111 protein-coding genes, 1 tRNA gene and 4 pseudogenes (1 of these 116 cut by a window edge) are annotated in these 112,090 nt (G+C 64.2%); 43 read left to right on the top strand and 73 right to left on the bottom strand.

All coding sequences use genetic code 11. From position 1 onward, the window contains the following. From IQ24_RS16410 to IQ24_RS16375, 8 genes are all read right to left on the bottom strand, one after another. Nucleotides 1-192, bottom strand: the 5' end (the start) of a protein-coding gene (locus tag IQ24_RS16410) for a superoxide dismutase (RefSeq protein WP_145399366.1). It extends 408 nt beyond the left edge of the window; only the first 192 of its 600 coding nucleotides appear in the window; it begins with the start codon at nt 190-192; its stop codon lies off the left edge, out of view. A 138-nt stretch (nt 193-330) separates the two neighbouring features. Beyond that, complete coding sequence (locus IQ24_RS16405; RefSeq protein WP_145399365.1) at nt 331-765, bottom strand: hypothetical protein; 435 nt, start codon at nt 763-765, stop codon at nt 331-333. A 106-nt stretch (nt 766-871) separates the two neighbouring features. Beyond that, nucleotides 872-1,390, bottom strand: coding sequence for a sarcosine oxidase subunit gamma (locus IQ24_RS16400; protein WP_145399364.1), 519 nt, complete (start codon nt 1,388-1,390; stop codon nt 872-874). After that, complete coding sequence (locus IQ24_RS16395; RefSeq protein WP_145399363.1) at nt 1,383-4,313, bottom strand: sarcosine oxidase subunit alpha family protein; 2,931 nt, start codon at nt 4,311-4,313, stop codon at nt 1,383-1,385. Before IQ24_RS16395 ends, IQ24_RS16400 begins: the two co-directional genes overlap by 8 nt. 4 nt (nt 4,314-4,317) lie before the next feature. Then, nucleotides 4,318-4,671 carry a sarcosine oxidase subunit delta gene (locus tag IQ24_RS16390; protein WP_145399362.1) on the bottom strand — a complete coding sequence of 118 codons (354 nt, stop codon included), beginning with the start codon at nt 4,669-4,671 and terminating at the stop codon, nt 4,318-4,320. Between the two features lie 6 nt (nt 4,672-4,677). Further along, nucleotides 4,678-5,010: a TfoX/Sxy family protein gene (locus IQ24_RS16385; RefSeq protein WP_145399361.1), complete on the bottom strand. Its 333-nt coding sequence runs from the start codon at nt 5,008-5,010 to the stop codon at nt 4,678-4,680. Between the two features lie 84 nt (nt 5,011-5,094). Further along, nucleotides 5,095-5,358 (bottom strand): hypothetical protein, encoded by a 264-nt coding sequence (locus IQ24_RS20150; protein WP_158637557.1) that lies wholly within the window; start codon nt 5,356-5,358, stop codon nt 5,095-5,097. A 154-nt stretch (nt 5,359-5,512) separates the two neighbouring features. Further along, complete coding sequence (locus IQ24_RS16375) at nt 5,513-6,793, bottom strand: sarcosine oxidase subunit beta family protein (protein ID WP_145399360.1); 1,281 nt, start codon at nt 6,791-6,793, stop codon at nt 5,513-5,515. A gap of 205 nt (nt 6,794-6,998) precedes the next feature. On the opposite strand from IQ24_RS16375, the gene ccmI reads away from it, so the two are divergent. Genes ccmI through IQ24_RS16360 form a run of 3 tightly spaced genes read left to right on the top strand, consistent with a single transcriptional unit; the run spans nt 6,999 to nt 8,865 of the window. Then, nucleotides 6,999-8,219 (top strand): c-type cytochrome biogenesis protein CcmI, encoded by a 1,221-nt coding sequence (ccmI, locus tag IQ24_RS16370; protein WP_145399359.1) that lies wholly within the window; start codon nt 6,999-7,001, stop codon nt 8,217-8,219. After that, a complete protein-coding gene (gene ruvX / locus IQ24_RS16365; protein WP_145399358.1) occupies nt 8,216-8,680 on the top strand; it encodes a Holliday junction resolvase RuvX in 465 nt (154 codons plus the stop codon). The genes ccmI and ruvX overlap by 4 nt, the downstream gene beginning before the upstream one ends. Then, complete coding sequence (locus IQ24_RS16360; RefSeq protein ID WP_145399357.1) at nt 8,680-8,865, top strand: DUF1289 domain-containing protein; 186 nt, start codon at nt 8,680-8,682, stop codon at nt 8,863-8,865. The genes ruvX and IQ24_RS16360 overlap by 1 nt, the downstream gene beginning before the upstream one ends. A gap of 71 nt (nt 8,866-8,936) precedes the next feature. On the opposite strand, the gene IQ24_RS16355 is transcribed toward IQ24_RS16360, so the two are convergent. The 4 genes from IQ24_RS16355 to IQ24_RS16340 form a co-directional block, all read right to left on the bottom strand. After that, nucleotides 8,937-11,096, bottom strand: coding sequence for an esterase-like activity of phytase family protein (locus tag IQ24_RS16355; protein ID WP_145399356.1), 2,160 nt, complete (start codon nt 11,094-11,096; stop codon nt 8,937-8,939). A gap of 136 nt (nt 11,097-11,232) precedes the next feature. Next, a complete protein-coding gene (locus IQ24_RS16350) occupies nt 11,233-11,583 on the bottom strand; it encodes a MerR family transcriptional regulator (RefSeq protein WP_145399355.1) in 351 nt (116 codons plus the stop codon). Beyond that, entirely contained in the window at nt 11,580-12,503 is a 924-nt protein-coding gene (locus tag IQ24_RS16345) for a DnaJ C-terminal domain-containing protein (protein ID WP_145399354.1), read from the bottom strand. Before IQ24_RS16345 ends, IQ24_RS16350 begins: the two co-directional genes overlap by 4 nt. Nucleotides 12,504-12,542: 39 nt before the next feature. Then, on the bottom strand, nt 12,543-13,700 hold the full coding sequence (locus IQ24_RS16340; protein WP_242008265.1) for an ROK family transcriptional regulator: 1,158 nt from the start codon (nt 13,698-13,700) through the stop codon (nt 12,543-12,545). 122 nt (nt 13,701-13,822) lie between these two features. On the opposite strand from IQ24_RS16340, the gene IQ24_RS16335 reads away from it, so the two are divergent. The 4 genes from IQ24_RS16335 to IQ24_RS16320 are packed head-to-tail and all read left to right on the top strand — an operon-like array spanning nt 13,823 to nt 17,373. After that, entirely contained in the window at nt 13,823-14,845 is a 1,023-nt protein-coding gene (locus IQ24_RS16335) for a sugar ABC transporter substrate-binding protein (RefSeq protein ID WP_145399352.1), read from the top strand. Between the two features lie 59 nt (nt 14,846-14,904). After that, nucleotides 14,905-15,957: an ABC transporter permease gene (locus IQ24_RS16330; protein WP_145399351.1), complete on the top strand. Its 1,053-nt coding sequence runs from the start codon at nt 14,905-14,907 to the stop codon at nt 15,955-15,957. Continuing rightward, a complete protein-coding gene (locus IQ24_RS16325) occupies nt 15,954-16,724 on the top strand; it encodes an ATP-binding cassette domain-containing protein (protein WP_199756618.1) in 771 nt (256 codons plus the stop codon). Before IQ24_RS16330 ends, IQ24_RS16325 begins: the two co-directional genes overlap by 4 nt. A gap of 46 nt (nt 16,725-16,770) precedes the next feature. After that, a complete protein-coding gene (locus IQ24_RS16320; RefSeq protein ID WP_145399349.1) occupies nt 16,771-17,373 on the top strand; it encodes a nucleoside/nucleotide kinase family protein in 603 nt (200 codons plus the stop codon). Here IQ24_RS16320 and mog read toward each other — a convergent pair. Beyond that, complete coding sequence (mog, locus tag IQ24_RS16315) at nt 17,345-17,881, bottom strand: molybdopterin adenylyltransferase (RefSeq protein ID WP_145399348.1); 537 nt, start codon at nt 17,879-17,881, stop codon at nt 17,345-17,347. The genes IQ24_RS16320 and mog overlap by 29 nt on opposite strands. 92 nt (nt 17,882-17,973) lie before the next feature. On the opposite strand from mog, the gene IQ24_RS16310 reads away from it, so the two are divergent. Next, complete coding sequence (locus tag IQ24_RS16310) at nt 17,974-18,345, top strand: GFA family protein (protein ID WP_145399347.1); 372 nt, start codon at nt 17,974-17,976, stop codon at nt 18,343-18,345. 5 nt (nt 18,346-18,350) lie between these two features. Here IQ24_RS16310 and IQ24_RS16305 read toward each other — a convergent pair whose 3' ends face one another. Together IQ24_RS16305 and IQ24_RS16300 are read right to left on the bottom strand one after the other, a co-directional pair. Further along, entirely contained in the window at nt 18,351-18,830 is a 480-nt protein-coding gene (locus IQ24_RS16305; RefSeq protein WP_145399346.1) for a VOC family protein, read from the bottom strand. A 125-nt stretch (nt 18,831-18,955) separates the two neighbouring features. Continuing rightward, a complete protein-coding gene (locus tag IQ24_RS16300) occupies nt 18,956-20,182 on the bottom strand; it encodes an argininosuccinate synthase (protein ID WP_145399345.1) in 1,227 nt (408 codons plus the stop codon). A gap of 197 nt (nt 20,183-20,379) precedes the next feature. On the opposite strand from IQ24_RS16300, the gene IQ24_RS16295 reads away from it, so the two are divergent. Both IQ24_RS16295 and ilvA read left to right on the top strand, forming a co-directional pair. Continuing rightward, nucleotides 20,380-21,033, top strand: coding sequence for a hypothetical protein (locus IQ24_RS16295; RefSeq protein ID WP_145399344.1), 654 nt, complete (start codon nt 20,380-20,382; stop codon nt 21,031-21,033). Nucleotides 21,034-21,085: 52 nt separating this feature from the next. Then, nucleotides 21,086-22,321, top strand: coding sequence for a threonine ammonia-lyase IlvA (gene ilvA / locus IQ24_RS16290; RefSeq protein WP_145399343.1), 1,236 nt, complete (start codon nt 21,086-21,088; stop codon nt 22,319-22,321). 12 nt (nt 22,322-22,333) lie between these two features. Here ilvA and IQ24_RS16285 read toward each other — a convergent pair whose 3' ends face one another. Further along, nucleotides 22,334-22,714, bottom strand: coding sequence for an Hpt domain-containing protein (locus tag IQ24_RS16285; protein WP_242008263.1), 381 nt, complete (start codon nt 22,712-22,714; stop codon nt 22,334-22,336). An 85-nt stretch (nt 22,715-22,799) separates the two neighbouring features. On the opposite strand from IQ24_RS16285, the gene IQ24_RS16280 reads away from it, so the two are divergent. Further along, entirely contained in the window at nt 22,800-24,068 is a 1,269-nt protein-coding gene (locus IQ24_RS16280) for a PP2C family protein-serine/threonine phosphatase (protein WP_145399342.1), read from the top strand. 35 nt (nt 24,069-24,103) lie between these two features. Here IQ24_RS16280 and IQ24_RS16275 read toward each other — a convergent pair. From IQ24_RS16275 to IQ24_RS16230, 10 genes and pseudogenes are all read right to left on the bottom strand, one after another. Beyond that, nucleotides 24,104-24,514, bottom strand: a pseudogene (locus tag IQ24_RS16275) (NUDIX domain-containing protein); the annotation flags it as partial. Between the two features lie 71 nt (nt 24,515-24,585). Further along, on the bottom strand, nt 24,586-25,797 hold the full coding sequence (locus IQ24_RS16270; protein ID WP_158637556.1) for a glycosyltransferase family 4 protein: 1,212 nt from the start codon (nt 25,795-25,797) through the stop codon (nt 24,586-24,588). Nucleotides 25,798-26,028: 231 nt separating this feature from the next. Continuing rightward, nucleotides 26,029-27,201: a hypothetical protein gene (locus IQ24_RS16265; protein ID WP_242008261.1), complete on the bottom strand. Its 1,173-nt coding sequence runs from the start codon at nt 27,199-27,201 to the stop codon at nt 26,029-26,031. Next, on the bottom strand, nt 27,201-27,812 hold the full coding sequence (locus tag IQ24_RS16260; RefSeq protein WP_145399339.1) for a hypothetical protein: 612 nt from the start codon (nt 27,810-27,812) through the stop codon (nt 27,201-27,203). Before IQ24_RS16260 ends, IQ24_RS16265 begins: the two co-directional genes overlap by 1 nt. Then, nucleotides 27,809-28,678 (bottom strand): VWA domain-containing protein, encoded by an 870-nt coding sequence (locus IQ24_RS16255; protein WP_145399338.1) that lies wholly within the window; start codon nt 28,676-28,678, stop codon nt 27,809-27,811. Before IQ24_RS16255 ends, IQ24_RS16260 begins: the two co-directional genes overlap by 4 nt. Beyond that, entirely contained in the window at nt 28,675-29,601 is a 927-nt protein-coding gene (locus IQ24_RS16250; RefSeq protein ID WP_145399337.1) for a VWA domain-containing protein, read from the bottom strand. Before IQ24_RS16250 ends, IQ24_RS16255 begins: the two co-directional genes overlap by 4 nt. After that, nucleotides 29,598-29,927: a hypothetical protein gene (locus tag IQ24_RS16245; protein WP_145399336.1), complete on the bottom strand. Its 330-nt coding sequence runs from the start codon at nt 29,925-29,927 to the stop codon at nt 29,598-29,600. The genes IQ24_RS16250 and IQ24_RS16245 overlap by 4 nt, the downstream gene beginning before the upstream one ends. Next, the gene (locus IQ24_RS16240; protein WP_242008259.1) at nt 29,914-30,747 is read right to left on the bottom strand and encodes a DUF58 domain-containing protein; all 834 of its coding nucleotides are present in this window, start codon (nt 30,745-30,747) and stop codon (nt 29,914-29,916) included. Before IQ24_RS16240 ends, IQ24_RS16245 begins: the two co-directional genes overlap by 14 nt. After that, nucleotides 30,741-31,694, bottom strand: coding sequence for an AAA family ATPase (locus IQ24_RS16235; RefSeq protein ID WP_242008271.1), 954 nt, complete (start codon nt 31,692-31,694; stop codon nt 30,741-30,743). The genes IQ24_RS16240 and IQ24_RS16235 overlap by 7 nt, the downstream gene beginning before the upstream one ends. A 129-nt stretch (nt 31,695-31,823) precedes the next feature. Further along, nucleotides 31,824-32,546, bottom strand: coding sequence for a calcium-binding protein (locus tag IQ24_RS16230; protein WP_145399334.1), 723 nt, complete (start codon nt 32,544-32,546; stop codon nt 31,824-31,826). A gap of 203 nt (nt 32,547-32,749) precedes the next feature. On the opposite strand from IQ24_RS16230, the gene IQ24_RS16225 reads away from it, so the two are divergent. Genes IQ24_RS16225 through IQ24_RS16215 form a run of 3 tightly spaced genes read left to right on the top strand, consistent with a single transcriptional unit; the run spans nt 32,750 to nt 35,093 of the window. Then, nucleotides 32,750-33,076, top strand: a complete 327-nt coding sequence (locus IQ24_RS16225) for a PepSY domain-containing protein (RefSeq protein WP_145399333.1) — start codon at nt 32,750-32,752, stop codon at nt 33,074-33,076. Beyond that, on the top strand, nt 33,076-33,738 hold the full coding sequence (locus IQ24_RS16220) for a response regulator transcription factor (protein ID WP_145399332.1): 663 nt from the start codon (nt 33,076-33,078) through the stop codon (nt 33,736-33,738). The genes IQ24_RS16225 and IQ24_RS16220 overlap by 1 nt, the downstream gene beginning before the upstream one ends. Continuing rightward, the gene (locus tag IQ24_RS16215) at nt 33,735-35,093 is read left to right on the top strand and encodes a sensor histidine kinase (protein ID WP_145399331.1); all 1,359 of its coding nucleotides are present in this window, start codon (nt 33,735-33,737) and stop codon (nt 35,091-35,093) included. Before IQ24_RS16220 ends, IQ24_RS16215 begins: the two co-directional genes overlap by 4 nt. On the opposite strand, the gene IQ24_RS16210 is transcribed toward IQ24_RS16215, so the two are convergent. The 5 genes from IQ24_RS16210 to leuB all read right to left on the bottom strand — a co-directional run bounded on the left by IQ24_RS16210 (nt 35,090) and on the right by leuB (nt 40,992). Continuing rightward, entirely contained in the window at nt 35,090-35,794 is a 705-nt protein-coding gene (locus IQ24_RS16210) for an SDR family oxidoreductase (protein ID WP_145399330.1), read from the bottom strand. The two genes, IQ24_RS16215 and IQ24_RS16210, sit on opposite strands and share 4 nt — an antisense overlap. Nucleotides 35,795-35,857: 63 nt before the next feature. Then, nucleotides 35,858-38,380, bottom strand: coding sequence for a glycosyltransferase (locus tag IQ24_RS16205; protein WP_158637555.1), 2,523 nt, complete (start codon nt 38,378-38,380; stop codon nt 35,858-35,860). Nucleotides 38,381-38,382: 2 nt separating this feature from the next. After that, a complete protein-coding gene (locus IQ24_RS16200) occupies nt 38,383-38,688 on the bottom strand; it encodes a hypothetical protein (protein WP_145399328.1) in 306 nt (101 codons plus the stop codon). A gap of 135 nt (nt 38,689-38,823) precedes the next feature. Continuing rightward, nucleotides 38,824-39,762: a DMT family transporter gene (locus IQ24_RS16195; RefSeq protein ID WP_242008257.1), complete on the bottom strand. Its 939-nt coding sequence runs from the start codon at nt 39,760-39,762 to the stop codon at nt 38,824-38,826. 111 nt (nt 39,763-39,873) lie between these two features. After that, nucleotides 39,874-40,992: a 3-isopropylmalate dehydrogenase gene (gene leuB / locus IQ24_RS16190; RefSeq protein WP_145399326.1), complete on the bottom strand. Its 1,119-nt coding sequence runs from the start codon at nt 40,990-40,992 to the stop codon at nt 39,874-39,876. Between the two features lie 270 nt (nt 40,993-41,262). Here leuB and IQ24_RS16185 point away from each other — a divergent pair, with 270 nt between their 5' ends. Both IQ24_RS16185 and IQ24_RS16180 read left to right on the top strand, forming a co-directional pair. Then, nucleotides 41,263-41,661 (top strand): hypothetical protein, encoded by a 399-nt coding sequence (locus tag IQ24_RS16185; RefSeq protein ID WP_145399325.1) that lies wholly within the window; start codon nt 41,263-41,265, stop codon nt 41,659-41,661. A 41-nt stretch (nt 41,662-41,702) separates the two neighbouring features. Further along, nucleotides 41,703-42,530 (top strand): uracil-DNA glycosylase, encoded by an 828-nt coding sequence (locus tag IQ24_RS16180; protein ID WP_145399324.1) that lies wholly within the window; start codon nt 41,703-41,705, stop codon nt 42,528-42,530. Nucleotides 42,531-42,539: 9 nt separating this feature from the next. Here the strand turns inward: IQ24_RS16180 and IQ24_RS16175 are convergent, their stop codons facing one another. Beyond that, nucleotides 42,540-43,331, bottom strand: a complete 792-nt coding sequence (locus IQ24_RS16175; protein WP_145399323.1) for a protein-disulfide reductase DsbD domain-containing protein — start codon at nt 43,329-43,331, stop codon at nt 42,540-42,542. Nucleotides 43,332-43,443: 112 nt separating this feature from the next. Here IQ24_RS16175 and IQ24_RS16170 point away from each other — a divergent pair, with 112 nt between their 5' ends. Next, complete coding sequence (locus IQ24_RS16170) at nt 43,444-44,043, top strand: YqgE/AlgH family protein (protein ID WP_145399322.1); 600 nt, start codon at nt 43,444-43,446, stop codon at nt 44,041-44,043. Nucleotides 44,044-44,046: 3 nt separating this feature from the next. On the opposite strand, the gene IQ24_RS16165 is transcribed toward IQ24_RS16170, so the two are convergent. Further along, complete coding sequence (locus IQ24_RS16165) at nt 44,047-44,988, bottom strand: L-threonylcarbamoyladenylate synthase (protein ID WP_145399321.1); 942 nt, start codon at nt 44,986-44,988, stop codon at nt 44,047-44,049. Between the two features lie 109 nt (nt 44,989-45,097). Here IQ24_RS16165 and IQ24_RS16160 point away from each other — a divergent pair, with 109 nt between their 5' ends. Genes IQ24_RS16160 through IQ24_RS16145 form a run of 4 tightly spaced genes read left to right on the top strand, consistent with a single transcriptional unit; the run spans nt 45,098 to nt 48,705 of the window. Next, nucleotides 45,098-46,795 carry an acyl-CoA dehydrogenase family protein gene (locus IQ24_RS16160; RefSeq protein ID WP_145399320.1) on the top strand — a complete coding sequence of 566 codons (1,698 nt, stop codon included), beginning with the start codon at nt 45,098-45,100 and terminating at the stop codon, nt 46,793-46,795. Nucleotides 46,796-46,801: 6 nt separating this feature from the next. Next, a complete protein-coding gene (locus IQ24_RS16155) occupies nt 46,802-47,824 on the top strand; it encodes an MBL fold metallo-hydrolase (protein ID WP_242008256.1) in 1,023 nt (340 codons plus the stop codon). A gap of 54 nt (nt 47,825-47,878) precedes the next feature. Beyond that, nucleotides 47,879-48,031 carry an aa3-type cytochrome c oxidase subunit IV gene (locus IQ24_RS16150; RefSeq protein ID WP_145399319.1) on the top strand — a complete coding sequence of 51 codons (153 nt, stop codon included), beginning with the start codon at nt 47,879-47,881 and terminating at the stop codon, nt 48,029-48,031. A gap of 23 nt (nt 48,032-48,054) precedes the next feature. Continuing rightward, nucleotides 48,055-48,705, top strand: coding sequence for a hypothetical protein (locus IQ24_RS16145; RefSeq protein ID WP_145399318.1), 651 nt, complete (start codon nt 48,055-48,057; stop codon nt 48,703-48,705). On the opposite strand, the gene IQ24_RS16140 is transcribed toward IQ24_RS16145, so the two are convergent. Next, nucleotides 48,690-49,028: an AzlD domain-containing protein gene (locus IQ24_RS16140; protein ID WP_145399317.1), complete on the bottom strand. Its 339-nt coding sequence runs from the start codon at nt 49,026-49,028 to the stop codon at nt 48,690-48,692. The two genes, IQ24_RS16145 and IQ24_RS16140, sit on opposite strands and share 16 nt — an antisense overlap. After that, nucleotides 49,025-49,807, bottom strand: a complete 783-nt coding sequence (locus IQ24_RS16135) for an AzlC family ABC transporter permease (protein WP_145399316.1) — start codon at nt 49,805-49,807, stop codon at nt 49,025-49,027. Before IQ24_RS16135 ends, IQ24_RS16140 begins: the two co-directional genes overlap by 4 nt. Nucleotides 49,808-49,891: 84 nt before the next feature. Between IQ24_RS16135 and IQ24_RS16130 the strand changes: the two genes are divergently transcribed. Next, nucleotides 49,892-50,584 (top strand): GNAT family N-acetyltransferase, encoded by a 693-nt coding sequence (locus IQ24_RS16130; RefSeq protein WP_145399315.1) that lies wholly within the window; start codon nt 49,892-49,894, stop codon nt 50,582-50,584. Here the strand turns inward: IQ24_RS16130 and IQ24_RS16125 are convergent. Both IQ24_RS16125 and greA read right to left on the bottom strand, forming a co-directional pair. After that, entirely contained in the window at nt 50,488-51,471 is a 984-nt protein-coding gene (locus IQ24_RS16125; RefSeq protein ID WP_242008249.1) for a hypothetical protein, read from the bottom strand. The genes IQ24_RS16130 and IQ24_RS16125 overlap by 97 nt on opposite strands. 14 nt (nt 51,472-51,485) lie before the next feature. Beyond that, nucleotides 51,486-51,956: a transcription elongation factor GreA gene (gene greA / locus IQ24_RS16120; protein ID WP_199756616.1), complete on the bottom strand. Its 471-nt coding sequence runs from the start codon at nt 51,954-51,956 to the stop codon at nt 51,486-51,488. A gap of 292 nt (nt 51,957-52,248) precedes the next feature. On the opposite strand from greA, the gene IQ24_RS16115 reads away from it, so the two are divergent. From IQ24_RS16115 to IQ24_RS16060, 12 genes are all read left to right on the top strand, one after another. After that, entirely contained in the window at nt 52,249-53,895 is a 1,647-nt protein-coding gene (locus IQ24_RS16115) for an electron transfer flavoprotein-ubiquinone oxidoreductase (RefSeq protein ID WP_145399314.1), read from the top strand. A gap of 96 nt (nt 53,896-53,991) precedes the next feature. Continuing rightward, entirely contained in the window at nt 53,992-55,860 is a 1,869-nt protein-coding gene (locus tag IQ24_RS16110) for a tetratricopeptide repeat protein (RefSeq protein WP_242008246.1), read from the top strand. 30 nt (nt 55,861-55,890) lie between these two features. Next, nucleotides 55,891-56,709 carry a 4-(cytidine 5'-diphospho)-2-C-methyl-D-erythritol kinase gene (locus IQ24_RS16105; RefSeq protein ID WP_199756622.1) on the top strand — a complete coding sequence of 273 codons (819 nt, stop codon included), beginning with the start codon at nt 55,891-55,893 and terminating at the stop codon, nt 56,707-56,709. Between the two features lie 24 nt (nt 56,710-56,733). Continuing rightward, the gene (locus IQ24_RS16100) at nt 56,734-57,471 is read left to right on the top strand and encodes a pyridoxine 5'-phosphate synthase (RefSeq protein ID WP_145399312.1); all 738 of its coding nucleotides are present in this window, start codon (nt 56,734-56,736) and stop codon (nt 57,469-57,471) included. Beyond that, the gene (locus tag IQ24_RS16095) at nt 57,471-57,929 is read left to right on the top strand and encodes a hypothetical protein (protein ID WP_145399311.1); all 459 of its coding nucleotides are present in this window, start codon (nt 57,471-57,473) and stop codon (nt 57,927-57,929) included. The genes IQ24_RS16100 and IQ24_RS16095 overlap by 1 nt, the downstream gene beginning before the upstream one ends. A 7-nt stretch (nt 57,930-57,936) precedes the next feature. Next, nucleotides 57,937-58,350 carry a holo-ACP synthase gene (gene acpS / locus IQ24_RS16090; protein ID WP_145399310.1) on the top strand — a complete coding sequence of 138 codons (414 nt, stop codon included), beginning with the start codon at nt 57,937-57,939 and terminating at the stop codon, nt 58,348-58,350. 76 nt (nt 58,351-58,426) lie between these two features. Further along, a complete protein-coding gene (lepB, locus tag IQ24_RS16085; RefSeq protein WP_145399309.1) occupies nt 58,427-59,218 on the top strand; it encodes a signal peptidase I in 792 nt (263 codons plus the stop codon). A 30-nt stretch (nt 59,219-59,248) separates the two neighbouring features. Beyond that, nucleotides 59,249-59,938, top strand: coding sequence for a ribonuclease III (gene rnc, locus IQ24_RS16080; RefSeq protein WP_145399308.1), 690 nt, complete (start codon nt 59,249-59,251; stop codon nt 59,936-59,938). Then, nucleotides 59,935-60,846 (top strand): GTPase Era, encoded by a 912-nt coding sequence (gene era, locus IQ24_RS16075; RefSeq protein ID WP_145399307.1) that lies wholly within the window; start codon nt 59,935-59,937, stop codon nt 60,844-60,846. Before rnc ends, era begins: the two co-directional genes overlap by 4 nt. Next, nucleotides 60,839-61,174 carry a DUF1491 family protein gene (locus IQ24_RS16070; protein ID WP_145399306.1) on the top strand — a complete coding sequence of 112 codons (336 nt, stop codon included), beginning with the start codon at nt 60,839-60,841 and terminating at the stop codon, nt 61,172-61,174. The genes era and IQ24_RS16070 overlap by 8 nt, the downstream gene beginning before the upstream one ends. Before the next feature lie 124 nt (nt 61,175-61,298). Then, entirely contained in the window at nt 61,299-63,737 is a 2,439-nt protein-coding gene (gene gyrB, locus IQ24_RS16065; RefSeq protein WP_145399305.1) for a DNA topoisomerase (ATP-hydrolyzing) subunit B, read from the top strand. Between the two features lie 197 nt (nt 63,738-63,934). Further along, nucleotides 63,935-64,654, top strand: a complete 720-nt coding sequence (locus IQ24_RS16060) for an outer membrane protein (RefSeq protein ID WP_145399304.1) — start codon at nt 63,935-63,937, stop codon at nt 64,652-64,654. Nucleotides 64,655-64,702: 48 nt separating this feature from the next. Here the strand turns inward: IQ24_RS16060 and pdeM are convergent, their stop codons facing one another. From pdeM to IQ24_RS16035, 5 genes are read right to left on the bottom strand one after another with little or no spacing between them, the layout of a single operon-like run. Then, nucleotides 64,703-65,371 (bottom strand): ligase-associated DNA damage response endonuclease PdeM, encoded by a 669-nt coding sequence (pdeM, locus tag IQ24_RS16055; RefSeq protein ID WP_145399303.1) that lies wholly within the window; start codon nt 65,369-65,371, stop codon nt 64,703-64,705. Then, nucleotides 65,368-67,773, bottom strand: coding sequence for a ligase-associated DNA damage response DEXH box helicase (locus IQ24_RS16050; RefSeq protein ID WP_145399400.1), 2,406 nt, complete (start codon nt 67,771-67,773; stop codon nt 65,368-65,370). Before IQ24_RS16050 ends, pdeM begins: the two co-directional genes overlap by 4 nt. Before the next feature lie 17 nt (nt 67,774-67,790). Further along, the gene (locus IQ24_RS16045) at nt 67,791-69,347 is read right to left on the bottom strand and encodes a cisplatin damage response ATP-dependent DNA ligase (protein WP_145399302.1); all 1,557 of its coding nucleotides are present in this window, start codon (nt 69,345-69,347) and stop codon (nt 67,791-67,793) included. Then, nucleotides 69,344-70,336, bottom strand: coding sequence for a ligase-associated DNA damage response exonuclease (locus IQ24_RS16040; RefSeq protein ID WP_145399301.1), 993 nt, complete (start codon nt 70,334-70,336; stop codon nt 69,344-69,346). The genes IQ24_RS16045 and IQ24_RS16040 overlap by 4 nt, the downstream gene beginning before the upstream one ends. A 30-nt stretch (nt 70,337-70,366) precedes the next feature. Next, entirely contained in the window at nt 70,367-70,822 is a 456-nt protein-coding gene (locus IQ24_RS16035; protein ID WP_145399300.1) for an Lrp/AsnC family transcriptional regulator, read from the bottom strand. 113 nt (nt 70,823-70,935) lie between these two features. On the opposite strand from IQ24_RS16035, the gene IQ24_RS16030 reads away from it, so the two are divergent. Further along, on the top strand, nt 70,936-72,339 hold the full coding sequence (locus IQ24_RS16030; protein ID WP_145399299.1) for an aminotransferase class V-fold PLP-dependent enzyme: 1,404 nt from the start codon (nt 70,936-70,938) through the stop codon (nt 72,337-72,339). 4 nt (nt 72,340-72,343) lie between these two features. Here the strand turns inward: IQ24_RS16030 and IQ24_RS16025 are convergent, their stop codons facing one another. The 3 genes from IQ24_RS16025 to IQ24_RS16015 form a co-directional block, all read right to left on the bottom strand. Then, the gene (locus tag IQ24_RS16025; protein WP_145399298.1) at nt 72,344-73,255 is read right to left on the bottom strand and encodes a DMT family transporter; all 912 of its coding nucleotides are present in this window, start codon (nt 73,253-73,255) and stop codon (nt 72,344-72,346) included. A gap of 120 nt (nt 73,256-73,375) precedes the next feature. Further along, complete coding sequence (locus IQ24_RS16020; protein ID WP_145399297.1) at nt 73,376-73,675, bottom strand: HU family DNA-binding protein; 300 nt, start codon at nt 73,673-73,675, stop codon at nt 73,376-73,378. A 142-nt stretch (nt 73,676-73,817) separates the two neighbouring features. Further along, nucleotides 73,818-75,302 (bottom strand): AMP nucleosidase, encoded by a 1,485-nt coding sequence (locus IQ24_RS16015; protein ID WP_145399296.1) that lies wholly within the window; start codon nt 75,300-75,302, stop codon nt 73,818-73,820. A 103-nt stretch (nt 75,303-75,405) separates the two neighbouring features. On the opposite strand from IQ24_RS16015, the gene IQ24_RS16010 reads away from it, so the two are divergent. Then, nucleotides 75,406-76,386, top strand: coding sequence for an LLM class flavin-dependent oxidoreductase (locus tag IQ24_RS16010; protein WP_145399295.1), 981 nt, complete (start codon nt 75,406-75,408; stop codon nt 76,384-76,386). 2 nt (nt 76,387-76,388) lie between these two features. Then, a complete protein-coding gene (locus tag IQ24_RS16005; RefSeq protein ID WP_199756615.1) occupies nt 76,389-77,246 on the top strand; it encodes an SDR family oxidoreductase in 858 nt (285 codons plus the stop codon). Nucleotides 77,247-77,252: 6 nt separating this feature from the next. On the opposite strand, the gene IQ24_RS16000 is transcribed toward IQ24_RS16005, so the two are convergent. The 10 genes from IQ24_RS16000 to dapF form a co-directional block, all read right to left on the bottom strand. Further along, nucleotides 77,253-77,876: a COG3650 family protein gene (locus IQ24_RS16000; RefSeq protein ID WP_145399293.1), complete on the bottom strand. Its 624-nt coding sequence runs from the start codon at nt 77,874-77,876 to the stop codon at nt 77,253-77,255. Between the two features lie 11 nt (nt 77,877-77,887). Beyond that, the gene (locus IQ24_RS15995) at nt 77,888-78,601 is read right to left on the bottom strand and encodes a VIT1/CCC1 transporter family protein (RefSeq protein WP_145399292.1); all 714 of its coding nucleotides are present in this window, start codon (nt 78,599-78,601) and stop codon (nt 77,888-77,890) included. Between the two features lie 107 nt (nt 78,602-78,708). Then, nucleotides 78,709-79,341 carry a LysE family translocator gene (locus IQ24_RS15990; RefSeq protein ID WP_145399291.1) on the bottom strand — a complete coding sequence of 211 codons (633 nt, stop codon included), beginning with the start codon at nt 79,339-79,341 and terminating at the stop codon, nt 78,709-78,711. Nucleotides 79,342-79,425: 84 nt separating this feature from the next. Then, nucleotides 79,426-81,447, bottom strand: coding sequence for a 1-deoxy-D-xylulose-5-phosphate synthase (dxs, locus tag IQ24_RS15985; RefSeq protein WP_422386285.1), 2,022 nt, complete (start codon nt 81,445-81,447; stop codon nt 79,426-79,428). Next, nucleotides 81,386-82,249 carry a polyprenyl synthetase family protein gene (locus IQ24_RS15980; protein ID WP_145399289.1) on the bottom strand — a complete coding sequence of 288 codons (864 nt, stop codon included), beginning with the start codon at nt 82,247-82,249 and terminating at the stop codon, nt 81,386-81,388. Before IQ24_RS15980 ends, dxs begins: the two co-directional genes overlap by 62 nt. Further along, complete coding sequence (locus IQ24_RS15975) at nt 82,249-82,485, bottom strand: exodeoxyribonuclease VII small subunit (protein WP_145399288.1); 237 nt, start codon at nt 82,483-82,485, stop codon at nt 82,249-82,251. Before IQ24_RS15975 ends, IQ24_RS15980 begins: the two co-directional genes overlap by 1 nt. Beyond that, nucleotides 82,482-83,399 (bottom strand): histone deacetylase family protein, encoded by a 918-nt coding sequence (locus IQ24_RS15970; protein ID WP_145399287.1) that lies wholly within the window; start codon nt 83,397-83,399, stop codon nt 82,482-82,484. The genes IQ24_RS15975 and IQ24_RS15970 overlap by 4 nt, the downstream gene beginning before the upstream one ends. A 69-nt stretch (nt 83,400-83,468) precedes the next feature. Beyond that, the gene (locus tag IQ24_RS15965; protein ID WP_145399286.1) at nt 83,469-84,041 is read right to left on the bottom strand and encodes an FMN-binding negative transcriptional regulator; all 573 of its coding nucleotides are present in this window, start codon (nt 84,039-84,041) and stop codon (nt 83,469-83,471) included. A gap of 1 nt (nt 84,042) precedes the next feature. Continuing rightward, the gene (gene mtaB, locus IQ24_RS15960; RefSeq protein ID WP_145399285.1) at nt 84,043-85,302 is read right to left on the bottom strand and encodes a tRNA (N(6)-L-threonylcarbamoyladenosine(37)-C(2))-methylthiotransferase MtaB; all 1,260 of its coding nucleotides are present in this window, start codon (nt 85,300-85,302) and stop codon (nt 84,043-84,045) included. Beyond that, nucleotides 85,299-86,114, bottom strand: coding sequence for a diaminopimelate epimerase (gene dapF / locus IQ24_RS15955; protein ID WP_145399284.1), 816 nt, complete (start codon nt 86,112-86,114; stop codon nt 85,299-85,301). Before dapF ends, mtaB begins: the two co-directional genes overlap by 4 nt. A 96-nt stretch (nt 86,115-86,210) precedes the next feature. Here dapF and IQ24_RS15950 point away from each other — a divergent pair. Continuing rightward, a tRNA-Lys gene (locus IQ24_RS15950) sits at nt 86,211-86,286 on the top strand. 360 nt (nt 86,287-86,646) lie between these two features. Here the strand turns inward: IQ24_RS15950 and IQ24_RS15945 are convergent. Then, nucleotides 86,647-87,428: pseudogene (locus tag IQ24_RS15945) on the bottom strand (IS5 family transposase). 465 nt (nt 87,429-87,893) lie between these two features. Here IQ24_RS15945 and IQ24_RS15940 point away from each other — a divergent pair. The 3 genes from IQ24_RS15940 to IQ24_RS15930 all read left to right on the top strand — a co-directional run bounded on the left by IQ24_RS15940 (nt 87,894) and on the right by IQ24_RS15930 (nt 90,448). Then, a complete protein-coding gene (locus IQ24_RS15940; RefSeq protein WP_145399282.1) occupies nt 87,894-88,688 on the top strand; it encodes a TIR domain-containing protein in 795 nt (264 codons plus the stop codon). Then, complete coding sequence (locus IQ24_RS15935) at nt 88,689-89,225, top strand: restriction endonuclease (RefSeq protein WP_145399281.1); 537 nt, start codon at nt 88,689-88,691, stop codon at nt 89,223-89,225. 251 nt (nt 89,226-89,476) lie between these two features. Next, nucleotides 89,477-90,448 (top strand): HNH endonuclease signature motif containing protein, encoded by a 972-nt coding sequence (locus IQ24_RS15930; RefSeq protein WP_158637554.1) that lies wholly within the window; start codon nt 89,477-89,479, stop codon nt 90,446-90,448. 123 nt (nt 90,449-90,571) lie between these two features. Here the strand turns inward: IQ24_RS15930 and IQ24_RS15925 are convergent, their stop codons facing one another. Both IQ24_RS15925 and IQ24_RS15920 read right to left on the bottom strand, forming a co-directional pair. Next, the gene (locus tag IQ24_RS15925; RefSeq protein WP_145399279.1) at nt 90,572-91,978 is read right to left on the bottom strand and encodes a UvrD-helicase domain-containing protein; all 1,407 of its coding nucleotides are present in this window, start codon (nt 91,976-91,978) and stop codon (nt 90,572-90,574) included. Next, nucleotides 91,965-93,695 (bottom strand): ATP-dependent nuclease, encoded by a 1,731-nt coding sequence (locus IQ24_RS15920; RefSeq protein WP_145399278.1) that lies wholly within the window; start codon nt 93,693-93,695, stop codon nt 91,965-91,967. Before IQ24_RS15920 ends, IQ24_RS15925 begins: the two co-directional genes overlap by 14 nt. Nucleotides 93,696-94,636: 941 nt before the next feature. On the opposite strand from IQ24_RS15920, the pseudogene IQ24_RS15915 reads away from it, so the two are divergent. Then, nucleotides 94,637-94,759, top strand: a pseudogene (locus tag IQ24_RS15915) (IS5/IS1182 family transposase); the annotation flags it as partial. Between the two features lie 361 nt (nt 94,760-95,120). On the opposite strand, the gene IQ24_RS15910 reads toward IQ24_RS15915, so the two are convergent. The 13 genes from IQ24_RS15910 to IQ24_RS15850 all read right to left on the bottom strand — a co-directional run bounded on the left by IQ24_RS15910 (nt 95,121) and on the right by IQ24_RS15850 (nt 108,885). Next, complete coding sequence (locus tag IQ24_RS15910; RefSeq protein ID WP_145399277.1) at nt 95,121-96,296, bottom strand: MFS transporter; 1,176 nt, start codon at nt 96,294-96,296, stop codon at nt 95,121-95,123. Between the two features lie 96 nt (nt 96,297-96,392). Then, a complete protein-coding gene (locus IQ24_RS15905) occupies nt 96,393-98,354 on the bottom strand; it encodes an SDR family NAD(P)-dependent oxidoreductase (protein ID WP_145399276.1) in 1,962 nt (653 codons plus the stop codon). Then, nucleotides 98,344-99,267 (bottom strand): nucleotidyltransferase domain-containing protein, encoded by a 924-nt coding sequence (locus tag IQ24_RS15900; RefSeq protein ID WP_145399275.1) that lies wholly within the window; start codon nt 99,265-99,267, stop codon nt 98,344-98,346. The genes IQ24_RS15905 and IQ24_RS15900 overlap by 11 nt, the downstream gene beginning before the upstream one ends. Further along, a complete protein-coding gene (locus IQ24_RS15895) occupies nt 99,264-100,439 on the bottom strand; it encodes an acyl-CoA dehydrogenase family protein (protein WP_145399274.1) in 1,176 nt (391 codons plus the stop codon). The genes IQ24_RS15900 and IQ24_RS15895 overlap by 4 nt, the downstream gene beginning before the upstream one ends. Nucleotides 100,440-100,458: 19 nt before the next feature. Continuing rightward, nucleotides 100,459-101,439: a DUF2156 domain-containing protein gene (locus IQ24_RS15890; protein ID WP_158637553.1), complete on the bottom strand. Its 981-nt coding sequence runs from the start codon at nt 101,437-101,439 to the stop codon at nt 100,459-100,461. Then, the gene (locus IQ24_RS15885; RefSeq protein WP_145399272.1) at nt 101,426-102,523 is read right to left on the bottom strand and encodes a Gfo/Idh/MocA family protein; all 1,098 of its coding nucleotides are present in this window, start codon (nt 102,521-102,523) and stop codon (nt 101,426-101,428) included. The genes IQ24_RS15890 and IQ24_RS15885 overlap by 14 nt, the downstream gene beginning before the upstream one ends. After that, the gene (locus tag IQ24_RS15880) at nt 102,520-103,683 is read right to left on the bottom strand and encodes a DegT/DnrJ/EryC1/StrS family aminotransferase (protein ID WP_145399271.1); all 1,164 of its coding nucleotides are present in this window, start codon (nt 103,681-103,683) and stop codon (nt 102,520-102,522) included. The genes IQ24_RS15885 and IQ24_RS15880 overlap by 4 nt, the downstream gene beginning before the upstream one ends. A 29-nt stretch (nt 103,684-103,712) precedes the next feature. Beyond that, the gene (locus IQ24_RS15875; RefSeq protein ID WP_145399270.1) at nt 103,713-104,204 is read right to left on the bottom strand and encodes a shikimate kinase; all 492 of its coding nucleotides are present in this window, start codon (nt 104,202-104,204) and stop codon (nt 103,713-103,715) included. Then, entirely contained in the window at nt 104,201-105,514 is a 1,314-nt protein-coding gene (locus tag IQ24_RS15870; RefSeq protein ID WP_145399269.1) for a nucleoside/nucleotide kinase family protein, read from the bottom strand. Before IQ24_RS15870 ends, IQ24_RS15875 begins: the two co-directional genes overlap by 4 nt. Then, nucleotides 105,507-106,337, bottom strand: coding sequence for an ROK family protein (locus IQ24_RS15865; protein ID WP_145399268.1), 831 nt, complete (start codon nt 106,335-106,337; stop codon nt 105,507-105,509). The genes IQ24_RS15870 and IQ24_RS15865 overlap by 8 nt, the downstream gene beginning before the upstream one ends. After that, on the bottom strand, nt 106,334-106,786 hold the full coding sequence (locus IQ24_RS15860) for a type II 3-dehydroquinate dehydratase (protein WP_145399267.1): 453 nt from the start codon (nt 106,784-106,786) through the stop codon (nt 106,334-106,336). Before IQ24_RS15860 ends, IQ24_RS15865 begins: the two co-directional genes overlap by 4 nt. Continuing rightward, complete coding sequence (locus IQ24_RS15855; RefSeq protein WP_145399266.1) at nt 106,768-107,448, bottom strand: HAD family hydrolase; 681 nt, start codon at nt 107,446-107,448, stop codon at nt 106,768-106,770. The genes IQ24_RS15860 and IQ24_RS15855 overlap by 19 nt, the downstream gene beginning before the upstream one ends. Before the next feature lie 18 nt (nt 107,449-107,466). Beyond that, nucleotides 107,467-108,885 carry an NAD(P)/FAD-dependent oxidoreductase gene (locus tag IQ24_RS15850; protein WP_145399265.1) on the bottom strand — a complete coding sequence of 473 codons (1,419 nt, stop codon included), beginning with the start codon at nt 108,883-108,885 and terminating at the stop codon, nt 107,467-107,469. Between the two features lie 238 nt (nt 108,886-109,123). Between IQ24_RS15850 and aroA the strand changes: the two genes are divergently transcribed. After that, nucleotides 109,124-110,455: a 3-phosphoshikimate 1-carboxyvinyltransferase gene (gene aroA, locus IQ24_RS15845; protein ID WP_145399264.1), complete on the top strand. Its 1,332-nt coding sequence runs from the start codon at nt 109,124-109,126 to the stop codon at nt 110,453-110,455. A gap of 425 nt (nt 110,456-110,880) precedes the next feature. Here the strand turns inward: aroA and IQ24_RS15840 are convergent. Next, nucleotides 110,881-111,031 (bottom strand): annotated as a pseudogene (locus IQ24_RS15840) (integrase core domain-containing protein); the annotation flags it as partial. A gap of 18 nt (nt 111,032-111,049) precedes the next feature. Further along, nucleotides 111,050-112,090, bottom strand: a protein-coding gene (locus tag IQ24_RS15835; protein WP_242008244.1) for an IS3 family transposase whose coding sequence is annotated in 2 segments (ribosomal slippage) — nt 111,050-111,951 and nt 111,951-112,090 — 1,042 coding nt annotated over the 2 segments. Because the reading frame shifts where the segments join, the coding sequence is not laid out codon by codon here. This gene is flagged as partial in the annotation.

Here is a 112,090-nt window from a genome sequence, read left to right as displayed (position 1 = left end):
CTTGTTATAGGTGCCGGTGACGATGTCCTCGAGCGATTTGCCTTCCCATTCGGTACCGGCGATCAGCTCGTTCAGCTTGTCGACATAGGCCTTGTGGTGCTTGTCGTGGTGATACTCGAGCGTTTCCTTGGACATGCCGCCTGCAGCCAGCGCGTCATGTGCATAGGGCAGATCGGGAAGCGTGAAAGCCATTTCTGTTTCCTTTCCAGATATTTCTTGGATGAATGTCTGACACAGGACAAGCACGGGGGGAAGTCCCGCCATCCGGGAAGTAACGTGGGGCATCGCCAAGCGTTCCGCAAGCCCGTCCGGGGCCGGGCGGATCAGGTCTCAGCGCGTGGGCGTGATGCACTGGCCCTGCCCCTGCATCGTGTTGTCGAAGCCCGCGACCGTGACCTGCATCGTCACCGTGCCGTCGGCCTTGCGCAGTACAAGCCGGAAATCCATGCGTTCGGCCCATTGGCCCGAGCCGTTGCGCACGCCCGCCAGCGCCCAGCCATAGGTGCGGCTGCGGCGGCTGTCCTGGGTGATCTGCGCCTGAATGGGCTTGCCGATCAGCTGGTGCAGGATGGTGTCGAAGACCTCGATCCGGCCCGAGGCCTGACGCGTCAGCATGACGAACTCGGGCACCCAGCCGGAATGCGATTCGTCGATCAGCTCGCAGAGCATCACCACCGGGCGGGGCGGGGCTGGCCGTTCCTCTTGCGCCGCAAGCGGTGTCGAAAGGGCGAGGGTCGCAAGAAGGCTAGCGGTGAGGGCGCGCATGGGCTGAGACTTTCCCGGGGACGTCCCCTGCTAGGTCGCATGGCGGGGCGCGCGTCTCAAGCCCGAGAACGGGCGGCTCGCGGGGAATTGCCCGCGAGCGGTAATGTCAGCGGGGGTCGAGATGCGTGCCGGGGGCCGCCGCACCTTCGAGGATGCCGCGCAGGTAATCCGCGACCGAGCGGAAGCCCATCAGCCGGAACCCCTGCCCGTGACGCCAGAAACCGCAGGCCGCCTGCGCGGCGCGGGTCCGGCGCAGGCCCGCCTCGGGCAGGTTCGCGGCATCGGCGGGGCAAAGCTTCGCCAACGCCTGATCGGCGCGCGCACCCTGAATGTCGAAGACCACCCGCATGTCCGAGACATCGACGACCAGCGCGTGATGCCCCTCAAGCGCCTCTTCAAGCGCGGCCAGCAGCCCCGCGATCTGAGGCTGGGGGGCGATCAGGATCAGCTCATCGGGCGACATCCAGCCCAGCATTCGCTCGCCCTGCCGCGTGGTCAGCATGGGTGCGGGCAGGACCAGATCGACGGCCCGCGCGATCACCTCGCCCGAGCGGAGCAGGTTGGCGCGGATCTGGATCATGCCCAGACCCTGCACCTGCGAGATTTTTGCCAGCGCTTCAGCCATTGGCCCGCGTTCCTTCCTTGTCAAAGAAGACCGGATCGCAGATCCGCGCCTTTACCGGCTCACCGCCCGGATTGGTGAATTCAAGGATCTCGCCCATGCGGGAGGGGCCGCGATGCACCAACCCCATGGCGATGGGCTTGTTCAGCGTGGGCGAGATATAGGTCGAGGTGACGCGACCCTGCGTGTTGCGCTGGCCATTGGCGTTCGCACCCTCGGCCACGGCATAGGCGCCATCGGGGATCATCACGCCATCGACGCTTTCCAGCCCGACCAGCTGCCAGCGATCCGGCGAGGTCATGAAGCTGCGTTCCTGCGCGCGCTTGCCCAGATAGTCGGGCTTTTTCTTCGAGATCGCCCAGCCCAGCCCCAGATCCTGCGGGATCACGGTACCGTCGGTTTCATCGCCGATCATGATGAAGCCCTTTTCGGCGCGCATGATGTGCATGGCCTCGGTGCCATAGGGCGTCACGCCCAGATCGCTGCCGAGTTCGTAGAGTTTGTCCCACAGCTCGCGGCCGCGATTGGCGGGCACGGCGATTTCAAAGGACAGCTCACCCGAGAAGCTGATGCGATAGACGCGGGCGGGGATGCCAGCCAGCTCGCCCTCGGCGCAGCCCATGAAGGGCAGCGCATCGGCCGACAGATCCATGCCGCCCAGCCGCTCCAGCAGGGTGCGGGCCTTGGGACCGGCGACGGCGATCTGCGCCCATTGCTCGGTCACATTGGCGGTGTAGACCTTCCAGTCCCACCATTCGCATTGCAGCCAATCCTCGAAATGGCCGTGGATGCGGTCGGCCCCGCCAGTAGTGGTGTGGACAAGGAAGCTGTCGTCCGACAGGCGCACGACGACGCCGTCGTCCATCAGGAAGCCGTTTTCTGAACACATCAGCCCATAGCGGCATTTGCCGACCGGCAGGCTGGACATGAGGTTGGTGTACATCATGTCAAGGAACTTGCCCGCGTCGGGGCCCTTGACGATGATCTTGCCCAGCGTCGAGGCGTCGAGCATGCCCACGCCGCCCCGCACGGCGCGGATCTCTCGCGCCACGGCCTCGGCATGGCTTTCGCCCTGCGCCGGATAGCAATAGGCGCGCCGCCAGAGGCCGACCGGCTCGAAGAAAGCACCGCGCATCTGGTGCCAGTCGTGCATCGGGGTCTTGCGCAGGGGCTGGAAGATCTCGCCCCGCGCCTCGGCGGCAATGGTGCCCAGCGTCAGCGGCGTATAGGGCGGGCGGAAGGTGGTCGTGCCGGTGGCAGGGATGGGCTGGCTCAGCGCCTTCGACAGCACCGCGAGGCCGTTGATATTGCTGACCTTGCCCTGATCGGTCGCCATGCCCAGCGTGGTGTAGCGCTTGGTATGCTCGACGCTTTGATAGCCTTCCTGCGCGGCCAGCTCGACGTCCGAGACCTTCACGTCATTCTGGAAATCCAGCCACATCTTGAACTTCATCTTGCGGGTGGCGTGGACCGGCATCACCCAGACGGGCAGGATCGCTGCCTCGTCCGCTGCGCCGGTCAGCCCGGCCACCGCCAGATCGCCGGAGGCGGCCCCTTCGACGCTGGCCATGGCCTTGCCGTCGGCCCCGGTCGGCGGGCGGTTCGGATCGGGCGAGAACATGGCGGCGCTGTCGCTCCAGTTCAGTTTGCCGCCGCAATGGCTCCACAGGTGGACGACGGGGGACCAGCCGCCCGACATGGCGACGCAATCGGCCTCGATCACCTCGGTCACCTCGCCCGAGCCGTTATGCGCGCAGACCTTGACGCCTTCGACCCCGCGACCGCCCTTGATCCCGGCGATGGCCGAGCCGATCAGCACGCGGACCCCACGGGCGCGCACGGCCTCGACCAGCGGGCCGTTCGCCACGGTGCGGGCGTCGATCACGGCGGGCACGGTTAGTCCCGCATCCAGCGCCGTCAGCGCGGTGCGATAGGCGTCGTCATTGTTGGTGACGACGACGATGCGGCGACCGGGGGCCACGGCGTAATCGTTGATGAAATCGCGCACGGCCGAGGCCAGGATCACGCCCGGCACATCATTGCCCGCGAAGGACAGGGGCCGCTCCAGCGCGCCGGTCGCGATCAGCACATGGCCCGCGCGGATGCGCCACAGGCGCTGGCGCGGAATGCCGGCATTCGGGTCATGATCGGCCAGCGCCTCGCGCGCCAGCAGATAGCCGTGATCGTAAAGCCCGGTCGCCATGGTGTTGCGGCGCAGGGTGACGTTCGACAGGGCCGAAAGCTCGGCCACCAGCGCGTCGATCCGCGCCTGCCCGTCGGCATGGTCGGTCGGCGTGCGCCCGCCCCAGTTCGGCGTCTGCTCCAGCACCAGCACGGTGCCGCCCTTGCGTGCGGCCTCGGCTGCGGCCTGCAGGCCGGCGATGCCACCGCCCACCACGACCAGATCGGCAAAGCCGTAGGCCTGTTCATATTTGTCCGGGTCTGCTTGCGTGGGCGCCTTCCCCAGACCGGCCGAGCGGCGGATGATCGGTTCGAACAGGTGCTTCCATGCGGGCCGGGGATGGATGAAGGTCTTGTAATAGAAGCCCGCCGGGAAGAAACGATAGAGCCAGTTGTTCACCGCGCCGATGTCGACGTTCAGGCTGGGCCAGGCGTTCTGGCTGGTCGTCACCATACCGCCGACCAGCGGGGTGGTGGTGGCGCGCTGGTTCGGCTCGAACCGGCCGCCCTGACCAAGACCCAGAAGCGCGTTCGGCTCTTCCGCGCCCGAGGCGACGGGGCCGCGCGGGCGGTGATATTTGAAGCTGCGCCCCATCATCAACTGGCCGCTGGCCAGCAGGGCCGAGGCGAGCGTGTCGCCCTGAACGCCGCGCAGCTGGCGGCCGTCGAAGCGGAAGGGAAGCTGATAGGCGCGGTCGATCAGGCGGCCGCCCTGCGGCAAACGGAAAGGTCCGGTCTCGGTCATGGGATCAGCCCTTGGAGGATTGAAGGTTCACGGCATCCCCGTCCGGGTGCCAGTCCGGGCGGGCCGCCTGAATGGCGGCGATAATCTCGGGCGTGGGCTGCGGCGTCTGGGCGGAATAGGTCCCGAAGACCTGCAGCGTCGCGGTGTCGCGGGCGGTCAGGAACCATTTGCCGCAGCCATAGGCGTGCCGCCAGCGTTCGAAATGCACGCCCTTGGGGTTCTTGCGGGCGAACATATAGGCCTCGAATTCCGTATCCGACGATCCGGGGCCAAAGCGCTTCAGATGCGCCTCGCCACCGGCCTGCAGCTCGGTTTCTTCGGCGCTGATGCCGCAATAGGGGCAGGTCAGGGTCAGCATGGGGAACTACTCCTTCGGCGGCAGGGATTGGACGCTTTCGCGCGCAAGATCCGTCAGGATGCGGCGCGTGTCGTCATCGTCGAACTGGTCCCCGGACAGCCAGACAAGCCCATGCTTGCGCACACCGCGCTGATACATGGCCTCGGTGCCCGGCAGATCCAGAGCGGCTTTTTCGTTGGTTTTCCCGACACGGTACATGGCCCCGTCTTCGCGGACGAACTGCATCATATTGCCGTTCACCATGAAGCACAGGCCGCCGAACATCGGCTTTTCGGACAGTCCCGGCAGGTCGCCGATATCCGTCCGCAGCAATTCTTCCAGCCCCGGATCACGCGCCATTACAGCGCCTCCGGCAGCGGGGTCACCAGAGAGCTGAACGCTCTCTGGTGGGTGGTCAGCTGCGCCGCAATGCGGCGCACCGCATCAGTTCGACGACGGAGCGGCAGGCGTTGCAGGCTCGGCCGGAGCCGGAGTTGCGGGCGCGTCAGCAGCAGGGGCGTCGGTTGCCGGGGGCGTTGCGGGTGCAGACTCGGTCGGCGGGGTCGTTTCGACGGTCGCGGTGCCAGTGTCAGCCGGAGGCGTCGTGCTGCTGCCGGACATGTACCAGACGACACCAACGATGATGACGACGACAACGCCGACGATAAGCCAGAGATTGCTGCTGTTGTTGTTGTTCGGATCGGCCATGAAGTTCGCTCCTTGGTCATGGATAGTCTCAAGCCTAATACAACTTTGCTGCAGAAGTTCCCCACAGTGTCGCCATCGGGCGCAACCTGCCGGAAATCAGCGAAATTTAGCCGAACGCCCGTGTTTGCGACCATCTCAAGCGCGCGTCCCATGCCTAGTGCGCGACGCCTGCCGCGACGCTTTCGTCGATGAAGCGCCCCTCGACAAAGCGGTTCAGCCCGAAGTCGGCGGCCAGCGGGCCGGGACGGCCGTTGGCGATCAGCTCGGCCATGGCCCAGCCCGAACCGGGGATGGCCTTGAAGCCGCCCGTGCCCCAGCCGCAGTTGACGAAGACGTTCTTGACCGGCGTCGTCGACAGGATCGGAGAGCGGTCGCCCGTCATGTCCACGATGCCCCCCCATTGCCGCAGCATCTTCAGCCGCGACAGCATCGGGAAGGTCTCGATCAGGGCGCGCACGGTTTCTTCGATGTGATGCCACGAGCCGCGCTGCGTGTAATTGTTGAAGCTGTCGGTGCCGCCGCCGATCACCATCTCGCCCTTGTCGGACTGCGACAGATAGCCGTGCACCGTGTTGGCCATGATGACCAGATCGCAGCAGGGCTTGATCGGCTCGCTGACCATGGCCTGCAGCGCGATCGATTCGATCGGCAGCCGGAAGCCCGCCATCTCGGCCAGATGCGAGGAATGGCCCGCGACGACCAGCGCCAGATTGTTGCACTCGATCCGGCCCTTGCCGGTGTTGACGGCCTTGACCTGCCCGAATTCGGTCTCGATCCCCGTGACTTCGCAATTCTGGATGATGTGCATGCCCATGGCCGAGCACGCCCGCGCATAGCCCCAGGCCACCGCGTCATGCCGCGCCGTGCCGCCGCGCGCCTGATAAAGCCCGCCCAGCACCGGATAGCGCGGACCGTCGATATTGATGATCGGCAGCATCTCCTTGATGCGCTGCGGCCCGATCCATTCGGTCGCGACGCCCTGCAGATGGTTGGCATGGGCCGTGCGGCGATAGCCGCGGATCTCATGCTCGGTCTGGGCCAGCATCAGCAGGCCGCGCGGGCTGAACATGACGTTGTAGTTCAGGTCCTGCGACAGATTCTCGTAAAGCTTCAGCGCCTTGTCATAGATCGCCGCCGACGGGTCCTGCAGATAGTTCGAGCGGATGATCGTCGTGTTCCGCCCGGTGTTGCCGCCGCCCAGCCAGCCCTTCTCGATCACCGCGACATCGGTGATGCCGTAGTTCCGGCCCAGGTAATAGGCAGTCGCCAGCCCGTGGCCGCCCGCGCCCACGATGACGACCTGATATTTCTTGCGCGGCTCGGGGTTGGCCCAGGCCTGTTTCCAGCCGGTGTGCAGGCGCATCGCCTCTCGCGCGATGGCAAAGATCGAATAGCGCCCGGTGGACTTGCTGGCAGGCGTTGCGTTCTCGGACATGATGGACCTTCCCCGACTCGTCTCTGGCAAGATTGAAACCAAGCCGCTGTTCCGGCAAGGCTGGCTTGCGACGCAGCAATAGTCGTTTTGCGACAATCATGGTGCGCATTTATCCCAAGGCGCGTCTCAACCTTTTTGCCGCACCCGTTTTCCTTTTTCCCGGCGCGCAAAACCGCTATACCGCAGCACGAATTGGAGGACTGGGATGTTCTGGATCATCTGCGGGGCGCTGACCTGCTTTGTCGGGCTGGCCATCGCCGTGCCGTTCTTGCGCAAGAACAGCGACTTGGACGACGAGCCGACCGCGGCCTATGATTTGCGCATCTATCGCGACCAGCTGCGCGAGGTCGAACGCGACCTTGAGCGCGGCGTGATCGACCCCGCCGAGGCCGAGCGCCTGCGGACCGAGATCGGCCGCAAGGTTCTGGCCGCCGACCGCGCGGTCGAGGCCACCGCGACGCCGACTACTCGCCACGACAGCATCGGGGCGATGGCGGTGCTTGCGCTGATCGTGGGCGGTGCCTTCGGGCTTTACGCCTATATGGGCAGCCCCGGTCTGAAGGATGAGCCCATCGTCGCCCGCTATGCCGAGGCCGAGGAATCCTACCGCAACCGCCCCTCGCAAGAGGAAGCCGAGGCCAAGGCCCCGAAGCCCGAACGCCCGGCCCCCGATGCAAACTATGCCGAGCTGATCGAGCGCCTGCGCGAGGCCGTGGCCCAGAACCCCGACGACCCGCAGGGCCTGATGCTGCTGGCCCAGCATGAAGAGCAGCTGGGCAATCTGCCCGCCGCGCGCAAGGCCGCCCAGCATCTGCTGGAGGTTCGCGGCAAAGAGGCCAGCGCCGACGATCACGCGGCGCTCGCGGCACTGATGACCGACGCGGCCGGCGGCACCATCACCCCCGAGGCCGAAGAGCAGATCGGCACGGCGCTGGCCATGGACCGCACCAACCCGCGCGCCCGTTTTCTGGCCGGGGTGCTGCAATGGCAGAATGGCCGTCCCGACCGCGCCTTCCCGATCTGGGCGGCGCTGCTGGCTGAGGGCCCGGACGACGCGCCCTGGAACCGGATCATCCGCGAACGCATCCCCGACCTTGCCTGGCTGGCCGGAGAGCCGAATTACACCCCGCCCGAGCCCCGCGCCGCCCTGCCCGGCCCCAGTGCCGAGGATATGGCCGCCGCCGAGAACCTAAGCCCCGAAGAGCGGCAGGAGTTCGTGGCCTCGATGGTCAAGCGGCTTGAGGCGCGACTGGCGACCGAAGGCGGCACGCCCGACGAATGGGCGCGGCTGATCTCATCGCTGGTGGTCATCGGCCAGACTGACCATGCCCGCGACATCCTGACCGAGGCGCGCGGGCGCTTTGGCAGCGACGCCGAGGCCAGCGCCATGATCGAGGCCGCCGCGAAACAGGCGGGTCTCGAATGATCTGCGCCCAGATCGAGGATTTCGCCCCGCTTCTGCCGCGTCACGGCGCGCTGGCCGGGCTGGATCTGGGCACCAAGACCATCGGGGTCGCGGTCAGCGACGGGCTGCGCAGCGTGGCCTCCCCTCTGACGGTGATCCGCCGCGCAAAATTCACGCTGGACGCCGAGGCGCTGCTGAAGATCGTGGCCGATCGCGAACTGGTCGGGCTGGTCCTTGGCCTGCCGCGCAACATGGACGGCAGCGAAGGGCCGCGCGCCCAGTCGACCCGCGCCTTCGCCCGCAATCTGGAACGGCTGACGCCCCTGCCCATCACCTTCTGGGATGAGCGCCTGTCGACCGTCGCCGCCGAGCGCGCGTTGCTGGAGGGCGACACCTCGCGCAAGCGCCGGGCCGAGGTCATCGATCAGGTCGCGGCGGGCTATATCCTTCAAGGCGCGCTGGACCGGCTGAGGTATCTGTGATGGCGGCCTCATCCCCCTGCATCAACATCTGCCAGATGGACGATGACAGCGACCTCTGCCTTGGCTGCGGGCGCACCATTGACGAGATCATCGCCTGGGGCTCGCTTCGTGAAGACCAGCGGCAGGCGATCATGGCGGAACTACCCGCGCGGCTGGAAGAGCTGACCCGGAACGGCGCGCGCTGACCCGAAGCGCGCGCGCAAAGAAAAGGACCGGGGCTTTCACCCCGGCCCGAATATAGTCCGGCTTGAAGCCCTTACTGGTCCAGCTTGAAGGTCCAGTAGAAGGTCTCGCCCGAGGCATCGTCGACGCCGTCATTGTCGGTCATCACATGCACGGTGCCGTCGGCGGCAATCGCCATGCCCTCGACCTTGTCCTGCACATAGCCGTTCCACTGCTTCAGATCGGGGATCAGGTCGCGCACGACCTCTTTGGTGACGACCGGCAGCTCACCGTCCAGCGCGACCGGCTGCATCTGCGACAGCGCAACGCGGGTGATCTGCTTCAGCGCGGCCTTCTGGCCGATCAGGTTGTCACGCTCGACCAGATAGGCGTAATCGCCATGGATCGCGAGTTCCGAAAGACCGACCCAGCCCTCGCCGCTGTCCAGCGGATAGCGCAGGCCCAGCCATTCGCCGCTGGCCGGGTCCAGTTGCAGAAGCTTGGTCTGACCCTTGGGATCATCCTCCCACTCGCGCTGGACGGCGGCCCAGATCTTGCCGTCCTGCACCGCGACGCCTTCCAGACCGAATCGCGTCTGGCCCTTCAGCAGGCTGTCCGGCAACGGGAATTCCTGCGTGATCGCGCCCTTGGCGTCGACATGCAGGATCGCGTGCGGCACTTCTTTCTTGGGATCGCCCTCATTCGCCAGCCAGAAGCCGCCCTGCCCGTCCGGCGCAATGCCTTCCAGATCGATCTTTTCGGCGGGTTGGCCGTCGCGCGTGACGATGATCTTCGCGGTGATCTCGGCCGGGGTCTTGCTGGCGTCGATGCGATAGATCGCCGGGGCCGCGCCATAGGCGCTGTCGCTGACGGCCCAAAGCACGTTCTGGTCCTGCGGATCGACCGCAAGGCCCGACATCGCGCCCCAGCCGATCAGCTCCTCTCCGACCGAGACGAGCGTCGGATAGGCGGCCTCGCCCTCGGCACGCTCGAACAGCATGACATGCGCGCGGGCGGCACCGTCTTCGCCAAGATCGGTCTCATTCGCGGTGGCAAACAGGTTGCGCGAGGGGATCGCGACCAGCCCTTCGGGGCCGATGCCCGAGGGTAGGAGCTGCAAAAGCTTCGGCTCGGCCGGGTTCGCGACGTCATAGACGCCGACCATGCTGGCACGCTCGGAGCCCACGAACAGCAGCTTCTGGCCGTCGAATTCGCCATAGGTCACGCCTTCCGGCTCGACCCCCTTCTTGCCCGAACGGCCCTCCGGGTAATGGCCGGTGCGGATGATCGCATGTTCGAACGCGGCACCCGATTCATGGACGACCGTGCCGTCTTTCTTCCAGATGGTGAACCCGCGCGAGCCGCCCTGCCAGTCGCCTTCATTGGCGGTGGCGAAATGGTCGGCGTCGATCCAGGTGACGGCATCGGGTTCGCGCTTCTGGCCCTTGATCTCACCCGAGAAATCCAGCTTCCCGTCCTTGTCGATGTCGACGCCCGACAGATCGACCGCACCGGCGCTGAAATGGCTTTGCACCTTGCCGTCGGCCCCGATCACCACGAGGTGGTTGTTTTCCTGCAGCGTCACGACCAGTTCGTTCTGGCTGTTGAAGGCGACATATTCGGGCTCGGGGTCTTCGGGGGCGATCTCGGCCAGACCGGTCAGGTCGATGACCTGCTTGCCCGCGCAATCGACCTGCCCGTCCTTGATCGGCAGGCGCACGACGAACCCGGCGGGCATCTGCGGGATGGCACCGTCATTGACCTCTTCATCGCGCTCATTCTCGATGGCGACGGCCAGAAGCGAGCCATCGGGCGACAGCGCGACCGAATCGGGCTGGCCGCCCAGATCACAGCTGGCCGTGAGCGCCTTGCTGGCGATATCCAGCGTGCGCAGCGCGCCCGAGGGCTGGGTATAGCTTTCCGAGGTGTTGACGCCCACAAAGGCCAGCCCGCCCAGAACGACGGTGGTGGTGGGCTCTCCCTGAACGTCGACATTGCCCAAGGGCTTCGGCGCACGTGGGTCGGTGATGTCCAGAAGCCCGATCGCGCCCAGCGGGCTGTCGGAATAGATCAGCGTATTGCCATCCGGCGTGACCGTCATGATCTCGGCCGAGGTGGCGCGCGCGGTATCCTCGCCCGCCGCCATATTGTCGGTGGTGGCGAAGGTCGCGATGCGGTTGAAGACCGGCTCGGCCAGGGCGGGATAGGCCACGCCAAGCGCAAGGATCGAGCAGAAGGACAGTCGGAAGGACATGGGTGCCTCGGAGGGTTGGATCTTTCCCCCGGCTCATCGCGCGCCAGCGTGACAGCGCCATGCCAGTTCCGTGACGATTGCGCGACGTCTGAACCGAACCGTCCCGTTCAACGCATTTCGCCGCTGTTTCAACCGCCTAGTTGCGGATGACGACGCGCACTTCGCGGATGGTGGTGCGGATGCGGTCGCGCGTCTCGGCCGGTTCGCGCGACAGCGCATCCAGCATCGCCCGCATGTCGCCGCGCAGGCCGTGCAGCTGGTCCAGCAGCGACATCACCAGCCCCAGCGCCTCTTCATCCATGTGGTAACCTTCGGACAGGTCGACCAGCAGGCCCAGACGCGCCAGATCGACCTCGCGGAACAGCGGGCCACGCTCGGATTGCACGGGCTGCAGCACGCCCGCCCCGATGTAGCGTTGAATCTGCTCGGGGGTCAGGCCCTCGATCTCGGCCAGAGTCTCATCCAGGGTATAGTGGCGTGCGCTCATTTGCCCCTCCGCGGATCATAGCCATGGCCGTCGCGCCAATGTTCGAAGAAGTTGCTTAGCTCATCGTCGATATGCGGGGGCATGACGATCTTCAGCACCGCATGCTGGTCGCCGTGGCTGCCATCCGCGCGCTTCAGCCCGCGCCCCTTCAGCCGCAGCTTCTGGCCCGAGCTTGCGCCGCGCGGGATCGTCAGCATCACCGGGCCGGTGATCGTCGGTGCCTCGACCTTGCCGCCCAGAACCGCCTGATCCAGCGTGATCGGCAGCGTCACCTCCAGATCATCGCCGTCGCGCTTCCATTCGGGGTCCTCGGCCACGGTCAGGGTCAGCAGGGCATCGCCCGGCTCTCCCTCGCCGAAGCCCGCGCCACCCTTGCCGCGCAGCCGGACGGTCTGGCCGTCGCGCGCGCCTTCAGGGATTTTGACCTCCAGCGTGCTGCCATCAGGCATGGTGATCCGGGTCGAGCCGCCGCGCGCCGCCGTCATGAAGTCGATCTCCAGCGTGAAATGCTGGTCCGGGCCGCGCATGTCGAAGCTGCGCGCGCCGCCCCGGCGTCCCTGCCCCTGCCCGCCGCCACCACGCTGGCCGAAGAGATCCGAGAAGACGCCCGAAAGGTCGTCGAACCCGGCCTGATCGTTGCGATAGGGGTTGTTCCCGGCCTCGGCATATTCGCGGTAATAATGGCGCTGCGGCCGTTCCTGACCGCTGGCGTCAATCTCTCCCCGGTCAAAGCGGGCGCGCTGCTCGGGGTCTTTCAGCAGGTCATAGGCGGCGGTCGCGGCCTTGAAACGCTCGGTCGCGGCGGCGTCGGGGTTGAGGTCGGGGTGATCGGTCTTGGCAATCTTGCGATATGCCTTCTTGATCTCGTCCTGCGACGCGCTTTTGCCCAGCCCCAAAGCCTTGTACGGATCGTCGGCCATTACCTGCCCAACCTTTCACCTGTCATATCCGAAACGCGATCAGACGGTTCCGGTTTCCTGTTCCTTGCGGGCAAGGCGCGGGGCCGAAAACGTCCCGCCCGGCAGAAAGCCCGCGCTTAACGGCAGTGCCGCCGCCCCCATCGCCCGCGCGCGACGCCCCAGCGTGCCCGCACGCACCTCGGGCAGCGCGATTCCGCGATGTGGCATCCCGGCCAGCCGCGCGGCCACGGCGGCGACCAGATTGGCCCGCAGATCGACCGGCATCGCGCCATCGATCACCACCAGCGGAAGGTCCGCAACCGCCACGGCCGATAGCGCCGCATGGGACAGCACCTCGGCGGTTTTGTCCAGCCATTGCGCCATTACATCGGGCGATATCCGCCATTCGGAATCCTCAAGCGGCAGGCCCCGCCCCAGCATCCGCTCCAGCACGGAAATCGAGGCCTGATCCAGCACCTGCCCCCCACCCGGCACCGGGCAAGAGCCCATGGCCCCTGCGTTTCCGGTGGCCCCCAGACGCAGCCGGTTGTCCAGCACCAGCCCGCCCCCGGCGAAATGCGCAATGTAAAGGTACAGGAAATCCGCCGGCAGATCGCCCGCCCCAAAGATCAGCTCGGCCCCGCAGGCGCAAGAGGCGTCGTTCTCCAGCCAGACTGGCAGCGAGAGGTGCTGCTCCAGCTCGGCGCGCAGGTCCCTGCCCTGCCAAGGCTGCATCTCTTGCCCCCAGTCCCACAGGAAAAACGGAATGGCGACGCCCAGCCCCGCGACCTGCGCGCGCTGGTCCTCGGCCAGGCTCGCCATCAGGCTGGCCGCGCCATCGAGCGCGAATCGCAGGATCTCGTCAGGATCGGGAAAGGGGTATGGCCGCGTCAGCGCGCCGACGATCTGGCCGCCGAAATCGACCAGCACCAGCTCCGCCAGCATCCGCCCGACCTTGAGCCCCAGAAACAGCGCGCCGTCCTGCGCCAGCGCCAGCGGTTGCAGCGGCTGGCCGACCTTGCCCCGCTGGGGCTTGGCCGCCGCGTCCAGCAGTCCCGCCGCCAGCAGATCGCGGGTGATATTGGTCACCGCCTGCGCCGACAGCCCCGTCGCCTGCGCCAGCGCCGCACGCGGCATCGGGCCATTGCGCCGGATCAGCCACAGGATCAGGCGCTCATTCTGGCTTCGGGCCATCTGCGGGGTGGATGCGCGGGACATGGGGACTCCTCCTTCACCCATAAATCAACATGATTGATTTATTGACAAGCCTCCATTTCCTGTAGCAGCCTTGCGCGCAGGATGAGACGGCGGGCCAACCGCCTTTGGGAGGAAGAGACGACATGACTAGAACGGGTTTTCTGCGCGCCGCCCTTGCCGGAACGGCGCTGACCCTTGCGGCGGGCGCAGCCCAGGCGGCCGACAGCGCTTGCCTGATCACCAAGACCGACATCAACCCCTTCTTCGTCAAGATGAAAGAGGGCGCGACGGCCAAGGCGCAGGAGCTGGGCATTGATCTGAAGACCTATGCAGGCAAGATCGACGGCGATCATGAAAGCCAGCAGCAGGCCATGGAAAGCTGCATCGCGGCGGGGGTGAAGGGCATCCTGATCGTCGCCTCGGACACCAAGGCCATCGTCGATTCGGTCAAACAGGCACGGGATGCAGGCATTCTGGTCATTGCGCTGGACACGCCGCTTGAGCCGATGGACGCCGCCGATGCGACCTTCGCCACCGACAATTTCGAGGCCGGGCGTCTGGTCGGCGCATGGGCCAAGGGCCAGCTGGGCGACAAGGCCGCCGATGCGCGCATCGCCTTCCTGAACCTGACCGAGCTTGCCCCCTCGGTCGACGTGCTGCGCGATCAGGGCTTCCAGCAGGGCTTCGGCATCGACATCAAGGACCCGAACAAGATCGGCGATGAGGACGACCCCCGCGTCGTCGGCCATGAGATGACCAACGGCAATGAGGAAGGCGGCCGTTCCGCCATGGAGGCTCTGCTGCAGCGCGATCCGAACATCAACGTCGTCCACACTATCAACGAACCCGCCGCAGCCGGGGCCTATGAGGCGCTGAAAAGCTTCGGCAAGGAAAAGGACGTGCTTCTGGTCTCGATCGACGGCGGCTGCCCGGGCGTCGAGAACGTCAAGGACGGGGTGATCGGCGCGACCTCGCAGCAGTATCCGCTGCTGATGGCCTCGAAAGGGATCGAGGCGATTGCGGCCTTCGCCAAGGACGGCACCAAGCCGCAGGCCTCCGAGGGGCTGGATTTCACCAATACCGGGGTCAATCTGGTCACCGACAAGCCGGTTGACGGCGTGCCCTCGATCTCGGTCGAGGAAGGCCTGAAACAGTGCTGGGGCTGAGCTGACGCACCCGGGCGGGCGGCGCAATGCCGCCCCCCTTCCTGACCAAAGAGGTACGCATGCCGGACACAACCGACCCCGCCGCCAGCCCCGCAGCCGATCAGGTTGCGCAGTTCGAAGACCACGCGCGCGGGCCGGTCGCGAGCCTGCAGCACTTTTTGCACCGCAACCCGACGATGGTGCCGGTCATCGTGCTGGCCCTGTCGGTTCTGGGCTTCGGCCTGCTGGCCCCGAATTTCTTTTCGGCCTTCAACCTGTCGCTGATCATGCAGCAGGTCGCGGTCGTGGGCACGCTGGCCGCCGCGCAATCGCTGGTCATCCTGACCGCCGGGATTGACCTCTCGGTAGGCGCGATCATGCTGTTGTCCTCGGTCATCATGGGCAAGCTTGCGGTGATCTATGGCGTGCCGGTGCCGCTGGCCATTCTGCTGGGGCTGGGTGTCGGGCTGGCTGCAGGCGCGCTGAACGGGTTTCTGGTGACGCGGCTGAAGCTGCCGCCCTTCATCACCACGCTGGGAACCTGGAACATTTTCCTCGCGCTCAACTATTTCATCTCGGACCGCCAGACCATCCGCAGCCAGACGCTGGACAGCGACGCGCCGCTGCTGAAGCTCTTCGGAGAGCGGTTCAACCTGGGCGGCGCCGTCCTGACCTGGGGCGTGGTGCTGATGCTGGTGGTCTTTGTCGTGCTTTGGTACGCGCTTTATCAGACCGCATGGGGCCGCCGCGTCTATGCCGTGGGTGACGACCCCGAGGCCGCGAAGCTGGCCGGGATCCAGACGAACCGGGTGCTGATGTCGGTCTATATGGTCGCGGGGCTGATCTGCGGGCTGGCGGCATGGTCGGCCATCGGGCGCGTCGGCTCGGTCTCGCCGACCTCATTTCTGGAATCGAACCTTGAATCCATCACCGCCGTGGTGATCGGGGGGATTTCGCTTTTCGGCGGGCGCGGCTCGATCATCGGGCCGCTGATCGGGGCGCTGATCGTCGGCGTCTTCAACTCGGGCCTGCGGCTGATGGGCGTCGACGTGTTGTGGCAACTGTTTGCGACCGGCTGGCTGATCATCGCCGCCGTCGCCATCGACCAATGGATCAGAAAGGTCTCGGCATGAGCGAGCCGCTTCTTTCCGCACGCGGGCTGGTCAAGCGCTATGGCCGCGTGACCGCGCTGGATCACGCCGATTTCGACCTGTACCCCGGCGAGATTCTGGCCGTCATCGGCGACAATGGCGCGGGCAAGTCGAGCCTGATCAAGGCGCTGTCGGGCGCGGTCCGCCCCGATGAGGGCGAGATCACGCTGGATGGCAAGCCGGTCCAGTTTGCAAGCCCGCTGGAGGCCCGCCGCGCGGGCATCGAGACGGTCTATCAGACGCTGGCGCTGTCCCCGGCGCTGTCGATTGCCGACAATATGTTCATGGGCCGCGAGCTGCGTCGCAAGGGCGTTCTGGGGGATTGGCTGGGGCTGCTGGACAAGCCCGCAATGAACAAGTTCGCCCGCCAAAAGCTGTCGGAGCTGGGGCTGATGACCATTCAGAACATCACCCAGCCCGTCGAGACGCTGTCGGGCGGACAGCGTCAGGGCGTGGCCGTGGCCCGCGCCGCGGCCTTCGGCAGCCGCGTCATCATTCTGGACGAGCCGACGGCGGCGCTTGGCGTCAAGGAATCGCGCCGCGTGCTGGATCTGATCCAGGACGTGCGCGGCAGGGGCATTCCGATCGTCCTGATCTCGCACAATATGCCGCATGTGTTCGAGGTTGCGGACCGGGTGCATATTCACCGGCTGGGGCGGCGGCTGGCGGTCATCAATCCGAAGGAGCATTCGATGTCGGATGCGGTGGCCTATATGACCGGCGCGCGAATGCCCGAGATCGCGGCATGAGGGGGGCTTTGCCCCCGCCCTTCGGGCGCCCCCAGGATATTTGGGCATGAAAGAAGCACTGGCGCGGATTGCGGCGCTTGGGCCCGGGCGCAGGCTGGTGGCGGTTGCGGGTCCTCCCGGGGTCGGCAAGTCGACGCTGGCGGCGCGGATGGTGGTGGAACTGCCCGGCGCGGTTCTGGTGCCGATGGACGGGTTTCATCTGGATGACAGCCTGCTGATCCCTGCCGGGCTGCGTGACATCAAGGGCGCGCCGCAGACCTTCGATGCCGATGGGTTCGTCGCCATGATCCGGCGTCTGAAGGCGGGAAAGGAGGTCTATTATCCCGTCTTTGACCGCAGCCGCGAGCTGGCCATTGCGGGCGCGGGCCGGGTGGGCGCGGGCGACGGGCTGGTCGTCGTTGAAGGGAATTACCTGCTGCTGGACCGCGCGCCCTGGCGAGAGCTGGCAGAGATGTGGGATCTGTCCATCATGCTGGTCGAGCCGGTCGAGGAGCTGGAGCGCCGGTTGACCCTGCGCTGGCAGGGCTTTGACTGTTCGCCTGAAGAGATCGGCGCTCATCTGGAGAATGATCTGGCGAATGCCCGGCTGGTGTTGGAGCAATCGCTGCCCGCCAATCTGATCATGCGCCCTTCGGACGAAACGCCTTGATGCGGGCGGGGTCGGTCTCGATCCGCGCAGCACCCAGCAGGTCGAGGCAATAGGGCACGGCAGCAAAGACCGCGTCCATGCAGGTCGCGATGGCCGAGGGCTTGCCGGGGATGGTGATGATCAGCGTCTTGCCCCGGCTGACCGCCGTCTGGCGTGACAGGATCGCGGTTGGCACCTCGCGCAGGCTGGCGCGGCGCATTTCCTCACCAAAGCCGGGGTATTCGCGATGGGCCACATCGGCCACCGCCTCGGGCGTGAGATCGCGGGGCGCGGGGCCGGTGCCGCCGGTCACAAGGATCAGGTCGGCACCTTCGCTGTCGCACAGATCGCGCAGGGTCTCGGCCACGCCTTCGCGCCCGTCGGGGACGATCAGGCGGGTGATGCGGATGGGCGAGGTGATGGTCGCGCGCAGCCAGTCCTCGGCTCCGGGACCGCCCTTGTCCTCATATTCGCCGCGATGGGCACGGTCGGATACGGTCACGATGGCGATATGGGCGGTTTCGGTCATGGCGGGCCTTTCATGTTCGGCCCATAGTCAACCAAGGGGCGGGGAATGGGAAGCGCCGCGCGCTTTCGCCGCAGAAGCATGGGAGGTTCGCGATGACTCTGCTGACCGGAAGGTGCCTCTGTGGGGCCGTGCGGCTTGAGGCGAGGGGCGCGCCCCTGCGCGTCGGCGCCTGCCACTGTCTTGACTGCCGCAAACATCACGGCGCGCTGGTCTATGCCGCCGCGATCTTTCCACAAGAGGCCGTGACCGTCACCGGCGAGACCGCCGAATATCAGCGGCGGCATTTCTGTCCGCGCTGCGGCTCATCGGTCTATGCCCTGAGCGGTGACGAGGCCGACGTGCATCTGGGCATTCTGGATGGCCCCGACCAGCCGGTGCCGCAATACGAGCTTTGGACCATTCGCCGCCCGGATTGGCTGCCCCCCATTCCCGGCGCCGCGCAATACGAGCGTGATCGCGTCTAGCGGCCTTAGCCCCGGCGCGCGGCGTCAATGACGGAGACGTCTATCTTGCCCATGTCCATCATGGCGATGAAGGCGCGCCGCGCCTCATCCCCGCCGGCGGCCATGGCCTCGGTCAGGGTGCGCGGCGTGATCTGCCACGAGATGCCCCATTTGTCCTTGCACCAGCCGCAGGCGCTTTCCTTGCCGCCATTGCCGACGATGGCGTTCCAGTAGCGGTCGGTTTCCTTCTGATCGTCGGTGGCGATCTGGAACGAGAAGGCCTCATCCGGGGCGAAGGCCGTGCCGCCGTTCAGCCCGATACAGGGGATGCCGCAGACGGTGAAATCGACGGTCAGCACGTCACCCGCCTTGCCCGAGGGGTAATCTGCGGGGGCCTTGTGGACCGCACGCACCTGACTGTCGGGGAATGTCTTTGCATAGAAGCGCGCAGCTTCCTCGGCCTCGGTGTTGAACCAGAGGCAGATCGTGTTCTTGGCGATGGCCATGGCCTGAGCCCTCCCTGCGCAAGCGTCATGATGCGAGTTTAACCGCCGGGCGCGGGGCTTGTTCCATGAAAAATGGCCGCAGGCTGGAACCTGCGGCCATTCGGATGGGTGGGCAGAGCGGCGGCTTACTTGACGCGCGCGTTGCGGTTGCCGATCAGTTTCAGGCGCAGCGCGTTCAGCTTGATAAAGCCCGCCGCGTCCTTCTGGTCATAGGCGCCCGCATCCTCTTCGAAGGTCACGTGCTTTTCGCTGTAAAGCGAGTGGTCCGACCAGCGGCCAACCGTGTTCACGCTGCCCTTGTAGAGCTTCAGGCGAACGGTGCCGGTCACATGCTCCTGGCTCTTGTCGATCAGGGCCTGCAGCATCTCGCGCTCGGGGCTGAACCAGAAGCCGTTGTAGATCAGCTCGGCATAGCGGGGCATCAGGCTGTCCTTGAGGTGGCCCGCGCCGCTGTCCAGCGTGATCTGCTCGATCCCGCGATGGGCGGCCAGCAGAATGGTGCCGCCGGGGGTTTCATAAATGCCGCGCGACTTCATGCCGACGAAACGGTTTTCCACGAAGTCCAAACGGCCGATGCCGTGCTTGCGGCCATATTCGTTCAGCTGCGTCAGGATGGTCGCGGGCGACATCGCCTGACCGTTGATTGCCGTCGCATCGCCCCGCTCGAAGGTGACTTCGATATATTCGGGGGTGTCGGGCGCTTCCTCGGGGCTGACGGTGCGCTGATAGACGTAGTCGGGCGCTTCCTCGGCCGGGTTTTCCAGCGCCTTGCCCTCGGACGAGGTGTGCAGCAGGTTCGCATCGACGCTGAACGGAGCCTCGCCGCGCTTGTCCTTGGCAATCGGGATCTGGTTCTGCTCGGCGAACTCGATCAGCTTGGTGCGCGAGGTCAGGTCCCATTCCCGCCAGGGCGCGATCACCTTGATCGAGGGATCAAGCGCATAGGCCGAAAGCTCGAACCGGACCTGATCGTTGCCCTTGCCGGTCGCGCCATGCGCCACGGCATCGGCACCGCTGGCCTTGGCGATCTCGACCAGACGCTTCGAGATCAGCGGGCGCGCAATCGAGGTACCCAGCAGATACTCGCCCTCATAGACCGCATTGGCGCGGAACATCGGGAAGACGAAATCGCGGACGAATTCCTCGCGCAGATCCTCGATATGGATGTTCTCGGGCGCGATGCCCAGAAGCTCGGCCTTTTGGCGGGCCGGTTCCAGTTCCTCGCCCTGACCAAGGTCGGCGGTAAAGGTGACGACCTCGCAGCCGTATTCGGTCTGCAGCCATTTCAGGATGATCGAGGTGTCGAGCCCGCCAGAATAGGCAAGGACGACTTTTTTCGGCGCGTCGGACATGCGGATACCCTTTCGAATTTCGGCTGGAATAAGCCCATTCGCACATTGTCACAAGGGGATGCGCAGAATATCCCCGTCCCGGGCCAAAATCGGAGATCACAGTGCTTGCTTACCAAATCATCAGACATTCCTGCAGCCTGTTGCTGCGAAACTGGCGCGCGTTTCTGACCATCGCCGCCCTGCCCGCGCTGCTTCTGGTGCTCAGCAACACCCTGCGGATCAAATTTATCAATGCGAAATTCGCACCGGATCCCTATGCCGCTGCACCAAGCCCGGGCCTGCTGATCCTGTCGGCGCTGCTGACACTCGCAAGCCTGCTTTGGGTCGCCGTCGGCTGGCACCGCTTCGTCCTGCTGAACGAGCCTCCCCGCCTGCTGCCGCGCATCATGCCGGGCAGGATGCTGGCCTATCTGGGATATTCCATCCTGATCAGTCTGCTGCTGCTTCTGATCCTGGGGCCAGTTCTTTTCCTGCTGGCATTTTCGGTGAACATGGCCTCTCCGCCGGGCAGGATCCTGCTGTTCCTGCTTTCGGTGGGTGTCACGGTGATCGCGCTGCGGCTGGGGGCAGGTCTTCCCGGAGCAGCCCTGGGCGAGCACGACCCGCTCGCACGCGCATGGCAGGCGACAAAAAACCACTTGGGGGTCTTTGTGCTGCTGGCCTTCATCTGCATCCTCGCCCGTCATTTGATGAGCTATCTCGTCATCCAGGGCTTGATTGCCATGCCCGACAGTGAACCGCTGACCATTGGGCTGATCGCGACGGTGGTGGATGGCCTGGTGGCGATGATCTCGCTTTCGGTACTGACCACCTTGCAGGGGTATTTCGTGCAGGGTCGTTCTCTGGGCTGAGGCGCGGCATAAATCCGTTGCGTCCGCCCAAGTTTGGCGGCACATCCGGGCTATGAAAAATTTCACCGACTCTGTCCGCCAGGCAGGGATCGCGCTGCGCGACCTCTTCGAGCCGACCCCGCTGCAGAAGAACGACCACCTTTCGGCGCGTTATGGCGCCGAAATCTGGCTGAAACGCGAGGATCTGACGCCCGTGCGCAGCTACAAGCTACGCGGCGCCTTCAACGCCATGCGCAAGCTGGGGGCCGAGGGCGGGCATTTCGTCTGCGCCAGCGCCGGGAACCATGCGCAGGGCATGGCCTATGCCTGCCGCCATTTCGGCGCGCGCGGCACGATCTTCATGCCGGTCACCACGCCCCGGCAAAAGATCGACAAGACCCGCATCTTCGGCGGCGACGCCATCGAGATCGTGCTGAAGGGCGACTATTTCGACCAGACCCTTGCCGCCGCGCAGGAATTTGCCGCCAGCACGGGCGCGACGTTCCTGTCGCCCTTCGATGATCCTGACATCATCGAGGGTCAGGCCACCGTCGGGCTTGAGATTCTGGAGCAGCTGGGCGGTGCGCCCGACCTGATCATCCTGCCGGTCGGCGGTGGCGGTCTCGCCGCAGGCATCACCACGCTGTTTTCTGAACTCGCCCCCGACACCCGCGCCGAATTCGCTGAACCGGACGGCGGCGCCAGCCTGCGCGCCGCGCTTGAGCAAGGCCAGCAGGTCAGCCTGCCTGCCGTCGACAATTTCGTCGATGGCGCGGCGGTCGCCCGCATCGGTGACCTGCCCTTCGCAGCCCTGAAGCGCTTCCTGCCGCAGCAGGTGCATCTGGCCCCCGAGGACCGGATCTGCGCCACGATGCTAGACATGCTGAACGTCGAGGGCATCGTGCTGGAGCCCGCAGGCGCACTGTCGATCGACGTGCTGCAGGATCTGCCGGACCTTCGCGGCAAGCGCATCGTCTGCGTCTGCTCGGGCGGCAATTTCGACTTCGAGCGCCTGCCCGAGGTCAAGGAGCGCGCGCAGCGTTTCTCGGGGTTGAAGCGCTATTTCATCCTGCGGATGCCGCAGCGCCCCGGCGCGCTGAGGGATTTTCTGGAACTGCTGGGACCCGAGGACGACATCTCGCGCTTCGAGTATCTGAAGAAATCGGCCCGCAATTTCGGCACCGTGCTGATCGGGATCGAGACCACCTCGCCCGCGAACATCCAGTCGCTCTGCGCTCGGCTGGACGCGGCAGGTCTTGGTTACCGCGACATCACGCTGGACCCGATCCTGTCGGAGTTCCTGATCTGACGGCGGGCCCGCCTAGGCGGGCCTTGCCTGCGGCTGGCTTAGGTCGTGGCGCGACAGGTCACGCATCAGCAGCAGCTTTGATTCCGCATAGCAGCTAAGCACATCGGCAATGCGCAGCCCCGCCAAGGGGTTGCGCGCGCATTGCCGCTCGCCCGCCTCGCAGAGGCAACCCAGCGAGCGGAAGCCCAGATTTCTGGCGCATCCTTTCAGGAAATGCAGGTCCCGCCACATCCTATCGGCGTCATTATGGGGCAACCGCATGATGACGGATTCGATCTCATCGAGGAAAAGCTCCAGCAGCGGCGAGAACTCCTCCTCGCCGACCTCGTCGCGCAGCTCGACGATGCGCGCCCAATCGATCATTTCGGCCTCCAGCAGAATTCCGGGCAGCATATCCCGAATCGTAAGCCCCTGTCGCGAAACCACGAAAATTGTCGCGATTAAGCTTCTATAAAACCTCATCGACTAGAACGGGCGCATGAAAAAGCCCGCGCCCCCTTCCGTCACGCCCTTGAACCAGCCCCGCAATCGGCTGGTGCTGATCGTGGACGACAGCCGGGCGCAGCGCCGGACCCTAGCGATTCAACTGGTCCGCGCGGGCTATGAGGTGGCCGAGGCAGCCTCGGGCGAAGAGGCGCTGGAGTTCTGCGCCCGGAACACGCCCGATATCGTCATTTCCGACTGGCTGATGTCAGGCTGCACGGGGCCGGAATTCTGCCGCCGCTTCCGCGAGATGCAGCGCGACCGCTATGGCTATTTCGTGCTGCTGACCTCGCGCAGCGACAAGAATGACATCGCGCGCGGCCTGCAATCGGGCGCGGATGACTTTCTGACGAAACCCGTCTCGGGGTCTGAACTTCTGGCGCGTCTCAGCGCAGGTGAGCGGATCCTTGAGATGGAAGAGACTCTTCGTCAGGCCAACCGGCAGCTTAGCCAGACGCTGGCGCAACTGCGCGAGGCGCAGGCGGCCATCGACCATGACATGCACGAGGCGCGCAGGCTGCAGGACAGCCTGATCCGCGAACAACAAGGGCGATTCGGGGATTTCACCATCACTCTGCTGATGCGTCAGGCGGGCCATATCGGCGGCGATCTGGTCGGCTTCTTCCCGATCAATGCGCGAAGATGCGGCGTGTTTGCGCTGGATGTCTCAGGCCATGGCGTCGCGGCGGCGCTTCTGTGCGCGCGGCTCTCGACTCTGCTTTCGGGGGCCACGAACCACAATATCGCGCTGAGGATGACGGATCTGGGGCTTTATGACGCGCGCACGCCGTCCGAGGTCGCGCGCCAGCTGAACCACCTGATGCTGAATGACCTGCGCACCGATTCCTATTTCACCATGGTCTATTGCGATTTCGACTTCACCAGCGGCCAGATGCGGCTGGTGCAGGCAGGTCACCCCTACCCGATCCTGCAGCGCGCCAACGGCAGTTTTCAGGACATCGGCGAGGGTGGATTGCCGATTGGCACCTTTCAGGAGGCGAAATTCGATGAGATCGCATTGGCGCTGGAGCCCGGGGACCGTCTGCTGATCGCCTCGGACGGAATGACGGAATGCGAGGATATGCACGGCCGCCCGCTGGGGGCCGAAGGGCTGCGCGCCATCCTGCAGACGAACTCGACCCTGGAGGGAGAGGCGCTGCTGGAATCGCTCAGCTGGTCCCTGGCGAATTATTCGGGCGGGCGGCGCAATGATGACATCTCGGCCGTGCTGATCGAGCGACGGCCTGCCGCCCCGCCCCCATGACCGGTCAAATGACCGGCCAGATGGCGCAGCGCAAAGCTGCGCGAGCCGGGATCGGCCAGCAGCGACGGCACCTGCCGGATCGGGGCCCAGACGGCATCGTGCCCCGGCTCTCTCGGCGGGCCTATGCGCAGGATCGGTCGGGCCAGCCAGATGGTGCAGAGCTTCTCGGCCCAGAAGTCATAGTCCGGCATGAAGCAGAAGCGGCGATAGCTGCCCAGACGCCGCAGGTTCCCGATGCTCCAGCCGGTTTCCTCAATGACCTCGCGGTGCAGGGCCGCCTCTTGCGATTCGCCGGGGTCGATACCGCCGCCCGGCAATTGATATTCGCGGACCGGCTGATGCTGCAGGGTCAGCAGCACCTGCCCGTCCCGCACCAGCAGGGCATAGGCCCCGGGCCGCAGGCGATAGCGGCGGGCCTCGGGCGGCTCTCCGAAGCGTGGGATCATCTGCGGCTCCTGATCTGGTTGCTCATGCGGCTAGCACATGGACGCGTTCGCAGGCCAGAGGTGCAATCCGTTCACGCTGCGGGGGCAATCGGCGTCACGCGGATGAAGCGCGCATCGACCGGGCGGCGCTCGGCCACCGCCTGAAACAGGCGGCCGAAGGCCGAGGTCAGCGAATTCGCGGGGTTCAGGAAAGGGGCGCTGGCTGGGCCGCAAGCCTCGGCCATCCGGCCCAATTCCTGCCGGTCGTAATAAAGATAGGCCAGATGATCGACATAGCCCTGCACGTCGCCCGGCTCAACCACGCGAACCGCCCGAGGCGCATAGCTGACCGCCGGAGAGGCCAGCGAGGCAACGACCGGCCGCCCCGCCAGCACGCTTTCGACGACAGAGCGCCCGAACCCCTCACCACTTTCGGATCGGGTGGGGACCAGCGTGACCTGACAGGTGCCCAGCACCCGGCGCAGCCGCGCCCGCGTCACGCGGCCATGAAAACGAAAATGCCCCGCGATCCCGGCCGCCGCCAGCTGCAGCTTCATGGCGTCCAGCGCCGCTCCCTCACCGCAGATGTGAAACCGCATCTTCAGGCCCGATCTCAGCAGGGTCGCCGCCGCGATCATATCGAAGACGCCCATCTCGGCGGTGATCGGCCCGGTGAAGCAGATGTTCAACACCGATGCTCCCAATGCGACCGGCGGCAGGCCCATGAACAGGGAGGCCTGGTAATGGGGCAGAAATTCGATGATCGGGCGCGTCGTCCCTCCGGCCAGCTGGTCGATGTCCTCCGAGATCACGTCCGAGGCACTCAGCAAGGCGACCATCCGGCTGGCATAGAAACCCCGCGCGGCATAAAGCGCCAGACGCTCCGACAGCCGGTTTTGCCCACCGCCGAATCCGGGCCGCCTGCGCAGGATCTGGGCGATTCCGATGCCCTCGGCATCAAGCGCCTCGTAAAGCGCGGGATTGGCTTCGTCGTTCAGGATGACCAGATCGCAGGAGAAGCGACGGGCATCCGCGATCTTGCGATGCGCAAGGTCAAACTGATCCTCATGGCGACCCGGGCGAGAGGGTGTCGACGCAGGACGATGGATCAACGTCATGCCGCGGGCTCTGGTCATCGGGGCGGCGCGCGGATCGCTGGTCGTCACCACGGCCTGAACGGAATGGGCCTGGCAGGCATCCAGAAAATGCCACAGATCCGGCAGGCAAATCGCACTTCGGTCAGTCTGACGCCGCGACCATCGCTCGAACACCTTCGCCGAATCGCGACCTCCGGCATCGATCAACACTCTCACCATGGAGGCACAAAGCTCCGTCAAAAAAACGGTGGCGGTCAGAGCGCGTCGGGCACACACCCGGCATTCGACCAGCCCATGAAATCTATAAAACCTGTCCGCACAGCTTTAGGCGGGCGGCTGCGCCCGTCAATATCACCGCCCGCCGCGACGGCGGGCCCGCACCCTCGGCAGAAGCAGGCCGGGCAAGGTGTCGCGATGCGCGCCCATTCGCCAATTTTGTCAGGCTCCGCTGGGAATAGGGTTGCGCGCCTTGCGGGCCAGCAGGCGCTGGCCGAATTGCCCGACGTCGACGGAGCGTGGGTTTTCGCCATAAATTGCCGCGTCGAGTTCACGAAGAAGTGCGGGATCAAGGGCCCATCCCCGCTGCCGCAGCGCGCGCGCATAGTCATGCGCCGCCGCCTGCAGGCGAAATGCATTGCCCGAAGCCGCCGCCTCGCGCAGCGCCACGCGCACGGGATCGAGGCGCAGGCGGGCAATCAGCGCGCTTGCGGCCCGCCGACCGGGCCGCCGCCCCAGAAGCGACAGCACCACCCCGACCAGCAGCGCCGTCCCGAAGGTCAGCGCGATGAGCGCCAACGTCCGCGCCGGAGGACGCGACGTGCCCGCGACATTGTTGCCAAACCCCGTCAGCCCGATCTGCACGGGCTGCGTGATCGCCCCGCGCATTTCCCGGATCGAGGTGTTGAAGAAGGAAAACCGCAAGGGCTCCAGCGCGCCCTGTTCGCCGGTATGGGGGCGCAGGCTCCACTCCCAGCTGACGAAAGCGACGGGACCATCGGGCGTCAGGCGAGTCTCGCGCAGCTCGGGCGCGGCGAAGCTGATCAGCCATTTCTCGCGGATCTGCGGGCGCTCCGGCAACAGATGCGCCATCGCGCCCTTGGCGGTCAGGGTGATCTTGCGGGTGAAGGTCTCGCCATTGCGCAGTTGCGCGGGGTCGGTCGACAGCTCATCCGTGACCGCAAGGCTGCTGGCCGAAAGCGGGCGGCCATGACCGGGATAGGCAGTGACCGAGAAGCTGATGGCCGGGGCCTCGACCACCACCTGTTCGCGCGCAGCACCATCGGATTTCGTCATCTGATGGCTGACCGGACCGACCGTCAATCCGCCGGTTCGGCGCGGGAAGACGGCGATGCGCCGCTCGAAAATCTGCAGCAGCTTGCCGTCGATCCGCTCTTTGAACCAGCGGTCGGGGGCGTATTGGATCCAGTCGTAGCCTTCGGAATTCGGGAAGGTCATCTCGGAAAGCGCAATCGCGCCGGTGTATTCGCCGCGAATGGTGATCGGGATCATCTCGCCCACCACGGGACGGAATTCGGGCGCGACCAGTCGCAACTGGTCCTGCGCCAGCGCGGCAAAGGGCAGCAGCAGGAACAGCAGAAGGGCGCGCAGCATCACCATGGTTCGGCCTCGACGGGGCGGATCAGGCCAAGCGCGGCGCGCCGATCATGTTCGGATTTCAGCCGCAGCTTCAGGAACTCGCCCGGATCGTCGGAGAGCGTGCTGAGCCATTCGTCGCTGGCGACGATGCCCCGCGCCTCGATGGGGCGGCGCCATTCAGGGTCCTGCACCCCGGCAGACACGGTGACAGTCTGTTCGCCCTCGGCCCCGCCGCCCGCGCCCAGAATGCGGCCCTGAACGATGCTGTCACCCCGCACCGGGTCGATCAGCGCGGCCACGCGGTCGCGGTTCGCCCGTGCCTCGGCATCGGCGGGATTGGCGAAAAGCAGCGCGTCGAAATAGGCGACCGACAGGGCATAGTCACCGATGCCCGCCAGGCTGAGGCCGCGATTATAGGTCTGCGTGCGCCCGGCCTCGGCGAAGGCGGCATCGGCCCCGGCGTAATCTGCGGCGCGAAACAGGGCGACGCCACGCTCGGCCGGGTCGGACAGAAGCCGTGCCGCGACCGAGGGGAAGCCGGTGACCAGCGCCACGCGACCTAGGGCCTGTGGACCGGCCAGAACGATCAGGGCAAGGGCGATGGCGGCAAGCAGGAAGGATTTCATGCCTGCCTCCGAAAGCGCATCGCCAAGGGCAGCAGGGCAAGCGCCGCCAGCCAGGGGCCCAGATCGCGATATTGCAGCGCGATCATGGCGGGGTCCGGATCAAGGCCCGAGGCCGCCAGCGCCCGCTGAACAGGGCCCGGCGCCGAGGCGGGCGCGACCGCCCCATTCAGCATGCCGGGCAGCGTCGAAACATCCGTCGCGGGCGAGCCGGTGATCGTCAGGGCCGAGACGCGCACCCCCGCCGAGGCCAGCCGCTGGGCCTCGACCTCTGCGGTCTTGTCCATCCCCCCGCCATCGGTCACCAGCACCAGATCGGCGCGGCTGGACCCGGCCAGCATCTGCCCCGCCAGCGCCATGGCTGCAGCGGGTCGACTGCCGGTGTCGGGCATGGTTTCAGCGTCCAGAACCGAGATCTGGCTTTCCAGCGTCGCCGGGTCCGAGGTCGGGGCGGCGACGGCGTAAGCCTCGCCCGCGTAAAGGATCAGGCCGACGGGACGCCCGGCCAGCTGGCCCAGCAGCCCGGCCGCGGCGGCCTGAGCATCGGCCAGCGCCGTGCCCTGCGTGACCGAGGGCGACATGTCGATGGCGATCACCACCGCATCGCTTTGCGCGAAAACCGGCGCATCGGGGCGCGGAATGGCCGGGCCCGCCAGCGCAAGGGCCAGCACCGTCGCCCCGGCCAGCGGCAGAAAGCGCGCCACGCCATCCCCCTTCCCCAGCCAGCCAAGCGCCACCAACCCCGCGCGCATCTGCGGCGGCAGGACGCTTTGCCAACCGCCGCTGTCGGGGCCGCGCCGCCACAAGACGATCGCCAGTGCCAGCACAAGCGGTAGCAGGATCAGCCACAGGGGGCGCAGCAGGATCATGCGCGCCTCCATCCGATCAGCAGCAGGACCAGCAGCGCCACCGCCGCAGGCCAGGGCCAGAGCGATTGCCAATAGCGCATCGGCGGACGTTCCGAGGGGTTCGGCTCCAGATCGTCCAGCGTGCGGGCCATGGCGATCAGATCCTCGGTCTGGCGAACGCGGAAGGTCTGGCCGCCGCTGGTCTCGGCCACCTCGCGCAGGGTGCGGGTGTCGACGGCATCGCGGGTGGCGGGCTGGCTTTCCAGATCTGCGGGACCAAGCGCGATGGTGTGGATGCGGATGCCGTGGCTGGCGGCCAGCCGTGCCGCATCCAGCGCCTCGACCTTGCCCGAGGTGTCGACCCCGTCCGACAACAGCACCACGACCCGCGTCGGCGCATCGCTACCCACCAGCCTCTTCATCGCCAGCCCCAGCCCGTCCGAGATCGCCGTCGCGCGGCCCGAGACGCCGATCTGCGCCTCATTGATCGCATTGGCGACGGCGGACACGTCGAAGGTCAGCGGCTGGGCGAAATAGGCGCGGTCGCCAAAGATCACCAGACCGATGCGATCCCCGCCGCGCGCCGCCACAAAGCCCGAGGCCACGCGCTTGACCGCATCAAGGCGCGAGACCTGCGCGCCGTCCAGCTGAAAATCCTCTTTCTCCATACTGCCCGACAGGTCCAGCGCCAGCACGATATCCCGCCCCGAGGCGGGCAGGGTCTGGCTGATCCGGCTGATTTGCGGCCCCGACAGCGCCAGAACCAGCGCGACCCAGCCCAGCAGCGGCAGAAGGACCCGCGTGCCCTGCCTTGTGTCGGCATCGACATCGCGAAAGACATGCGGCGGCACGCCCAGACCGCCCCGCACCGCCATCGGCGGCAGCAGGCGGATCAGCAGCGGCAGGAACAAGAGCAGCAGCGCCAGCGGAGAGGCCAAAGTCATTCGCGGCCCCGCAACAGCCGCTCGATTTCGGCGTCCGAGGGGGGATCGCCCGCGCGGTAAGCCTCGCCCCGCATCGCGGCGGGCAGCCTGCCCAGAATGCGAGCGATGGAGAGGATCCGCTCTTGCCCCGGCTGGCCACGCGTCGCGCGGATGCGCTGCGCCGCCGAGGGGCCGCGACTTGTGAAGGGGCGCAGCAGCAGCGCAAAGATCAGCCCCGCCAGCACGCCAAGGCCCACGACCGCCAGATATTCGCGCGGGCCGAAATCCAGCAGAGTGACCGGCAGGCGGCTGGGGCCGAGGGTCGCGATCAGCTCACTCGGTGTCATCGGGGTCCACCGTTTCCACCTTGACGCCAAGCGCATGCAGGCTGGTGACCCGGGGCAGCGTATCATGCACGCGCAGGCGGCCATGGCGCGCGCTGGTGCCGTCATGCACCGACAGCGCCATGGCCGGGGGCGCGGTTTCGACCGGGTCAAGGATCATGTGCAGCGTCACCTCACGCCCGCGCGCCAGCCGCGCCAGCGCGCCCTCGGCCCCCGGCAGCGCGTCAGGGCCGGTCGCGACATGCACCCGCCCGCCCGAGGGCACCAGCCGCAGCGCCTGCATCAGGGCCGCCTCGGGCGCGCCGTCGCCGGGCCGGGTCAGCGCCATGTCATGCGCATGGGCCAGATGGGCCGCGATCTCTTGCATCTGGCGCCTGCCGGTCCCGGCGGACACCACCGTCGCACCCTGCCCCGTCAGCACCATCACACCGACCGAGCCACCGCGCATCTCGGCCCGCCAACCCAGCAGCGCCAGCCAGCGCGCGGCCCGTACCGAGCGCAGCGCGCTGCCCGTCCCCCACAGCATGGGCGCGCGGAAATCGGCGATCAGCAGGGTGGTGTCGTCGCGATCCTCGTGGAAGCTGCGGACGTGCAACTGGCCGGTGCGGGCGGTCGCGGCGGCGTCGATGCGGCGCAGGTCGTCGCCCTCGGAGAAGGCGCGGATCTCGCGCAGGTCCATCCCCTGCCCCGGCGGCGCGGCGGGCACCGCCCCCGGTCGGCGGCTGGTCGGGCGATGGCGTTGGGTGACCGGATCGGGGCGGCGGGCCAGCAGCTCGGCCTCGGTCAGCCGCAGGCCCGGATGATCCAGCGCCGCTGCTACCACGGCCGGACTTTCTGCAGCACCTCGGCCATCAGATCGCGGCTGCTGCGCCCTTCGCTGATCGCCTGCCAGTTCGGGATCATGCGATGCGACAGCGCGTCTGCGGCCAGATCCTCGACATCCTCGGGCAGGGCATGGTCGCGGCCGTTCAGCCAGGCGCGCGCCCGTGCCGCCGCCGCCAGCGACAGCGTGCCGCGGGGCGAGACCGGATGCTCGACCCACTCCGAGACCGCGCCGCCCTTCCGCGTCGCCATGACCAGCCGGACGATGAAATCCTTGAGCGCGGGGGCCAGATGCACCGCCGCCACGGCTTCGCGCGCGGAACGGATCTGCGCCTCCGAGATCAGATCGCTGCTGACAGGCGGCGGGGCCAGCGTCTCGGCCTCGACCAGATCCAGAATGGCGCGTTCGGTTTCGGCATCGGGCAGGTCCAGATGGACATGCAGAAGGAAACGGTCCATCTGCGCCTCAGGCAGCGGGAAGGTGCCCTCATGCTCGATGGGGTTCTGGGTCGCGACGACCATGAACGGATCGGGCAGAGGCCGCGTCGTGCCGCCGGTCGTCACCTGATGCTCGGCCATGGCCTCCAGCAGGGCGGATTGCACCTTGGGCGGCGCGCGGTTGATCTCATCCACCAGCACCAGCGAATGGAACAGTGGGCCCGGCACGAAATCGAATTCACCGCTGCTGGCGCGGAAAACCTGCGTGCCCGTCAGGTCCGAGGGCAGAAGATCGGGCGTGCACTGGATGCGGGCGTGGCTGCCCGGCAGATGCGCGGCCAGCCGTTTGACGGCGCGGGTCTTGGCGATGCCCGGCGGGCCTTCCAGCAGGACATGCCCATTGGCCAGAAGCGCGATCACCAGCCGCTCGGCCATGCGCAGATGCCCCACCAATCCGGCGGCGACATCACGGGTCAACTGCTGGACTGGATGCTCGGCGATCCTGTCCATTTGTGTCATGAAGCTCTCCCTATCAGGTCAGGGAGGACAGAATTCGCCAATAAATCAAGAAGTTTTTGATGCGTCTAAGACTTTCGCGGAGGGTGGCGCGGCACCGGTCCCGGCACCGCGCCCAAGGTCTTACAGATCGAAGACGAAATCCGTGATATCCAGCTGGTTCAGCCGCATGTTCTGGATCGAGACGGTGGTGTCATTGCCCAGATTCAGCAGGACGTTGTTCCCCTGCTGCTGCGCCGAGCCGATCACCGCGCGCACCTGAGCCGCGCTGAAATCGTCCAGATGCAGCTTGTCGGTGCCATTGACGAAATCGGTGATGCGGTCATGGCCGTCGCCGCGCTCGAACTCGAAGAAGTCGACGCCGACGCCCCCGGTCAGCACGTCATGGCCCTGCCCGCCTTCCAGCGTGTCGCGACCCGCGCCGCCGTTCAGCACGTCATTGCCGACACCGCCCTCAAGGTCGTCGTTGCCGTTCTCGCCGAACAGGCGGTCGTCACCGGCATCGCCTTCAAGGTCGTCGTTGCCTTCGCCGCCATAAAGCCAGTCGATGCCCGAGCCGCCTTCGATGTCATCATTGCCGGCACCGCCATACAGCGTGTCATTGCCGAAGCCACCTTCCAGCGAGTCATTGCCCCAATCGCCGAACAGGCGGTCATTGCCGGTGCCGCCGATCAGGCGATCAAAGCCGTTGCCACCATAGATGACGTCGTTGCCACCGTCCCCTTGCAGGGTGTCGTTGCCGTTCATGCCATTGAGCGTGTCATGGCCGTTAAGACCCAGGATCAGGTCGCCGAAATTCGTACCGATCAGACGATCATTGCCGTTCGTACCCGGAATGCGTGCCATCAAATTTTCCTTTCACTCTTGAACGAACTGCCTGAGCCCGGGCGGGCTGCGGAAATGCGGTCTGACGCGCAACCATCAGAATAGTTTTCCCAGCTCGATTCTCCCGTCGGGTGGCAGTTCTTGCGATGTGCCACATGCGCGCTGACACTGGCCTGACAAAGATTATCAGTTGATTATCAGTCGATCTGCGCTAGTGAATTTCTATGAAGCGTCTGATTTTCGGCATAATTCTGTTTGTCCTGCTGCCGATTTCATCGGTCGGGCAGCAGCCCTCGATGCGTCCTGACTTTGAAATCGCCCGCGAAGCCGTTGAACGCGGCGAAATCTTGCCGCTGGCCACGGTGATCCAGCGTGTCCAACAGGCTCATCCCGGCCAGATCATCGAGGTCGAGCTGGAATATTCGGCGGATGGGCGGAAATATGAGATCGAGATGATCACCACCGGCGGCCGCCTGATCGAGGTCGACGTGGACGCCGTCACCGGCAAGATCCTGGATGTCGATGAGCTGGATGAGGATGACGACGACTGATGCGCAGCCTGATCGTCGAGGATGACCCCCGGATCGCCGCCGACCTGCAGCGCGCGCTTGGATCGGCGGGGTTTCTGGTCGAGCTTTCGGGCGATGGCGACGATGCCTGGTTCCGGGGCGGGACCGAGAATTATGACCTGATCGTATTGGATCTGGGCCTGCCGCGCCTTGACGGGCTGACCGTGCTGAAGCGCTGGCGCGCCGAAGGCTGCGACACGCCCGTGCTGGTCCTGACCGCGCGCGGCGCCTGGACCGAGCGGGTCGAGGGCATCGACGCCGGCGCCGACGACTATCTGCCCAAGCCCTTCCGGATGGAGGAACTGGTCGCCCGTGCCCGCGCGCTGGTCCGCCGCTCGGGCGGGCGGGGGGCCTCGGTTCAGGATCTGGGGCGGCTCTCTGTCGACATGAACCGGATGACGGCGACGCTTGATGGCGCGGCGCAGCATCTGACGCCGCTGGAGTTTCGGCTGCTGGCCTATCTGACGCTGCACCGCGACCGGCCGGTGCCCCCGACCGAGCTGCTCGAACATCTTTACGGGGGTGATGACAACAAGGAAATCAACGCGCTGGAGGCGATCATCGCAAGGCTGCGGCGCAAGCTCGGGCCCGGGATCATCGCGACGCGGCGCGGCTTCGGCTATCAGGTCGAGGCGGAGGCGTGAACCGCCGCTCGCTGCGGCTGCGGCTGGTCATCTCGGGCGTTGCGGCGATTGCGGGTGCGTTGGCGCTGGCCGCCGTCGGGCTGGCGTTGCTGTTCGATCGCCATGTCGAGCGTGTCGCCGTGGCCGATCTGGACGCCCGCGTCATGGCGCTGCTGCCGATGGTCGAAGCGAATGCACCCGACGCGATCGCCGCCAGCCGCAGCCCTATCGATCCACAATATGACCGCCCGTTTTCGGGCCGCTATTGGATGATCCGGCTGGGTGAGACGCTGCAGACCTCGCGCTCGCTGTGGGATTTCGATCTGGCCCTGCCGGCGAAGGCCCCTGCCCCCGGCGCGACTCATGTGCTGACGCTGCAGGGCCCGATGGACCAGCGCCTGCTGGCCGTTGACCGCAGCTTCATCATCAGCCGAAACGACCGCCCCGAGGTTTTGCGCATCACGGTCGCCACCGACAGCGCGCGCCTGCGCGACGCCAGGCAGGGCTTCCTGGGCGATCTGGTGCCGTTTCTGAGCGTGCTGGCCGGGTTGCTGGTCGCCGCCTCATGGTTTCAGATCATGGTGGGGCTGAAACCTCTGGCCCAGATCCGCGCCCGCGTGACCGCGCTGACCATGGGCGAGGATCGCCGTCTGGGGCAGAATCTGCCGACCGAGGTGATCCCACTGGCCAACCAGATCGACCACCTTCTGGACGCCCGCGATCAGGAGCTTGAGCGCGCCCGCCACCGCGCCGCCGATCTGGCGCATGGCTTCAAGACCCCCCTTCAGGCGCTGCTGGGCGATGCGGAATCCCTGCACCGTCGCGGCGAGGATGAGATCGCCGACAGCATCGAAACCGTGGTGACCACCATGCGCCGCCACGTCGACCGCGAACTGGCGCGCGCCCGGATACAGGCGGATCGCGGGGGCAGCCGGGCAGAGCCGACGGCGATCATGGAAAAGCTGGTGAAGCTTCTCGCCCGCACGCCCAAAGGCTCCGAGATCGACTGGGACCTGCAGCCCGCGCCGGGCGTTCTGGCGCGGATCGACCCGGATGATCTGACCGAGGCGCTTGGCGCACTGCTGGAAAACGCCCTGCGCCACTGCGCCGCCCGAATCGAGATGCGGGCCCTTGCCGAGGGCGACCGCGCCGTCATCCGCATCCGCGACGACGGCCCCGGCATCTCGCCCGACCAGATCCAGCGCATCATCCGGCGCGGTGAGCGGCTGGACCAGTCCATCGGCGGTCAGGGGATCGGGCTGGCCATCGTCTCGGACATCGTCGAGGCCGTGGGCGGAGAGCTGTCGCTGAGGAACGCCGACCCCGGCCTGCTGGCCGAGATCCGGCTGGCGCGCGCGCCCCGCACCGCCCCCTAGACCGAGCGCATCAGCCCGCCATCGACGCGGATATTCTGGCCGGTGATATAGCCCCCGCCCTCGGACAGAAGGAAAGCCACGGTCGCCGCGATCTCATCGGCGGTCCCGTAACGCTTCATCGGCACCGAATCGCGGCGCTCATCGGTCATCGGCAGGCTGTCGATCCAGCCCGGCAGGACGTTGTTCATCCGCAGTCCCGAGGCGGCATATTCATCGGCGAAGATCTTGGTGAAGCTTGCCAGCCCCGCGCGGAAGACGCCCGAGGCCGGGAACATCGCCGAGGGCTCGAAGGTCCAGGCGGACGAGATATTGACGATCGCCCCCGCACCCTGCGCCTGCATGATCGGGGCCACAAGGCGCAGCGGACGCACGACGTTCAGCAAATAGACGTCCATGCCCTGACGCCATTCCTCATCGGTGAAATCCAGGATCTTGCCCTTAGGGCCATGCCCGGCCGAATTCACCAGCGCATCGATGCGGCCCCATTTCGCCATCATTGCATCGACCAGCCGGGCCAGATCCTCGGGCGACTGGTTCGAGCCGGTCACCCCGATCCCGCCCAGCGACTGCGCCAGCGCCTCACCCTTGCCGGATGAGGAGAGAATCCCCACGCCATAGCCGTCCTCGGCCAGCTGGCGGGGGGCGGCCGCCCCGATCCCCGAGCCGCCCGCCGTTATCATCGCCACTTTCTGCTTCACCATCTGCGATCCCCTGCGCATGTTCCTTGTCGCAGGATCAGCGCAGGGCGGCCGCGTTGCAAGCCGTCAGGCGACCTCGCGCCCTGCGGCCACCGCCATGACGGCGTCAACGATGGTCTTCGGCTGCCCGTCCCGCAGCACATGGCCGTTCGGGCGCGCGCGCGCCGCCTCGGCCTGAGCGCCAAGGTTCAGCGTAAAGACCGGCAGCCCCGTCGCCAGCATCTCATGCGTGGTATAGGAAAACGTCTCGGGCAAGATCGAGGGCATCAGCCAGGCGGTGATCTGGTGCCTCTCGATCAAGCCGGCCAGTTCCGAGGTATGATAGCGCCCCGTGACCGTCATGGACGTAGCCCGCGGAAAGGAGAGGTCCAGCTCTCCGATCAGGACCAGTCGCGGCAGATGGGGCTTGTCGTGCAGCCAGAAGCTGAGGTCGGACAGGATGGCCGCGCCTTTGCCTTCGCCGATCCCGCCCAGAACGCCGATCACGCCCGGCCCTTTGCCTTTCCAGGCCGAGGCGTCAATCACTGGCACCTGGAACGTCAGCTTGTGCGGACGCACATCGATCCGGTCGGTCGCCTCGGGCCACGTCTCCGTGACATGCGCTGCACTGTCTTTCGAGAAGGTCACAATGCGGTCGGCGCGATAGATGGCCTTGCCCCAGGCCTGCTGCCATTGCGCGAGCGTCCCCACTGTCCCGTCAGGCAGAACGGGGTGGTGAGCCGGATCCGGGCTATCGGGATCAGGATGGCCGACATAGAAGCGGTCGCTGTTGATCAGCGTATAGGAGGGGCTGATGGGGAAATAGTCGTGGAACAGGATCTCCAGCCCCTCGCCGTCTTCAAGGGTCAGGCTCAGCAGGAAACCGGGGATCTCGATAGGGGTGCTGTCGCCGACCGCGCAGGAATAGACGATCCGGCGGCGGCGCAGCGGCGACAGGATGCGTTTGATGACGTCAAGCGACTCGGTCTCGACCACGGTGGTCTGCCCCGACAGATGAAGTTCCAGCCGGAAGCGGAACTGGCCGCCGAAGCGCAGGACCAGCGAGGCCAGCCCCTCTTCGCGCCGCTCATCAATGCGATGGCTCAGCCAGTTCTCGGCGCCGCCGCCCATCGAATGCGCGAAGTAAAGATCGACCGTACCCGCATGCTCGGCCTGCAGCCAGGCCATCGCCAGCGCCAGCCGGGGCGCGGCCAGCGGGTCCTGGGTGAAGAAGCGCTGCACATCGGTGTCGAACTCGGGGTAGCGCTCGGTGATGATCGCGCCGCTGGCAGCGATCTGCTGGGCCTTCTTCTCCGAGCCGAAGGATTGCCCGCCGCGATGCTCGACGAACAGGTTCCCGATGCCGACATGGCGCATCCCGGCCAGACGCAGCTTCTGGCACCAGTCGACCTCTTCGCCATAGCCCTTGCCAAAGGCCATATCCAGCTGCGGCAGGATCTTCAGCGCGGCCTTGTTCATCGCCATGCAGAAGCCGACGCCGGTCGGCGCATCGGCCATCAGATCGGATGAAAGCCCCCGGGCGACGGCGTCGATGTCATCGACGCAGCGCGTCTTCAGCGACCGCTCGGCTCCGATCAGCGGGATCGAGAAGATCGTCGCATCATTCGACATCGGCGTGACGCTGGCCACGTCATCATCGGTCGTCAGCGGATAAAGCAGACGCAAGGACCAGCCGTCCGGCACCAGCGCGTCGCTGTTCAGCAGGACCACATGCTCATCGCGCCGCGCGGCCTCGGCCAGACCACGGTTCACCCCGCCGATGAAGCCCAGGTTCTGCGCATTCTCCAGCAGCGTCACCCGGTCGCCCTGACGCGCTGCCCATTCGCGCAACCAGGGGCGCACCCGTTCGTCGGTCGAGCAATCCTCGACCACGACCAGATGCCAGGGGGTATGCGTATGACGCAGCACGCGGTCGACGCATTCCTGCAGCAATTCAAAGGCGTTATAGACCGGCAGCACGATGGTGACCGGCGGAACCGCCGGGATCTCGGCTTCGGGCTTGGCGAAGAACGAGGCGTCGATATGCGCGCCAAGGCTGCGCGGCTTGATCACACCGAAGCGCTGCCGGACGCGGTTCTGGATCGTGCGGTCATGCCCACCCAGATAGAACCGCGCGAGCAGCGGAAGCGCACCGATCAGATCCTTCAGGAAGGGCTTTCTGGCCGCGCGGTGAAGGCGCTTGCGGATCGTGAGCCCGGGGGTGGGCATGGGGAAATACAGCACCTGATCGTCACGCTCGATCACCAGCCGGACGGGGGCGTCCACTTTGCCGTTCCACATCACCTCGGCGTCAAAGCCGAACAGCGCGCCGGGCACACCCAGCTTGCGCGCCGTCTCGGGTGCGGCCAGCAGAACGTCACCGCGATGGATCCGCCGCCGCAGGGCGAAACGGCTGTCCTCGGTCTGCAATTCCAGCCCGCCCAGCATCGACCAGCCCGCGATATGCAGCGATTGTTCGGAATAGGTCAGGCTCTCGATATAGCCGAAGACGGTCCCGTCGGGCAGCGTCAGCGGACCCAGCCCTTCGGCCACGACCAGCGCATGCGCCATCAGATAACGCTCATAGACGCCTTTGAGCCGTTCAAACATCTTTACACCGTGACCTTGAAATAGTGTTTGCGGCCCCGGCTGTTGATCATCACCTGAGCCTCCTGTGCCGAGGTTGGCAGGCTGATGGCAAAGCCGCAGGCCTCGCGGTCCGGACATTCGGCCGCAGTGCGGTCGCCTTGCAGCAGATCGGGGCGCGGCTGATCGGCCGGGCTCGTCAGTTCCTTCCCGCTGGCGGCCAGCCCCGCCGCGTCTCCCACGGTCCAGCCGCGCGCGCGCAGGACGCCACGGCTGTGCGTCAGCTCTTCCAGAACGGCCAGAAATTGATCATCGCTGCCCCGTAGGACCAACGGAACCTGTGTTCGGGTCGGTCGGATCCGAACCGTGATCCGGGCATTCTGCGGCATGTGGGCGGACCTTCGATGGGGCGGCAAGTGGCTTGGCTTTTATGGCAACGCCCCCCCAAGAACAACCGTTCCGCCCTGTCATTTTCGCCCGGACAGCAACCGCAAGAGGAGGCCGGGCCGCGGCGTCGTCACCATTTCGCCGCGAAGCCGCGTGCCTGCGATCTCGGGCGCGCCAGGCTGGGGCTTCGGCTCGCGCGTCAGGATGGCGCCCCCTGCCAGCATGATCATCGCCGCGCCGATAAAGGTCGGCGCGTCCAGACGTTCCTGAAAGAAGAACCAGCCATAGGCCGTCGCCCACAGCATCTGCGAATACTGCATCGGCGCCACCAGCGAGGCCGCGCCCGCCCGATAGGCGAGGATCAGGAAGAAGGCCGCCGTCAGGCCAAGCGCGCCGATCACCCCGGTCAGCGCCAGATCGACCAGTGGCATCGGCTGGTAGGCAAAGCCCAGCGAGGCGCCGGTCACGCAAAAGTTCCCAAGGATCGGCCACAGCATCAGGGTCGCGGTGCGCTCGGTCCGGCCGATGCGGCGCACGATGATCGCGGCGGTGGCGCTGGCAATCGACGCGCAAAGGGCCGCGATATGGCCGGGGTGGATGGGCGTCGCGCCGGGGCGCAGGACAACCATGACGCCTGCAAGCCCCGTCACCACCGCCAGCCCGCGAAAGAGCCCCACCTTCTCGCCCAGAAACGGCACCGAGAGCAGCGTGATGAACAAGGGCGAGGTGAACAGGATCGCATAGACCTGCGCCAGCGGCAGCACCGAGAAGGCATAGAACCCCGCCACCCCGGCAATCACGATGCAGGTCGAACGCACAAACAGCAGCAGCGGATGGCGTGGGCGCAGGTTCCCATGCGCCGGGTCGCGCAGCATCAGGACCGCCAGCGGCGGAAAGGACAGAAGTGCGGAAAAGAACAGGATCTGAAGCGGGGGATAGGTCTCGCCCAGCAACTTGATGATCGCGTCATGGGTCGAATAGATGCCCATCGACAGCAGAGCCAGCAATGGCCCTTTCAAATGTCCCGCCGCCAATTCTCCCCCCGGTTTGCGACTGGACCGCAGTTGGGAACGGTTGCGGTGGACCGTGGCACCGCGCCCCGGGAAGGGGCACGGCCTCCGTCACATGGATCAGGCGGCGGCCAGCGCGGCGACGATCGCATCGCCCATCTGGCTGGTCGACACGGGCGTGCCGCCTTCCGGGCCCATCAGATCGCCGGTGCGCACGCCATCGGCCAGCACCTTCTCGACCGCGCGCTCCAGCCGGTCGGCCTCATCGCCCAGGCCATAGCTGTAGCGCAGCGCCATGGCGAAGCTGAGGATACAGGCGATCGGGTTGGCCTTGCCCTGCCCGGTGATGTCCGGGGCCGAGCCGTGCACCGGCTCATACATGGCGCGGGGACGGCCGTTCTCCATCGGCGCACCAAGGCTGGCCGATGGCAGCATGCCAAGGCTGCCGGTCAGCATCGCCGCCGCATCCGACAGGATGTCGCCAAACAGGTTGTCCGTGACGATCACGTCAAACTGGCGCGGGTTGCGCACCAGCTGCATCGCGCCGTTGTCGGCATACATATGCGACAGCTCGACGTCCGGGTATTCGTTGTCGTGGACCCATTGCACTTCCTCGCGCCAGAGGATGCCGGATTCCATGACGTTCGCCTTCTCCATCGAGCAGACGCGGTTGTTGCGCTTGCGGGCCAGCTCGAACGCGGCGCGGGCAACGCGGCGGATCTCTCCGCTGGTATAGCGCTGCGTGTTGACGCCGACGCGGCCGCCCTCGTTGCCGGGGGTGTCATCGGCCGAAATGCCGCGCGGCTGGCCGAAATAGACGCCCGAGGTCAGTTCGCGCACGATCAGGATATCCAGACCCGCCACCACGTCACGCTTCAGCGAGGAAAAATCGGCCAGCGCGTCGAAGCACTGCGCCGGGCGCAGGTTCGCAAACAGGTCCATTTCCTTGCGCAGACGCAGCAGGCCACGCTCGGGCTTCACGCTGAAATCAAGGTTGTCATAGGCCGGGCCGCCGACCGCGCCCAGCAGGACGGCATCGACCTCAAGCGCCTTGGCCATGGTCTCATCCGCCAGAGGCTTGCCATGCTTGTCATAGGCCGCGCCGCCGACCAGATCTTCGCTGACGTCGAAGCTGAGGCCCCGGTTCGTCTCGAACCAGCCGATCACCTTGCGAACCTCGGCCATCACCTCGGGACCGATACCGTCCCCCGGCAGAATAAGCAGCGAGTAAGTGGTCATCGAACGGTCCCTCCGGTGTGCATATGTCAAAGCCCGCCTAGCGCCGCACCGACGCAGCGTCAAGACGGGCAGCATGGGCGGACGGCGCGGGCGAAGGCTTCGGCGCACGCCCGTACCCGGTGCGCCGCCCCCCTTGGTTTCAGCCCCGATCACCGGCCCGCACACGTTCGCTTGTGCGGGTCCCACGATCTTCTCACGCCAATTTGGTTTGCCTCTTTGCCCCCGATCAGGCGGGATGCGGGCATCGCGAAATGAACGGAGATGCGAACGATGCGAATCTGGGCAGTCACGCTGGGCGGGATTTTCATGGCCACGGCAAGCCTTGCCGATGGCGGCATCACGGTTCAGCTGCCCGATGTGTCGAAGCTGTCCGACAGCGCCGCCGAGACCCTGATCGGAGAGCTGGCCGAGGTCAATGTCATCACCTCGAACTGCCCCGATTACGCCATCTCGGACGGGGAATGGACGCTGATCACCGGCACCGGCGACCGGCTGGCGGAAAAGCTGGGCCTCGACAGCACGACCTATGACCGCAAGTATTACGGCCCCGCCTTCAAGCTGCTGGACGATCCGGCCTCTTGCGGGCGCATCGGCCCGACGGCGCAGCCGCTGATCGAGCGGCTGGTGTCGATGGGCGGCGGCACCACGCCGCTGACGCAATCGCAATAGTGGCGCTGGACGGCGCGCGCGCCGCGACCTAGCTTGCCCAAATGACGGCAGATCCGACCTACAGGGGATTCGCGCTGGATGCCGAAACGGCGCTGGCGCTGTTACAGTGGCAAGCCGAGCTTGGCGCGGATGAGCCATGTCTGGACGATCCCGTCGATCGCTATGACCTGCCCGAGCGCTCGCCCGCTGCGGCCCCGCTGCCCGGCGCGCCGCGCATCGGCACCCCCGATGCGGCCCCCCCGCCCCGGCCCCGCATCCAGCCCGAGGAAGATCAGGCCGCCATTGCCGCGCGCCTTGCGGCGGCTGCGGGCAATCTGGCTGACCTCGCCACCGCGCAGGAACGCTTCGAAGGGATCGAGCTGCGCAAGGGCGCGCGCAATTTCTGCTTTGCCGATGGCAACCCCGCCGCCCGCGTCATGGTCATTGGCGAGGCCCCGGGCGAGGAAGAGGATCTGCAGGGCCGCCCCTTCGTCGGCCGCGCGGGCCAGCTTCTGGACCGCATGTTCGCCGCAATAAATCTGGCGCGAGATGCGGTCGATGCCGAGCGCGCGCTTTACATCACCAATGTCCTGCCCTGGCGACCGCCGGGCAACCGCCGCCCCGAGCAGCACGAGATCGACGCCATGCTGCCCTTTCTGGCGCGGCATGTGGAACTGGTTCAGCCCGAATTGCTGGTCCTGATGGGCAACACGCCCTGCATGGCCGCGCTGAAGCAGCAGGGCATTCTGAAGCTGCGCGGGCATTGGACCACCGCCTTTGGCCTTCCGGCGCTGCCGATGACCCATCCGTCCTATCTGCTGCGCACGCCCGCCGCCAAGCGCGAGGCATGGGCCGACCTTCTGTCCCTGTCGGCGCGGCTTGATCCTTAGGCGCGGCGCTTACTGCGTCGCGGGCAGAACCGTTTCGTCACAGCCCAGAAATTCAATCGCATCGCCCTGCTCGATCAGGGTCAGGCGCAGCTCGTCGGGATCAATCTCGAAGGGTTTTCCCGAGCTTGCGACGAAATCGGCGGTCGCGCTGAACGCGCCATCCTGCCGCGTCACCTCGGGTTCCGAGACCCAGATGCGGTCATCCAGCAGCTCCATCGCCGCGGCAGCACCCGTCCCCGCCAGCCCACCCGGCAGCATGGCCGTGACCTGCATCCCGTCCTTGATCGGGCGGATGTGGCATTGGGGGCGTGTCGCGACGCGGTCGGGTTCCTGCGTCAGCGCGGCTTCGATACGGGGCTCGGGCGCGGTCAGCGCAGGCCCGGCGACCAGCTCCAGCTGGCCCGGGACGCAGATGTCCAGACACAGGCCCAGCTCGACGCGGGCCCTGACCTCGATCTCGCCAGCCTTTGCGGGCGTCAGCTCAATCGGCAGGATCAGCTCATCATGATAGCCCAAAGTCCGCTCTCCGCCCGAGTCGATGACCTCGGGGCGCGGCCAGTGGATCTGCACCCGACCGATGTTCTGCGAGCCGCTCCAGTCGAAGCTGGGCGGGATGCCCGCATCGCCGGGGCTGCGCCAATAGGTCTTCCAACCCGGCTCAAGCTCCAGCCGCAGGGCGGTCATGCGGGTGCCGTTCTGGGTCACCCAGCCGGGCATCAGCTCGGCCGAGACCAGCCCCGGGGGCAGATCCTGCGCCAGTGCGGGCATGGCGGTCAGTAGCAGTAGGACAAGCGATCTCATGCTCATGTCATAGCCAACTCATTGATCCGGCGTGAAGTCACAATGCTGACAGCGCCTTGCGAAACGCCGCCCGAGGCCCGACATTGGTGGTAAGGGACAAAGGAGCGGCGAAATGGATGCGGCAAGCAACCTGACCGGCAAGATGCTGATCGCAATGCCAAGCATGAGCGACCCAAGGTTCGAACGCGCGGTCATTCTGATCTGCTCACATTCCGATGAGGGCGCGATGGGTCTGGTTGTGAACCGCGCACTGGAAGAGGTGATCTTCAAGGATCTGCTGATCCAGTTGGGCATCGACGCGGGCGAGCTGACCATGGACATCCCCGTCCGCTTCGGCGGCCCGGTCGAGCCGGGGCGCGGCTTCGTTCTGCACACCGTCGCCGCTGAAGCGCCGCAGCAGGATGACGGCTCGATGCGCATTGGCGAGGATCTGGCGATGACCACCACCCGCGACATCCTTGAGGATTTCGCCATGGGCCGGGGGCCGCAGACCGCCGTGCTAGCGCTTGGCTATGCCGGTTGGGGGCCGGGGCAGCTGGATGATGAGATTATGGCCAATGGCTGGCTGACCGTCGACCGCGACAATGAGATCATCTTTGGACGCGAACGCGACACTGCGGCGGCGCGCGAACATGACCACAAATGGCAGGCCGCGCTGGCCAAGCTTGGGGTCAATCCGCTGACGCTGTCGCCCAGCGCAGGCCATGCCTGACGCCTAGCGGGGTGCTGCCGCCCGGCGCAGGCGGTCGTTGATCGCCGCCCCCAGCCCGTGATCCGGCACCGGCGCAAAGGCGATGGGCCGCCCCAGCGCATCGGCCTGATGCAGCACATCGAAAAGCCGCGCCGCCGCCTCGACCAGATCGCCGGTCGCGCTCAGCGTCAGATCACCCTCACGCCCGAAACCCACGAAAATCTCGTCCCCCTCGGGCCCTTCGGCATCCAGCCGCACGGGCGCGCCTGGGGCGTAGTGGCTGGTCAACTGCCCCGGCGCATTCGGGGCCGAAGGGTCCAGCTGCGGGTGGGCCAGCGGCCTGCCCAGCGCGGCCTCCAGATGCTCGGCCGGGATGCCGCCGGGGCGCAGCAGCGCCGGACGACCGTCGGGCAGCCAGCCGACGATGGTCGATTCCACCCCGACCTCGCAGGGGCCTGCATCCAGCACCGCCGCGATCCGCCCATCCAGCCCCGCGATGACATGGGCCGCACTTGTCGCGCTGACCCGCCCCGAGGGGTTGGCCGAGGGCGCGGCCAGTGGCCCGCCGAAGCGGCGCAGCAGGGCGCGCGCGGCGGGATGGGCGGGGATGCGAATCGCGATGGTATCCAGCCCCGCCGTCACCAGCGACGCCACCCCGGCATCGGGCCGCAAGGGCAGCACCATGGTCAGCGCGCCGGGCCAGAAGGCATCCGCCAGGATCAGCGCATCGGCGTGGAAATCGGCAATGCGGCGCGCGGGCTCAAGATCGGGCAGATGCACGATCAGCGGGTTGAACGAGGGCCGCCCCTTCGCCTCATAGATCCGCGCCACGGCGGCGGCACTTCGGGCGTCGCCCGCCAGCCCGTAGACCGTCTCGGTCGGCATGGCGACAAGCTGTCCTGCGGCCAGCAGATCGGCGGCGGTATCAAGCCCTTGGGCATCATTTGCGAGGAGTTCGGTTCTCATACTTAACGTGGGGTATCGGTTGCTGCGGTCTGTGATGTCGATATGATTTCGCTATAACACCAGTTACGCATGCGCGTCCGACTTGCCAAGGCGATGGAAGGGAAAACACATGACCTACCGGGCACCAGTCCAGCAAATTTCTTTCATCCTTCGCAACATCGTCGACTTCGGCCAACTGGCCGGGACCGAGCTTTTCGCCGAAGCGACCGAGGACACGGTGGACGCCATCCTGAATGAGGCGGGCAAGGTCGCCACGGACAGCTATGCGCCGGTCAACCGGGGCGGCGATCTGCAACCCGCGCGGCTGGAAAACGGCACGCTGCGGTCCAGCCCCGGCTATGCCGACGCGTTTCGCAGCTTCGCGGATGGCGGCTGGGTCGGTCTCTCTGCCGATCCCGAATATGGTGGCATGGGCCTGCCCCTGTCGCTGAACGGCGCGGTCAACGAAATGATCGCCGGGGGCTGTCTGGCGCTGCAGCTGAACTCGCTTCTGACGCAGGGCCAGATCGAGGCGCTGGAGCATCACGCCAGCGACGATCTGAAGGCGCTGTATCTGCCGCGCCTGACCTCGGGTGAATGGTCAGGCACGATGAACCTGACCGAGCCGGGCGCGGGCTCGGACGTGGGCGCGCTGACCACCCGGGCCGAGGACAAGGGCGACGGCACCTTCAGCGTCACCGGGCAGAAGATCTTCATCACCTGGGGCGACAGCGATTTCAACTCGAACGTCTGCCATCTGGTGCTGGCGCGCCTGCCCGACGGCGGCCCCGGCACCCGTGGCATCAGCCTGTTTCTGGTGCCGAAGCTGATCCCCGATGCCGAGGGCAATCCGGGCGTGGCGAACTCGCTGCGCGTCGTCAGCCTGGAACACAAGCTGGGCATCCACGGCTCTCCGACCTGCGTGATGAGCTTTGAGGGCGCGACCGGCTGGCTGGTCGGCGAACGCCACAAGGGCATGGCCGCAATGTTCACCATGATGAACAACGCCCGACTGGGGGTGGCGCTTCAGGGCGTCGCCGTGGCCGAGGCCGCGCTGCAACAGGCCACCGCCTATGCGACCGAGCGCAACCAGATGGGGCCGATCATCCGCCACGCCGATGTGCGCCGGATGCTGGCGACCGCGCGGGCCGAAATCTATGCCGCTCGTGCCATCTGCATGGCTTGCGGGGTGGCGCTGGACATGGCCAAGGCCACGGGCAGCGCCGAATGGGCGGCGCGCGGTGCCTTCCTGACCCCGATCGCCAAGGCACATGGCACCGATGTCGGCTGTCGGGTGGCCGATGCGGCGGTGCAGGTGCATGGCGGCATGGGCTATATCGAGGAAACCGGCATCGCCCAATATCTGCGCGATGTCCGCATCACCCCGATCTATGAGGGCACGAACGGCATTCAGGCGATGGACCTTGTCGGGCGCAAGCTCTCGGACGGAGGGGCCGCCGCCGCCGCGATTCTGGATGAGGTGATGGACGCGACCAAGGCCGCTCAGGCCGGCATGCCGGAACTGGCGAACCCGGTCTGGCAGGCCTCGGAAGGTCTGCGTGAGGCCACGGCCGAGCTGATCGAGGCCGGGGCCGACAACCGTAACGCCGCCGCCGTGCCGTTCCTTTCTGCCTTCGCCCGCGTCCTTGGCGCGCATTTCCACCTGCGCGCCGCCCTGGCGGGGGGCGAGGATCACAAGACCCTGGCCCGCATCTACATCACCCGCATCCTGCCCCGCTATCTGTCCGATCTGGTCGAGGCCCGTGCAGGGGTGGCGGATCTGGACAAGCTCAGCGATGATGCGCTGGCTGGAAACATGAACGGGTAGCCCCGCTTGATACGCAATGAACTGGACGCCCCGCCCGCCGAGGGCGAGGCGATCGAACTTGCCCCCGATGTGCTGTGGATGCGCTTGCCGCTGCCGCTGAAGCTGGACCATGTGAACGTCTATGCGCTGGCCGATGATGACGGCTGGACCATCATCGACACAGGGTTCGACACCCGCCGCAGCCGCGCCATCTGGCAAAAGCTGCTGGCCGGACCGCTTGCGGGACGCCCGGTGACGCGGGTCATCGCCACGCATCACCACGGCGATCACATCGGGCTTGCGGGCTGGTTCCAGTCGATGGGCGCAAGCCTCGCGACCTCTCGGACCTCGTGGCTGATGGCGCGGATGAGTATTCTGGACGTGCAGGACCGCCCCACGCCCGAAGCCATCGCCTTCTACCGCCGCGCCGGCATGTCGCCCGAGATGATCGAGGAACGCGCCAGCGAACGCCCCTTCAACATGGCCGACATCTGCCACCCGCTGCCGCCCGGCTATCAGCGCCTGACCGAGGGCGCGGTGCTGCACTTCGGTCGCCGGCAATGGATCGTCCGCATGGGGGCCGGGCATGCACCGGAACATGCCACGCTCTGGTCGCAGACGGATGACCTGGTGATCGGGGGGGACCAGCTTCTGGCCTCGATCTCGCCCAATCTGGGGGTCTATCCGAACGAACCGACGGCTGATTCCGTCGGCGACTGGCTGGACAGTTGCGAGCGGCTGGCCCGGTTCGCCACGCCCGATCAACTGGTGCTGCCCGGCCACAAGCTGCCCTATCGCGGCCTGCCCTTCCGGCTGAACCAGCTGATCGTGAACCAGCGCTCGGCGCTGGTGCGGCTGCAAGCTGCGCTGGCCGAGCAGCCGCGCACCGTGGTCGACTGTTTCGACACGCTCTATCGCCGGGTCATCGGCAAGGGAGAGTTCGGTCTGGCGCTGGCCGAGGCCATCGGACATGTCAACAATCTGGCAGATGCCGGGAAGGTGTGGCCCGTCGGCCAGACCAAAGACGGTGCGGTGCTTTGGGGGGCGTGACACGCGCCGCCAGTTGCGCTATCGCTGACGCGACTTATTCAAGGGGACGGAAGAATGGCCACGCATCACGAAATCACCGAACACAAGATCGGCACCATGAACATCCGTGAACAGCAGAAGACGTTCGCCGGCTTCATCAAGATGTCGACCTGGGTGGTGATCCTGTCGATCGTCGTCCTGGTCTTCATGGCGCTGACCAACGCCTGATCGGCGCACCCGGAGATCTCGTGATGGAACGGCGGACCTTTCTTGCGCTGGCGCTGCCAGCCGTGCTGGCGGCCTGTGGCGCCGATAACAAATGGGCAAGCGACGAAAGCCTGCGCCGCGCCCGCTATGTCGACACGGCCAATCCGCCCTCGATCACGCTGCTGACCGTCATCGGCATTCCGCGCGGTGAAGGCGGCCATTCGGCGCTGATGATCAACGGCAGCCAGCGGGTCATCTTCGACCCGGCAGGCAGCTGGGAGCACCCCTCCATCCCCGAGCGGCATGACGTGCTTTACGGGATCACGCCGAACTTCAAGAACTTCTACATCGACTACCACGCGCGTGAGACCTACTGGGTCGCTGAGGACACCAAAATCGTCAGCCGCGAGATCGCCGACATGGCCATCCGCGCGGCCGAGCAGCAGGGCGCAACGAACAAAAGCTTCTGCGCAGTTTCGACCGGTCAGGTGCTGCGCCGCGTCCCGGGCTTCGAGGGCGCGCCCTCGGGCTTCTCGCCGCTCAAGCTGCGCAGTTGGTTCCTGACCCTGCCGGGCGTGACCACGAAGAAGCACATGGATGGCGATCCGGCCAACAACCACAACGTCCTGCTGCGCCAGAAGAATGGCACCGTTCAGGGCTATGGGGCCGACGGCCAGCTTCACGCCAACAGGTAGATCATCCCGTAAAGGGTCACCAGACCCGCGACGATCGCCCCCAGCACGCTGCGCGTCAGCAGTCCCGCCACCAGCGTGACCGCTGCCGCCGCAAGCCGGGCGGGGTCCAGCTCTCCACCGGTGGCATTGGGCCAGACGACCAGCGGCGCAGACAGCGCGGGCAGCACCGCAACCGCCGTATAGCGCAGCAGGCGCATCGCCCATGCGGGCATCGGGCGGCTGCCGATCACCCCCAGAAACGACCAGCGAATCAGGTAGGTCCCGGCGCCCAGCGTCAGGATGATCATCCAGATCGTCAGATCGGAAAACTGTGTCTGGTTCATGCCCGGGCCGCCTTTCTGCGTTCGGTCAGCACCTCGACCCAGGCGCCGGTCAGCATCGCCAGCGGCGCCGCGACCAGCAGACCCAGCCCCGAGGGCAGGAAGGAAAACACCAGCGCCGCAATGATCGAGACCAGAGCCGCCGCCACATGCGCGGGCGTGCGCAGCATCGGCCCGATCATCGCAAGGAAGGTGATCGGCACGGCGAAATCCAGCGCCAGCTCGGGCGGGATGGCCTTGCCCAGCGTATAGCCCACCACACTGGCCACCACCCAGGGCGCGCACATGGCCAGCGCCGCGCCAAAGAAATAGGCCAGCCGCTGGTCCAGCCGCAGCTTCGGATTGCGCTCATATTGCTCGATCGAGAGCGCATAGGTCTGGTCGACCAGCAGATAGGCCACCAGCGCCCGCTGCCTGCCATTGGCCGCCCCGATCCACGGCACCAGAGAAGCCGAATACATCGCCATCCGCAGGTTCACCGCCAGCGCCGAGACGATGACGACCAGCGCGGGCGCGTGATCGGAGATCAGCTGGATCGCGGTGAACTGCGACGCCCCCGCCAGCACGAGCATCGAAAACCCGACGACCTGTACCAGATCGATCCCCGCCTCGCCCGCGACCACACCGAACAGCAGCCCGAAGGGCATCAGCACCAGCAGGAACGGCACCGATTGCACCATCGCGTGCAGGAAACACTCACGCGGGGTCCGCGCAAGCGCGCGCTGTTGCGCGGGCGTCAGCCGGTCCGACGGGTCGGCGGCGGCGTTCAGGTCTGGGGGCATGGCAGAGCTTTGCGTCTTGTGACAGTCTGGCCGCACCTTGGCCAAAGCCCGCCGCCAAGGCAAGGCACCCTTGGGAGAAACCGCTTGCCCCGCCCCACCCAACCCTTCCGCATCCTTCAGGGGCTGCCGCCGCATCTGCGGGCTGCTGCGGCGGCGCTTTATTGGGACGGGTTCGGCCATCTGCTGCTGCCCTTCGCGGTCGACCGCAGGCGGGGCGAGGCGCTGGTCGCGGCCTCGCTGAACCCTATGCAGGCGCTGGTGGCGGTGGACCGGCAGGGCGCGCTGATCGGCCTGATGGGCTGGCGCGGGCTCGATGGTGGGCTGCTGTCACCCACCCCGGCCGAGTTCCGGCTGGTCTGGGGCCCGATGCGCGGGCATGCCTGCCATCTGGCCACGCGCTTCTGGCGGTCGGGCCCAGCGACCAGCGATCTGATCATTGATGGGATCGTGATTGCGCCCGAATGGCGGCAACGCGGCCTGGCCCGTGCGCTTCTGGCCCATGCTACGCAGATCGCAGCGGATCGCGGCCATCCGGGCCTGCGGGCCGAGGTTGAGGCGGCGAACCACCCTGCCCTTGACGCTTACTCAGCCCTTGGATTTCAGCCGGTGGCGCGCGCCCGTGCGGGCTGGGCATGGAAGCGCCGTCCCGCGCATATCCTGCGCCGCCCGGTGTGCAAGGCTCAGCCGCGTCCGAACATGCCTGAGACCTGCGCCAGCAGCGTGAAGGCGCGGCCCGAGCGCGTCTCAGCCAGCGCCGCCAGCATGTCGTCGCCATAGATCTGCGCCGCACTGGCCATCACCCGGTCGAAATGGCGCAGGAAATGATGCGCCACATCGCGGAAAACCTCGTCATTGCGGATCATAGTGCCCGCGATGTCCAGCACGCGCTCATCCTCGACAGCGGCCAGCCCGCGCATGCTGTCGCCCCGCTCGCCCTCGGCAAAGCGGCGCCAGAGGGCGGCGTCGCCCTGCTCCAGCGTCAGCTCATCCATATAGGCGCCCTGCCCCGCCAGCAGCGTCACAACGTCCTGCGCGGCGCGGATCAGCCGCGCCATCTCGGGGTCGGCCAGCGCCAGCCGCAGGCTGCGAATCGCCTCGCGGTCATCGGGGCCGTCGGGGAAATTCAGCGACAGGACCAGCTCGGTCGGGGTCAGCTCCGGCGGAGGCGGCGGGTCCAGCCCCAGCGAGGCCTGCCGGTTGTCGACCGGGCGCGGCGCGGGCGGGCGCGGTGCCATGGCCTGACGGGCGGGCGCGGCTGGACGCATCGTGGGCTGGGCGCGCGGCATCGGCGCAGGGTCAACGGCGCGCGTGCCGCTGTCTCGGCGCGGCTCTCCCGGTGAGACGTCCGATGTATCGGCGGACTGCCGGCGCATATGGCCCAGCAGATCGCGCAGATTGGCGGCCTCGTCGCGCAGGGCGGCAAGGCTTTGCGCAAACCAGACCGCCATCCAGATCATCGCCAGCGGCAGCACCAGCCCGACGACCGACATCAGCCGCTGCGCGCCGCTGCGCCCGGCCTGATCCGGCCCCAGCAGCATGAACAGCACCACCAGAACGACCCAGACGGCCGACGCGATCGCGCCGCCGATCACGGCGGTGTTGCCCTGATGACGCGCGGCGATCATCCGCAGCCGTTCACCCGTTCCGATCCGATCCTCTGCCATGCGCGTCCTTCGCCTCAGATAAAGCGGATGGTCAGGATCTCGTAGGACTTGCCGCCGCCGGGCGTGACCACCTCGACGCTGTCGCCCTCATCCTTGCCGATCAGCGCGCGCGCCAGCGGCGAGCGCATGTTCAGCAGGCCCCGCTCCAGATCGGCCTCGGCCTCGCCGACGATCTGATAGGTGCGCTCTTCGTCGTTGTCTTCGTCGACCAGCGTGACCGTCGCACCGAATTTGATGCTGCCGCTCAGACGGGTGGGGTCGATGACCTCGGCGCGGCTGATGATCGCCTCAAGCTCTTTGATGCGGCCTTCCAGCAGGCTCTGCTTTTCGCGGGCGGCATGGTATTCGGCGTTTTCGGACAGATCGCCATGCTCGCGCGCCTCGGCGATCTCGCGGATCACGGCCGGGCGCTCGTCCGAGCGGAGGACGCGCAGTTCCTCGTCCAGCAGGTCAAAGCCTGCGCGAGTCATCGGTATCTTTTCCATTCCAGTCCTTCCGGTCGCTTGCGCGCGATCCATGTTGGTAGAACGCCCCCGGCCAATTTGCCGGGGGCGCGCTGAAAATCCAGCCCGCATCGTGGCGCGAACCGGACCACCTTGCAAGTCCTGCTTCGCGCAATCTGCAACTGCTTGCCGATGGCCGGGAAAAGGCCCGGGGACTGACGAAAGGTAATATGCAGACAGTCCGGCACCCTGCCTGCGTCATAATATTGCTCGACCGTCTGAAACAGGCTAGGTCTCATGCCGACAACGCCCAAGCCAGAAGGAAAGCCGCGCCATGTCCGAGATCGAACGCGAAAGCATGGATTATGATGTCGTGATCGTTGGCGGGGGGCCTGCGGGTCTTTCGGCGGCCATCCGGCTGAAGCAGATCAATCCCGAGCTTTCCGTCGTGGTGTTGGAAAAAGGCTCGGAAATCGGCGCACATATCCTGTCGGGCGCGGTGCTGGACACCTCGGGTCTCGACAAGCTGATCCCCGACTGGAAAGAGAAGGGCGCGCCGATCACCACCGAGGTGACGCGCGACAACTTCTATGTGCTGGGCGAAAGCGGCCACATCCGCGTGCCGAACTGGCCGATGCCGCCGCTGATGTCGAACCACGGCAAATACATCGTCAGCATGGGCAATGTCTGCCGCTGGCTGGCCGAACAGGCCGAGGCCCTTGAGGTCGAGATTTTCCCCGGCATGGCCGCCTCGGCGCTGGTCATGGACGGCGACCGCGTGGTGGGCGTCGTCGCGGGCGAGATGGGGCTTGAGGCCGATGGCAACCCCGGCCCCAACTATGAGCCGGGCATGGAGCTGCGCGGCAAATATGTCATGCTGGCCGAAGGCGTGCGCGGCTCGCTCTCGAAAGAGGTGATCGGGCGCTACGACCTGTCGAAGGGCCATGAGCCGCAGAAATTCGGCATCGGCATGAAAGAGATCTGGGAAATCGACCCGGCGAAATCCAAGCCCGGCACGGTGACCCATACGATGGGCTGGCCGCTGGGCAAGAACGCGGGTGGCGGCAGCTTCATCTATCACCTTGAGGGCAATCAGGTGCTGGTGGGCTTCGTCGTGCACCTGAACTACGAAAACCCTTGGCTCTACCCCTATATGGAGTTCCAGCGTTTCAAGCATCACCCGCTGGTCGCCGAGCTGCTGGAGGGCGGCAAGCGCGTGGCTTACGGCGCCCGCGCCATCACCGAGGGCGGCTGGCAGTCGATCCCGAAGATGACCTTCCCGGGCGGGATGCTGCTGGGCTGCTCGGCCGGGCTGGTCAACGTGCCGCGCATCAAGGGCAACCACAACGCCATGTTGTCGGGTATCGCGGCAGCCGAGGCCGCCGCAGCGGCGATTGCCGCGGGCCGCGAGGGTGATGAGCTGGTCGATTACGAAAAGGACGTCCGCTCGGGCCCGATCGCGCGCGACCTGAAGCCGGTGCGCAACGTCAAGCCGCTGTGGTCGCGGCTGGGGCTGACAGCCAGCCTGGCGCTTGGCGGCTTTGACATGTGGGTCGCGAACCTGACCGGCTGGAACCCGCTGGGCACCTGGAGTCACCGCAAGACCGACGCCGAGGCGACCGGCAAGGCCGCCGATTTCAAGCCCATCGAATATCCGCGCCCGGATGGCAAACTGTCCTTCGACCGGCTGACCAACGTGGCCTATTCCTTCACCAACCATGAGGAAAGCCAGCCCTGCCATCTGAAGCTGAAGGACCCCTCGGTCCCGATCCGGGTGAACCTGCCCGAATATGGCGAGCCTGCGCAGCGCTATTGCCCGGCGGGCGTCTATGAGGTGCTGGAGGGCGACAATGGCCCGCGCTTCCAGATCAACTTCCAGAACTGCGTCCATTGCAAAACCTGCGACATCAAGGACCCGTCGCAGAACATCAACTGGACCACACCGCAGGGTGGTGACGGGCCCAACTACCCGAATATGTGATCGCAGGACCCGAAAAGCGCGCGCCAGCTTGCGTTGCCGAAGCGGCGCGCGCCCGTTAGGGTCTGCGGGGAACTTGCGTAGGACTGGGCCGATCACGTGAACAAGACTCTGATCTCGCTGGCGCTGATCGCGCTGACCTCGATGCCGCTTTCGGCGCAGGACGCCCCGGCCACCCCCGAGGCACCGGAAACCGGGACGCCCGCGCCCGAGGGTCAGGGTGCCACGCCCGCTGGCACGGCGGGCGTCGACAGCCCCATCATCCACGGCCTTGCCGGCCCCTATCTGGCCGCGCGCATGGCCGCGATGCAGAACGATTTCCGCGTCGCCGCCGACTATTACCTCAGCGCCATGGCGCAGGATGACACCGACGCCTATCTGCAGGACAGCGCGCTGGTCGCGCTGATCTCGGCCGGAGAGATGGACCGCGCCATCGCGCTGTCGACCACGATGAACGAACAGGGCCGCGCGACGCAGCTGGCGCTGTTGGTGCAGCGCGCGCAGCTTGCGCATGCCGAACGCTGGGACGACCTGATCGCCCAGATCGACAAGACCGCGCCTGCCTCGCAGGACAGCCCCGACGGCGGCGGCTTCCTTCTGGACAATATGCTGAAGGCCTGGGCGCTGCTGGGCGCGGGCAAGGCCAGCGACGCGCTGGCGGAATTCGAGAAACTGTCGAAGATCCAGGGCGCGCGCCCGATGGTGAACTATCACCTTGCGCTCGCCAAGGCGAAGGTCGGCGATTTCGAAGGCGCCGAGGCCCTGCTGCAAGACGAGGCCACCGGCGCGCATATCATGGGCGTCATCGCCCGGGCCGAGGTGCTGTCGCAGCTGGAGCGCAACAAGGACGCCATCGCCATGCTGGAGGCCGTGCCGGGCTTCTCGGACGAGCCGATGCTGATCACCATGCGCGACGAGATGGTGAAGGGCGAGACCCTGCCCTTCGACGCCGTCCGCTCTCCCGCAGACGGGATCGCGCAGGTCTTCCTGACCTTCGGCAGCGTTCTTGCCTCGAATGACGAACCCGATCCGCTGGCGCTGATCCACGCGCGGCTCGCGACCTATATGGCCCCTGATCTGGGCGAAGCGCGGCTGCTGGCGGCACAGCTTCTGCAAAGCTATGGCCAGTTCGATCTGGCCGAGGCCGAATTCGATTCGCTGCGCGAACTGGGCGACATGCGCCCCGTGGCCGAGCTGACGCGGATCGATTCGCTGGCCCGAGTCGAGCGGCTGGTCGATGCCGAAAAAGCCGCCCTGGCGCTGACGGCCGAGCATCCCGAACTCGCCTCGGGCTGGATCGCACTTGGCGATCTGCTGCGCCAGCAGGAAAAGTTCGCGCAGGCCGTGCCCGCCTATGACAAGGCCATCAGCCTGCTGAAGGATGCGCCCGGCGATGCCCGCTGGTTCCCGCTTTACGCGCGCGGCATCGCGCTGGAACGCTCGGCCCAGTTCGACAAGGCCGAGCGCGACTTCCGCGCTGCGCTGGAGCTGCATCCGAACTCGGCGCAGGTGCTGAACTATCTCGGCTACAGCTATGTCGACCGCAACGAAAAGCTGGACGAGGCGCTGAAGCTGATCCAGCGCGCGGTCGAGCTGCGCCCTGATGATGGCTATATCGTCGACTCGCTGGCCTGGGCCTATTTCCGGCTGGGCCGCTATGAGGAAGCTGTCGCGCCGATGGAGCGTGCGGTCTCGGTCATGTCCAGCGATCCGCTGGTCAACGACCATATGGGCGACATCTACTGGATGGTCGGACGCCACCGCGAGGCCGAGATCCAGTGGCAGCGCGCCCTGAGCCTGAAGCCCGAGACCGAGGAAGAGGCGCATCGCATCCGCACCAAGCTGGAGCAGGGTCTGGACGCCGTGCTGGCCGAGGAAAAGGCGAATGGCGGCAAGCTTCCGCAGACGCATCGCCCCGAACCCCGGCCCAGCGATGTCGGGCAGGAACCCGCGCCGCAAGCCGACTGACGCGCAGGACTGCCACAGGCGATGCGCACCATCCGGCAGGAACCGGCCCCGGCCAAGGTCAATCTGGCGCTGCACGTCACCGGGCAGCGCGCCGATGGCTATCACCTGCTGGATTCGCTGGTGGTCTTCTGCGATGCGGGCGATGTGGTCACGCTGACCCCCGGCCCGCTGTCGCTGCGTCTGACCGGGCCATTCGCGCAAGGTCTTGAGGCCGATCCCGACAACCTCTGCCTGCGCGCCGCGCGGCTGGCCGGGCGCGAGGCTGCGATCACGCTGGAAAAGAACCTGCCCGTTGCCTCGGGCATCGGCGGCGGCTCGGCCGATGCGGCGGCGGTGCTGCGGGCACTGGACGCGCACCCCGCGCATCCCGAAACGCTGGGCGCGGATGTGCCGGTCTGTCTGGCGGGCGTGCCCTGCCGCATGCAGGGCGTGGGCGAGATCGTGACCCCGCTGCCTGCGCTGGCCCCCCTGCATCTGGTGCTGGTCAATCCGGGCATGGGTCTCTCGACGCCCGAGGTGTTTCGCGCCCTGACCCGCCGCGACAACCCGCCCCTGCCGGACCGCCTGCCGGACCTCGGCACGCCCGAGGCACTCCTGTCCTTCCTGACCGATTGCCGCAACGACCTTGAGGCCCCGGCCATCGCGCTTCTGCCGGTCATCGCCGATTGCCTTGCCGCGCTTCAGGACGCGGGCGCGCGGCTGGCGCGCATGTCAGGCTCGGGCGCGACCTGCTTTGGCCTGTTTGCGGACCCGCAGGACGCGGCCCGCGCCGCCCGTGAAATCGGGGCCACGCACCCCGATTGGTGGGTGGTCGCGACGGGACTCGCCCCCGCGCCCGCAAAGGGCTAGCCTGCCCAAAATTCGGAGGAAATCATGCTTCGCCTTGGCGTCAACATCGACCACGTGGCCACCATCCGCAACGCCCGCGGCACGCCCTGGCCCGATCCGGTCCGCGCGGCCCAGCTGGCGGAGAAGGCGGGCGCGGATGGCATCACCGCGCATTTGCGCGAAGATCGCCGCCACATCACCGATGGCGACATCGACCGGCTGATGGCCAGCCTGACCCTGCCGCTGAACTTCGAAATGGCCGCCACCGCCGAGATGCAGGCGATTGCCCTGCGTCACCGCCCCCATGCCGTCTGCATCGTCCCCGAAAAGCGCGAAGAGCGCACGACCGAGGGCGGCCTGGATGTCGCGGGCAATGAGGGCTACCTCGCCGATTTCATCGCCCCCCTGCGTGAGGCCGGGTGCCGCGTCTCGATGTTCATCGGCCATGATCCCGCCCAGATCGAGGCCTCGGCCCGCATCGGCGCCCCGGTGATCGAGCTGCATACCGGCGCCTATTGCGATTTCCACACCGAAGGCCGCACTACCGATGTCGAAGCCGAACTGGCCGGGCTGGCCGAGGGCGCGCGGCTGGCGGGGGAACTGGGGCTTGAGGTCCATGCCGGCCACGGGCTGACCTTCGAAACCGTCGGCCCGATTGCCGCGTTACCCCAGATCAAGGAACTGAACATCGGCCATTTCCTGATCGCCGAGTCGGTCTTTGTCGGGCTGGATGAAGCCATCCGGGAAATGCGCCGCAATATGGACGCGGCAAGGAGGGGATGATGACAAGAACCACTCGCGCGACTGCGGCGCTGGTCGCGGCGCTGCTGCTGCCCGGACTGGGCCATGCACAAGAGGTCCGGTCCTGCGATCAGGGCTTTGAGCCCGATTCCATCGTTGAGCCCTGGGACCAGAACTCGGCCACCTTCGCCAATGGCGACATCCGCGTCGCGGTTCTGGACACGATCGAACCGGCAGCCGCAGCCTTCCAGCTGCTGATCCTGTCGCCGCCTCGCGACGAAGTAGGCGGGCGGCAATGCCACATCATCGGGCATGACAGCGGCAACGGCTTCGGCTCGGTCTATTTCGACAAACGCACGACCAGCTATGACCCGACGAAGGGGCTGACGATCACCGTGCCGGTCATGCCTCCGGGCGGGGGCGAGGAAGCCACCTATCTGAAGATCACCATCAACCAGTCCACCGGAGAGATCCAGACTTCGGCCTCTCACAACCCATGATCGCCCGATGATTCTGGGGATCGGCACCGATCTGGCGAACATCGACCGCATCGCAGGCGTGCTGGAGCGCCACGGCGACCGCTTCCGCAACCGCGTCTTCACCGAGACCGAACTGACCCGCGCCGCCCGCCGCATGCATGAGGCCGCGACACTGGCGAAACGCTGGGCCGCGAAAGAGGCGTGCTCGAAAGCGCTTGGCACCGGGCTCGCCATGGGCATCGCCTGGAAGGACATGGCGGTCAGCAACCTGCGCTCGGGGCAACCGACGATGCAGCTGACCGGCTGGGCGGCCGAGCGCCTTGCCACGATGACGCCGCCCGGCCACCGCGCCCATGTCCATGTCACCCTGACCGACGACCACCCCTGGGCGCAGGCCTTTGTCGTGATCGAGGCGCTTCCTGACCCAGGGTTGAACGGCTGATCCCGGGTCTTTGCTTGACTTTGCCCCCGTGCGGGGACCATGAACGCGCGTCTTTTGCATGAAGGGAAGCCGCAGAATGGCCGACAGCAAAGCCCGCAAGGATGGGGGCATCCTTGAAACCGTCAAGACGATCTTCTGGGCGCTGATCATCGCCGGGATTTTCCGCACGCTGTTCTTCCAGCCGTTCTGGATTCCGTCCGGCTCGATGAAGGACACGCTGCTGATCGGCGACTTCCTGTTCGTGAACAAGATGGCTTATGGCTATTCCAAGCATTCCTGCCCCTTCTCGATCTGCCCGATCCCGGGCCGCATCCTTGGCTCGGAACCCGAGCGCGGCGATGTCGTGGTGTTCCGCCACCCGACGCGGGGCGATGACTTCATCAAGCGCGTGATCGGCCTGCCGGGCGACCGCGTGCAGATGAAGGACGGCAAGCTGTGGCTGAACGGCGCCGAGGTTCCGCAAGAGCCCGCAGGCACCTTCACCGAGCCCTATGCCCCGCAAGGTCCGGCGCAAAGCCTGCCGAAATGCGCCAATGAGCCGCTGAGCGAAGGCCAGGTCTGCGAAAAGCCGCGCTATACGGAAACCCTGCCCAATGGCGTCAAGCATGACGTGCTGGACATCTATCCGAACGGTCCGGGCGACAACACGCCCGAGTTCACCGTGCCCGAGGGCAATTACTTCTTCCTGGGCGACAACCGCGACAACTCGGGCGACTCGCGCTGGTCGACGGCGATGAATGGCGTCGGCATGGTTCCGGCGGAATATCTGATCGGCCGCGCCGACCGGATCATGTTCTCGTCGGCAGGCTCGTCGCTGCTGTACTTCTGGACCTGGCGGGCCGACCGCTTCTTCAAGGCGGTTCACTAAGGTGAGGACGGGCGCCGGGATGGGCAGGGCATGAAACTGGCGGCGGAACTGCAGGCGTTCTCGGCCCGGCTGGGGCATCAGTTTGCGCATCCCGAATATCTTCAGCGTGCGCTGACCCATGGCTCGATCGCCACGACGACCCGGCCCGACAACCAGCGGCTGGAGTTTCTGGGCGATCGCGTGCTGGGCCTGACCATTGCCGAGGCGCTGTTCAGCGCCGACCGCGAGGCCTCCGAAGGCCAGCTTGCGCCCCGCTTCAACTCTCTGGTGCGGGGCGAGGCCTGCGCCGAGATCGCCCGCCAGATCGGTCTGGGCGATGTGCTGAAACTGGGCCGATCCGAGATGATGTCGGGGGGGCGGCGCAAAGAGGCGCTGCTGGCCGACGCGATGGAGGCGGTGATCGCCGCCATCTATCTGGACGCGGGTTTTGACACGGCGCGCAAGGTCATCCGCACGCTTTGGGCGCAGAAGCTGGCCACGGTTGACGCCGATGCGCGCGACGCCAAGACCGCGCTTCAGGAATGGGCGCAGGCCAAGGGCATGCAGCCGCCGCGCTATGTCCAGACCGCCCGCAGCGGGCCCGACCACGCGCCCGAATTTGAAATCACCGTCCAGCTTGACGATGGCCGCAGCGCCGTCGCGCAAGGCAAGGGCACCAAACGCAGCATCGAGCAGGCCGCAGCTGCCGCCATGCTTGACCAGATCGAGGGCACTGAATGACCCAGACGCATGCAGGCTTCGTCGCCCTGATCGGAGAGCCGAACGCCGGCAAATCGACCCTGCTGAACCAGATGGTCGGGGCCAAGGTCTCGATCGTGACGCATAAGGTGCAGACGACGCGCGCCCGCATTCGCGGCATCGCGATGTATGGCGATGCCCAGATCGTCTTTGTCGACACGCCCGGCATCTTCCGCCCGCGCCGTCGTCTGGACCGCTCCATGGTGAAGGCTGCCTGGGGCGGCGCGGCGGATGCCGATGTCATCCTGCTGCTGATCGAGGCGCATCGCGGCCTGACCGATGGCGCCAAGGCCATCATCGAGCAGCTGCGCGAACATTCCGGCAAGACCCCTGTCGCGCTGGTCATCAACAAGATCGACCGCGTGAAGGCCGACAGGCTGCTGGCGCTCTCGCAGCAGGTCAACGAGATCTATGAGTTCAAGGCGACCTTCATGATCTCGGCCGAGAAGGGCTATGGCTGCGAGGATCTGCTGGACTGGCTGGCCGCCGAGGTGCCCGAAAGCCCCTGGCTTTACCCCGAAGATCAGGTGGCCGACCTGCCCATGCGCATGATCGCGGCGGAAATCACCCGCGAGAAGCTGACCCTGCGCCTGCATGAGGAAATTCCCTATCAGCTGACGGTCGAAACCGAGAAATGGGAAGAAAAGAAGGACGGCTCGGCCCGCGTCGACCAGATCGTCTATGTCGCGCGCCCCGGCCATAAGGGCATCGTCCTTGGCAAGGGCGGCGAGACGATCAAGGCCGTGGGACAGGCCGCGCGCGCGGAACTGGCCGAGTTCATGGGCCGCCCGGTCCATCTGTTCCTGCAGGTCAAGGTGCGCGAGAACTGGCTGGACGAGGCCGAGCGCTACAATGAGATGGGCCTTGATTTCAAGGATGGCGATGCCTGAGGCAAGGCTCGCGACCGGGATCTGGGTCTCGGCCTATCTCAAGCGCCTGCAGCTGGCCGACATCCCTGCGTATGTCACCCGCCACGGTGATGACACGGCGGGGGCGGTGCTGGTCAAATGCGCGACCCTGGACGGTCAGGCGACGCTCTGGCGGCGGGAATGGGACTTTGAAACCGACGCCCGCCCCTGGGTCGTGATCGAGACCGGCCCCGAGGCCCGGATTGACGCCCGCATCACCCGCGAAACCGGTTTCGACCCCGATCTTTGGGCGCTGGAAATCGAAAGCCGCAGCGGCAGGACGCTGCTTGATCAGGACGGGCTGGCCTGACCCCCGACAGACCCGGCAACGGGCTTGAATTTCCGGCGCAAAACCACCAAATCTTGTGTCTCTCCCGTGACATTCACCGCAGATCGCACTATAAGATGCCGGTCAAAGGCAGGATAAAATAATCATGACCGAAGCCACCCCGCAGCCGAACGAGTATGGCGCCGATTCCATCAAGGTTCTCAAGGGCCTGGAAGCCGTGCGCAAGCGTCCCGGCATGTATATCGGGGACACCGATGACGGCTCGGGCCTGCATCACATGGTCTATGAGGTCGTGGACAACGGCATCGACGAGGCGCTGGCCGGTCATGCCGACTTCGTCCATGTCAAGATTCACGCCGATTCCAGCGTCAGCGTGCGCGACAACGGCCGCGGCATCCCGGTCGACATGCACCCCAGCGAAGGCGTCTCGGCGGCCGAGGTCATCATGACCCAGCTGCACGCGGGCGGGAAGTTCGACCAGAACAGCTACAAGGTCTCGGGCGGTCTGCACGGGGTCGGCGTCTCGGTGGTGAACGCGCTCTCGGACTGGCTGGAGCTGCGCATCTGGCGCAACGGCAAGGAACATTACGTCCGCTTCGAACGCGGCGAGACGGTCGAGCATCTGCGCGTCGTCGGCGATGCCGCGCCCGGCGAAAAGGGGACCGAGGTCCGCTTTCTGGCGTCGACGCGCGAAGACGGCAAGGAAGGCACCTTCTCGAACCTCGATTACGTCTTCAAGACGCTGGAAAAGCGCCTGCGGGAGCTGGCCTTCCTGAACTCGGGCGTGCGCATCATTCTGGAAGACGACCGCCCGGCCGAGCCGCTGCGGACCGAGTTGCATTACGACGGCGGCGTGCAGGAATTCGTGCGCTATATCGACCAGTCGAAATCGCCGGTCCTGGCCGACCCGATCTTCATCACCGGAGAGCGCAACGGCATCGGCATCGAAGTCGCGATGTGGTGGAACGACAGCTATCACGAAACCGTCCTGCCCTTCACCAACAACATCCCGCAACGCGATGGCGGTACGCACCTTGCGGGCTTCCGGGGCGCGCTGACGCGGGTCATCAACAATTACGCCCAATCCTCGGGCGTGGCGCGCAAGGAAAAGGTCGAATTCACCGGCGACGACGCCCGCGAAGGCCTGACCTGCGTGCTGTCGGTCAAGGTGCCGGACCCGAAATTCTCCAGCCAGACCAAGGACAAGCTGGTCTCGTCCGAGGTGCGCCCCGCCGTCGAGGGGCTGGTGGGCGAGAAGCTGGCCGAATGGTTCGAGGAAAACCCGTCCGAGGCGAAATCCATCGTCGGCAAGATCGTTGAGGCGGCGCTCGCACGCGAAGCCGCCCGCAAGGCGCGCGAGCTGACGCGGCGCAAGACCGCGATGGACGTGGCCTCGCTGCCCGGCAAGCTGGCCGACTGTCAGGAAAAAGACCCGGCGCTGTCCGAACTCTTCATCGTCGAGGGTGACTCGGCCGGTGGTTCGGCCAAGCAGGGCCGCTCGCGCCAGAACCAGGCCGTACTGCCCCTGCGCGGCAAGATCCTGAACGTGGAACGCGCGCGGTTTGACCGCATGCTCTCCAGCGAACAGGTCGGCACGCTGATCACCGCGCTTGGCACCGGCATCGGCCGGGATGAATTCAATCTGGGCAAGCTGCGCTACCACAAGATCGTCATCATGACCGATGCCGACGTGGACGGCGCGCACATCCGGACGCTGCTGCTGACCTTCTTCTTCCGCCAGATGCCGGAACTGATCGAGGCGGGGCATCTTTATATCGCGCAGCCGCCGCTTTATAAGGTCAGCCGTGGCCGCTCCGAGGTCTATCTGAAGGACGAGGCCGCGCTGGAGGATTACCTGATCCAGCAGGGCATCGAGGGTGCGACGCTGCGTCTGGCCGATGGCCAGCACATCACCGGTGCCGATCTGGCCCGCGTGGTCGAAGAGGCTCGCTCGGTCCGCCGTATCCTGCGCGCCTATCCGACGCACTACCCGCCCCATATCACCGAACAGGTGGCCATCGCCGGCGCGCTGCTGCCCGGTCGCGTCGATGCGGATGCGCAGGGCGTGGCCGATGCGGTCGCGCTGCGGCTGGACCTGATCGCCGAGGAATATGAGCGCGGCTGGTCCGGGCGTCCCACGCAGGACGGCGGCATCCGCCTGTCCCGCCTGCTGCGCGGGGTCGAGGAAAGCCGCTCTCTGGACGGTCCGATGCTGCGCAGCGGCGAAAGCCGTCGTCTGGGCAGCATGACCGAGGCCCTGCAAGAGATCTATTCGAAGCCCGCGCATCTGATCCGCAAGGATCGCGACGTGCCGATCCATGGCCCGCTGAGCCTGCTCTCCGCCATCTTCCTTGAGGGCGAAAAGGGCCTCTCGCTGCAGCGCTACAAGGGTCTGGGCGAGATGAACCCCGAACAGCTTTGGGAAACCACGCTGGACCCGGCGGCACGCACGATGCTGCAAGTGCGAATCGAGGATGTCAGCGAGGCGGACGACATCTTCACCAAGCTGATGGGCGATGTCGTCGAACCGCGGCGCGATTTCATCCAGCAGAACGCGCTGAACGTCGAGCATCTTGATATCTAGGCCAAAATAACCGTCACGATTCCGCAATAAATCTGTCGCAACCTGCGGCAGATTGTTGCCCTTAGGTCGCGGTATTTCACTTTCATATCACCAGATGCACGGTCCTGTTGCAGTGCAGGTGTAAGACTCCCTATTTTGCACTCAACACGTGCGCGGCCTTTGGGCTGCGCCAGAAATTTAAGATGCGGAGAAGTTTTATGGCTATCCAGTATAAAAATCTCAAACTCGCCGCTGTTCTCGCGGCTCCTCTGGCTCTGGTTGCAGCCGGTGCCCAGGCTGGCGGCTTTGTGGCCCCCGTGGTCGAAAACCCGGTGCCGGTGGCCGAGCCCGCGCCGGTCGGTTCGTGGCAGGGCGGCTATGCCGGTCTGACGCTGGGCTATGCCTTTGGCGGCGACGACCGCGTCGGCATCTTCGAGAACGCGACCGAAGACTTCCTTGGCGATGCTGGCAAGCTGAAGCTGTCGGGCGCCAATGCGGGTCTGCGTCTGGGCTATCGCTGGCAGAAAGATCGCTGGGTCTTCGGTCCGGAACTGGGCTATGAAGCTGGCAGCATCAAGGATGACGTGACCGGTACCCTCGATGGAGTTACCTACGACACCTCGTCGAAGATCAAGAACGTCCTCGCGCTGCGCCTGAAGACCGGCTACGCGGTTCAGCCCGACCTGCTGGTCTACGGCATCGCCGGTGTGGCCCGTGCCGATGTCGAGTATGAACAGAACGGCGTCGACGAAGGCTACAAGAAGACCGGCTATATCGTCGGTCTGGGCGCTGAAAAGATGATCAACGATCGTTGGTCGGTCACCGGCGAATATGAATATGCGAACTTCGGCAAGGAAGACCGCGTCTATGGTCCGATCACGACCGAGGCGACCGCCGACTATCACAACGTCAAGCTGGGCCTGAACTTCAAGTTCTGATCCCTGCCGACATGAGCCTAGAAAGGGTCGCCTCTGGCGGCCCTTTTTTCATCTGCGTCGCCGTCCTGCCCCCGCCACGCCCAGCGGCAGCACGATCGCGCGCGTCCCGCAGGCAATCGCCAGCCCCTGCGGCACCAGCCGGTGCAGCGCCGGATCGTCATGCAGCAGCCCGCCGGTATAGGCCCCGAAGGCAGGCAACAGCAGGTGATCGCGCCCGAGGATGAAGGCGCGCCGCCGCTCTCCGGCCAGCCGCACGACCGGGTGGAAATGGCCCGAGATATCAGGCCCCTGCCCCAGCTCATGCCGCAGGGTGACAGGGCCAAAGTGCAGCTCCTCCAGCGACCGGCCACCCAATCCCTGCGGCGCCTGCGGATCATGGTTGCCGCCAATCCAGATCCAGTCGCGCCCATGCCCCAACTTGCCCAGCTTGGCCAGGACCTGCGGGTCCAGCGCCTCGCTCGCCGCCATGTCATCGAACCCGTCGCCAAGGCTGACCACCATCTCGGGCGACAGGGCCTGAACCTCGGCCTCAAGCCTCGACAGCGTCGCCAGCCCCTCATAGGGCGGCAACAGCGGGCCGCCACGCCGGGCCAGACGCTCGGATTTTCCAAGGTGCAGATCGGCCACCACCAGACAGCGCGCCGCCGCCAACCAGAGCGCACCGGACGGCCGCGCCTCCAGAGACAGCCCATAGAAATCAAACAGATAGCCCGTCACAAGAGCGCCTCCAACCCGGCCTCGCGCATCAGTTCTTCCGCCTCGATCCGGGCCAGCCGCTCGCGCCCCTCACCCCGGATCGGCACGCGCCCGACCTCCAGCAGCAGGGGCGCGGCCAGAGGCGAGACGCGGTCCAGCACCTGATGCGCCCGATGGGGAGAACGCGCCAGCATCTCCTCGATCCGGCCGAAATCGACTAGGCCGCGCCCCGCCTCCTCGGCGGTGATCCGCAACATCAGGTGTTCCGGGTCGTATTTGCGCAAGGTGTCATAAAGGATATCGCTGGAAAACGTCGCCTGCCGCCCCGACTTCCGCAACCCCGGCATATTGCGCTGGATCAGCCCGGCGACGGTGGCGACATTGCGAAACGTGCGCTTCATCACCGCATTCGAAGCCAGCCAGTCGCCTAGGCCCGCGCGCAGCCTCTCGATGTCCAGCAGAGGGTCGGGGTCCAGCACCGGATCAATGGACCAGACCAGCAGCGCATAATCGGTCGACAGAAACCCCAGCGGCCCCAGACCCTGCTCCTCCATCGCGCGCGTCAAAAGCAGGCCCAGTGTCTGCAAGGCGTTGCGTCCGGCAAAGCCGTAAAGCGCGAAATGCGACAGCCCTCCATGCGGGAAGGTTTCGCTCAGCAGCAGGTCCGGCTGCGGCAAAAGGCTGACCTCGGCCTGCAACGCCAGCCAGTCGCGCGTCTGCGCAGGCAGCAGATCGTGACGCTCGGGATGACCCACCAGCGCCAGCACCCGATGCGACAGCTGGGTCGAGGTCGCCAGCTTCACCCCTGAAAACACGGCAATCTTCGGGTTCGCGGTCGGCTGGGGCGTCACTTCGACCACCATCTCGCGCAGCGCGTCCATGCGCACGGTCCGGCCGCCAATCAAGAAACTGTCGCCCGGCTCAAGACTGGCGGCAAAGGATTCCTCGACCTCACCCAGCGGCGCGCCGCCCCGCCCGCGTAGGCGCACCTTCATCATCTCGGCCTCGACGATGGTGCCCACATTCATCCGCAGCAACTGGCTGGCCCGAGGATCGCGCAGCCGCCAAAACCCGTCGCGCTGCATCAACCGCTGCCAGCGATCATAGGCGCGCAGCGCATAGCCGCCAGTCGCGGCGAAATCCAGACAGGCATCGAAATCAGCGCGCGACAAAGCGCGATAGGGCCCGGCGGTCACCACCTCGGCATAAAGCCGGTCGGCATCAAAAGGCCCGGCGCAGGCGATCAGCAGAATATGCTGGCAGAGCACGTCCAGAGGCCCCGCCCCCCGAGGATCGCCGTCCAGATCGCGCGCGGCAACGGCCTCCAGCGCGGCCACGCATTCGATCTGTTCGAACCGGTTGGCCGCGACGATCCGCGCTTTCGAGGGCGCGTTATAGCGATGGTTCGCTCGCCCGATCCGCTGCACCAGCCGCTTGACGTTCTTGGGTGCGCCCACCTGGATCACCAGATCGACGGCGCCCCAGTCGATCCCCAGATCCAGACTTCCTGTCGCCACCACGGCGCGCAACTCGCCCGCCGCCATCGCCGCTTCGACCTTGACGCGCTGCTCATGCGCAAGGCTGCCGTGATGCAGCCCGATGGGCAGGTTGTCGTCATTCGCGGCCCACAGGGCCTGAAAGAACAGCTCGGCCTGGGCGCGGGTGTTGATGAAGACAATCGTCGTATTCGCCCCCCGGATCGCCTCAAGCACCTCCGGCACGGCATAATGCCCGCCCCCGCCCGACCAGGGCGGAGGCCGCGCGGTCGCCAGCATCGCAATATCAGGCTCCGGCCCCGGATCGGCCTCGACAATCCGAACCGGAGCCGCCCCTGCCATGAAATTCGCCAGCGCCACCGGGTCCTCGACCGTCGCCGACAGCCCCGTCACCCGCAACTCCGGCGCCATCTGCCGCAGCCGCGCCAGCCCCAGCATCAGTTGATCGCCACGCTTGCTCTCGGCCAAAGCATGCAACTCGTCCAGCACCACACGGCGCAGCCCGCCAAAGATCGCCGGTGCCTCGGGATAGCTCAGCATCAAGGCCAAACTCTCGGGCGTCGTCAGCAATATCTCGGGCGGATCGACGCGCTGTCGCCGCCGCCGCGCCTGATTGGTGTCGCCGGTCCGGTCCTCAACCCGGATCCCCAACCCCAGCTCAGCCACCGGACGCGCCAGATTGCGCCCGATATCCGCCGTCAGCGCCTTCAGGGGCGAGACATAAAGCGTATGCACCCCCCGCGCCCGGCTTTCTCCGTTGTCCAAATACCCATCCTGCAAGGCAGACAATTCGACCAGTGAGGGTAAAAACCCCGCCAGCGTCTTGCCACCCCCAGTAGGCGCGACCAGCAGGCTGTCGCCCTCTGCCTCCAGCAACGCCAGCTGATGCGGATGCGGTTGCCAGCCCTGCCGCGTGAACCAGCCCATCAGCTTCGGCGGCAGGCTCACAGCAAAGCCTCCAGCGCCGCCAGCCGGTCGGCCTCGGCTGCAGGCTTGTCCCAGCGGATCCGGCTGATGCGGGGAAAGCGCATCGCCACGCCCGAACGGTGCCGGGTCGAGCGGTTGAGCCCCTCGAACGCCACCTCGACCACCAGCTTGGGGGCCAGAGACCGCACCGGGCCAAACCGCTCGACGGTATTGGCACGCACGAAACGGTCCAGCTCGCGCAGCTCGGCATCGGTGAAGCCGAAATAGGCCTTGCCCACCGGCACCAGCGCCTCACCATCCCAGAGGCCAAAGGTGAAATCCGAATGAAAGCCCGAGCGTTTGCCATGCCCGCGCTGCGCATACATCAGCACCGCATCAACCACCATCGGATCGCGCTTCCACTTGAACCAAGGACCGCGCGGCCGCCCCGAGACATAGGGCGCATCGCGCAGCTTGATCATCACCCCCTCGATCACCGCCTCGGGAGGGTCGGCGCGCAAGGCGGCCAGCGCGTCCCAATCGTCAAAGGGCAGAAGCGGCGACAGATCGATGCGGCCGCCGGGAAACTCGGCCGCCTCCAGCACCTGCCGCCGGGCAGTCAAGGGGCGGTCGCGCAGATCCTCGCCCTGCCAGATCAGCACATCGTAAAGCCGCAGCCCTGCCGGATGGCTCGACAGCAGCGCGCGCCCCACCGTCTTGCGGTTCAGCCGCTTCTGCAGATCACCGAAGGGGGCGACCCCGCCCTCCCGGCGCACGACCAGTTCCCCGTCGACGGCACCGTCGAATTCCATCGCCGCGATCACATCGGGAAATGCGCCCGAGATATCCTCGCCCGTGCGCGAATAAAGCCGCCTCTGGCCCCGGTCGCTGACCGCCTGAACGCGAATGCCGTCCCATTTCCATTCGGCCAGATAGCGCGCCGGGTCCAGCGCGCGCAGTTCCTCAATATCGGTGGGCGTCGACAGCATCACCGGCCGGAACGGCGCCAGAGCGGCGCTTTCCGGACGCGCCCCCCCGCCGATCCAGTCGAACAAGGGCTGATAGGGCGGCGTCAGCCCATGCCAGATCTCTTCGATCTCGGGCACGGTCGGCACGCCCATCTGCGCCAGCGCCATCCGCGCCATCCGGGCCGAAAGCCCGACACGCAGATTGCCGGTGGCAAGCTTCAGGAAGGCCAGCCGTTCCGAAGGGTGCAGCCGGTCCAGCATCGCGGCAATGGCCGCCGGAAGCTGCGCCTTTCCGGTCCCTTGCAGCAACGCAACCGCCTGCGACAGCGACGGCTCGGCGTTTGGCAACCCGCCCTGCCCCGGCCAGATCAGCGCGATGGTTTCGGCCAGATCGCCCACGAAATCATAGCTCAGCGCGAACAGCTGCTCATCCACCCGCTCGCCCGCCAGAGTGCGCAAAAGGCCGGGCGTCACGCGGCGCAGATCGAGGTCTCCGGTCATCGCCGCCAGCGCCCAGCCGCGATCCGGATCGGGTGTCGCCTCAAGGTAATGCGTCAGCAGCCGCAGCTTGGCATTGCGGGCCGGGGTGAAGGCCAGACGCTCCAGCAGGACGGCAAAACGCTTCATTCCGCCTCATCCTCATAGCCGACCAGCCGCAGCGGGCGCGCGGGCATCCCTTGCAGCTCGCACCAGCGCATGACGCCGTCCTCGGCCCCATGGGTGATCCAGACCTCGGACGGGGCCAGTTCGGTCAGCGTGCCGGTCAGCTGCCCCCAGTCGACGTGATCGCTGATGACCAGCGGAAGCTCGGTCGCGCGTTGCCGGGCCCGCGCCCTGACGGCCATCCACCCCGAGGCATAGGCCTGCACCGGATCGCGGAAGCGCTGCGCCCAGGGCGTGTCGACGGCCCCAGGCGGGGCCAGCACCAGCTGCGCGGGCACCTCATCGGCGGTGGCGGGAATCAGCGTGCCAAGGGCGATTCCACGGGCCGCGTAATAGTCGCAGATCCGCTGCATCGCGCCATGGATCGCGATGGGCGCGTCATGGCCCGCCGCGCGCAAGAGCGCGATCAGATGCTGCGCCTTGCCCAGCGAATAGGCGCTGACCAGATGCGGACGCTCGGGGAATTCGGCCATGCTGGCCAGCAGGCGCTGCATCTCCTCCATCGGATCGGGGAAGTGAAAGACCGGCAGGCCAAAGGTGGCCTCGGTCACGAAGACCTCGCAATCGACGGGCTGAAAGGGCGTGCAGGTGGGGTTCGGCGCGCGGGAATAGTCGCCCGAGACGACGATGCGCGGCCCTGCTTTCGGCGTCACCCGGATCTGCGCCGAGCCAAGGATATGCCCGGCCGGGAAGAACTCGACAGTGACATCGCCGATGGTCAGGGGGCCGGTAGCCTCTTGCGTCTCGGCCGCGAAATCCTCGCCCATGCGGATCGCCATGATGTCCAGCGTCTCACGCGTGGCCAGCACGGCCTGATGCCCGGCGCGGGCGTGGTCGCTATGGGCATGGGTGATCAGCGCGCGCGCGACCGGGCGCACCGGGTCGATGTGAAACCCGCCCGACGGGCAGTAGAGCCCGGCCTCGGTGGGGAAAAGGATGGTCTCGGCGCGCATGGTTCGAATAAAAGGAACATTTCGTGAAAATCAACCGGGCACAGACAGCGGACGCCCCTCGAAGATGGTCTCCATCGAGAAAACGCCCGTCACGCGTTCCAGATCCAGATCGGCGATCAGACGCTTGTAGACCGCGTCATAGCCCGCCATCCCGGTGGTCACGACCTTGGCCATATAATCCCATTCGCCGCCAATCCGGTGGAACTCGGTCACCTCGGGCAGGGATTCCACGCGGGCGCGGAAGCGACGCGCCCAGCTGTCATCATGGTGGCGCGTGCGGATCATCACAAAGACCGTCAGCTCCAGCCCCAGGGCGGCCGCGTCGATCTGTGCCCGGCTGCCTTTCAGGATGCCTGCCTCGGTCAGGCGGCTGAGCCTGCGCCAGCAGGCGTTCTGCGACAGACCGACCCGTTCGGCCAGCTCACGTTGCGAGAGGCTGGCATCCTTTTGCAGAAACCCCAGAATACGGTTGTCGATTTCATCCATTTTTCTACCATATCAGATCATATGATCGAATAATACGCGATATTAGCAATAGATAGACAATGATTCCTCACCCTTGACGGGTCATTCTTGGCGAAACCAGGAAAGGATCACCGATGAGCGCGTTTCAATCATTTCTGGATCGTCTGGGCGATGACGCATTGGCCTCGGTGCAGGCCGGGCTGATCGGGCATGATGCGGTGATCCAGGGGCCGTTCGGGCCGCGCCGGATGATCTATGCCGATTACGTCGCCTCGGGGCGGGCACTGCGGCAGGTCGAGGAATGGATCATGGCCGAGGTCCTGCCTTGGTACGCCAACAGCCATACCGAGGCCAGCCATTGCGGCGGCATGATGACCCGCCTGCGCCGCGCCGCGCGGCAGGCGATCCGCGACTGCTGCCACGCCACGGGCGATCACGCGGTGATCTTCACTGGCTCGGGTGCGACGGCGGGGCTGAACCGGCTGGTGCATCTGCTGGCGGTCGGCCCCGGCACGACGGTGCTGATCGGCCCCTATGAGCATCACTCGAACATCCTGCCCTGGCGCGAAAGCGGCGCGACCGTGATCGAGATCCCCGAGGCGGCCACGGGTGGCCCCGATATGGCGGCGCTGGACGAGGCGCTAGCGGGTGCCGAAGGGCCGGTCGTTGGCGCGTTTTCGGCGGCCTCGAACGTCACCGGGATCCTCTGCGATGTGGCGGCGGTCACCGCGCGGCTGAAGGCGGCGGGGGCGAAGGTCATCTGGGACTATGCGGGCGGGGCGCCCTATCTGCCGATTGATCTGGGCCTTGGCATGGATGCGGTCGTTCTGTCGCCCCACAAGTTCATCGGCGGGCCGGGCGCCTCGGGCGTGATGATCCTGCGCCGCGACGCCGTGATGACGCAGGTGCCGACGCTGCCGGGGGGCGGGACCGTCCGCTTCGTCTCGCCCGAGGGGCATGATTACGCCACCAATGTCGAGGCGCGCGAGGAAGGCGGCACGCCCAATGTGCTGGGCGACATCCGCGCCGCGCTGGCGCTGCTGCTGAAGGATCGCGTCGGTCAGGACCGCATCTCGGCCCGGCATGAGGCGTGGCTGCACCGCGGGATGACTCGCCTGAAGGCGCATCCGCGCATCGAGCTTCTGGGCAACACCGACTGCCCGCGCCTGCCGATCCTGTCCCTGCGCATCCGCGACGGGCATGGCGGATATATTCACCAGCAGTTGATAACGCGGATGCTGTCGGATCTGCATGGCGTGCAGGCGCGCGGCGGCTGTGCCTGCGCCGGCCCCTATGTTCACCGCCTGCTGGGCCTTGGCCCGAAGCAGTCGCAACAGCTGCGCGCCGCCATTCTGGCCGGGGAAGAGATCCAGAAGCCGGGCTTCGTGCGCCTGAACCTGTGCTGGGCCGCCGATCAGGCCGAAATCGACGCGATCCTGAATGCCGTCTGCGATCTGGCCGACCGCGCCCCGGCCTATCTGCAGCACTATCACTGCGATCAGGCGACGGCGATCTTTACCCCGCTCGCCGCCGAATAGGGGCTTACTGCGGCTTCGTCTCGGGGGCCGCTGTCGTCGCGGTCTGCGGCGTCGGGATGCGGGCGATCTGCACCATCAGGATGCCGACGGCGACGATGGCCGCGCCCACCACATCCGACAGGCCGAAGCGTTCGTTCAGCAGAAGCGCCGCGATGATGACGCCGAAGAGCGGCGACAGGAAGTGGAAGGTCGCCGCCCGCACCGCGCCGATGCGCCCGACCAGCAAAAACCAGATCCAGGTGGCGACGATGCCGGGCACGATGACCGTGTAGAGGAAGGCCCAAACCAGCGTCCAGCTCCAATGGATGGGCTGGCCCCATTCCAGCCATGCGGCAGGCAGCAGCAGCGCCAGCGAGCCGATGGCCATCTGCAGCCCCACGATCATCATCATGTTGCGGCTGCCCCCTGCCCCGCGCGAGGCCAGCGTCGCCAGCGCCAGCGCCACCGCGCCAAACAGGCACAGCATGGTCCCGAACACGTCGAGCCCGTGGTTCAGCCGCACGCCCATGATGATGCAGACGCCGACGCCGCCCGCGATCAGCCCGACGACCGCCATCGGGCGCAGCTTCTCGCCCATGGCCGCCCAGCCCAACAGCGCCACCAGAAGCGGCATCATCGAGGCGATGATCGAGGCGGCTGAGGCCTCGACCGTCTGCATGCCGACCCAGTTGAGGCCCAGATAAAGGGCGTTCTGGCAGATGCCGAAGATCACCACCGTTCGCCATTCGGCACGGTTCAATTTCCAGCTTTGCCCCATCATCCGCGCCAGCAGGATCGCCAGCACGGCCGAAAGCGCAAAGCGGATCAGCAGCGCCATCAGAGGCGGCGCGGCCTGCACGATCACCCGGGTCGAGGTGAAGGCCGAGGCCCAGAAGAAGGCAAAACCGATGCCCATGGCGATGGATTTGAGATCCACGATTTTTCCTTTCGACTCGGGTCGCGGCACGTTCAGGGACAAGCAATGCCTGCGCGCGTCAGAAATGAAAAGGCCGCACCCGGACGGGTACGGCCATGTCGTGTTCTGCAGGATGCAGGATCAGCCGTTGACGCTGTCTTTCAGCGCTTTCGCGATCGTCACCTTGACCACCTTGTCGGCAGGCTTGGTCATCATTTCCTGGGTCTGCGGGTTGCGGACCTGACGCTCGGGGCGTGCGCGGCAAGCAACTTTGCCGATGCCCGGCAGCGTGACTGCACCACCCTCGGCGACCGTGCGCGCCACGACGTTCGACAGCGCGTCCAGCGCTGCGGTCGCGGTTTTCTTGTCGCTGCCCATTTCTTCGGCCAGAGTGGCAACCAGTTGGGTTTTGGTCATCGGTTTGGTGTTGGCCATGGCCATATTCTGTCTCCTCGTTGTCCCTTAGGGGAAATTCTGGGCGCCACCTTGGCGGCATGAATATCGCTACACAAGCTTTTTGAACCGTTTTCAAGCGATTTCCTGTGGAAATCCTCAAAGAACGCAGCGAAATGCGGGCCTCCGCCTAAAGGAAGGCCGTTTCATTGAACGAACGCAGCTTGCGTGAGTGGATCCGGTCCAGTGGCGTGTCGCGCAGCTTCTCCATGGCGCGAATCCCTATCAGCAGGTGGTTCGCGACCTGAGTGCGGTAAAAATCGGTCGCCATGCCGGGCAGCTTCAGCTCTCCGTGCAGGGGCTTGTCCGACACGCAGAGCAGCGTTCCATAGGGCACGCGGAAGCGGAAGCCGTTCGCGGCAATGGTCGCGCTTTCCATGTCCAGCGCCACCGCGCGCGATTGCGACAGCCGCTGCACGGGGCCCGAGTTGTCGCGCAGCTCCCAGTTGCGGTTGTCGATGGTCGCCACCGTGCCGGTCCGCATGATGCGCTTCAGCTCATAGCCCTCCAGCTCGGTGACCTCGGCCACGGCCTCTTGCAGGGCGACCTGCACCTCGGCCAGCGCGGGGATCGGCACCCAGACCGGCAGGTCGGCGTCCAGCACGTGATCTTCGCGCAAATACGCATGCGCCAGAACGAAATCGCCCAGCGACTGGCTGTTGCGCAGCCCCGCGCAATGGCCGACCATCAGCCAGGCATGCGGGCGCAGCACGGCGATATGGTCGGTCGCGGTCTTGGCGTTCGACGGGCCGACGCCGATGTTGACCAGCGTGATCCCGTCGCCATCCGCGCGCTTGAGGTGATAGGCGGGCATCTGCGGGGTCTTGGCCCCCGTGACCAGCACATCCTCGGGGCGTTCCAGCACCTGATTGCCCGGCCCGACGAAGCCGATGTAATCCGAGTTCGGATCGGCCAGCGCGCGCCGCGCGAAGGCCTCGAACTCATCGACGTAGAACTGATAGTTCGTGAACATCACGAAATTCTGGAAATGCTCGGGCAGGGTCGCGGTGTAATGCGCCAGCCGCGCCAGCGAGTAGTCGACGCGCTGCGCGGTGAAGGGTGCCAGCGGGTGGCTACCGTCGGGGTTCGTTTCGGCTGTGCCGTTCACGATGTCATCATTCGTCGTCGCCAGATCCGGCACGTCAAAGACATCCCGCAGCGAGAAGTTCAGCACGCCCTCTTGCGGGACGTTCAGGTCGCTTTGGGTGGCGACGGCGAAATGCACGGGCATGGGCGTTTCGCTGTATTCGACGACGACCGGGACGTTGTGATTGCGCATCAACAGCTCGATCTGTTCTGTCAGATAGCCGCGAAACAGGTCGGGCCGGGTCACCGTGGTCGAATAGGTGCCGGGCAGCGCCACATGACCGAAGGCCAGACGCGAATCCGTCTTGGAATGCTGCGTCGTGGTCAGCCGCAGCTCGGGGTAGAAGGCGCGGTAGCGGGCGGCCGGAGGCTCGCCATGCAGGACCTTCAGGAAATTCTCCAGCAGAAAGCTGGTCGCGATCTCGTAAAGCTCGATCAGCCGGTTCACCGCTGCCGCGGGATTATCGAACTGCTGGCGTGCGACCGGATCGGGCGTCCGGATCGGCAGTCGGCCAATATCTTTGCTCATCAGGCTCTCCAATAGCGGCTGCGATGACTGTGCCAGCGTCGCAGGGGGGTGGCAAGCAAGGACACCGATCCCTATCTGATGACAAAAGCAAGGACCGGTCGCGATGCAAATTTCGATACTTGATCTGGCAGTGGTTGCCGAAGGCGCGGACGCACGGCAGGCGATCGCCAATGCCGTCTTGATGGCCCAGAAGGCCGAGGAATGGGGTTATCACCGCTTCTGGCTGGCCGAGCACCACAACATGGTGGGCATCGCGAGCGCCGCGACCTCGGTGCTGATCAACCATGTCGCGGACCATACCGGCACGATCCGCGTGGGCGCGGGGGGCGTGATGCTGCCCAATCATGCGCCGCTGGCCATTGCCGAGCAGTTCGGGACGCTGGCCACCATCCATGGCGACCGCATCGATCTTGGCCTTGGCCGCGCGCCGGGCGGAGACGGGGCTGTCATGCACGCCCTGCGCCGCAACATGCAGCGCAACGACGATTTCCCGAATGATGTGGTGGAACTGCTGCGCTATCTGGGCCCCGCCCGACCCGGCGCGGCGGTCGAGGCGCATCCGGGTCAGGGCACCAATGTCCCGGTCTGGATCCTCGGCTCGTCGCTTTACGGCGCAAGCCTGGCTGCCGCCCTGGGCCTGCCCTATTCCTTCGCCAGCCACTTCGCCCCGTTCGAGCTGGACGAGGCGCTGCGCATCTATCGCGAACGCTTCCAGCCGACCGAGTTCGGGCAGGCCCCGCGCTTCATGCTGGCGGTGAACGTGGTCGTCGCCGACACCGATGAGGAGGCGCAATTCCTGCGCAGCAGCCAGCAGCAATCCTTCGCGCGCCTGCGCACCGGTCAGCCCGGCAAGCTGCCGCCGCCCGTGCGCGATCTGGAAGAGGTGATCCCGGTGCGCATCCGCCCGACGGTCGATGCCTCGCTCAGCGTCAGCGCGGTCGGCGCGCCCGACACCGTGAAGGCCGAGCTGGACCGCCTGATCGCCCGCCATCGCCCCGATGAGCTGATCCTTGTGGGCAATATCTACGATCAGGAGGCCCGGCAACGCTCGTTCCAGATGGCCGCCGAGATCCTGAAGGGCTGATGATGACAGGGCGCATGCTGGTTCTGGGCCATGGCTATACGGCCGGATATCTGACCCCGCTGCTGCTGGCGCAGGGCTGGCAGGTGACGGGCACCACGCGCGAATGCGTCGAGAGGGTGCGCGCCACCGGGGCCACGCCCCTGCGCTGGCCGGGGCAGGAAGATGCCGTGCGTCAGGCGATGGCCGAGGCCGATGCGATCCTGATCTCGATTGCGCCTGATGAGGGCGATCCGGTGCTGGCAACCTTCACGGATGATCTGGCGAAGTCCAAGGCCGGCTGGATCGGCTATCTGTCGACGACCGCCGTCTATGGCGATCATCAGGGCGGCTGGGTCGATGAAACCACCCCCCTGACACCTGCGACGAAGCGCGGCGAACAGCGCGTCCGGGCCGAGCGCGACTGGCGCGAGCTGGCAGATCAGCACGGCCTGCCCCTGCATATCTTCCGCCTTGCGGGCATCTATGGGCCGGGGCGCGGGCCTTTTGCCAAGCTGCGCTCGGGTCAGGCGCGGCGGATCGTGAAGCCCGGCCAGATCTTTTCGCGCGCGCATGTCGAGGATATCGCGCAGGTCCTGCTGGCCTCGATCCGGCAGCCGAAGCCCGGCGCGGTCTATAACGTCTGCGACGACGATCCGGTGCCCCCGGAAGAGGTCATCGGCCATGCCGCCGAACTTGCGGGCCTACCCCTGCCCCCGGTCGAGGATTACCAGACCGCGCCCATGACCCCGATGGCGCGGTCCTTCTATGCGGAAAGCAAGCGCGTCTCGAACCGGCGGATCAAGTCAGAGCTGGGCGTGCGCCTGCTTTATCCCGATTATCGCGCCGGTCTGGCCGCGCTGGCCGCCGCCGAGGGGGTCTAGGCCCCCTTAGCGCGGCGCGATCGAGCAGCAGCCCGTCAGCATGCGCGAAGACGTGCCGCTGCCGTCAAGGATCAGCGTGCCGCTGAGCCCGAAGCTGCGATCCGACATCCCGTCCGAGCATGCGGCAGGCTGGATCACCGCCGTCAGCCGCCCCGCCCCGTCGCCCGCGATCAGCGCGCGCATCCGGTCGCCCTCGAATCCGCGATCCAGCGTGGTGCGCAGCGTCAGGGCGCGGTCGCCCGCGTCGGGCTGCGACAGGACAAGGCCGCCGTCCTTCTGGCGCAGCGACCAGAAAGGCTCGGTCCCCGAGCAGGACAAAGTCTCGGGCAGGCGCCCATGCACCCAGACTGTCGGGCGCGCCTTGATGAACCGGGTCGAGACCCAGCCCGCCTGCTCGCCCATGTTCACCTGCGCCCATTTGCCCGAAGGATCCAGCGCCAGCACCTCCAGCCCGCGGGCATCGGGGGGCAGCTCACCCAGAACCGAGGCCTTCGCATCCGGCGACGCGCGCACATTCAGCACGTCATTCGCAGCCACGCCCGAGACGTCGTAAAGATCGGGCAGCGACTGCGCGCTTGCCCCCAGAGGCAGCAGCGACAGGGCCAGGGCAAACAGGCAGGGACGCAGCATGGTTCTTCCTTTCATGCGGTAATTCCAAAGATGACGCCGACGGCCCAGGTGATCGCCATGGCGGCCGAGCCCCAGCAAATCACCCGCAGGACCGCGCGGCGAACGGGCGCGCCACCGGCCCGCGCGCCGACCGCGCCCAAAAGCGCCAGCGCGATCAGCGTGACCACCAGCACGGACGCGATCAGCATGCCCTCGGGCGCAAAGATCGCCGCCAGCAGGGGCAGCGCGCCCGCCGCCGTGAAAGTCACGCCCGAGGCGACCGCCGCCTGCAGCGGGCGGGCCGACAGCTCATCGGTCAGGCCCAGTTCATCGCGCAGATGCGCGCCAAGGGCGTCATGTTCGGTCAGCTCCACCGCCACCAGCCGGGCGGTATCGGGCGCAAGACCGCGCGCCTCGTAAATGGCGATCAGCTCTTCCAGCTCGATCTCGGGGTCGGCATGCAGCGCCCGGCGTTCGCGGTGGATGTCCGCGCGCTCGATATCCGCCTGGGACGAGACCGAGACATATTCCCCCGCCGCCATCGACATGGCCCCGGCCACCAGCCCGGCCACGCCCGCGATCAGCACGGCCTGCGGGCCGGGATCGGCCGCCGCAACCCCCGCGATCAGCGAGCCGATCGAGACGATGCCGTCATTCGCCCCCAGCACCGCCGCGCGAAGCCAGCCCGAACGGCTGATGTAATGCGGATCATCCGGATGCGCTTCCGGGTGGGTGTTGAGGGTCATGGCCCCCTCCGTTCTGGTTCGGTCAGGCTTGGTTGCTGGTCGTCAGTACGACGGGCGCGGATTCGCTTCGCGGCGAACTTGGCTGCAGGGGCCGATGATCGCAAGGCTCAGCGGCGCGCTTCTGTCAGCATTTTGATCGCGAGCCCGGCCAGAACCGTGCCCATCAGCCAGCGCTGGACCAGTGCCCAGCCCGGACGGCGGGCCAGAAACACCGCAATCGAGCCCGCCGAGATCGCGATCAGCGCATTGATCGTCACGCTGATGACGATCTGGACCGTCCCCAGCGTCAGCGACTGCATCAGGATCGAGCCATGGCCGGGCGTGATGAACTGCGGCAGCAGCGACAGATACATCGCGGCGATCTTGGGGTTCAGCAGATTGGTCAGAAAGCCCATCAGGAACAGCTTGCGCGGACCGTCAGGCGGCAGATCCCGCACCGCGAAGGGCGAGCGCCCGCCAGGCCGCACCGCCTGCCATGCCATCCACAGAAGATAAGCCGCGCCTGCGATGCGGATCGCGTCATAGGCATAGGGCACGGCCAGCACCAGCGCCGTCAGCCCGAAGGCCGCGCAAAGCATGTAGAAGACGAACCCGAGCGCCACCCCGCCCAGCGAGATCAGCCCCGCCATGCGCCCCTGACAGATCGAACGCGAGACCAGATAGATCATGTTCGGCCCGGGCGTCAGCACCATGCCGACCGCGATCAGCGCGAATGCGATCAGATTGCCGGTCTCGGGCATGGCGACCTCGGGGTTGGGATGATGGCGGAACGCTACGCCCGCAACGAGGCAGCGTAAAGATAGGGCGCCGTGACGCGGGCGATGTTACGCCCGCATGTCCCCGATCTGCGCCACGCCCAGCACCTCCAGCACCTTCGCCTCGATATCCGGGGCGTTCATGCGGGCGTCGCGGTACATGGCCTCGGCGCTGGCATGGTCGATGAACGTATCGGGCAGGACCATCTGGCGGAAGCGCAGGCCGTGGTCGAAGACGCCCTCATCCGACAGAAGCTGGGCGACAAGGCTGCCGAAGCCGCCGACCGAGCCCTCTTCAATGGTGATCAGCGCCTCATGCGTCGCGGCCAGCTGCAGGATCATCTGCCGGTCAAGCGGTTTGGCGAAGCGGGCATCGACCACGGTCGGCGTGACGCCGCGCGCGGCCAGCGCCTCACGTGCGCGCATGACCTCCAAGAGGCGGGTGCCGAAGGACAGGATCGCGACGCGCTTGCCCTCGGCGATCATGCGAGCCTTGCCGATCTCCAGTGGCTCGCCGCGTTCGGGCATGTCGACGCCGGTGCCCTCGCCGCGCGGATAGCGGAAGGCAATCGGGCCTTCGTCATGCGCGGCGGCAGTGGCGACCATATGGACCAGCTCGGCCTCATCCGCGGCGGCCATGACGACCATGCCGGGCAGGTTCGCAAGGAAGGCGATGTCATAGGCACCCGCATGGGTCGCGCCATCGGCGCCGACCAGCCCCGCGCGGTCGATGGCGAAGCGCACCGGCAGACGCTGGATCGCGACGTCATGGACGACCTGATCATAGCCGCGCTGCAGGAAGGTCGAATAGAGCGCGCAGAAGGGCTTCATCCCCCCCGCCGCAAGCCCTGCGGCGAAGGTCACGGCATGCTGCTCGGCAATGCCGACGTCAAAGCAGCGGCGCGGGAAGCGTTCGGCGAAGAGGTTCAGGCCGGTGCCATCGGGCATGGCGGCGGTCACGGCGACGATCTTGTCGTCGCGCCCCGCCTCATCCACCAGCGCGCGGGCGAAGACTGAGGTATAGCTGGGCGCGTTCGATTTCGCCTTGGCCTGCGTGCCGGTCGCGACGTCGAACTTGGCAGTGGCGTGGCCCTTGTCGAGCGCACGCTCGGCCGGGGCATAGCCCTTGCCCTTCTTGGTCACCGCATGGATCAGCACCGGGCCGGTCGCCCGCGTCTTGACCGTGCGCAGAAGCGACAGAAGCTGGTCCAGATCATGCCCGTCGACCGGGCCGATGTAGGAAAAGCCCAGCTCTTCGAACAAGGTCCCGCCGACGGCCATGCCCTTCAGCATGTCGCGGGCGCGTTTCGCGCCTTCCTGCATGGGCGAGGGCAGCAGGCTGACCGCGCCCTTGGCGGCGGCCTTCAGTTCCTGAAACGGGCCGCGCGTGTAAAGCCGGGTCAGATAGCTGGAGAACGCCCCGGTCGGCGGCGCAATCGACATTTCATTGTCGTTCAGCACGACAATCATGCGCTTGCCCAGATGGCCCGCGTTGTTCATCGCCTCAAACGCCATGCCCGCGCTCATCGCGCCATCGCCGATCACGGCAATCGCATCGCCCGGATCGCCGCCCAACTCGCGCGCCATGGCAAAGCCCAAAGCCGCGCTGATCGAGGTCGAGCTGTGCCCGGCCCCGAACGGGTCAAACGGACTTTCCGAGCGTTTGGTGAAGCCCGACAGGCCGTTCTCCATCCGCAGGGTGCGGATGCGGTCGCGGCGGCCGGTCAAAATCTTGTGTGGATAGCACTGATGGCCGACATCCCAGATGATCTTGTCGCGCGGCGTGTCGAACACCGCGTGCAGGGCGACCGTCAATTCGACGACGCCAAGACCCGCACCCAGATGCCCGCCGGTCACCGAAACCGCGCTGATGGTTTCGGCGCGAAGCTCATCCGCCAGCTGCCGCAGCTCACGATCGCTGAGCGATTTCAGGTCAGACGGCAGTTGCACCCGGTCAAGGATCGGGGTCAGCGGACGGTCGGCGGCAGGTGTATCGGACAATGGCTTGCCCCTCTGTTGCGGGCGGGCTTCAGGCGTCCCGCTCGATAACGAAACGCGCAAGCTGCTGCAAGTTTCCTGCGTCCTCACCATAACCTTCCAACGCGGCCTCGGCGCTGCGGGACAGCTTGCGGGCCTTCTCGCGCGCGCCCTCAAGCCCCAGCAGCGAGACGAAGGTGGCCTTGCCGGCCTCGACATCCTTGCCGACGCGCTTGCCGGCCAGATCCTCGTCGCCGGTCACGTCCAGTACGTCATCGGTGATCTGGAAGGCCAGGCCCAGATGACGGGCGTAATCCTGCATCGCGGCGGGGTCCTCGCCCGCCATGATCGCACCTGCCATGGCCGAGAACTGGATCAGCGCGCCGGTCTTGGCGTTCTGCAGCCGCTTGATGGCGACGATGTCCAAAGGCTCGACGGCGGTTTCGGCGGCGATGTCCATGGCCTGCCCCCAGACCATCCCCCGCGCGCCCACCGCCTCCGAGAAGGCGCGCAGCAGATCGACCCGCACCTCGGCCGAGCCGATGGCGTCATCGGCCAAAAGGCCGAAGGCCAGCGCCTGAAGCGCGTCACCCGCCAGAATGGCGGTCGCATCGGACCACTGGATATGCACGGTCGGCAGACCGCGCCGCAGATCGTCGTTGTCCATCGCGGGCAGGTCGTCATGGACAAGGCTATAGGCGTGCAGCGCCTCAACCGCGACGGCGACCGGCAGGGCCGCGTCATCGCTGATGCCGTGCAGGCGGGCCGATTCTATCACCAGAAAGGCGCGCACCCGCTTGCCGCCGATACAGGCATAGCGCATCGCATCGGCCACATCGCTGTCAGGCAACGACGCCATAGCGGCTTCCAGCGCCTGCGAGACCAGCGCCTTCACCTCATCAAAGCGCTCCTGCATCACAGGCCCTCGACCGGAACCGTGCCATTGGGCTGGCCATTGGCGGCCAGCGTGATTTTCTCGACCCGCTCTTCGGCGCGCTTGAGCACCTCATCGCAATGAGCGCGCAGGGCGGCGCCGCGTTCGTAAAGCTTGATCGAATCCTCAAGGGTGGCGTCGCCATGCTCAAGCTTGCTGACGGTGGCCTCTAGCTCTTTCATCGCGTCCTCAAAGGACATCTTGCTGATCTCGGTCATGCCGCCGTCTCCCTCAATGCTTCGACATGGGCACGCGCGCTGCGACCCAGGGCGGCAAGATCATATCCCCCTTCCAGCGCCGATACCACCGGCGCCGAACATGTCAGCGCGGCGTCGCAGATCATCCGGGTGATGGCGGTGAAATCGCTCTCCTGCCAGTTCAGCGAGGCCAGCGGATCATCGGCATGGGCGTCGAATCCGGCCGAAATCAGAACCAGTTGCGGGCGGAACGCCTCGACCTGACCGCAGATGCGCCGCCAGGCGGCACGCGCCTCGGCCCCGCCACTTTCGGGGGCCAGCGGCACGTTCATGATCTGCCCATGCGCGCCGGTCTCATCCATGCGGCCCGTGCCGGGATAAAGCGGCATCTGGTGAGTCGAGGCAAAGAAGGCGCGCTTTTCATCCCAGAGCAGGTCTTGCGTGCCATTGCCGTGATGGACGTCGAAATCCAGCACGGCCACGCGGTCCAGCCCGTGATGGTCCAGCGCCCGCTTGGCCGCAATCGCGACCGAGCCGAAGATGCAAAAGCCCATGGGCTTGGCGCGCTCGGCATGGTGGCCCGGCGGGCGCATCGCGACAAAGGCATTGGGCGCCTGCCCCGCCAGCACCGCATCGACCGCATCATTGACCGCGCCGACGGCATGCAGCGCCGCATCAAGGCTTTCCGGCCCCAGATGCGTGTCGCTGTCCAGCATCGTCCAGCCGCTTTCCGGCACACGCGCGCGCAGGCTTTCCAGATAAGAGGCCGGGTGGCAGCGCAGGATTTCGGAATCCTCGGCCATGGTGGCCTCGCGCCAGTCCAGATCAAGGCCCTTGAGGGCGTTCAGCACGGATTCCAGACGCGCCACCTGTTCGGGGTGGCCGGGGGGCGTGACATGGTCAAAGCCCGAGGGATGAGTGAATAGCAAGGTCATGACGGCAGGCTAGGCCCGCATCCGGCAGGCGGCAAGGGCGATCTTGGTCGACAACCCCTGACCGGGGCCTCAGCCCTGACGCATCAGCCGGGCAAGCTCGGGCGAGACGTGATCGGCAGCCGCCAGACGCGCCTCATCGGGCTTGTTCTGCGAGAATTTCCACGTGCCGTCGATCTCATCCACCAGCAGGCGGAAGGGCAGGATCATCCGCATCATCCGCGCCAGCGCCTCCGGGTCCATCTTCGCCGCCGTCCATGGCGGTTTCGGCAGCAGGCGCTGTTCAAAATGCGCCGAGAGCCGGTCAAGATGCCCCCGCAGATCCTCTGCGGGCTGGATCCGCCCCCGCAGATGCACCGCCACATAGTTCCAGGTCGGCACCTGATCGGTCATCCCGTACCAGTCGGGCGAGATATAGCCCTCGGGTCCTTCGACGATCAGCACGCCTTGCGCAGGCATCGCCCGCGCCACGGGGTTCGAGCGGACCAGATGAAACTCGACCCCGCCCTCGCAAGGGACAAAGGGCACATGGGCGACCAGCGGATAAGGCTGGGCGGCGACGGTCAGCGCGCCAAACCCCTTCTGCAACGCAAATGCCATATTCTGATCGTCAGGCCGGTTGCGATAGATGGGGTTCGGATGCATCTCAGGCCACCAGCCTGCCCTGCGCGTGGCCGGTGATGGCCACCTCGATCAGGCTGCCTTCCGGCATGTCGCGGTCGAAGGAAACCTCGGTGAAATGCTCGGTCCGGGCCAGTCGCGGGCCTTCGGTCAGCACAAGGCGCGTCGTCCCGACTTGCGCCTGAAGATGCTGCGTCAGGGCCAGATCGCCCGCAGCCCGCAGCCGGGCCGCGCGCTCTTTGATCGCCGCGCCCTCGACGCGCGGCATCCGCGCGGCGGGCGTGCCCTTGCGGGCCGAATAGGGGAAGACATGCAGGAAGGTCAGGCCGCAATCCTCGACCAGCTTCAGGGAGTTCGCGAACATCTCTTCGGTCTCGGTCGGGAAACCGGCGATGATATCGGCACCGAAGACGATGCCGGGACGCAGCTTGCGCGCATCCTCGCAGAAACGGATGGCATCATCGCGCAGATGGCGGCGCTTCATCCGCTTCAGGATCATGTCGTCGCCCGCCTGCAGGCTGAGATGCAGATGCGGCATCAGCCGAGGCTCACTGGCGATCGCCAGCATCAGGTTCTCATCCGCCTCGATGCTGTCGATGCTGCTGATCCGCAGGCGCGGCAGATCCGGCACCAGCCGCAAGATGCGCATGACCAGATCGCCCAGACGCGGCGTCCCTGGCAGATCCGCCCCCCAGGAGGTCAGATCAACGCCGGTCAGCACGACCTCGTTGAAGCCGCGATCCCTGAGGCGCTTGATCTGGTCGACGACCACGCCCGCCGGCACCGAGCGCGAATTGCCGCGGCCATAGGGGATGATGCAGAAGGTGCAGCGGTGATCGCAGCCGTTCTGCACCTGCACATAGGCGCGATGGCGGCCGAAACCGTCGATCAGATGGCCTGCCGTTTCCTTCACCGACATGATGTCGTCGACCTGCACCTTCTCGGTCTGGCCAATCAGGTCGGGGGCCTGCAGGCGCTGCCAGGTCTCGGGCAGCATCTTTTCATGATTGCCGATGACCTGCGTGACCTCGGCCATGGCGGCGAAGGTCTCGGGTTCGGTCTGGGCAGCGCAGCCGGTGACAATGACCGGCGCGCCCGGATTTTCGCGGGCCAGGCGGCGGATTTCCTGACGCGCCTTGCGCACCGCCTCGGCGGTGACCGCGCAGGTGTTCACGATGACCGCGCCCTGCAGCCCGGCCGTTTCGGCCATTTCGCGCATTGCCTCGGATTCATAGGCGTTGAGCCTGCAGCCGAGGGTCGCAAAGATGGGCGCCTTCCCCGTCATCCCCGCCACACCCCGTCAAAGACATAGGCGGTCTCGGCCGTCATCCAGACACCATCGTCGCGCCAGTCGATCTCAAGCTGGCCGCCGGGCACGTTGACCTTGACGCGCCGCTCGGTCAGGCCACGCCGCGCCGCCGCAACCGCCGCCGCGCAAGAGCACGACCCCGAGGCCAGCGTCGGTCCGGTGCCGCGTTCCCAGATGCGCAGCAGGATCTCATCGCGCGAGAGGATCTGCACCACCTCGACATTCGTCCGCTGGGGGTAAAGCGGGTGGTGTTCATGTTCAGGGCCGAAACTGGCCAGATCGACCGCAGCGGCGTCCGGAACAAAGAAGGTCATATGCGGGTTGCCCATGCCGGTCGCGACCGGATCGCCCGCGACCGGCAGATGCAGCGTATCCACGTCACGCGCCAGCGGGATGCGGGCCCAGTCCAGCACCGGCGGCCCCATGTTCACCCGTGTCAGCCCCTGCCCGGCCTCTTCGGCCACAAGAACGGCGTGATCGGTCGCGAGGCGCAGATTGGTCGCGCCGCTTTCATCCATCAGATAACGCGCGATGCAGCGCGTGGCATTGCCGCAGGCCGCCGAAAGCGAGCCATCGGCGTTGTAAAACGTCAGCCGCGCATCGGCGTTTTCGCCCGGCTCGATCAGCGCGAGCTGGTCAAAACCCACCCCCCGATGCCGGTCCGCAATGGCCGCCACCGTGGAAGCATCGGGCCGCTCGCCCCCGCTGCGCAGGTCGATCACCACGAAGTCATTGCCGAGCCCATGCATTTTCATGAACGCGAGGCCGTTTGTCATCTTGCTTGCCATGCGGGCGGAATACTCCTGCCGGAAAGATTCTTCCAGAGGCAGTATTTTTCCGCTTGACCCTCCCAGCCAAGGAAACTACTCAGCCCCTCAAGAAGTGGGCCCATAGCTCAGTTGGTAGAGCAACTGACTTTTAATCAGTGGGTCACAGGTTCGAATCCTGTTGGGCTCACCACTTATCAGATGTGTCCGGTGACATGCGAGTTGTCCATTTGTGACAACTTTCTGTCCATTGGGCATCAATCGCCCGCGTCGGCACATGAGGATTGCCAAGCAGATCACTGGGATGCATTCGAGTTCTGCAGCAACTCTCTGCGGAAATGACCAGTAAGCGGTCCGACCAAAGCGATCCCGACCTCGTCATTGCAAGATCCGCTAGCGGCAGTCAGACAGGCCCACAACGACGCGTTAGCTCGATGGCCGGAGTGGGCGGAGAGCCGTTTGACGGAAGTGCGGCATCGCTGGGTGACTGCTCCGCCACCAAGCTCGATCTCAGCTCATATTAGGGAGCTTGGCGATGGGTGCCATGCCTAGGTCATGTTGACAAATGGCGGCGCCAGAGCCTGATGCAGGCGACGTCGACGAAGCCGAGGAAGCTTTCGGTGGTTTTGTCGTAGCGGGTTGCCATGCGGCGGCTGTTTTTCAGCTTGTTGAAGCAGCGCTCGACCATGTTGCGCAGGGTGTAGATGGTCATGTCGACAGCCTTGCGCACCCTTCTGTTCTTTCGCATCGGTATCATGGGCAGGGCGTTGCGGCTCTCGATGTCTTCCCGAATTTTATCAGAGTCATAGCCCCTGTCGGCGACCAGAACGGCGGGCTGTGGAAGATTGTCAGCCATCACCAGGTCGTAGCCGGTGTAATCGGACTCTTGCCCCGGCGTGATCTCGGTCCCCATCGGGAGGCCTGCGCCGTTGACCCGGAGATGGATCTTGGTCGAGAACCCACCTCTCGAACGGCCAAGAGCCTCTTTCGGAGTCCCCCTTTTGCGCCCGCCGCATGATGATGAGCGCGGATCACAGTGCTATCAACCATCTGGAGCTTGTCTGGCGCGATCCCAGCGTGGTTCAGCGCATCCAGGATATCCTCCCACAGTCCCGCCAAAGTCCAGCGGCGGAACTGACGGTAGACCGAGGACCACTTGCCAAACTCTTCGGGCAGATCACGCCATGGCGCACCAGTCCTTGCGATCCAGAAAATTCCATCCAGGACAAGACGATGGTCCGCAGGTTTCCGCCCGTTCGGGCGCCGGACGGCACGAATGAAGCCCTCGAAGAAGGTCCACTCATCGTCGGATATCAAGTTGCGTGCCAAGTTCATCTCCCACGTAGAGATGAAGTTGAATCATAGGACGACTGCCAGAGGAATCCCTTTTGTCAACACGACCTAGTCGGGCATGACGGCGTGTCAGATGCCGCGTCCCAATAATTGGAGCTCACTCGGGTAAGTATTGTCGTTCTTTGTCTGTGAACGTGAACCTCCGCCCCATGATTGGCCGTCATCGAGGAGCAGCGGACGCGCAAGTCACGATGACGGCAGTCCAGATCGCACGATAAGCGCGGAGATGACCATTTCGGCCCAGGCGGTCTTTTCAGTGAGCTCGCCGCGGCAAGTTTGCGCTCGCAAGAGCCGCCGCTCGGGAGCAGCGCAGTGAAACTCGCTGCTGTGGCGAGGAAGCCCTAGGCGAACGTGAAACGACAGGTTATATTCGAGATCATGGCAGTCAGTTCATCTCAGCGATATTCTCGGTGTTTCATATCCGCGCCATACGGCATGGATCTAGGTGTGCTGCCAATCCTGCTAGGCGAGCGGCGTATTGCGTGGAATTGGTCAGATGACACGCCCTTTGGGACACGTTACGCATTAACGATCCAGAGATCCGATTTCGTAATTGCTATTCTTGATGGATCACAGAACGATCAGCGAGTACTCTACGAGCTTGGGCTCGCAGAAGGATTGGGCAAGGCCGTATTTGCAATTGCGACAAGCAAGCGTGTTGGCAGGGTCGCCCGATCGATACTTACCTTCGTCGATGTGAAGCTCACCGAGAAGGCAGCTCTGTCCTTCCATTTGGACGCATTTCTTTCGACGCCCCACGAGACAGTTTTTGAAAGAGGTCGACCGGCTTTATTTAACTCTATTGAGCCGAAAGAGCCTGCCGTGCCGAAACAGATCTTCCACTCCCAGTTGGAGGCGCAAGTCTACGAGGCGATTGTAGCAATTGGAGGCGGCGCGATTATCGAGCCGAGAGGTGGAGACGCAACCTATCGACCTGACATCCTTATGTGGCTTGGGTCGCAAGATGCTGAGCTCTTCGATCCTGCAGTCATTGAAATAAAAACGCGGCTTGATGTTTCTGGTGCTAGGCGAGTCGAGCAAAAATTAATAGAGTTCATGCAATCCACTGGCGTTGGCTGTGGCTTCCTCCTGACCGAGCAAGAGCCGCCGGAGAAGCGTCGCCTGTCGTCTCCTAACGTCTTTTGGCTTTCTGTGAGTCAGTTCGTTGCGCTTGCACGCGATGGAAAGTTGGGTCGCCACGTTCAAACCTTACGAAACCGCGCTGCGCATGGAGCGGCGTGAATGGTCGCAATTCCACAACAAGAAATTATCGATCATCTTGCCGCTGGGGACGCAGGAAATACGGACCAAAAGGGTAAAGCACTTGAGGACGTGATTGAACAGACGCTGTGCCTGATCGACGGTGTAGGTTTAATCCACCGGAATGTCGAAGACTTACCGGGCTCGCTCGAGATAGACCTGATCCTTTACAATCATCAAGTGAAGGGAACAGGGCTTCCGTTCCTTCCTCCCTTACTGATTGTTGAATGTAAAAATTGGGCGGCTCCTGTGAACACTGCCACATTACGCGCGTTCACGTCCAAAATTCATAGGATGAAGCTAAAGTTCGGGCTGTTAGTTGCGGCGAATGGCATAACTGGCGACGCCGTCGACATCACGGCAGCACATGCTCATCTCCGCGACGTGTTCAACCGAGACGATGAAATCATACTCGTGATCACGCGAGCAGAACTGTGCGGCGCCAATTCGACGGAGGATTTGGGCGTGCTTCTTCGGCAAAAATACGGCCGTTTCATAATGGGCATGGCATCTTTTTAGGAGCTTCCATGGGGTATACGAAAGCTCGCGTCCCTAGCAGTCGCCATTATAGCACGGTAGAGCAGCAGGGCTGCTCAGTGTCGCTTGGGACACTTCCGGCCCTAACCGGTCATTGAGCCCGCGCTTGATGCTGCGCCGCCGCGCAGCCATACCGGACTTTCAACCTTGCTGTCGCGATCGTTGCGCATCACTTTCTAAAGATTGAAGATGGCCTGCTCGATATGGTTAACGACGTTAGAAGGAGCCCGCTGATGAACGGATTGGAAAACTTCAACACTGAAGTTGAATGCGTTTATCGCGATGAAAACTACTGCGTTCGTGATAATGGATCGGTCCTTCGCCGCGCCCGACAAAATCAGAGGAAGCGACCGCTCGATGAAACCTGGACCTTTAGAAATCCAAGCAAAAGCGACGGCTACATGGCGATTTCGGATCACAAACTTCATCGGATTGTTGCGACAGCATTTCATGGAAAGCAACCGAGCAAGGGTCACGTCGTAGATCACATCGATACAAACCGTCGAAACAACCGTCCTGAGAACTTAAGATGGGTCACGCGCTTGGAGAATATTCTTCTCAACCCGATCACTGCGAAGCGGATACTGAATCTTTATGGCAGCATCGAGGAATTCCTCGATGATCCGCGAAATCCGAAGAACGACACACTCACTGCTGATTTCGAGTGGATGAGGAATGTATCGGCAGCCGAAGCTGAATATACTCGGCGGAGAATGCAGAACTGGGCAACGTCCGACCACCCTTCGTTAGGAGGCAGGATCGGCGATTGGATATTTGGCCGGGTCCAAGAGACAGTTGAGGAACCGGTCGAAGTACTGATTGCATCCAAGACAGATGGGGCCGTCCAACGCAATTGGCGAGTGCCCGCTGAATTTCCCCTTTGTCCCGACGCTACAGCCGAACATCCAATCACCGAATATCTATTCCGCTTGGTGAAGGGGGCGGTCGCAGTAATTTCTCCCTGGGGGCAAACAAGGGTCGGGGACGTGGCGATGACCGGCGAAGATAGTACCATTTTCTTGCTCGGCGAACACGGTGAGGACGCCATCAAACCTTGGTCAATCTCAAAGATCACCTTCGAAAACGGAAAGTTTGTTCATGAGAGTCAGGGTACGTTCTTTCAGCGCGACGGAGCGGAAAAGGCCTTTGCGGTAGCTCAAGGTCTGCCTTGGGAACGTGGAGAAACATTTGATGACTACTGCTGATCGGCTTCATGCAGTCGGCCCTCTGCGGACTTCCAGCGGCAAATGGAATGACTCACTGCAGCGCGAGTGAAGCAGCCATTCACACGGGGTGCAGCATATTCAAGAAGCGAACTTTTTGACGTGTTAAATGGCGGGCAAATGCTGAGATGTTGAGCACACAACAACTCTTTTCGCCCCTCTGGTCAGTGCAACATACAAGTTTTTTGCATTCATTTCATGAGTATCGACAATAACGACCTGGTCAGCCTCCAATCCCTTCACCAAGAGCGTACTACCGACAGATTTTTTGCCAAGGGCACGGCTATGAAAGCGCCGCTCTTCTCTTGCCTTGAGTGCCATGTCAGCAAAATCGTCTGCGTTTACAGAAGCATGCAGTGCTTTTAGAAGATTCCGAAACACCTCTCCTCTGAAGGCGGAAACACCGGACTGATTGCTCAGTGATGACAGAAGGGCGGCCGCTTTTTGAGGTGTCTTTTCCGAGTCGAAATTTAGCGCCGCCATTTCCTGATCAGTGGCTGGTTTCCGGTTTGTCCCTGCTTTAAGTGAAGCAACTCTCGCTATCATTTCGGTCGAACTTATTCCGCGAAGAACGCTTGCGGCCTCATTGAGCAATTCTGCAGTAGCGTTGGGTGATGAAAAATCGAAACGTCGAGCAAAAGAAACTAGGTCCGCAAGGTCCGCGTTTTCCACGACCGATGCGCCTTTGGTAAACTGAGCTATTTGTTGTTGCCTCTGACGATTGCGGCTGCTGCAAATAATTAGCGAGCTGTCGATACCCTTTGGCATATCATGCGTCGCCGCGAGAATTTTTTCAAAATCTTGGTCGCCAGAAACTGCGATCCATTCTAATTCTGATGGCGCCGTGGAGAGGTCAATTCGATGACCACTCAGAAGTGTTGGCCGCAAATCCAGAAGCCACTGACCCAGTGCTTCCGCCCCGGCGAGTTTCCAGCGCCATGGTGTCGACAGCTCACCAATCAACGGAAAGTCTCGAAGTACTTCAGAGTTCCAGTTTACCTGCGTGTCTCCGAAATCAAATATTCCTTGGAGGACATCGCCGAAAATGCAAGTTGGCAGCACTCTCGCAAGTTCACATACAATTTGGTGCTGTGCGCTCAGGCAGTCTTGGTATTCATCAACAAGCAGGCGAGAGTAGTTTGCTGCTAAGAGGTTGTCCACATGACGGCCTTGCAGCAGAGTAAGGGCAGCCTCCTTTATGGCTGGATAATCAATCCCCGGATTGGATAGCTCCAAGATGGAAGGGTCGGCTGCACTCCTCAAAGGAAACATACCAACCATTCTCATAGCCCATCCGTCTATGGTCGCGAGGCGGTAGCTGGAACGAGGAACTTCGCTTTTGTCCAGCCTCTGCCGAAGCGCAGCAACCGCAGCATTCGTATGAGTCAATACGAGGATTGGTTTATCAGCTGTGCAGCGCTTCAAGCTTTGTGCAATCAGATGAGTCTTTCCGCATCCCGCGGGAGCTTGTATACATCCCTTCGATATCTGGAGAGGATCAGGTTCGGTCATTCTGCCCCCAAGCCCAATTCATCAACGCTGTAGTGATTCCCGTCAGGTCTGTGTGTAGAGAGGAATAACTGGGAGCTAAAATGTTCTTTGCCACATGTTCATACGGCGCAATCCTCTTGAACCAACCATCTCCACTACGCGCTGCTTGGCCCAGTATTCCGGCTGTTACAGGCGGAAGCGTATTTGTTTCCGCCCAAATCTTAGCTTGAGCTAGGTTGAATTGGTTTTTTGACGCCGTACAAATTTGCGCGTCGACTTTGTCGCCGTTTGGCAACGAAACGGCGTAGTCCAACAACATCGCAATGACCGGCCCAGTGGCACACCTAAAAATCGCATCTTCCAGAGCAAATTGGTTCGTCCACTTGAATACTGATCCTCCTCCGGTGACAAAAGCCTCCTCATCAGCGGCCCCTAACGGCACGTCACTATCCATGAAGATTGATACATTGTACCCGAGGCGAAGGAGTTCATTCGCTGGAGGGAGCACCTTCTTCGCTCCGCCTGCGTCGACTAAAACGGTTCCAAGCGCTTCCATTGAAACATTTCCAAGGCCATAACTATACTGATCAAACCCCCTTATAAAGCCAACTTCAGATTTGCCTTCGCAAACAATTATTCGTTTAGCTAGAAATGCCTCCGGGTTACTTCTCAGCAATCCCTGAGCACTCTCAGAAGCGGAATGGATCCTGTGGTTTCCGGTGGTTTTGTCAACACGCAGCAATTTCAACTGGGTGTGGTCCAGCTCTTTCAGAACAACTGGAGAATGCGTTGTTGCGTAAACCTGTTGGGTAGCAGGTGTGTCCTTCGCACCCAGTGTGTTGAGCAGACTTCTTATCCGATGCGGTTCCAGACCCGTTTCAAACTCATCAACCAGGGCGATGCTAGCGGACGTTGCGACTTTTCTTGCCAGGCCTGCAATCAGCAGACGTTTCGATCCTGTCCCTAAAGATGATAGTGGTATGTTGTTCGCATCATGCAACGCAATCGCTCCCGTGCCAAACTTCACTGAGTTTGCATCGAGTAACGCGTGTACAGCTCCAGCCGTTGGTACGCCCAACTCATAGGCAGACTTCTTCACTATATCAAGGCTGTCGGTCAGTTCCTTGTTTGCTGTACTGCCGAAATCTGCGCGGGCTTTTCGAGCGGCGTCGGACAAACCCTCCGTTAGTGCCAGCTTTTCGTCCGTCAGCCTCTCAAAGAGAGCTCCACGTCGCCATGCGAGGTGCCAGTCTGGATGATCTCCTAGTCGCAAGGGGGAGGAGGTTTGGCGATCCTCCCATCGTAAATTCCGCTCAATGCCCTTGGCCTTCGCCCGCTGCGACAAAAGTGACCATTGTGGCTCCAAGTCTTTTTCAACCTTCAGTTGGAGCACCAAGATTGTCTCTAAGCCATGGCCCGGCTCCCCCTCAAATGTTCCTGTAGTGAGGTTGTAGCCGCAAAAATAGTCACCATAGGAATCCATCGATAGAAGTGATGGTTCAAGATCACCAAGCGCGACCATGATCTTTATTGGTTCACTGGTGTTGGTCTTGTGGAAATCATAATCGGAAAACTGCATGGAACGCCTTGCACCAAGACAGTAGTCAATTGCATCCAACACAGTAGTCTTGCCGCTATCTCCGATTCCAACCAGGCAGTTCATGCCTCGGCTGGGCATCCACAATAGTTCTTTGATGGATCTGAAGTTTTTAATGTTGAGGTACACGATTTTGGGCAAAACACTGGACTTCCTGAAATGAATTTTTCACACCTTAGTGGGGAAACCGCAGGGAAATAAGACCATTTTTGAAATCATGTGCTCGCTAGCTGTACCGTTCGACTGAGCGTCTGTTGTGGCCGGGTCGATACCGAGATCGCTCTTGCGCGTCGAAGGTCCGCATCGGAGGTATCTGAAATTCCTCGCTGCGACGCAGCGAAGGTCCATTCTCCGCCCAACGTGACGCGCGTCAGCTCCGCGAAGGCGGGGAGCGCTACGATAGCTGAGGTCTTCGCGCTTCCCGCCTTCGCCTCAGGCTATGCAGCGACAAAAACGTCAGTCTTGCCCAACTCCCCGCCCGTGGGGTGGTCGTGCGATAGCTTTGTCAATTTTGCCGAGACTGCGTTGTCAAAATTGATGAGACTCGGGAATCAAAGCTTTGGGAAAATGCACGGTGACAGTTGAGTTGTCCATTTGTGACAACTTTCTGTCCATTTTTGACAGTTCCTCTGTCCATTGGGCATCAATCGCCCACGTCGGCACATGAAGATTGCCAAGCAGATCACTGGGATGCATTCGAGTTCTGCAGGACTCTCTCTGGACATGAGCGGTAAACCGTCCAACCAAAGAGTCCAAGCTTGTCCATTGCATGATCAGCTTGCGCTAATCAGACATCTCACAGACACGCGCTAGCTCGGTGGCCGGAGAGGGCGGAGGGCGGCCTAACTGCAGTGCAGTATGGCAATCACCGCAACTGTGAATGAGCAGACATTTGTGCATGCTGCGGCGTATCTGGACGCCCGCCGCACTCTACTGTGCGGTGAACGTGACTGACGCCGGGCTTAATTTCATGCTTTCTTTCCTTACATATGCACAGAAGCCGAGGCCAACTTCTACGCAGCTCTGGAAACTGAACCCATGGCCGCGTAACTAACAAAAATCAGCCTCCGGCAAACCCGGAGCGGTTCAAGATCATGTTCGGCAGAGTGAAAGATTGGCGGCGTGTGGCAACCCGATACGACAGATGCCCGAAGGTCTTCCTCTCAGCCATCGCACTCGCCGCACTCGTCAAATACTGGCTATGAGTCCTAAGCCTAGTGCACTTTTGTCCGGAAGCTGGCGACCCGCAACAGTTAGCGACCCGCAACATGTGCTACCTCCAGCAACCGATGATATTCTTAATTTGTTGATATTTATCGATATCCTTGAAGGTTATGGCGGGGAGAATGAGCCCGCCGTCGAACCTTCTCTGCCGCCAAATCACCCTGTCCTGATCGGTAGCGTAATCGCGCACCCTCATCACTAGCCAGGAAGCAACTCTGATATTCGAGTCATATGAGTTCAGCAACGATGTGAAAAAACTTTTGAGGCGTAGGCAAGCAATCCACCCTTTAGCGAAAACTTCTCTTGGTATCTCCAAAGACTGGCGGAATGTCGGATCTCAGATCAAGGGCTCCATTCGGGTGGGCGTTGCCCACCTAGCATGAGCAGCGAAACCAGACCGGCCGATGTCAAAAACACTAGCATCACGGCATGCATCCCAATGTCAGACCATATCAGCAGCATGCGTTGGGCCACCCAAATCCCCAGTGCGCCTCCAGCCATCTGGATAGACCCAAACAGTGACGACACGCGCCCGCCGTATCCCGGCTCCACACTCATGACATAGGAAATGATCGCCGGGAGTATCATGCCTTGCAAAACGGAAAAAAGGCTGATTGCGGCCAGATTAAGTGCAGAGAGCGGAGCATCCGCCCTGATTGCTGTCATTGACACAACGACGCAACCGACCTGCACGAGGATCAGCACAGGCACCTTGTCGATGCGAACTGCTGCGGGCCGTTTTCTGGCAACAACGGCTCCCAGAATGAACAGCGGGGTCATCGACCCCAGAAACAGGCCAAAGGCAGTCGGCGCATAGAGTTTCAGGTGTTGCGCGACGTCTGGCGCATTGGACAGGAACGCGCTCAGCGCGCCGAAATGAAGTGCGCCCAGCACACTGCCCCAGATCGCAGGACGTGCCACTGCGTGCAATACACGCCGGGACGGCTTCGCGCTGAGGGGGGCGCCGGCAGGCGTGGTCTTGCCGAGGCCCCGAACAACGACGATCCACACTAGGGCTGCGGTAAGAAAGGTCAGCACGAACGGCGCGCGCGCGCCCCACACGTCCGACAGCACGCCACCTGCGATCGGCGTGAGCGTGGGAATGATGGCAATCCACACTGTGGTCGCGGCAAAGGTCTGTTGCAGTTCATCTGTTTCGCAGTTGTCCCGGATGATCGCACGCGAATTGACGAGGCACGATGAAAACCCCAGAGCCTGCAAGGCTCTTCCAAAGAGAAGCATCAGCCAGTCGTCGGACAGGATGCACAATATCGTCCCGACCGTTCCCAGCGCCAAGCCCCACCGGAGTGTCAGAGCTCGACCGGAGTGGTCGCTCAATATCCCCCAAACCAGCTGCCCGATTGCCGCGCACAAGAGATACATCGACACGATCACGGCGCTTTTGCCTGACGGGAACAGGGCGGAAAGCAGCGGCAGCGCCGGCACGCAGATGTAGGCAGCCATCTGCGAAAACGAGGCCAGCAGGACCGATATCATGATGATCTTCTTGCGAGACACGCTGAACCGCCCTCAAATTGCCGTTTGCCCAGGCACCTGGCCCAAGCCCCCGCTCCGCGGCGCCGGGTAGGGGCTAACCCGGATCGCTCGCCGACGTCATCGGAGGTCGGACTTCCCAAGCACTCGCGCCCAATAAGGGAGACGCGCAAAAACCCGCCAGATGAGCGCTGATGCCGCCAGCGAACCGTTTGGAAACACCTGTTTCATAACTGCAAAAAATAGGCCGTATGGTTCGCTGGTGCGAAAACGCTGCTGAACTATGGCGTCAATGACCCGTGCGGCCGCAGCTTCGTCCGACAGCATTGGAACGTCCCGCAGGCGGATGTTGCGCTGCGTCATCGGTGTTCTGACCAAAGGCAAGTGCAGAATGGAAAACCGGATGCCCTTGCCAAAGAGCTCGGCTCGCAACACCGTCATGAGTTGATCCAAGCCTGCCTTGCTGGCCGAATAGCTGGCATATTCGGCGACGTCCATCTGGCACGAAATCGACGACAGCGAAACGATGTGCCCACTGCCCTGCTGGATCATCGCAGGAAGGATCTTGCGGATGATCGTGGCGGCCGACAGGAAATTGACCTGCGTCATCCGTCTTGTTTCCTCGATCTGCTCGGACATCTTTAGGAAATGTCGTGCGATGGAAATGCCCGCCGCATGAACGAAGATCTCGGGTGTCCAACCCTCGGAATCGAGACGGGACAGCGCATCGGCAATCGAGTCGTCGTCCATCAGGTCGCATTCGATGAACCGAAGCCTATTTTGCGGCGGACGTCCCAATGCCTCGTGAAGCTGGCAAAACGCTTCGTGGTTCCTGCCAAGAACTACGATATTGGCATTCCGGACAAACAGCTTCTGAACGATAGTTCTGCCGATGCCCGAAGTCCCGCCGGTCAGCAACACGTTCGCGCCCTCGAAACGGGTCGAAGCGCGCGCATTTGCGTCGATCGTCTGCTGTGCCTGCCAAGAACGCCAGATACGCGGCGCATAGTCGTTGAACTTGGGCGAGGAAACGCCCAACTGCCGAAGCCGCCGGGATGTCGCGGCATTCGTGAACTGGGTCGGATGGTTGATTTCAGGCAGCAATTCGACCGGAATGTCAAAGTCCTTCAGAACATCGAAGACCTCTTCCTTGAGCTGCCGAAGTACCCTGTCGTGCGGTGTCAGGACGTTGTAGCGGCCGACAAGATGGGACAGCCCGCTCGGAAAGACCGCATGGTTGTGGTCGGCGGCTCCAATCAGGGCCTCGAGGATGTCATCAACCCTGAGAATGTCGTCCTCGAACAGGTGAAACACATTTACCCCCGAGTCCGCAGCGGCGGTCAGGGCAACGATTGACGTGGCGGCATGGTCGACGGGGCAGATCGGAATACTGCCCCATCCGAAAGACGGCAGTGGCGTGCCCGACGGCAGGCATTTCAGGATGCCTTCCAGGGCGGGGAAAAAGCCATAGATCCCATCTGACTTGAAATGCTGCCCGGTCCGCGCGTCGCCGACCAGAACACCAAGACGAAAGATGTTTGCGACCGGGAACCGCGCATCCCGAACCAGCGCTTCGGCCATGTGCTTGGTCCGGCCATAGTTGCTGCGCCACGCTCCGGCCTCGTCGAAATGCGTTTCCGACCAAACGCCATAATATTCGCCCGAAACCGCTATAGTGCTCATATGGTTGAAGGATTTTGCACTCAGTTGCCGGCCGAGCTTGATCGCGTTCGACGTGCCCGTCACATTGGCCGCCATGCATTTCTCTCGATCGTCGTCCGAAAGATCGTAATGCGCGGCGCAATGAAAGAAATGGACTTCGCCGGGTTCCAGACTGGCGAAGGCGTCGGCCGCAAGCCCGCAATTCTCGTGCTCGAATTTTGAGGCAAGAACGGTGACGTTGCTGGCGTCGATGTTGTTGCGGCGCAGCCAATCGAGCAGGTCCCCGGCCTGCGAACGACCAATCAGCGCAAAGATCCGGGCCGACGGATCGGCGCTGGCCAGCGTCGCCAGTAGCTGCCTGCCGAGAAACCCCGACGCACCGCTGATGACGTAGTATCGCGAAGCGTTGTCACTGTGCATATGAGATGTCCGCAAATATCTGATCCAGAAGACGCCGCCTCGTGTGGTCCATCTGCAGCACAGACATCGTCGCCTGGACCAGGCCTTCGATCTCGTCGACCAGCGCGGACTTTTCCGCAGGCGGAAGCGGCACGATGCCGATCAACCTTTCGCGCAAACGCACGAACAGCGGGAATTCCTGTTCTGCCTCGGTCAGATCCGCAATCCAGTTCAGGACAAAGCGTCGGCTCTGGGAGGTAAACCCGTTCGCGGCCGCCAGCGACAGGCAGCAATGTTCGATCACGTCGCGGCAGATGAACTCGATCAGACCGAAGACTTCAGGATCCGCGGATTTGGCATCCTCCAGCGATTCCCGGGCCAGAACGAATTTCTTTATCGAGATGTAGAGCGGCAGCGAGTCGATGTGAAAATCCGTCCGGAACTGTTCAATAACATCTTCCCCGTAAACGACAATTCCAGTCCGCAGGCGATGCAGAAACCGTAGAGTGTAGTTGTCGATCATTGGCATCTTGCTGATGTGCCGGTTCAGCGCGACGTCGGCAGACAACTTCGCAAGCGACTCGGCAATCGTTACGTGATCATCCCACAGAACGACCTCCGTGTTGATTTCCACACCGTCGAGGTAGGTAAGGGTCTCCAGCGAATTCCCGGATTCGATCGAAAGGGACGTCGAAAAATCGACCTCGTCACGGTTGCTATATGACAGGATCAGGAAGTCGATATCGGAGGCATCGGTGGCGTAGCCTTCTGCCACCGATCCGACCAACAGGATACCGACGGTTTCCGCGTCGCCGGTCAGCTTTCCGGCAAACTTGGTGAGGTGGAGCCCCCGGTTCCGCAACAAGTCGATAATGTTCTCGGATCTCTGAAGCTCTTCAATGAAATCGGCCGTCTTTTCGGAGTTCTTCATCATTCTTTCTCCGCGCCCAGGAGTGCGGCACCGAACTTGAGTTCGATCAGCTTTTCGGTGGCAGGCCCTAGGGCACCGAACACGATTTCATTGTTGATCCGTCCGATCGGGTGATTGTCCATGAAGGCGCGGGCACCGACGATCTTGCGCGTCTCGGTCGCGATCCGCTCCACATTCTGCGCAACCGCGTATTTCGTTGCGGATATTCTTGACAGGATAGAACCCGCGAGCCCGGCATCGAGAGAGCCGGCGGCCTGAAAGTCAGATAGGCTCGCACCCGCGGCAAGGATCAGCTGTGCTGAGTTGAAATAAATGATTCCGAGCCTGCCGAGGTTTGCCTGTTGCATCTCGGATTGCGCCAGGACTCTCCCGTCCGGCAGGCGCGTGGCGTGCGAAAATTTGATCGCTTCTTTCAGCAGACGAGCACCACCACCAAGATACAGGGCGGCCACACAAAGGTTGTGGCAGATCAACTGCACCAGATAGAACGCGTTCAGGTTCGGATCGGGGCCGATCACCTGGTCGGCGGAAGCGACAAACCTGTTGAACGTTAGCCGACGCGTATCCGCCAGCGCGAGATGATTGCCAAACAGAAGGTCCTTCTCGATGTTCAGGCCGGGATTTCCCTTCAGATCGCTAATGACGGCCAGCAATTCGCCGTCTTCGCTGCGTGACAGAAAGACTACCTTGTCAGCTTCCAGCGCCAGCGACATGTAGGTCGAATATCCCTCAACCAGGTAACCGTCCGCGACCTTCCGAATACTTGATCCGGACGCGCCGATCTGCTGGTTGCCCGCGTGCGAGGTGGTATTTGCCAGAAGATGCCGGTTCCGGTGCACCTCGCCGAGAAGCGCATCCATCATCTGGAACGACCGGGTGTCGCTGCTCAGGATCGCCTTGGCAATCCCGAAGGCAAACATCGACGCCATATGCTGCGAGACGCCGAGCGCAATTGCCGGCGAACTGATGCCGATTTCGTGCAGGGATGTCACCGTGGCGCGGAAAAGCTGCCCGATATCGCTGCCGTAAGTTTCCTGTAGGAAAGGAATCTCGCTGTCGCGAAAGGCGTCATAGAAGTCCCGCAGGTTCTCGGTTTGGGCACCGATTTCGGCCAGAGCGACGATATCATCAAGTTTCTCGAGCCCTTTGAAGCGCTGATCGAAAATGCTCTTCATCTACTCTCCTCCATTTCACTCAAACGAGGTTCATCGCCCAGAGCGTCCGCGCGACGCTGGGCAGCGGCCACGGGTTTCTTGTGGAAACGAAAACGCTACGTTTGATCCCGGCGCGGAATTCGGCCTTGTGCTGCGTGATCCCCGCCAAGTCATAGACGCTACGGCCAAGTTTCGACCCGGCCTCCAAGCACAGCGACAGATACAGGTTTTCGGTTTTCGCGTTCCGGGCAAAAGCGAAATCCGGGCATAGCCCCAGCGACAGATAACGGACCCCTTCGGATTGCAGATGCCCAATCACATGAGCGAGGATCGCATAGTCCGCGTTCTTGGGAGACGTCGACAATCCCCGATTGATGTTGGCATGGTACCCGACAAGCTCGCCGCTCCTGTGAAACTCGTCAAAAGTCACGAAATGCACTACTCGGCCGTCATCGTCGCGCAGTAGGAAAATTCTCTGCCCCTGATTGTATGGCAGCATCGGCCGGGTGATCAGCCTGTTCTCGGGCCTAGAGATAGACTTTCTGGCCAGCCAGTCTTGGGAAACCCGGTCTATTTCCAGCCAGACCTCGGTCTCAGGGCCAGCTTCCTCCACGATATAGCCGTTGGATTCGCAACGGCGCACGGCATTGCGGATATTCTGCTTTCGCGGGCCGGAGAAGTCGTAAGCTTCCAGCTCGATCAGTGCTTCCCAGCCAATGCAGTTTCTATAGAAACCGCGCTCTGTGAGAAATTTCGCCAGAACCTCGCCGATATTGAGGAAAACCGCGTCTTCGGATTGCAGCAGGAACCCGTCTATCAGCGCAGGCCAGTCGGCTTGATCGGCTATCGGATCGCCGAGCACAAAGCGCATGCTGCGTCGCTGCCTTCTCCATTCCGCAAAGAACACGCCGCCGTCAGGCGTGCCGTGGAACTTCATGCCTGGCTGCGCCACCGATGCGGCGAGCGAAAAATCCCCGAACTGGCGAAGCAGATGTTTCAGATCGGTTTCAGCCAGATACATGGTGATCTCCGCTGCCCAGGGCCTGCTCGCGGCATGCGTCATGCTGGCTGATGATCTGTTCGGCAGCCGTCGCTAGAACCGCCAGTTGACCGAGATCCTGATCAAGCAGTTCGGGATCGAAACCCGCAGCTGCGTACTGCCGGATCATGATCTCGTGCGCTCGCCCGGGCGTTTTGGCAGCTAGGCGGATATCCACCCGTTCGCCATGGCGGTGACCCGTAATGCCCATCTGCCGAGGACCGTTGCGCGAAAGACCGAAAATCGTCTCCAGTTCCAGCGCAAACCGGTCTCCCGCAACCGTGAACCTGACGGCATCATTGCTAACCTCCTCGTCCCAGGACGTCTTGATGTCGACCGACGTACCGCCGGCCGTTTCTAAGCACAGGCTGGCTGCCAAATCGACGTCGACCACCGGTTCCGGCCCGCTTGCCTCAGTCCCGTACCATCGTGCGAACGCGGTTCCGCTGGCGTCGGGAAACCTGAACGAGGCATCCTTGAGGTCCATCTCCTGGTACCCAAGCAACATCGCCACGCATTCCAGCAAGTGCCAACCCAAGTCGAGCGACGATCCGGCCACGGCGTGGCGGGCCGACGTCAGCCATTTCGACGACGGAACGCCCGCGGTACGGGTCCATTCGGCTCGGACGGTCAAGATCTCCGACACGTCGAAACCTGCCACAAGGTCTACAAACGCCCGGAAATGCGGGTCATAGCACGACGCGCAGCTTCGAAGCAGTTGCGCGCCAGAGCTCCGTGCGGTGTCGGACATCGCCGCGCAGTCCTGTCGCGACAGACAGACGGGTTTTTCCACGATTGTCGTGATGCCCCGCGTCAGCAGCGCTTGGGCGTGTTCCGCATGGCTGCTGTTGGGTGAGGCCACGATGGCCAAGTCGATGGTCTGCGCGGCGAGGTCCTCGACGCTATCCAGCACCAGACAGGGCGGCACTGCACCCCGCGCGGCGGCCTGTGCAAACAAGTGCTGATCGATACACAGAAAATCGAAGCTCCCCGCCCGTCGCAGGTTCGGCATCCAGATGTTGGTGGCCGCCCAGCCGCATCCGTAGAACAGCACGGTCCGGCTCATGCGGACATCATCGTTTCGCCGATGGTCCGCGCGACCTCGTCGGCCATTGCGTCAATCCTGTCCGGCTCGGCAAGAAACATCTTGTGGTGAAAACAAAGCCCGGTTCTAGAGATGAGGGCTGCGTTGGGGCAGCGGTCCAACAGATCGCCCTGCGTAGTCCCCGGTTCAGGCCTCAACCAATAGGATTTCAGCTCAAAAAGGGCGGGGTAGACGCGATTGGCCGGGATGCCTTGGTGCTGCAACTCGCGGACGATTGCATCCCGCAGCTCTGCACGCGCGGTCGATGGCAGCCGGGCCTGAACCAAGTACTGCGACGCGAGAGAGCCGTTACCTGGACATTTCTGGAAGGTCACCAGAGGGTTGCCCGACAGCCGTTCACAGAATTTTGCGATATTGCGGGCCCGAATCTTGGCGAGCTCCTCGAAACGCCCGAACTGGGCTGAAAGGACCGCCGCCGAAAACTCGTTCATGCGATAATTCGAGCCGATTTCGCGATGGTCATAGCCGGTTTCATCAATCGCCCGGCCACAGTTGTGCATCAGCCGTGCACGGTCGAATACGTCTTTGTCCCGGAAGATAACGGCGCCACCCTCACCAGCGGGTAGTAGCTTGGCCGCTTGGAAGCTATAGCAACTGGCGTCGCCGTAAGCCGTAACAGGCGCGCCGCCGCAACGGATCCCCGGCCCGTGGGCAGTGTCCTGGATCATGACGGCACCGATGCGCGCCGCAACTTTCCCGATCTCGTCAACGGGCGCGGGCACGCCGCCATAGTGCACCGGCATCACCGCGCTGCAAGCCCCCGGCTTCAGGTGGTCGTCCCAACCCGCGGCAAGCGCCCAAGTCTCGAGATCCACGTCGGCAATCGCCGGATAGGCACCGTGTTTCTGGATGCTGGCCATCGACGAATAGAACGTGAGCGCCGGAACCACCACCGCGCTATCGCGTGGGACGTCCGTCGCCATCAGCGCCAGCTCCAGCGCATGCGTTCCGTTGGACACTGCCAACGCGTATTTTGCCTGCTCGACCTCGGCAAGCAGGTACTCGACTTGAGCCACGAACTGGCCCTCATTGCGCCACCATTTCCCGCTGTCCAGTACTGTTGTCAGGGCGATGCGTTCTGCATCGCCGAATCTCGGCCACTCCAGGTATTCAAAACTCATTTGCTTCGCTCCTTAGAATTAAGGCGGGTTCAGCCGCGAAGGCAGTGAAGTAGGGCAAGTAGATCTGTCGAATGACGGTTGGTGATATCGACCGTGTGGTGCGCCAGGCGATACTCGGGCTCGCGCTGCTGTAGGAGCCCGATAAGCTGCTGCCGGATGTCGCCCCCGGCAAACATGACGCGCCCGCCATGTTTCAGGCGCTCTGCAAGCTCATCGAGATCGCAGCGCAGGTAGATGCAGATATGGCGGGCCAGCAGCACCCGGCGGGTCTCGGCGCTTTGCCAAGCTCCGCCGCCCAGCGACAGGCACCCGGCCGGCTCCTGTGCCAGATCGCGGATCAGAGCGTGTTCTAATTCGCGGAATCGCCTCCATTGTTCGGGGCCGGGGCGCGGACCCAGAACATTGCCATGCTGATCCTGCAGACAAGCATCAGTGTCGTACCAAGGCACGCCGGTTTCCACAGCCAGGGCTTGTGCCAGCGTGCTTTTCCCGCATCCGGGCATACCCAGCAGGACGATCATGGCGCCATGCCCCGCGTGATTTGGTCCACCAGATTGGCCGGCAAGTCTTGGCCATCCAGCGCCCTGACATTGCCCATAGTGGCGATCCTCACCGAATAGATGTCCCGCATCCGGGCAAGCCTATCGCGTGTCCCCGTCTCACCGTATGACTGGATCATCCAGTCGCCGCGCTCGCGCAGTCGTGCTGTCGCAATTCCGGGATCGAGATCGATGTAAAACAGCGTTTCAGGCTGCGGGAACATCGACAACAGGAAGTCAAACAGTCCCCTGTCCGACAGAATCCGGTCCTGGTACAGCGCGAAGGCCGGAAACCATCGATCAAAGAACAGCGCCCGCGCGAACGTCCGACCGCCTGCCAAGCAGGACAGCTGGACAAGCCCGTCGATAATGTAGGTCTGGTGGCGGAATTCATCTTCGAACTGCTCGCGGATGGCGGCCGAGGCTGGCAGTCTGCCAGCCGCCGTACCCGCCTGCTTGAACATTGCGAGGCTGACCTCGCTCAGACGGCACAGGTCAACCGACGGCGACTGTTCGGAGCGCAACAGGGAACAGACCGTGGTCTTGCCCGCGCCGTCCATCCCTTCCACCGCGTAGATCGGCATTTCGGGCAGCTGAAACTTCGTCGGAAATGTGACCCGGTCCTGGCTGGCCTGTACCCTCAATGCACCTTGCACCTTCAACCGTGTCGCGATGCTCTGCACGATCTGATCCGCGATGTCGTCCACCGATCGGCCGCGCGTGTCGATGTCGATGACCGAGCGATCGTTATCGAGAACCTGTCGGTATTCGGTATGCAGAACAGCCAGAAAGCCGGCGATATTGTCTACGCCAACTTCCCTGACCAGCCAGTCGTCGTCGGCGATCAGCCGCGCTGCGCATGTTGCGGGATCGTTGTGCAGATAGAACAGGACATCGACGGACGGCAGGTTCTGCGCTAGAAAGCGGCAGCGATGGTCGAATTCGTCGTTGCCCTTGCTGTAGACGCGAAATGTCTGCCACCAGCGGTCATACAGGATGACGTCGAACTGCCGGTAGTCGTCGCGAAGATACCTGGACCGCGCTATTCCCTCGGTCAGGAAGCACTGCGTCTTGGTCCGACGCGATACCCGGGTCCAATACGCCTGCGGGTCCCCAGCAACCGATTGGCCATATCGCTTGAGCAGATCGAGCATCACAGGGGCCATCGTGTCGACGAGGACCTCGGATCCCTGTGACAGCCGATCGCGGACGGCCCGAATGACCGTGCTTTTGCCAACGCCATCCACACCTTCGAAGGCGATGCGGAGCGGACTTGCTATCGGGTCAAACATGTTCGTTTCCCAGCCGCACCGCCTCGCGGAGTGCGCCCGCAATCGGGGCGTTCGGTCCGAACACGGATGTCCGGATGGTTGGCAGCCACTCTTCCTGCGGGCAGGAGGCTCTAACCCCGCGTGCGAGGTACTGAACCAGCTTGCCGTCCACGTCCTTGCCGTCCACGTCGAAAATGCGGCCGCCCAGCGTGATCTGGCTGCCGGGGAAGATCCGCGCCAGATTCGCGATCATCACCGCCAGCAGGTCCAGCAGTCTTTCGAGCGAGATCTCGCCGCGACAATAGCCTTGCCAGACGGCCTGCAGGCAGCCGCGCGCGCCGCATGTGCAAATAGGTCCGCCGCCATCGACAATGATATGCCCAAGTTCACAATTGATCGGCCCGAGCCGTAGCACCTGGCCATTGCAGACTATCGCGCCGCCAACCCCGGTTCCGAACTGCAAGGACACGTAGCTCAGCCCACGTTGATCGCCCGCATTCGCCAGCGCCGCCGCTTCGCCGTCACCAAGCCAGCGGACCTTTGTGCCCAGCAGCTTCTCCAAGCTCGCGATCAGCGGAAAGCCTTTCCAGTAAGGGCGGTTGGGCCAGGACAGAACCTGCCCAGCCGCGTTTAGGCTCGGCGCGACGCAAATCACCGGCACGCCGCTGACCGGGGGCAAGGATTCCAGCCTGCCGGAAAGCGCGGCGAATTCTTCATCCGCACGGCCGCATCGGGGCAGTTCAATCCTGTCAACGTTTGGCAACATTGCGGTCACCGACTTGCAATACGCCAGTTTTGTTGCGCCCAGATCCAAGGCCAGAAACTCTGTGCCTACCGACATCATCCGGCCAATCCTCTGCCTTCGGGCAGCATGTCCCGGATCGCTGTAAGCGCCAGCTGATAGGATCGTGCCCCGAGCCCCGCGATCATGCCGTTCATAACGCCAGCAAGAACGGATTGGGTTCTAAACTGTTCGCGGGCAAAGATGTTCGATATATGGACTTCGATCTTGATGGCCGCGCAATCCTCGAGACAATCACGCAGACACCAGCCGCTCATCATCAGCGCCCCGGGGTTCAGAATCAGTCCCTGAGCATCCCGCCGACCGTTCAGGTACCTGATAATTTCACCTTCCACGTCGCTTTGGAAACAGTCTACAGACAGGCCGACACCGGCAGCCGACGACTGCACGCACCGCTCGATTTCTGCCAGCGTGACCGATCCGTAGATTTCGGGCTTGCGTTGACCTAGACGACCTAGGTTCGGGCCATTGATCAGCAGGATATCAGGCACGAGAAATCTCCGGAGCGCAAACGCCGAACTAAGTCTGAGCCGTCGATCCGTGGGCAGAGCTCGCTGGCAATTGAAGTCGTCACCTGGTCCGGCCACCGTACAGCCAAGAACCTCATCCCGGCATTTGCAGCGGCCAGCCAATCCACCCGTGAGTCCCCCACGAAGAGGCTGAAATCGGTGTCCGAATGTGTTTCCGAGATAATCTTTTGCAAGCCGTCGGGGGCAGGTTTGCCCGGACAGGGGTCATCTCCGCAGACAATAGCGTGGAATAGTCCACTGAGACCGAGTTCCCGTAACAGAAGCAGGGTTCGGGCTCGATCTTTGCCGGTGCAAAGACCTAGAAGGATACCGTTTCGGGATAGTCCCTCAAGAGCCTCTTTCACGCCCGGATAAAGCTGATTGGCCGAGATGTTCTTTATATTTTCTTCCGTGAAGGCCTCCGCCAGAATTGGAGGCCAACTCATTTCGGAAACTATCTCTCTGAATGCTATCCCTTGTCGGGCCTGCACTTCGTGAAATGGAATTGTCTGTGCATTCGGTACGACTTTTCGAAAAGCACGTTCGAATGAATCCCGCATAGCCTGAGAACTGTCCAGTATTGTGCCGTCCAGATCAAAGATGACCAATTGCGGCAATGCGCTGTCGTTGGGGGCTTTAGACATGAAACCGATCTCGCGCTGCTATTGGCTCATTTCATAGAGAATTAGCGGAAGGGCCTCCTGAATAGGGTATCTGTCGAGCATGCCGCGGACGACATCTTGCACCTGTGAGAACTCGCCACCGCACAGGGCATTCCCAAGCAGCCCGCGGATCAGGCTTTCAAGTTCGCATGCGCGATTGAACGGCAGCTTCCCGTCGGGTTCCTGCAAGAATGACACCATCTGCCCGACGCTGCCCAGCAGTTCGTGGTCGGGATTCCTGTCATTATGCAGACGATCCCGGTTCAGCGGAGAGAACACTCCGCCGTCGCGCTGCCCGCCCGAGAGGATGTCGTCGGCGACCGAGCGCGCAATCGCAGGAGCCATCAGGATGCCGTTCCGATAGGTTCCGGACGCGATCAGAATGCCATCGTGCCCGGTGTGCCCGAACAGCGGATATCCGTCGGAGGAAATCGGGCGGTATCCCGCCCGCATTTCCAGGACAGGGGCCAACCGAAGCTGGTGACTGATTTCATTGGCCAGTGAGTGACACAAGGCATGAAGTTCCCCGACCGATGGCTTCGGATCTGAAAAATCATTTTTCTCCAGCCTGTTAGTTGCGCCGATGTAGATCCGGCCGTCACTCAGGGGCACCACGTGGCTGCCGCAGGCGAAATCCCGATTGGGGGTGCGAAGAACGCCTGGGAAGGGAATCGTCGAGTCCACGACCATGCTAGTCCCGCGCCCGCCCAGCATCGTCAACGGCCGGCCCTTGACCCGCAGGTCGAGCCACGGAAGCAGACGCAGGGTGTTCGCGCCGGCGGCCACCACAATGATCTGACCATGAAGGGCCTGCCCCGCGAGGGTGCGAACGGTGCCACCCCTCGACGCGGCGTCGATCGCGGTCACATCTTCATCGATTTCCGTAATCGCCGGATCGGCCCCGATCGCCGCACAGAGCGCTTGCATAAGCACACGGCTTTCGATGTAGCCCTCAGTCGGCAGCGAAAGCACCCGCTGCGGGCGCGCCAGTTTGTGCGGTTCTAGCCCGGGAACATCCCGCGGATCGACCCATTGATTCTTCTCAGCCCAAGCGTCCGCCTGCGCCTTGATGAAGTGGATGTTCTCGTCATCATGCGAGCCAGTGTTGTTCGCGACGATGAAGGTTCCCCGGCGAATCGCGGTATCAGCCTGAGACCCCGATATATGGGTACGGAACCACTCTTCCCACATGCGTCCGGCAGAAATTCGGAGCCTGGCTTCTTCCTGATCCGCGAACAGCCATTTCGACTGAACGAATTCGGCAAAAGCACCTAGCATCGCGCCGGCAGCAACACTTGCTGTTCTGTCCAACGTGCTGCTCTTGCTGACGGTCGCAACTGACAGGCCACGAGAAGAGAGTTCAAGGGCCACGCAGCGCGCAATTACGCCGCCCCCCACAACAATTACGTCATGCCTCATACGCGTCCCACCACTAACCAAAAAACAATTGTTGACGGCGCTTATGTACTATATGTATGCATCATCGACTGCCTCTTTGCAAGCATGAAGACTTGTTGGCTATTGCGCCGCCCAAGGGTGAAAACGACAGTGTTGACCCCGAAGGCAGCCTCATCGGGTAACCGAAGCAGCTTGTCCTCCCCTTGGTAGAGAAGTAGTTCAGGCTGATTTTTCCTTAACAGAAGACAAGATCTCAGGCATGCAAGCAGGTTCCGGCGACAGAGTGATCGTCCAGAAGTTCTCTGGCAATCTGGATGGAAGAGTCTTGGTCCCTACGAGCAAGAGCATCACTAACAGGGCAATCATGATCGCCCTTTGCAGCGAAGGGGTTTCCACGATCCGCAACCCGCTGCAAAGCGACGATACCAGAGCGGGGATCGAGGCAGCCCGCGTCCTTGGATGCGCGGTGGAGGAAGCCGATGAGTGCGTCACGATCCGGGGGATCGGACGCGAAAGACCAGTCAGCCAAGCCGAAATCGACGTTCGATCAGCCGGGACAATTGCCCGTTTCCTGCCCTGTATCCTGTCCCTTGGCGCTGCTGGAAGCTGGACGCTGACGGCCAGCGAACAGATGAAGAGCCGTCCTATGAAAGGGGTTTTCGACGCGCTGGCCAGACTTGCCCCGGACAGTATAAGGTCGCTCGGCCGCCCCGGCTACCTGCCTGTGGCGGTGCAAGGGGGCTGCTTGGCCGCTGCTGAGACCAACGTTTCCGGCAGCATTTCCAGCCAGTATCTGAGCGGCCTTCTGCTGGCTGCACCTCAGGCGGATAGACCGCTCAGTTTTGTGACGGACGGCCACATCGTGCAACGTCAGTACGTGGATATCACGATCGACTGCATGCGCGCCGCGGGTGCAAACGTCGAAGCCGCGCCAGACCTGTCACGGATCGTAGTGGAGCCGACCGGATACGTGGCTCGCGACATATCGGTGGAGGCCGACGCCTCGACAGCATCCTATTTCTCCGCCCTGCCTGCGGCCTTGGGCGGCTCGATCACGATCCCGAACCTGTCCCGTAACAGCCTTCAGCCAGACATCAGGTTCATCGAGATACTTCAAAAACTCGGATGCAAGGTCGATTGGTTGGGCGCGAAAGAGGTCAGGATCTCGCGGCCGGGGGACCTGCCGAAGCTCAGGGGCAACCAGCATTTCGATCTGAACGATTGTTCGGACATAGCTCTGACCGTAGCGGCCTTGTCGCCCTTTGCCGATGGCCCGATCTTGATTACCGGGGTGGAGCATATCCGCAACCATGAGTGCGATCGCGTCGACGCGATGACCGTCGCTCTGCGCCGCACCGGTATCGAGGTCACGGAAAGGCCCGACGGATGGGCCATCCAGCCGGGCCAGCCGCGCTTCGCTGATCTGGAAACCCGCGACGACCATCGCATGGCCATGGCGCTGACCGTGCTGGGCCTTGCTGGCAGCGGCGTGAGCCTTGATCACCCCAACTGCGTCGGTAAAACCTGCCCCCGGTTCTTCGATCTCGTCCGGGACGTCGGAGCGGTCGTCACCCGTGTGCCAACGGAGTAGCGATCCGATTTCGGGTCACGAGGCGGTTCACTAGCCCGGTGCCGCCGTTCTGCCACCTGAAGGCCCTCGCTTGGAGCCGAGCCATACGATAGCATGAAGCCGCCAAAGAACCGCGCAAGCCCGGTATAGGCTCGAGCGGCAGCACCAACCGCATGAACTGGACGGGCGAGACGACGACCATCGCACAATTATCCCAGTCTATCCCGCGCATGACAAAGATTGCGGAACCAGATTTCAGATCCGGGCAGAATATCTTTTCGTAAATCCGTCAGCCCCCGAAACAGCCTTTGCGCGGCAGCTCAAGTCCGGGCACCTGCTGAAGTCACACCCTCCTTCTTCGATCCGGCGACGGAAGAACAGATCGACACGCCGTACATGATCTAGCGCGAGCTGTTCAGCCCAAGCTGAGTGGTTCGTTTTAAAAGTTAGTGCATCATCGGCCTCTGGTCCATCGAGACAATGGTTTCCGAGGCTGGTGGGCGATAGCCCAATGCCGCTGTGCGGTCGTTTCGTATTGTAGTGCTTCCGCCATTGCTCGATCAGGATCTGTGCCTCACGGAGGCTGCAGAAGACTTCTGAATAGCCCCGAGTTTCTTAGACGCCTTCGCGTCTCATCATCTGCTGCCGCTCGAACTCGGCAGGCGACAGCATCCCGTTCCTCGCATGCTTGCGCTTCGGGTTGTAGAACATCTCGATGTAATCGAACACGTCCTGCCTTGCTTCTTCGCGGGTCCGGTAGGTCCTACGTCTGATCCGTTCGCGCTTGAGCAGGTTGAAGAAGCTCTCGGCGACGGCATTGTCGTGGCAATTGCCGCGGCGGCTCATGGAGTGCTCAAGATTGTAGGCGCGCAGAAAAGCAGCCCAATCCATGCTGGTGAACTGGCTGCCCTGATCGGAGTGGACCAGCACCTTTCCCTTCGGCTTGCGCCGCCAGACGGCCATGAGCAGGGCCTGCAGAACGACATCCGTTGTCTGCCTGCTTTGCATCGACCAGCCGACCACGCGCCGGGAATAGAGGTCGATGACCACCGCGAGGTAGGCGAACCCCTCTTGCGTCCGGATGTAGGTGATGTCGGTCACCCAGACCTTGTCCGAGGCCTCGACGTCGAACTGCCGGTCGAGGGTATTGTCGACCACGACCGACGGCTTGCCGCCATAGCTGCCGGGGCGGCGCCTGTAGCCGATCTGCGCCTTGATCCCTGCAAGCTGCGCCAGTCGAGAAACGCGGTTCGGACAGATGCTTTCGCCCTGTTCAACCAGATCGTCATGCAGCTTGCGGTATCCGTAGACCTTGCCGCTCTCCGCCCAGGCCTTCTGCAGCAGCTCGATCTGGCGCCTGTCCTCCTGCGCCCGTGCGCACAGCGGTGCCTTCAGCCACGCATAAAACCCGCTCGGCTGGATGCGCAGGCAGCGACACATCGTCCGCACCGAAAACTGACCTCGATGCTCGGCCACGAACGCGTATCTCACTTTGCATCCCTGGCGAAATACGCGGTGGCCTTTTTTAGGATGTCGCGCTCCTCGGAGACCCGCGCCAGCTCCCGCTTCAGCCGCCGGATCTCGGCATCCTTCTCCGTGTCACCCGACACCGCCTTCGCGAACTTGCGCCTCCAGGCATAGAGCGAATGCGTGCTC

This window comes from Paracoccus sulfuroxidans (assembly GCF_007830335.1).
In the GTDB taxonomy this organism is placed as follows: domain Bacteria; phylum Pseudomonadota; class Alphaproteobacteria; order Rhodobacterales; family Rhodobacteraceae; genus Paracoccus; species Paracoccus sulfuroxidans.
This window is presented reverse-complemented; position numbering and strand designations above follow the sequence as displayed.

Coding starts and splice junctions, on each gene's coding strand:
- IQ24_RS16405 (WP_145399365.1), bottom strand. CDS start 765: ATGCGCGCCCTCACCGCTAGCCTTCTTGCGACCCTCGCCCTTTCGACA.
- IQ24_RS16400 (WP_145399364.1), bottom strand. CDS start 1,390: ATGGCTGAAGCGCTGGCAAAAATCTCGCAGGTGCAGGGTCTGGGCATG.
- IQ24_RS16395 (WP_145399363.1), bottom strand. CDS start 4,313: ATGACCGAGACCGGACCTTTCCGTTTGCCGCAGGGCGGCCGCCTGATC.
- IQ24_RS16390 (WP_145399362.1), bottom strand. CDS start 4,671: ATGCTGACCCTGACCTGCCCCTATTGCGGCATCAGCGCCGAAGAAACC.
- IQ24_RS16385 (WP_145399361.1), bottom strand. CDS start 5,010: ATGGCGCGTGATCCGGGGCTGGAAGAATTGCTGCGGACGGATATCGGC.
- IQ24_RS20150 (WP_158637557.1), bottom strand. CDS start 5,358: ATGGCCGATCCGAACAACAACAACAGCAGCAATCTCTGGCTTATCGTC.
- IQ24_RS16375 (WP_145399360.1), bottom strand. CDS start 6,793: ATGTCCGAGAACGCAACGCCTGCCAGCAAGTCCACCGGGCGCTATTCG.
- ccmI (WP_145399359.1), top strand. CDS start 6,999: ATGTTCTGGATCATCTGCGGGGCGCTGACCTGCTTTGTCGGGCTGGCC.
- ruvX (WP_145399358.1), top strand. CDS start 8,216: ATGATCTGCGCCCAGATCGAGGATTTCGCCCCGCTTCTGCCGCGTCAC.
- IQ24_RS16360 (WP_145399357.1), top strand. CDS start 8,680: ATGGCGGCCTCATCCCCCTGCATCAACATCTGCCAGATGGACGATGAC.
- IQ24_RS16355 (WP_145399356.1), bottom strand. CDS start 11,096: ATGTCCTTCCGACTGTCCTTCTGCTCGATCCTTGCGCTTGGCGTGGCC.
- IQ24_RS16350 (WP_145399355.1), bottom strand. CDS start 11,583: ATGAGCGCACGCCACTATACCCTGGATGAGACTCTGGCCGAGATCGAG.
- IQ24_RS16345 (WP_145399354.1), bottom strand. CDS start 12,503: ATGGCCGACGATCCGTACAAGGCTTTGGGGCTGGGCAAAAGCGCGTCG.
- IQ24_RS16340 (WP_242008265.1), bottom strand. CDS start 13,700: ATGTCCCGCGCATCCACCCCGCAGATGGCCCGAAGCCAGAATGAGCGC.
- IQ24_RS16335 (WP_145399352.1), top strand. CDS start 13,823: ATGACTAGAACGGGTTTTCTGCGCGCCGCCCTTGCCGGAACGGCGCTG.
- IQ24_RS16330 (WP_145399351.1), top strand. CDS start 14,905: ATGCCGGACACAACCGACCCCGCCGCCAGCCCCGCAGCCGATCAGGTT.
- IQ24_RS16325 (WP_199756618.1), top strand. CDS start 15,954: ATGAGCGAGCCGCTTCTTTCCGCACGCGGGCTGGTCAAGCGCTATGGC.
- IQ24_RS16320 (WP_145399349.1), top strand. CDS start 16,771: ATGAAAGAAGCACTGGCGCGGATTGCGGCGCTTGGGCCCGGGCGCAGG.
- mog (WP_145399348.1), bottom strand. CDS start 17,881: ATGACCGAAACCGCCCATATCGCCATCGTGACCGTATCCGACCGTGCC.
- IQ24_RS16310 (WP_145399347.1), top strand. CDS start 17,974: ATGACTCTGCTGACCGGAAGGTGCCTCTGTGGGGCCGTGCGGCTTGAG.
- IQ24_RS16305 (WP_145399346.1), bottom strand. CDS start 18,830: ATGGCCATCGCCAAGAACACGATCTGCCTCTGGTTCAACACCGAGGCC.
- IQ24_RS16300 (WP_145399345.1), bottom strand. CDS start 20,182: ATGTCCGACGCGCCGAAAAAAGTCGTCCTTGCCTATTCTGGCGGGCTC.
- ilvA (WP_145399343.1), top strand. CDS start 21,086: ATGAAAAATTTCACCGACTCTGTCCGCCAGGCAGGGATCGCGCTGCGC.
- IQ24_RS16285 (WP_242008263.1), bottom strand. CDS start 22,714: ATGCTGCCCGGAATTCTGCTGGAGGCCGAAATGATCGATTGGGCGCGC.
- IQ24_RS16280 (WP_145399342.1), top strand. CDS start 22,800: ATGAAAAAGCCCGCGCCCCCTTCCGTCACGCCCTTGAACCAGCCCCGC.
- IQ24_RS16265 (WP_242008261.1), bottom strand. CDS start 27,201: ATGCTGCGCGCCCTTCTGCTGTTCCTGCTGCTGCCCTTTGCCGCGCTG.
- IQ24_RS16260 (WP_145399339.1), bottom strand. CDS start 27,812: ATGAAATCCTTCCTGCTTGCCGCCATCGCCCTTGCCCTGATCGTTCTG.
- IQ24_RS16255 (WP_145399338.1), bottom strand. CDS start 28,678: ATGATCCTGCTGCGCCCCCTGTGGCTGATCCTGCTACCGCTTGTGCTG.
- IQ24_RS16250 (WP_145399337.1), bottom strand. CDS start 29,601: ATGACTTTGGCCTCTCCGCTGGCGCTGCTGCTCTTGTTCCTGCCGCTG.
- IQ24_RS16245 (WP_145399336.1), bottom strand. CDS start 29,927: ATGACACCGAGTGAGCTGATCGCGACCCTCGGCCCCAGCCGCCTGCCG.
- IQ24_RS16235 (WP_242008271.1), bottom strand. CDS start 31,694: ATGGACAGGATCGCCGAGCATCCAGTCCAGCAGTTGACCCGTGATGTC.
- IQ24_RS16230 (WP_145399334.1), bottom strand. CDS start 32,546: ATGGCACGCATTCCGGGTACGAACGGCAATGATCGTCTGATCGGTACG.
- IQ24_RS16225 (WP_145399333.1), top strand. CDS start 32,750: ATGAAGCGTCTGATTTTCGGCATAATTCTGTTTGTCCTGCTGCCGATT.
- IQ24_RS16220 (WP_145399332.1), top strand. CDS start 33,076: ATGCGCAGCCTGATCGTCGAGGATGACCCCCGGATCGCCGCCGACCTG.
- IQ24_RS16210 (WP_145399330.1), bottom strand. CDS start 35,794: ATGGTGAAGCAGAAAGTGGCGATGATAACGGCGGGCGGCTCGGGGATC.
- IQ24_RS16205 (WP_158637555.1), bottom strand. CDS start 38,380: ATGTTTGAACGGCTCAAAGGCGTCTATGAGCGTTATCTGATGGCGCAT.
- leuB (WP_145399326.1), bottom strand. CDS start 40,992: ATGACCACTTACTCGCTGCTTATTCTGCCGGGGGACGGTATCGGTCCC.
- IQ24_RS16185 (WP_145399325.1), top strand. CDS start 41,263: ATGCGAATCTGGGCAGTCACGCTGGGCGGGATTTTCATGGCCACGGCA.
- IQ24_RS16180 (WP_145399324.1), top strand. CDS start 41,703: ATGACGGCAGATCCGACCTACAGGGGATTCGCGCTGGATGCCGAAACG.
- IQ24_RS16175 (WP_145399323.1), bottom strand. CDS start 43,331: ATGAGATCGCTTGTCCTACTGCTACTGACCGCCATGCCCGCACTGGCG.
- IQ24_RS16170 (WP_145399322.1), top strand. CDS start 43,444: ATGGATGCGGCAAGCAACCTGACCGGCAAGATGCTGATCGCAATGCCA.
- IQ24_RS16165 (WP_145399321.1), bottom strand. CDS start 44,988: ATGAGAACCGAACTCCTCGCAAATGATGCCCAAGGGCTTGATACCGCC.
- IQ24_RS16160 (WP_145399320.1), top strand. CDS start 45,098: ATGACCTACCGGGCACCAGTCCAGCAAATTTCTTTCATCCTTCGCAAC.
- IQ24_RS16150 (WP_145399319.1), top strand. CDS start 47,879: ATGGCCACGCATCACGAAATCACCGAACACAAGATCGGCACCATGAAC.
- IQ24_RS16145 (WP_145399318.1), top strand. CDS start 48,055: ATGGAACGGCGGACCTTTCTTGCGCTGGCGCTGCCAGCCGTGCTGGCG.
- IQ24_RS16140 (WP_145399317.1), bottom strand. CDS start 49,028: ATGAACCAGACACAGTTTTCCGATCTGACGATCTGGATGATCATCCTG.
- IQ24_RS16135 (WP_145399316.1), bottom strand. CDS start 49,807: ATGCCCCCAGACCTGAACGCCGCCGCCGACCCGTCGGACCGGCTGACG.
- IQ24_RS16125 (WP_242008249.1), bottom strand. CDS start 51,471: ATGGCAGAGGATCGGATCGGAACGGGTGAACGGCTGCGGATGATCGCC.
- greA (WP_199756616.1), bottom strand. CDS start 51,956: ATGGAAAAGATACCGATGACTCGCGCAGGCTTTGACCTGCTGGACGAG.
- IQ24_RS16115 (WP_145399314.1), top strand. CDS start 52,249: ATGTCCGAGATCGAACGCGAAAGCATGGATTATGATGTCGTGATCGTT.
- IQ24_RS16100 (WP_145399312.1), top strand. CDS start 56,734: ATGCTTCGCCTTGGCGTCAACATCGACCACGTGGCCACCATCCGCAAC.
- IQ24_RS16095 (WP_145399311.1), top strand. CDS start 57,471: ATGACAAGAACCACTCGCGCGACTGCGGCGCTGGTCGCGGCGCTGCTG.
- acpS (WP_145399310.1), top strand. CDS start 57,937: ATGATTCTGGGGATCGGCACCGATCTGGCGAACATCGACCGCATCGCA.
- lepB (WP_145399309.1), top strand. CDS start 58,427: ATGGCCGACAGCAAAGCCCGCAAGGATGGGGGCATCCTTGAAACCGTC.
- rnc (WP_145399308.1), top strand. CDS start 59,249: ATGAAACTGGCGGCGGAACTGCAGGCGTTCTCGGCCCGGCTGGGGCAT.
- era (WP_145399307.1), top strand. CDS start 59,935: ATGACCCAGACGCATGCAGGCTTCGTCGCCCTGATCGGAGAGCCGAAC.
- IQ24_RS16070 (WP_145399306.1), top strand. CDS start 60,839: ATGCCTGAGGCAAGGCTCGCGACCGGGATCTGGGTCTCGGCCTATCTC.
- gyrB (WP_145399305.1), top strand. CDS start 61,299: ATGACCGAAGCCACCCCGCAGCCGAACGAGTATGGCGCCGATTCCATC.
- IQ24_RS16060 (WP_145399304.1), top strand. CDS start 63,935: ATGGCTATCCAGTATAAAAATCTCAAACTCGCCGCTGTTCTCGCGGCT.
- IQ24_RS16050 (WP_145399400.1), bottom strand. CDS start 67,773: ATGGGCTGGTTCACGCGGCAGGGCTGGCAACCGCATCCGCATCAGCTG.
- IQ24_RS16045 (WP_145399302.1), bottom strand. CDS start 69,347: ATGAAGCGTTTTGCCGTCCTGCTGGAGCGTCTGGCCTTCACCCCGGCC.
- IQ24_RS16040 (WP_145399301.1), bottom strand. CDS start 70,336: ATGCGCGCCGAGACCATCCTTTTCCCCACCGAGGCCGGGCTCTACTGC.
- IQ24_RS16035 (WP_145399300.1), bottom strand. CDS start 70,822: ATGGATGAAATCGACAACCGTATTCTGGGGTTTCTGCAAAAGGATGCC.
- IQ24_RS16030 (WP_145399299.1), top strand. CDS start 70,936: ATGAGCGCGTTTCAATCATTTCTGGATCGTCTGGGCGATGACGCATTG.
- IQ24_RS16020 (WP_145399297.1), bottom strand. CDS start 73,675: ATGGCCATGGCCAACACCAAACCGATGACCAAAACCCAACTGGTTGCC.
- IQ24_RS16015 (WP_145399296.1), bottom strand. CDS start 75,302: ATGAGCAAAGATATTGGCCGACTGCCGATCCGGACGCCCGATCCGGTC.
- IQ24_RS16010 (WP_145399295.1), top strand. CDS start 75,406: ATGCAAATTTCGATACTTGATCTGGCAGTGGTTGCCGAAGGCGCGGAC.
- IQ24_RS16005 (WP_199756615.1), top strand. CDS start 76,389: ATGACAGGGCGCATGCTGGTTCTGGGCCATGGCTATACGGCCGGATAT.
- IQ24_RS16000 (WP_145399293.1), bottom strand. CDS start 77,876: ATGCTGCGTCCCTGCCTGTTTGCCCTGGCCCTGTCGCTGCTGCCTCTG.
- IQ24_RS15995 (WP_145399292.1), bottom strand. CDS start 78,601: ATGACCCTCAACACCCACCCGGAAGCGCATCCGGATGATCCGCATTAC.
- IQ24_RS15990 (WP_145399291.1), bottom strand. CDS start 79,341: ATGCCCGAGACCGGCAATCTGATCGCATTCGCGCTGATCGCGGTCGGC.
- dxs (WP_422386285.1), bottom strand. CDS start 81,447: ATGGTGAGGACGCAGGAAACTTGCAGCAGCTTGCGCGTTTCGTTATCG.
- IQ24_RS15980 (WP_145399289.1), bottom strand. CDS start 82,249: ATGCAGGAGCGCTTTGATGAGGTGAAGGCGCTGGTCTCGCAGGCGCTG.
- IQ24_RS15975 (WP_145399288.1), bottom strand. CDS start 82,485: ATGACCGAGATCAGCAAGATGTCCTTTGAGGACGCGATGAAAGAGCTA.
- IQ24_RS15970 (WP_145399287.1), bottom strand. CDS start 83,399: ATGACCTTGCTATTCACTCATCCCTCGGGCTTTGACCATGTCACGCCC.
- IQ24_RS15965 (WP_145399286.1), bottom strand. CDS start 84,041: ATGCATCCGAACCCCATCTATCGCAACCGGCCTGACGATCAGAATATG.
- mtaB (WP_145399285.1), bottom strand. CDS start 85,302: ATGACGGGGAAGGCGCCCATCTTTGCGACCCTCGGCTGCAGGCTCAAC.
- dapF (WP_145399284.1), bottom strand. CDS start 86,114: ATGGCAAGCAAGATGACAAACGGCCTCGCGTTCATGAAAATGCATGGG.
- IQ24_RS15935 (WP_145399281.1), top strand. CDS start 88,689: ATGGTCGCAATTCCACAACAAGAAATTATCGATCATCTTGCCGCTGGG.
- IQ24_RS15930 (WP_158637554.1), top strand. CDS start 89,477: ATGAACGGATTGGAAAACTTCAACACTGAAGTTGAATGCGTTTATCGC.
- IQ24_RS15925 (WP_145399279.1), bottom strand. CDS start 91,978: ATGACCGAACCTGATCCTCTCCAGATATCGAAGGGATGTATACAAGCT.
- IQ24_RS15905 (WP_145399276.1), bottom strand. CDS start 98,354: ATGCACAGTGACAACGCTTCGCGATACTACGTCATCAGCGGTGCGTCG.
- IQ24_RS15900 (WP_145399275.1), bottom strand. CDS start 99,267: ATGATGAAGAACTCCGAAAAGACGGCCGATTTCATTGAAGAGCTTCAG.
- IQ24_RS15895 (WP_145399274.1), bottom strand. CDS start 100,439: ATGAAGAGCATTTTCGATCAGCGCTTCAAAGGGCTCGAGAAACTTGAT.
- IQ24_RS15890 (WP_158637553.1), bottom strand. CDS start 101,439: ATGTATCTGGCTGAAACCGATCTGAAACATCTGCTTCGCCAGTTCGGG.
- IQ24_RS15885 (WP_145399272.1), bottom strand. CDS start 102,523: ATGAGCCGGACCGTGCTGTTCTACGGATGCGGCTGGGCGGCCACCAAC.
- IQ24_RS15880 (WP_145399271.1), bottom strand. CDS start 103,683: ATGAGTTTTGAATACCTGGAGTGGCCGAGATTCGGCGATGCAGAACGC.
- IQ24_RS15875 (WP_145399270.1), bottom strand. CDS start 104,204: ATGATCGTCCTGCTGGGTATGCCCGGATGCGGGAAAAGCACGCTGGCA.
- IQ24_RS15870 (WP_145399269.1), bottom strand. CDS start 105,514: ATGTTTGACCCGATAGCAAGTCCGCTCCGCATCGCCTTCGAAGGTGTG.
- IQ24_RS15865 (WP_145399268.1), bottom strand. CDS start 106,337: ATGATGTCGGTAGGCACAGAGTTTCTGGCCTTGGATCTGGGCGCAACA.
- IQ24_RS15855 (WP_145399266.1), bottom strand. CDS start 107,448: ATGTCTAAAGCCCCCAACGACAGCGCATTGCCGCAATTGGTCATCTTT.
- IQ24_RS15850 (WP_145399265.1), bottom strand. CDS start 108,885: ATGAGGCATGACGTAATTGTTGTGGGGGGCGGCGTAATTGCGCGCTGC.
- aroA (WP_145399264.1), top strand. CDS start 109,124: ATGCAAGCAGGTTCCGGCGACAGAGTGATCGTCCAGAAGTTCTCTGGC.